Below are 110,541 nucleotides of genomic sequence, written 5' to 3' on the forward strand. Positions count from 1 at the left end.
GTAGGCGCTGAAGGCGCCCAGGTCGAAGACGAAGCTGTCCTGGCTGGTGGAGAAGGCGGGAAGCAGACGCTCCTGGCCCGAGAAGACCTGGCGGCCGGGCGTGGCGAGGGCGGTGCTGCCGGTGAAGGGGTCGACGTTGATCAGCACCGGGGCGGCGCCGGCCGTCGCCATGCTGGCCATCAGGGCCAGCGAGAGGGAGATGCGGCTGCAGCTTGAAACGAGTGACATGGGGGCTCCTGGATTGGACGAGAGGGAAAGGGCAAGCGCTTCGGCGCGCACCGCCAGGACCTACGAGTTGGCGGATCCGCTGGACTACCCCTTGAACGTGGGGGGCGTATCGCCGCAGAAAACTTCGTCGTCCGCACGTCCGGAACGCGTCCGCTCTCGTAAGTCCAGACCGCAAGCCCGGCGCCGCGTGGCGTCATCGAAACAAGTGGCTTTGCGCCTCGCGCCTCGGTGAGCAGAATCGCGCCGCCTCAGAAAGAGCTCATGACACGGTTCCAGCCCAGCCCCACCATCGCCCGCCATGGCAGCCGTTGAGGACTTGCCGGCCCTGATGGCGCGCGTGGCCCTGGGTGACCGCGCGGCCTTCGAGCGCGTGTACCGCGCCACCTGCTCTCACCTCTACTCCATCGCCTTGCGCACGCTCAGGAACGAGCAGAAGGCCGATGAGGTGCTGCAGGAGGCCTATGTGAACATCTGGCGCCAGGCCGCGACCTTTGACGCCCAAGCCGGCACGCCCATGACCTGGATGATCAACGTCGTTCGCAACAAGGCCATCGACGCCGTGCGCTCGCGCCGTACCGAGGCCGCGTCCACCGTCGAACTGGACGACGCGGCTGACGAGGTGCCCGCCGATGCCTCAGGCGAGCCCGGCGAACTGCTGGAGAGCAGCCTCGCCAAGGCGCGCATCCATGCCTGCATGGCCGGCCTGCCTTCGTCGCAGCGCCAGGCTCTGGCCCTGGCCTACTACCGCGGCCTGGTGCACACCGACATCGCCGCCGCCATGAACGCGCCCCTGGGCACCGCCAAGGGCTGGGTGCGCCGCGGGCTGGAGCAGCTGCGCCTGTGTCTCGAGGCCGTCGGCATGAGGCAGGCATGAACTATCTGCGCCCCGAATTGCTGGACCGGCTCGCGCGCGAGTACGTGCTGGGCACGCTGGCCGGCCGCGCACGCCGCCGCTTCGAGTCCGTCATGCGCGGCTCGGCCGAGGCGCGCCAGGCCGTGCTGGCCTGGCAGGAACGCCTTGCCGTGCTGGAGCTGTCCCACGTGCCGCTGCAGCCTCCGGTGGGCAACTGGGCTGGCATCGAGGGCAGGCTGTTCGGCTCGGCCGAGCTCAAGCGTTCCTGGTGGCAATCCATGGCCCGCTGGCGACCGGGTCGAGTACTCGGTGGGGTCGCGGCAGGTGTGCTCGTGGCAGTGCTGACGCTCCGGTCCGCACCGCAATGGGCGGGCCTGGAGGAGAGCAGCGAGGCGCTGCCGCAGAGCTATGTCGGCCTGCTGCATGACGAGCAGGACAAGCCCATGGTGCTCGCCAGTTCGCGCCGCCACGGCAAGCAGTTGACGCTCAAGGTGCTGGCACCGTTGAACTTGCCGCAGGGCATGGTGGCGCGGCTTTGGGCCGTGCCGAAGTCCGGTGCGCCCTTCCTGCTGGGCACGCTGCCCGCCAAGGGCTCGGCCGCCATCGAGATGGCGGACACCTCCGAGAAGCTGCTCTTCAATGTGCCCCGTCTGGGGGTGACGGTGGAGCCCGAAGGCAGCCTGGCGGCCTCGCCGGGCGCCTTCGTGCTGACCGGGAGCTGTGTGAAGCTTTGGTAGCGCCGAGGACGCCGCAGGGCAGGGCGGTGTCCGGCGCCCAAAAACAAAGGGCCTGATCGCGAGATCAGGCCCTTGTCCATTTCTTGTTCTTGGTGCCGGCAAGAGGAGTCGAACCCCCGACCTTCGCATTACGAATGCGCTGCTCTACCAACTGAGCTATGCCGGCCTAGCGCTTGCCACTTGCGTGGCAACCGAACGCTTGACCCTTGCGGGTTTGGCGAAGCCCTGGATCATAGCCTAAGTGCAGCGAGGCGCCAAGATCGGCTTGCTTTTCGGGGTTGAGGCTGGAAACTCCGCCGCATGGAAAAGATCGCGAAATTGCTGTTGATCGTCTGGGCGCTGTTGGCCTTGAGTCGGGCGCAGGCCGCGGGCGAGCGTTTCGATGTCCCCACCCGCGAGGGCGTCGTGACGCCGGTGTTCTGGGAGGCAGCCGAGGGCGCCAAGGCGACGGTGCTGCTGTTTCCTGGCGGCGCCGGCGGCTTCGGGCGCATGGAAGCTGGCCGGCCGACGAGCCGCAACTTCCTGGTGCGGGCCCTGGGAGATTTCCTCACCCAGGGCTACAACGTGGCCATCTTCGGCAAGCCCGGCGACACGCCCGACCTCGGCTACAACGAGCGCATCTCGGCCGCCCACATGACCGACATCGGCGAGGTGCTGAAGGCGGTGAAGCAGAAATCCTCGGTGCCGGTCTGGCTGGTGGGCACCAGCCGCGGCACGGTGTCGGCGACGGCGGCGGCCATCCGCCTGCAGGGCGACATCGCCGGCCTGGTGCTGACGTCCAGCATCGTCGCCTGGGACAAGCCGGGCGCGGTGCCACGCCAGGACCTCCCCGCCCTCCGCGTGCCGGTGCTGGTGCTGCACCATGCCAAGGACCAATGTCGGCAGACGCTGCCGCGCGACGTCGGCTACATCCTGAAGGGACTGACGGCCGCGCCGGTGAAGAAGCTGGTGATGGTGGACGGCGGCGCCGATCCGACGGGCGATACCTGCGAGGCCCTGCACTGGCACGGCTTCATCGGCATGGAGACCGAGGCCGTGAAGATCATGACCGGCTGGATGGACCAGCCAAGACCCTGAAACGGCGCCGCGCGCCTCCTATCATCCGCGCCGTCAATGCCGGGACAGGCGCAACAGGGAGGAAGCATGCGGGGTATCGGGATGAAGGCACTGGCCTGCGCGGCGGTCTGCCTGCAGCTGGCGTCTTGGGCAGCGCCCGCCATGGCCGACGCAGACATCGCCGTCACGGTGAATGGCCGCCCCATCGAGACTCGTCAGCTCAACGAGGCCGTCGCGGCGCAGATCGCATCCAAGCCCCTGTCGCGGCAGGAACTGCTGAACCGCTCGATCGACGCGGTGCTGATCGGGCAGCGCGTCGTGGCCCTGGGCCTGGAGCCCGAGTTGCCCCAGGGCGACCTGGCCGTCTTCAATGCACAGGTCGGGCAATGGACCGCCAAGCATGATTACGCCCTGGGGTTGATGCCCAGCCTGCCGACACCGCAGGCGGTCAAGGCCTTCTACGACGAGCATCCCCATCTCTTCAGCAAGCGCCGCATCTACGACCTCCGGGAAGTGAAGGTCGAGGCGGCGCCGGCCCAGCATGAGGCCATCAAGGCCAAGCTGAAGACGGCCAGGAATCTCGACGAGATCCTGGCCTATCTGAAGGCTCGCGGCCTGCAATTCAGTGGCAGCAAGGCCGAGCGCAAGGCCGAGCAGCTGCCCATGGCCAACCTCGATGCCATCGCGGCAATGAAGGATGGCGACGCCATGGTCAGCCCGTTCTCCGCGGGGCTGACCATCCTCTATCTCAACAGTTCCCGGACCCAGGCCTTGAGCCTGGAGCAGGCCAGCGAGGCCATCCAGACGTTTTTGTTCAACCAGGAGCGGCGTGTGCGCCTGGATGCCGAAATGCTGCGACTGCGCCAGGCGGCGACGCTGCAGGGCTTCGGCGAGTTCGCATCCGTCGGGCGTTGAGCGGCCCGAAATGAAAAGACCCGACCGGGGCCGGGTCCTCAAACCTGCAGCGCCGCTCAGGCCGAGGCTGCGGGCGTCTCCAGGTGGTAGCGGGTGAGGCGCTCGACCTCGTGCTTCGAACCCAGGGCCACGGACACGCGCTCGTGCAGCTTGGTGGGCTGCAGGCTCATGATGCGCTCGCTGCAATTGGTGGCCGCGCCGCCCGCCTGCTCGACCAGGAAGGCCATGGGATTGGCCTCGTACATCAGGCGCAGCTTGCCGGGTTTGTCGGGCTCGCGCTGGTCCCAGGGGTAGATGAAGACGCCGCCGCGGGTCAGGATGCGGTGCACGTCGGCCACCATGCTGGCCACCCAGCGCATGTTGAAGTCCTTGGCGCGCGGGCCGGTGGCGCCAGCCAGGCATTCGTCGATGTAGCGGCGCATCGGCGGCGCCCAGTGGCGCATGTTCGACATGTTGATGGCGAATTCCTTGGTGTCCTCGGGAATGCGCACCTCGTCCTGGGTCAGCACCCAGGAGCCGGTCTCGCGGTCCAGCGTGAACATCGCAACGCCGTCGCCCACCGTCAGCACCAGCATGCTCTGCGGGCCATAGACGCAGTAGCCGGCCGCGGCCTGCTGCTTGCCCGGCTGCAGGAAGTCCTCGTCGCTGACGCCGCGCGAATGGCCGACCTTGCGCAGCACGCTGAAGATGGTGCCGATGCTGACGTTGACGTCGATGTTGGACGAGCCGTCGAGCGGATCGAACAGCAGCAGGTATTCGCCTTGCGGGTAGCGATTCGGCACGACGTAGATGCTGTCCATCTCCTCGCTGGCCATGGCCGCGAGATGACCACCCCATTCATTGGCCTCGATCAGCACCTCGTTGGCGATGATGTCGAGCTTCTTCTGCACCTCGCCCTGCACGTTCTCGCTGCCGGCGCTGCCCAGCACGCCGCCCAGGGCGCCCTTGTTGACGGCGATGGCGATGTGCTTGCAGGCACGCGCGACGACCTCGATCAGCAGGCGCAGTTCCTGCGGGATGTGGCCATGCTCGCGCTGCTGCTCGACGAGGTACTGGGTCAGGGAGACGCGGCTCACGAAGCAGCTCCCGAAGCCAGTGCGCGCTCGACGATCTCGCGCACGTCGCTGGACAGGTCGGGCTTGGCGGCCACACGGGCCACGGCCTCGCGCGCTGCCGTGCGATAGGGCTCGGCCAGCACGGCCCAGCGGTCCATCGAGCGGGCGATGCGGCTGGCCACCTGCGGGTTGATGGCGTCCAGCGCCAGCACCTGGTCGGCCCAGAACACATAGCCGGCGGCGTCGGCGCGGTGGAAGGCGGCCGGGTTGAACATGCACAGCGAGGCCAGCAGGCTGCGGGCGCGGTTGGGGTTCCTCAGCGTGAAGTCGGCATGCTTGGTCAGGGCCTTGGCGCGGGCGAAGACGCGGCCATCGACCTCGGGCGCACGGGCCTGCAGGGCGAACCACTTGTCCACCACCAGAGCGTCGTCCTTGAACAGCGTGTGGAAGCGTTCCAGGGCCGACTTGGCCAGCTCGGCGCCGGCATTGACCAGGGCGGCCAGCGCGCCGAGGCGGTCGGTCATGTTGGACGCATCCTTGAAGCGCTGGAAGGCCTTGCCCGGCCAGACGCTGTCGCCCGTCGTTTGCGCGTCCAGCACCAGCATGGACAGGGCCAGGTTGGCCAGGGCGCGCTTGCCGGAGGAGACCGGATCGGGCGCGTAGCCGCCGGCGATCTGGTTGGCCTCGAAGGCGGCGGCCCAGTCGTCGCGCAGGGCGCTGGCCAGCTGGGTTTGCGCAGCCATGACGGCAGCGTGGATGGCCTGAGGGTCGACGACGTCGAGCTGCTCGGCGATATAGGCCTCCCCGGGCAGGGTCAGGGCCAGTTCCTTGAAGGCGGGATCCAGCTCGGCGTGGTTGAGGATGCCGCGCATCGCCTCGATGAAGACGGGGCTCAGCACCAGCGGCTGGCCGGCACGCAGCGCATGCAGGATGCGGTTCAGCGCCAGGCGCTGGCCGGCTTCCCAGCGGTTGAAGGCGTCGCTGTCGTGGCGCATCAGCACCATCAGGCCGGCGTCGGAGAGGCCGTCGTCCAACACCACCGGGGCCGAGAAGCCGCGCAGCAGCGAGGGCACGGGCTCGTTGTCGATGTTGTCGAAGACGAAGGTCTGCTCGGCCTGGTCCAGCACCAGCACCTGCTCGGTCTCGCCTGCGGCGTTCAGCGCCAGCGCGTTGCCATGGCGGTCCAGCAGGCCCATGACGATGGGGATGACCTGGGGTTGCTTGTCGCCCTGGCCCGGCGTGGCGGGCGTGGTCTGGGACAGGCGCAGCGTGAAGGTGCGGGCGGCGCCGTCATGCTCGCCGCGCAGGCTGACGCGCGGCGTGCCGGCCTGGGAGTACCAGCGCTTGAAGGTGTCCAGGCGCGTGGCCAGGGCCGAGCCCGGATTGGCGTCGGCGATGGCCTGGGCGAAGTCATCGCAGGTCACGGCCTGGCCGTCATGGCGCTCGAAGTAGAGCTTCATGCCGGCTTCGAAGCCCCTGCGGCCGACCAGGGTCTGGTACATGCGCACGACCTCGGCACCCTTCTCGTAGACCGTGGCCGTGTAGAAGTTGTTGATCTCGCTGTAGCTGTCCGGGCGCACCGGGTGGGCCATGGCGCCGCTGTCCTCGGGGAACTGCATGGCGCGCAGCTGGCGCACGTCCTGGATACGGCAGACGGCGCGTGCCGAAGCGCTGCCGGCCATGTCCATGGAGAACTCCTGGTCGCGGAAGACTGTCAGGCCTTCCTTCAGCGACAGCTGGAACCAGTCGCGGCAGGTGACGCGGTTGCCGGTCCAGTTGTGGAAGTACTCATGGGCGACGATGGACTCGATGCGGGAGAAGTCGGCATCGGTCGCCGTGGCGGGCGAGGCGAGCAGGGCGGCCGTGTTGAAGATGTTCAGGCCCTTGTTCTCCATGGCGCCCATGTTGAAGTCGGACACGCCGACCACCATGAAGCGCTCCAGGTCCAGGGGCAGGCCGAAACGGGCCTCGTCCCAGACCATGGAGGCGATCAGCGAGTTCATCGCATGCTCGGTCTTCTCCAGGTCGCCGCGGCGCACATAGACCTGCAGCAGATGGTCCTTGCCGGCACGGGTGCGCACGCGCTGCTCGCGGGCCACCAGGTCGCCCGCCACGACGGCGAACAGATAGCTGGGCTTGGGGAAGGGGTCGCTCCAGACGGCGAAGTGGCGGCCGTTCTCCAGGTCGCCGCTGTCCACCAGGTTGCCGTTGGCCAGCAGGATGGGGAAGCGGGCCTTGTCGGCACGCAGCGTGACCTTGTAGATCGCCATCACGTCGGGCCGGTCCAGGAAATAGGTGATGCGGCGGAAGCCCTCGGCCTCGCACTGCGTGAAGAAGCTGCCGCCCGAGGTGTAGAGGCCGGACAGGGCGGTGTTCTTCTCGGGGCAGATGGTGTTGCGGATCTCCAGCAGGAAGTCGTCGTCCGGCGGGTTGTCGATGACCAGCTCGTGGCCTTCCTGGCGGAAGGAGACGCCTGCGCCAGCTATGAGCACGCGCAGCAGGTTGAGCTCTTCGCCGTGCAGGCGCAGCGCGCCGTGCGCGACCGAGCGATTGCGCTCGATCTGCATCTTGCTCGTGACGATGGTCTTGGCCGGGTCGAGGTCGAAGGTCAGGTCGACCTGGCGGATCCAGAACGCCGGCTGCTGGTAGTCCAGACGCTGGATCAGGGGGGCGGTGCCTTCACGCATGAGGGGCTTCCTTGGGTGAGGAAAAGAGAAGGGCCGCCGTGGCGGCAAGAAAAAACAAGGGGCCGCGGCAGCGGCCCCGGGGCGTCAGACGCCTTGCTTGAGGGATTCGGTGATGAAGGGGTCGAGGTCGCCGTCCAGCACCTTCTGCGTGGCCGAGGTCTCGTAGTTGGTGCGCAGGTCCTTGATGCGGCTCTGGTCCAGCACATAGGAACGGATCTGGTGGCCCCAGCCGACGTCGGTCTTGGTGTCTTCCAGCTTCTGCTGCTCTTCCATGCGCTTCTTCATCTCATGGTCGTACAGGCGCGAGCGCAGGCGGCGCCAGGCGACGTCGCGGTTGCTGTGCTGGCTGCGGCCGTCCTGGCATTGCACGACGATGCCGGTCGGGATGTGCGTCAGGCGCACCGCCGAGTCGGTCTTGTTGATGTGCTGGCCGCCGGCGCCGGAAGCGCGGAAGGTGTCGGTGCGCACGTCGGCCGGATTGATGTCGATCTCGATCGAGTCATCGACTTCCGGGTAGACGAACAGCGAGGCGAAGGACGTGTGGCGGCCGCCGGACGAGTCGAAGGGCGACTTGCGCACCAGGCGGTGCACGCCGGTTTCGGTGCGCAGCAGGCCGAAGGCGTACTCGCCTTCCACCTTGATGGTGGCGCTCTTGATGCCGGCCACGTCGCCCGGCGTCTCGTCTTCCATCGTGGTCTTGAAGCCCTTGCGCTCGGCGTACTTCAGGTACTGGCGCAGCAGCATGCCGGCCCAGTCGCAGGCCTCGGTGCCGCCGGCGCCGGCCTGGATGTCGATGAAGCAGTTGCTCGGGTCGGCCGGGTTGTTGAACATGCGGCGGAACTCGAGTTCCTCGACCTTGGCCTGCAGCGTGGCGGCATCGGCCTCGATGGCCAGCATGCCGGCCTCGTCGCCTTCCTCCTTGCTCATCTCGAAAAGCTCGGCGTTGTCGGCCAGCGAGGAGGTCAGGTGCGTGATCGTCTCGACCACGGTCTCCAGCGTGCGCTTTTCCTTGCCCAGTTCCTGGGCGCGCTTGGGGTCGTTCCAGACGTTGGGGTTCTCGAGCGACGCGTTGACTTCGTTCAGGCGCAGGGCCTTGCGATCGAAGTCAAAGATACCCCCTTAGCGCGTCGGTGCGCGCTGCGAGGTCGGCGAGGCTGTTGCCGATTTGGTTGATGTGTTCGATGTCCATGTCAGGGCACGTCTTGTCTTGGCGAAAAAGCGGATTTTCTCATGGGTGAGAATGACCCCCATGACAGCCCCGCCCAGAGACGACTATTGGCGCCGCACCCGGCGCCTGACCGTCTGGCTGCTGCTGGCCTGGGGCGTGGTCGGTTTCGCGCCGGTGTTCTTCGCGCGCGAGCTCAGCGTCGAGGTGTTCGGCTGGCCGCTGGCCTTCTGGCTGGCCTCGCAGGGGGCCCTGCTGGGTTTTTGCGCCATCGTCGTCGTCTATGCCCGTGTCATGGACAAGATGGAGGCCGAGCCGCACTTGGAAATCAGCGGGCCGCCTCGCTCCTGAACAGGCGGCGCGTTTCGGCCTCGCCGACATGGCGCTGGTAGATCGCCACGACGCGGCCGTCGCGCCTGAGCATCTCCAGGTGGCGCGCCAGCAACTGCAGGTCGTCGTCGCTGACATGCTGGCGGTTCACATAGATGCCGATGGGCTCAGGTTGTGACTCGGGCAGGTCCACGATGGTGATCTGCGCCGGCAGCACGCCGTCCTGGCGCTGCTTGACGTGAATGACGCTGGGGACCAGGGCCGCGCGCACCCTGCCGGCATTCAGCTTGGCCGCCAGATTTTCGAAGTCGGGCGAGTATTCGGCCTGGCGCGAGGCCAGCATGGCGTTGATCTGGTCATCCAGCCGCGGACTCAGGCGCACGCCGCGCACGACACCGAGCTTGAGGTCGGGCATGCGGCGCAATTCGTCCAGGGTATGCGGCACGGGCTCGCCGACGACGATGAGGTCCTGTTCGGCGTAGGCATAGGCCAGGAACTGGCCGAGGCGTTCGCGGTCGGGGGCGCGCATGACCGAGGTGATGATGTCCAGCTGCCCTTGCTCGAACTCCAGCAGCACGCGAGCGCGGGGTCGGCCGACGATCTTGAGCCGGCAGCCGCTGCGCTGCGACAACTCGCCGATCAGGTCCGGCACGATGCCCAGCCACTGACCGTCGCGCTGGTAGGCGCCGTAGCCCAGCTCGGAGACGCCGACCTGAAGCTCGCGTGAGCAGCCGGCCTGGGCGCCGGCCGCGGCCAGCGCCATCAGCAGCGCGACGGCCGAGCGCTTCATGCGCCCAGGAAGGACTCGAGCGCGGCGGCCAGGGCTTGGGGCTGGTCGTGGTGCAGCATGTGGCCGGCGTCCTGCAGCACGGTCTGGCGCAGGTCGGGCACCAGGGCCAGGCGGGCCTCGAAGTCGGCGCGCGGATAGCGCGTGCCCCAGAAGCGCGTCAGCTGGTCGTCGCTGCCTTCGACCCACAGCGTCGGCGCGGCGATGCGCTGCCAGCAGGCCAGCACCTCGGCCTTGCGGTAGAGCATGGGGTTGGCCAGCTTGTGGGCCGGGTCGGCATTGAGCTGGAAGCCCTCGGGGGTTTCGCGCGACCAGTGGCCAGCCAGCCAGGCGGCCTTGTCTGCCGCCAGCCGGGGGTTGTTCTTGCGCAGGCGTTCGGCCACGTCGGACAGCGTTGCGTAGGGCCTGAGTGACGGCGGGTCCTTGAGTTCGTCCAGCCACTTGGCCAGGCGCTCCGGCGCGGCGGCGGGGGCGATGTCGGGCATGCCGAAGCCTTCGAGATTGACGAGGCGACGGATGCGCTGCGGACGAACGCCTGCATAGCTCATGACCACATTGCCACCCATGCTGTGGCCCAGCAGGTCCACCGGCGCCTCGGGGCTGAGCGCATCGAGCAGGGCGTCGAGGTCGCCGAGATAGTCGGGAAACCAGTAGCAATCGGCGCCTGTCGTCTCGCTGAGGCCGAAGCCGCGCCAGTCCAGGGCGATGACTTCGCGCTCGTCCTTGAGGGCGTCGACGACGAACTGGAAGGACGCGCCGACGTCCATCCAGCCATGCACCATGACCAGGGGCAATTGGCCTGGCAAGGGTTGACCCCAGCGCAGGATGTGATGGCGCAGGCCGCGCAGAGTCAGAAATTCGCTGCGATGGGCGCGGCGCGGGGTGTAGACATCGGGCATATCCGCACTGTAGGACACCGCAGTCCGCTGACAATGGGGTCATCATGCCCGCACCCCGCCACGACATCCGCGCCGCCGAGCCGCGCGACCTGAAAGCCATCGTCCAGCTGATCAGCGAACTGGCCGAGTTCGAGCACCTGACCCATCTGCTGGAGGTCACGCCCGACAAGCTCGAGCCGCATCTGTTCGGCGACGAGCCGGTGGCGGAGTGCATGGTGGGCGAGATCAACGGCGAGGTCGTCGGTTTCGCGCTGTACTACACCAACTTCTCGACCTTCCTGGCCAAGCCCGGCCTCTATCTGGAAGATCTTTACGTTCGCCCCGCCCACCGCCGCAGCGGCCTGGGCAAGGCCCTGCTGATCCAGCTGGCCCAGCTGGCCTGCGAGCGCGGCTATGGCCGCTTCGACTGGACGGTGCTGGACTGGAACGAGGACGCCATCCGCTTCTACGAGAAGCTGGGCGCCGAGGTCATGCCCGACTGGCGCATCTGCCGCCTGACCGGCGAGGCGCTGGAGCGCTATGCCGACGGCGACCGCCCGAGCATGTGGTCCCCCAGCGCCTGGTTGGGGCTGTGATCCGGACAATCCACTAGGCCGGCCCGGGTCGGGCTGGCTAGCATTCGCCCCCTTGTCCCAAACGGGGTGGCCCATGGCGGAAGACCGATACGAGCAGCTGCATGCCGGCTTCCGCTGGCAGGTGCCGCCGGACTTCAACATCGCCGAGGCCTGCTGTGGCCGCTGGGCGCGTGACACGCCCAATGCCACCGCCATCCATTTCGACAGCGAGAGCGGCTGCCGCGCCCATTACAGCTACGGCCAGCTGCAGCGCGCCGCCAACCGCCTCTCCAATGCCCTGCTGAACCAGGGCGTGCGCCGGGGCCATCGCGTGGCCATCGTGCTGCCGCAGCGTTTCGAGACCGCCGTCGCCCACATCGCCATCCAGCAGATCGGCGCGGTCGCCATGCCGCTGTCCATGCTGTTCGGTGCCGAGGCGCTGGAGTACCGGCTGCAGGACAGCGGCGCCGTGCTTGCCATCGCCGCCTGCGAAGCGCTGCCGGCCCTGCGCGAGGTCAAGGCCCGCTGCCCGGCCCTGCGCCGCATCTTCGTCGTCGGCCAATGCCCGGTGGACTGCGACGAGATGCCCTGGATGGAAGCCCTGCAGGCCGAGGAGGCCCGCTTCAAGCCGGTGGGCACCCAGGCCGAGGACCCGGCCATCCTGATCTATACCAGCGGCACGACTGGCAACCCCAAGGGCGCCCTGATCCCGCAGCGAGCGTTGATCGGCAACCTGACCGGCTTCGTCGCCAGCCAGAACTGGTTCGGCTTCGACCCCTTCGACGCCGGCAAGCCCAGCGACGCCGTCTTCTGGAGTCCCGCCGACTGGGCCTGGACCGGTGGCTTGATGGATGCGCTGCTGCCGACGCTCTACTTCGGCCGCCCCATCGTGGCCTGGCAGGGCCGTTTCTCCGCAGCCAAGGCCTTCGAGCTGATGGCGGCCTACGGGGTCACGCACGCCTTCCTCTTCCCGACGGCGCTCAAGGCCATGATGAAGGCCGAGCCGCGGCCCAGGCGCCATGCGCTGAAGCTGCGCGCGCTGATGAGCGCCGGCGAGGCGGTCGGCGACGCGGTGTTCAGCTGGTGCCGCGATGCCCTGGGCGTGCCGGTCAACGAGATGTTCGGCCAGACCGAGATGAATTATGTCGTCGGCAACTGCCAGGCCCTGTGGCCGGCCAAGCCCGGCAGCATGGGCCGGGCCTACCCGGGCCATCGTGTGGCTGTCATCGACGACGCGGGCAAGGAGTGCGCGCCGGGCGAGACGGGCGAGATCGCCGTGCATGCGCGCGACCGCCATGGCGTGCCCGACCCGGTCTTCTTCCTCGGCTACTGGAACAACGACGCCGCGACGAGATCCAAGTTCACGGGCGAGTGGTGCCGCACCGGCGACCTCGCCCGCAGCGACCGCGACGGCACCCTTTGGTACGAGGGCCGGGCGGACGATGTCTTCAAGGCCGCCGGCTATCGCATCGGCCCGGGCGAGATCGAGAACTGCCTGCTCAAGCACCCGGCGGTGGCCAACGCGGCCGTCGTGCCCAAGCCGGATGCCGAGCGCGGCGCGCTGGTGAAGGCCTATGTCGTGCTGGCCGAGGGCCATGCCGGCGACGCGGCTCTGGTCGAGGCCCTGCAGGCCCACGTGAAGGCGCGCCTCGCGCCCTACGAGTACCCGAAAGAGATCGAGTTCATCGATGCCCTGCCGATGACGACGACCGGCAAGGTGCAGCGCCGCGTGCTGCGCCTGCGCGAGCAGGAACGGGCGGCCGCCTCAGGCCGCGCGGTTGCGTAGCTTCAGCAGGCTCAGCCCCAGCACCACGAACAGCCCGCCCGTGATGCGGTTGAACAGGCGCATGCGCCGCGCATCGGACAAAAAGCGCCGCAGCGTGCGAAACAGGCCCACGTAGAAGGCGTGCGACACCAGCGCCAGCACCGTGAAGGTCAGCGTCAGCAGCACGGTCTGCAGCAGCAGCGAATGCCCCGGGGTGAGGAACTGCGGGAACAGCGCGGTGAAGAACAGGATGGCCTTGGGGTTGGTGACGGCCACGCCCAGGCCTTGCAGAAAGAGCCGGGCCGGCGTGGTGGGCTGGTCGGTGCGCGCGGTGGCGTCCAGGCGCATGGGGGCGCTGCGCCACTGCTTGATGCCCAGATAGATGAGATAGCCCGCGCCGATGAGCTTCACGACCAGGAAGGCCGATGCCGACACCGCCAGAAGCGCGCCCATGCCCGCCGTCGCGGCGCCCGACACGATGAGCAGGCCGGCCGCATTGCCCAGCGAACTGAACACCGTGTGCCGCGGCCCCACGGCCATGGCGTTGGAAATGGCCAGCAGCACGCCCGGGCCGGGCGAGAAGCAGGTCAGCAGGGCCACGCCGCAGAACAGCAGCCAGGTCGAGAAGGGCATGGGGACTTCCGGGGCAGGTCAATGACCCGGCGAGTCTAGGCGGCAGCGCTCAAGACCCCGCGCGGCGGTAGTGCAATCGCCAGAGCAGCTTCCAGGTCTTGCCGCCGTCGCTGCTGCCCTCCCAGTCCCAGGTGAAGCTGTCGGCCTGGATGTCGTAGAAGCGCATGCGCTGGCCCTTGAGCTCGGCGAACTCGGTCGCGAACACACGGGTCTCGCGGTCCAGCGCACCGGTGAACACGAAGAAGCCACCCTGGTTGTCGGCCCAGGACTGGCGCCACTCGCCGCTGCGCTTCTCGATGACCGACAGCGAGCGGCCGAGCAGGGCCGGCGGCGTGCTACCGGCCTCGCCTTCGAACTGCTCTTCGATGACCTGGTCGTCCAGGATCTTGCGGATCTGGTTGCGGCCCTGGCCCGGGCTGCCGTCGGGGTTGACCCAGCGCACCGTCCACTGGCCGACCCAGAAGTCGAACCAGTGCGCCTTGGCAGGGGCAGCGCTGGCGGTTTGCAGCAAGGCGGTTAGCAGCACGGCGATTGACCATTTGGCTGAGGGCTTACTGGAAGGCATAGCTGGCGTTGACGTAGATGAAGCGGCCTCGCGGGTCGGCGTACTGCGGGTCGTAGCCGGACTGGAACGAGGTCTGGCCGCCGGCATTGCTGAACGGCGGGTCGGTGTTGAACAAGTTGCGCACGCCGAGTGTCCACTTCATGCCGGGCAACCAGCCCGCGTAGCCGAACTGGGCGTCCCAGGTGCGGTAGGACGAGACCCGGCGCGGTGCGCCGCTGAGCGCGCCGGGCAGGTCGTCGTAGCTGCGCTGGTAGTTCAGCGCCAGCGTGGCCTCCATGGCGCCGTGGCTCCAGGTGGCCGCCTGGTAGGCCTTCAGCCGCGGGATGATGCCGCCGGCCGGCCCGACCTGGCTCACGCCGGTGCTGAAGCTGCCGTCGGGGTTCTCGCTGTCGAAGCGGTCGAAGTAGGTACCGTTGAAGGCCAGCGCGAGGCGGCCCGCACCGCCCAGCGTCAGGCGCCAGCGAGCGTCGAAGTCCGTGCCGCGCACCTCGGTGCGGCCGGTGTTGAGGTTGCTCTGGTCGATGTTGACGATGGGGCCGGGCAGCGTGGGGAAGGCAGGGTCCGTCGGGCCGCGCTGCACGTAGATGCCGAACTTGCCCAGGTCGCTGAGGATGAAGCTCGGCGCCAGGCCGTTGGATATGGTGTTGGACAGGCTGATGCGGAACAGGTCGGCGCTGAGCGACAGGTTCTTCGACGGTTCCAGCACCAGGCCGAGGTTGCTGTTGCGCGACTTCTCGGCCTTGAGCTTGTCGTTGCCGCCGTTGGTCGTCGCGAATTGCGTCTGGCAGTCCTTGATGCCGTCGTTGGTGGTCGGGCAGCGAAGCGGGTCGGTCTGGCCCTGCGTGGTCACACCGGTCGTGGGCGGCGTGTAGAGGTCGGCCAGGCTGGGCGCGCGGAAGCCCCGGCCCACCGCGGCTCGCACCAGCACCTCGTGCACGGGCTGCCAGCGCAGGCTGAGCTTTGGCGTGGTGGACGAGCCCACGCCGCCATAGCGGTCCAGCCGCACGGCGCCGTCCAGCTCCAGTCCCTTGATGACGGGCAGGTTGACCTCGCCGAAGACGGCGTCCACGCGGCGCGAGCGGTTAGTGGCGGCGATGTTGCCGCCGTAGCCGCCGATGTCGCCCTCGGCCAGTTCGCGGCTGGGGCGGAAGTCGTAGCGCTCGCTGCGCAGCTCGGCGCCGATGGCGATGGCCGCGGGGCCGCCCGGCAGATCGAAGACCTCGCGCGAGGCTCGGCCCGTCCAGCTCGACAGCACCGTGCGCACGCTGAAGGCGTCGCCGACGAAGTTGTCGGCGCGGATCTGGGCCACGATGTCCGGCGTGTTGTCGCCGAAGAAGTTGACCTGGCCGCTGTTGAGCAGCGGCAGCACCTTGGACAGGATGGGCCAGCCATCGTTGTTGTGCTCGCGCACACGGCTCTCGCTGCGCAGCAGCGCGGTGTCGATGTCCCAGCCAGCCCACTCGCCGCGCAGGCCGAAGGTGAGGCGCGGCGACGTGGCGATGTCGGTGATGTCGCGGTTGCCCGAAACGGCTGCGCGGTAGCGCACCAGCAGGTCGGGCGTGGCGCCGCCGGTCTGGGCCGTGACGAAGGCCGTCGGGTAGTAGGGGCTGTCGGGCTTGAGCACGATGGTGCTGGCGCTGATGCCGCCCGGCACGCGGTAGGGGTCGAGGTTGTAGAGCACGTTGTTGGCCGGCAGGTTGAACTGGTCGGACAGCGGCACGGGCTGGATCACCGTGCGGTTCTCGTTGCGGTTGATGCCGGCCTCGACGAAGCCCTCGAACTGCGCGCCGAGCTTGAAGCGCAGCGCGCCGAACAGGCTGACGCGCTTGACGTCGGGCAGCAGCGAGACCAGCGGCGCCGTGTCGAAGCGGCAGGATTTGGGCGAGCGCAGCGGGTCGATGAAGGAGTAGGGCGCCGCGCAGCCGCTGGCGGCCGTCGGGTTGACCGAGCCGAGGCTGCCGTCCACCGCGGCGATGTTGGCCGGGAAGGTGTTGCCCGAGGTTGTGTCATTGCCGGTGTCGACGTTGTAGGCATGGCCGGCGAAGGCGCGGTCGCGGCCGAACAGGCCGTCCTCCTTCTGCGCCGAGGCCAGCAGCATCAGGTTGTAGCCGTCGCTCGCCAGGTCGCCGCGGCCCCACAGCAGGCTCGCGCGCTTCGTGCCGGCGCCGCCCTGGGTGGCCAAGCCCAGGCTGGCCGCCAGCTCCGTGCCACGGTAGTCGGCGCGCAGGATGAAGTTCACGACGCCGGCGATCGCATCCGACCCGTAGATGCTGGACGCGCCGTCCTTCAGGATCTCGACCCGCTCGATCGCGGCCAGCGGGATGCTGTTGATGTCGACTGACACCGAGTCGTTGGTGAAGCCGATTCCGTAGGGCGACAGCCGCCGGCCGTTGACCAGCACCAGCGTGCGCAGCGACGACAGGCCGCGCAACGACACCGAGGAGATGCTGCCCGTCGTGGCGCCCGAGGCCGCCGACACCAGGTTGCCGCCCGAGCTGGCCATGGCCGTCACGGTCTGCATCAGCTGCTCCACATTGGCCACGCCGCTGCGGGCGATGTCCTCGCGCTTGAGGACCTGCACGGGCAGGGCGGTCTCGGCGTCGATGCGCTTGATGGACGAGCCGGTGATCTCCACGCGGTCCAGGCTTTCGGCGGCCTGGGCGTGGGAGGCGAGGAGGGCGGTGGCAAACGCCACGGGGAGAAGTCGAGTCATGGCCTGAGGGCTCCGGTTTGAACGTGAGCTCAGGCTATGGGCGGACCAGGCGGGCGGCGTTGCAGCGATTGCGGCGCAACGCCGGGGGCGGCCGCGCAAGATTTGCAACGCCGGCGCGGTGGCCCAGCGCCTAGACTGGGCGCCCCATGATCCTGCGCGAACTGCCCGACCTGGCGCCCCGGCCGCTGACGCCGGCCAACGCGGCCTTTCGGCAGTGGTTCGCCGAGCACTGGGGCTGCGAGAACGCCATCGTCATGGGCTGGTCGCGCGATGTCGAGTTCCCGCCGCACACGCAGACGCTGTCCATCAAGCGCGCCTGGGGTGGCGAGGGCGAGGACTATCTGCTGCCGACGCGCCGGCTGCGTGTCGATGCTGGCCATTGCCTGATCCTGAACCAGGGCGGCCACTACGGCGCGCGCATCCGCAGCCGCGAGCCGGTGCTCAGCTTCGGCGTGTTCTTTCGCCCCGGCATGGTGGCCGAGCTGGCCCATGCGGCGCGCCAGACCCTGCCCGAGGCACTGGCCGCGGAGGGCGAGTTGAGGGGATGGGGCCCAGGTTTTGCCGAACATCTGCGCCCCGCCGATGGCCGGCTCGGCGCGGCACTGACCGGTTTGCGCGACGCCGTTCTCGCCGGCCGGGGGGACTGCCTTGGCGATGCCGACGACGAAGCCTGGTTGGAGGAAGGTCTGCAGTCGCTGCTCTGGCGCATGATGGAGGCCGAACCCGGCTGGCGCGGCCGCAGCCAGGCCCTGACCGCTCTCAGCCGCGGCCAGCACGCCGAGCTGCTGTCACGCCTGGACAGTGCCATGGACCTGATGCTGAGCGATCCTGCCGCGCCGCTGGATCTGGACCACCTGGCCGGCGCCGCGCGCCTGTCCAAATACCACCTGGTGCGCTGCTTCCGGGCCCTGCACGGCTGCACGCCCATGGCCTGGTTGACGCGGCTGCGCACCCAGCGTGCGCTTGGCCTGCTGGGCGACGCGAGCCTGTCGCTGGAAGAGGTGGCTGCGCGCAGCGGCCTGGGCTCGCGCCAGACGCTGTTCCGCCAGTTGCGCCGTCACCGCGGCGCGGGTGGGCAGGCCTTGCGCGAGCGGCTCGGCGCAGCGTCAGCTCATTTGCACTTGTAGGGCTTGCCCACCATGCTGACCGCCCGCGGCGCGACGTTGCCGTTGAAGGCGTCGGTGTCGCCGATGCGCGAGCGGAAGATCTCGACGCAGGTGTTGCCGCGCCGCATGACGGTGCGGTGATCGCCCTGGGCGCCGACCGACTGCGAGCGGTTCTCGCTGGTGCTTTCCTCGACCCAGGCGCCGGCACCGCCGGTGGCGTCGGCGATGCGGTCTTCCAGCGTCGCGCGTGGCGTGTTGCTGCGCGGGTCGCTGAGGGCCGGGTTGCGCGCCGCGGCGCTGGAAGCGGCGTAGCCGGGTGGCAGGCTCAGGCGCAGCGCCGTGCGAGGGGGCTCGGTAGACGGCGTCGCCATGGGTGGGTGGATGGTCACCGGCGCGGCTGCGGTTTCCGGCACCGTCGGCGGCGCGATGGTGACGTTGGGTGGCGGCATGACGCGGGGTTCGGTCTCGCGTGGCGCTGCCAGCTTCGGCGCCGCCGGCGGTGGCGGCACCCGCTGCGGCGGCGCTGCGATGAGGCGCACAGTGGTCAGCCGCTGGTCGACGTGCTCGCCGAGGGAGGGCGGTTTGTGCATCCACAGCGCGGCGAGCAGCCCCAGGTGCAGGGCCGCAACGGCGATGCGCGCGATCCAGCGGTGGTCCATGGCCGTCAGAACTTGATGCTGAGGCGGGTGTCGGCCGGGGCCACCAGGCGCGCCGCGTCAGGCCAGTTCTCCTGGCCGCTCAACAGGGCGCAGGCGCGGCCCGGCTCCCCCTTGCTGGCCTCGTGGTCGCGTTCGCCGGCCGCGACCGGCAGCGGCAGGCCGAGCAACTGGCCGTTCTCGCGCCACTGCAACTGCCAGGCGGGCGTGGCGCTGCAGATGCGTACGGCCTCGATGCGCGGGAACAGCCAGCGCAGATACCAGGGCAGCAGCTCCTCGCGCAGCGTACGGGCGACGCGCATGACCTGGCGCACCTTGGCCAGGGTCAGCTGCTCGGGCGGCACGGTCAGCTCGATGGAGCCGCGCACCGCCATCTGGCCCTTGGCCGTGTTGGTGGCCAGGTCGGCCGTCTTGGCCTCGGCCTCGGGCAGCAGCGGCAGGTCGAAGCGGCCCTCGGCGTCGATCTTCAGCGGGTAGTCCGCATCGTCGCTGCGCACCGCCATGCGGATGTCGGGCAGCGCCATCTTGGTCTTCTCGGTGTCGACCTTGAAGTCCATGCGGAACAGGCCTTCGCCATGCTGCCTGAGCTTGGTCAGCAGGCTGTTGATCTGGCCATAGGGCAGCACGCCGCCGTCACGCTTGAGCTCCGTCTTCACGGCGGGCAGGACTTCGGTCTGGGCATGGGCGGTCGCGGCCGCGGTCAGCAGGCAGGCAAGCAGGAAGCGCATGGATCAGGGCGTCGTTTCGTCGGGAGGTTCGGGGCCGGGCTCCCAGGCGAGCAGGTCGCCGGGCTGGCACTGCAGGACTTCGCAGATGCGCGACAAGGTGTCGAAGCGCACGCCCCGCACCTTGCCGCTCTTGAGCAGGGACAGGTTCGCTTCGGTGATGCCCACGCGCTCGGCCAGCTCGCGCGACCGCATCTTGCGGCGTGCGAGCATGACGTCGAGGGTGACGATCACCGGCATGCGAACCGCTCCTTCACGCATGGCCGTGAGGGTGTTGCGGGCCGAGCGCCGGGCTGCTCCCTAGCCGGCCCGCGTAGGGCGATGTGCTTGCGGCTCATTGCCGCAAGCATCGCCGCCCCCTCGGGGGGCCGGCCAAGGTAGTCCTTGGACGAGGGGCTCATACAAATTCGGCGTTCTCGTCGGCCACGCGCGCGGCCTCGTGCAGCACCTGGGCGAGGGCCAGCAGCAGCAGGCCGAAGAGCAGGGCGAGGTAGTGGTCGCCCGACAGTCCGAACCAGAGCTGGCGCTCGCCGACCGGGTTGCCCCAGGTCAGCGCGAGGATGGCCAGGGTGTGGCTCAAGGGCTGGGCAGCGGCCAGGCAGCACAGGCCGAAACCCAGCCGACGCAGATGCTGGGCCGGCCGGCGCGCCAGCAGCTCGCCCTCGGCAAAGCAGCCGAACAGCGACCACATCTGCCACAGGGCAAACAGGCTGGCCAGGGTGGGCAGCATCGATGCCGCCAGCCCCCACAGCCGGGCGCCCAGGTCGAGCTGCACCTTGGGGAGGCTCCAGGTGCGCGCTGCCACCTCGGCCACCCAGACCGCGTCGGCCCAGAAGATGAAGGGCAGGGTGCCGATGACCACCACGCCGAGCAGGCAGAGCAGCCGCACGACCCAGGCCAGGCGGCGGATGCGTCGCAGGCCGTCGGCGGAGAAGGAGTCGGGCATGGGCGGTCTTTTTGAAACAGGAAAACTTACTGTAAAACAATAAATTGTTGCCGCCAAGCGATGAGAAACGAGAGCGAGCGGGTCATGCGTCGCCATGGCATCCGGGCAAGACCTGACGCACTCGGGTGGTGTGGCCACCTGTTCCCCGGCCGTATGCTGCGGCGTCACTCCACCTTGTCGACATGCTCCAGCGCCGAGCCTTGATGCTTGCCTCCCTGGCAGCGCCCCACGCAGTGGGAGCCGCCCGGCCTGTGCTGCGTCTGGCCGCGGAGAACTTTCCGCCGTTCAGCCATGTGGAGAACGGGCAGCCCAAGGGCCTGGACTGGGAGGTGGTCAGGCCCGTGCTCGACGGGCTGGGATTCGGCGCCGAACTGCTGGTCATGCCGTGGAAGCGCGCCCTGCGGGACGTGGCCCAGGGCGAGCTCGATGCGGTGATTGGCGGCACGCGCGGCGACCTGAACGAGCGCGAGGAACTGCTGGCCTTTCCGGACGAGCCGCTGAGTGCCTCCTACAGCCGGCTGTATTTCCGTCGCGGCCAGCCCTTCGTCTTCGACGGCCTGTTCACGCTCAAGGGCAAGAGCGTGGCCGTGGTGGCCGGCTACAGCCTGCCGCCGGACTTCAATGCGGCGCCGTATTTCCATCGCCAGGCGGTGAACACGCATGAGCAATGCCTGCGCATGCTGCTGGCCGGCCGCGTCGACCTGGCCCTGGTGCATGCCGGCGTGGCCGAGCACCTGATCCGTCGCGAGAACTGGCGCGCCCAACTGGGCGCCGACCCGACGCCCATCGCGCCGGGTCAGCTCTATGTGTGCTTCTCGCGCCGCCAGGGCCACGAAGCGCTGGCGCGGCGCTTCGGCGAGGCCTTGCGCAAGTACAAGCAAGGCCCGGCCTACGCCGCGCTGCTGGAGAGTTATGGCATCCCCGCGGAAACGTTGAGGGGTGTGCAATGGCCGGGTTGACGCGCCGGGCGCTGCTGCCGGCCTTGGTGCCGTCGGTGCTGCCAGCGCTGGCGGCGCCGGCGCGTTCGGGTGGCGACGCGCTGGAGCATTGGCTGGAGATGTTCCAGCCGTCGACCCTGTCGCGCAGCGCCCAGCGGGCCGAACTGGCCTGGTTCATCCAGGCCGCCCAGCCCTTCCGCGGCCAGCGCATCAAGGTGGTCTCGGAAATCCTCGACACCCATGCCTGGGAATCCAAGGTCCTGGCGACGGCCTTCAGCGAACTGACCGGCATCCAGGTCCAGCACGAGCTGATCCCGGAAGGCGACCTGGTGAGGCGCATCCACGACCAGATGCTGACCGGTCGGCAGCATTACGACGCCTATGTCAACGACAGCGACCTGATCGGCACGCACTGGCGCTACGGCGCCACCGTCGTGCTCAGCGACTGGATGAAGGGCGAAGGCCGCGCCCAGACCCTGCCCACGCTGGACCTGAAGGACTTCATCGGCCTGGCTTTCACGACGGCGCCGAGCGGCGACCTCTACCAGCTGCCCGACCAGCAGTTCGCCAACCTCTACTGGTTCCGTCACGACTGGTTCAGCCGCCCCGACCTGCAGCAGCGCTTCGCCCGTCGCTATGGCTATGCCCTGGGCGTGCCGCTGAACTGGTCGGCCTACGAGGACATCGCCGAGTTCTTCACCGACGACGTGAAGCAGCTCGACGGCCACCGGGTCTGGGGCCATATGGACTACGGCAAGCGCGACCCCTCGCTGGGCTGGCGCTTCACCGACGCCTGGCTGTCCATGGCCGGCCAGGGCAGCCCCGGCTATCCCAACGGCTTGCCGGTGGACGAGTGGGGCATCCGCATGGAGGGCTGCCGTCCGGTCGGCGCCAGCGTGACGCGAGGCGGCGGCGCCAACAGCCCGGCTGCCGTCTATGCGCTGGACCGCTACCTCAACTGGATGCGCCGCTTCGCGCCGCCGGGCTCGGTGGAGCTGGATTTCAACCAGGCCGGCCCGGTGCCCGGCCAGGGCAGCATCGCGCAGCAGATCTTCTGGTACACGGCCTTCACGGCCTCCATGCTCAAGAGTGGCCTGTCGGTGAACCATGCCGATGGCCGGCCCAAGTGGCGCGTCGCCCCCTCGCCCCACGGCGCCTACTGGCGCGAAGGCATGCAGCGCGGCTACCAGGACGTCGGCTCCTGGACGCTGCTGCGCCACACGCCGCTGGAGCGCCGCCGCATGGCCTGGCTCTATGCGCAGTTCTGCGTCAGCAAGACGGTGTCGCTGAAGAAGACGCTGGAGGGCCTGACCTTCATCCGCGAGAGCGACATCCGCTCCCGGGCCCTGACCGAGCTGGCGCCGCGGCTGGGCGGCCTGGTGGAGTTCTACCGCAGCCCGTCGCGCATCTACTGGACGCCGACCGGCCCCAACGTGCCCGACTATCCCGCCCTGGCCGAGCTGTGGTGGCAGCACATCGGCCAGGCCACCGAGGGCAAGCTCTCGCCCCAGCAGGCCATGGACGCCCTCGCCGCCGCCATGGACCGGACCCTCGGCCAGCTGGAGCGCAGCCAGGTCAGCCCCTGCGCGCCTCAACTGGCGGCCGAGCGCCCGGACTGGGCCGCGCTGGCCGGCGCCGCCCAGCCGCGGCTCACCAACGAGAAGCCCCCCGGCCTGACCATTCCCTATGAGCGGCTGCTGCGCGTCTGGCAGCTCGGTTCCGACCCCAAGTGAGGCGGGCCGGCAGGGCGCGGCCGCGACAATGCCGCCCATGAGCAAGAAGAGCAGCCACGTCAGCGAGACCCCGGCCACCCAGGCCCTGAAGCGCGCCGGCATCGTGTTCACGGAACACGTCTACGACTACGTCGAGCATGGCGGCACGTCCGAGTCGTCCAAGCAACTGGGCGTGGACGAGCATGCCGTCGTGAAGACCCTGGTCATGCAGGACGAGAAGGCCGAGCCGCTGATCGTGCTGATGCATGGCGACCGCACGGTCAGCCTGAAGGAGCTGGCGCGGCAGATCCCCTGCAAGAAGGTCGAGCCCTGCAAGCCCGAGGTGGCCCAGCGCCACAGCGGCTACCAGGTGGGCGGAACCTCGCCCTTCGGCGTGCGCAAGGCCATGCCGGTGTTCGTCGAGGCGTCCATCCTCGAGCTGGACAAGATCTGCATCAACGGCGGCCGGCGCGGCTACCTGGTCGGCATTGCCCCCCGGGTCCTGACCGAGTTGCTGGGAGCCAAGCCCGTGAGCTGCGCGAACTGAGCCTGCCTCGCCGGCGCGGCCGATGGGCGCTTGTCTGGCATCGCGGAAGAAGGCTTCCAGCAAGCTTTCCCTGTCGGTAAACGTTACAGGCTGCCGGGTCAAATGACCCCCCTAGTTCGAAGAAATTCAGGGCTATCAATCACTTGTGATGCATGGCCCGAAATATGCGGAGGCGTTGGTGTGATCACTTCAACCAAGGGAAACACCATGAGACTGCTCACCCGTATCGCGGCGATCTGGGGCGTCGCCGCCGCCGCCCTGACGCTCGCCGGCCCTGCCCAGGCAGGCCTGACCCTGACCGCCCAGGGAACCAGCAACGGCTTCACGCTGACGACCTTCGCGGACTTCAGCAACATCACCGGCGGCGGCTGCTGCAGCGGCCCGTTCGGTATCGCGGTGACCGGCAACGGCAACGTGCTGGTGTCCGTCAGCGGCACGCGCTACGTCTTCAACAATACCGATGGCCAGACGACGAGCTCGAACATCGGCACGGCGAGCAGCAACTCGAGCACCGCGGCCTATGCCCGTGCCGGTGGCCTGGCCTATGGCGCCCACAACAGCCAGTTCGTCCAGTTCAAGGACGACGGCAGCGTCGATCATGTGCTGAGCGGCGTGTCGACCAATCCCTATCTGGGCATGTGGGGCGCTCCCAATGGCCACATCATCGCGACCAGCTTCGCGGGCCTGATCGACATCGATCCGCTGGCCGCCGGCGGCACCGGCAGCTTCCGCGTCATCAACGGCGTCTTCGGTGACGGCGTGACCGTCTCGCCGGACGGCTTGACCGCCTATGTCGAGGTGTCGGGTGGCATCCAGGGTTACAACATCGCCACCGGTGCACCGGCAGGCGCCTTCATCTCCGTACCCGGCTCCAGTGCCGACGGCACCGGCGTCATCATCGGCGGCGCGCTGAACGGCGACCTGATCATCAACAACAACAACGGTGATGTCGACCTGTGGGACTTCGCCTCCAGCACGATGATCAAGCTGGCGACGGGCTCGTCCCCCGGCGGCGCTGACCGTGGCGACTATGTGGCCGTCGACACCAAGGGCTGCCTGTTCCTGGACGAAGGCAACCATGTCGACCGCCTGTGCCTTGCCGGCGCCAGCATTGGTGACCCCAACGGCAACAACGTGCCCGAGCCGGCCTCTGCGCTGCTGGTCGGCGCTGCCTTGCTGGGCCTCGGTGGCGTGGTCCGTCGCCGCCGCGTCTGAGCACGACCTCTGATTGGCAGAGGCCCCGCGATGCGGGGCCTTTTTGTTTGCGGGCGAGCGGTCCGATGCTTCAGGTCGAGAGCCTGGCCCTACGTTGAGCGCGACGTAGCAAAGCTATGCTCGCCATCCCATGGAGGGATGGGTGATGCGCCTGCTGTTTCCTGAGCTGGTGAAAGATGTGCGCGGTGTCTATCAGCCGTTGCCGCCAACGTGGGTGAATGCGCTGCTGCTTGTCGGCGGTGTGGTGGCCGGCATGTTGATCACGCTCAGCCGAGGCGGTCCGTGGATGAGTTTCGGCGTCTTGAGTGGCCTGGCTGCCGGCTTCGGCGTGAGGTCCTTGCTCGAGACGCGTCGCCATGGGCCGTATGGTCGGCCGCTGGTGCATCTGGCCGATGGAATGGTCACGATCCGTCAGGGTGGCAAGGGAGCCAGAGACTTCGTGATGCCAGTGGCGCAGGTTGCACATCTCGTCATCTACGGCCCTTCCGGCCATCGGACCTACCGCTTCCTTCGGCACGACGGTAGTTGGTGCGAGGCTCGGCCGCAATGGAAACCCAAGGCGGAGGCGCTGGTGATCGGATTCCTTTTGGAAAATCTGAGCGGGCGCGTTGTCGTCGAGGAACCGCAGACTGGCTTCGCGATAGGCCGAGGCGACGGGCCGTATTTCGGCAGTTGACGCCACTGGTTTTGCCGGGCTTCGGTCGCCGAGACCTGGCCGACAATCGCGCCCCATGCAAACCGTTCTCCCTCTCCTCGCCGCCTTTGCCGGCTACCTGATCGGCTCGCTGTCCTTCGCCGTCATCGTCAGCCGCGCCATGGGCCTGTCCGACCCGCGCTCCTATGGCTCGGGCAATCCCGGGGCCACCAATGTGCTGCGCTCGGGCAACAAGGCCGCGGCCATCCTGACCCTGGTCTTCGATGCCCTCAAGGGCTATCTGCCCGTGCTGGCCGTTGCCATCTGGGGCCCGCGCTATGGGCTGGGCGAGGGCACCGCGGCCCTGGTGGGCCTGGGCGCCTTCCTCGGCCATCTGTGGCCGGTGTTCTTCCGCTTCCAGGGCGGCAAGGGCGTGGCCACGGCGGCCGGCGTGATCTTCGGTCTCAACCCGTTGCTGGGGGTGGCGACGCTGGCGACCTGGCTCATCATTGCCTGGTTCAGCCGCTATTCGTCACTGGCCGCCATCGTGTCGGCCGCCTTTGCGCCGATGTATCAGTTGCTCATTTGGGAAGCCGGACCGACCGCGCTGGCCCTGATCATCATGGGCTTGCTGCTGGTGTGGCGCCATTCGGCCAACATCAAGAAGCTGCTGGCCGGTACCGAGAGCAAGCTCGGCCAGAAGGCCGGCGCTGCAGCGGCAGCCGCCAAATCCACCTCCTCGAAAACCGCCCGGAAGAAATCATGACCGCCTCCACCCCCGTTGAACGCTTCGACATCGGCGCCCGCCTGTCCGAGATGGCCGTCTACAACGGCGTCGCCTATCTGGCCGGCCAGGTGCCCGAGGACGCCAGCGCCGACATCACCGGCCAGACGGCCCAGGTGCTGGCCGCCATCGACAAGTTGCTGGCACGCGCCGGCACCGACAAGAGCCGCATCCTGCGCGCCCAGATCTACCTGGCCGACCGCGCCGACTTCCCCGGCATGAACGCCGCCTGGGACGCCTGGGTGGCCGCCGGCCACACCCCGCCGCGCGCCACCGTCATCGCCGGCCTGGCGCGGCCGGAGTGGAAGGTCGAGATCGTCGTCACGGCGGCGGTGTAAGCGCCCGGTTTCGCCAGAACTCGACGTCGAAAACCTGCTGCGCGCCGGTGCCGGCGTTGATCAGCCAGAACTGAAGACCGTCGGCGCTGACGCGCGTCACTTCGCCGACATGCCGTCCCGCCGTCACACGGCGGCCGACGGCATTGGCCGGGAAGCCCGGCTCGCGCGCCAGATCGATCAGCGGCTCGGCGGCACGCTCGTCTTCTGCCAGCCGCAGCTTCTGCACCAGCGGCGCGAGAAAAGCGCCCGCCGCGTCGGCGCCTGAAACGAACAGCACCAGCTTGGCCTGGGCGCGGCTCAGCGCGACGTTGAGCAGCCGCTGCGCCTCCTCGCCCTGCAGGAAGGGCTGGGCCCCATCGGCCGGGTCGAAGAGCACGACGGGCGCCTCGCTGCCCTGGGCACGGTGCACCGTGCTGACCCGCAGTGATTCGGGCAGGCCCCGCGCACGCAGGCACTCGCGGATCAGCGCCCGCTGGGCCCGGAAGGGCGTCAGCACGATCAGCTCTTCAGCCTGCCAGTGGCCATCGCCCAGGGCACCGGCGATCAGCTCGGTGATCGCCTCGGCCGACTCGCGTCGCACCGGGCCGCGGTGAGCGGCCGACCAGCCACCGTCGCGCCGGATGCGCCGCAGATGCACATGGTCGTCGGCGGCGATACCGCGCAAGGCGCGCTGTCGCGCAGCCTTCCAATCGGCCGACGTGTCGGCCGCCACACGCAGCGCACCGTCGTAGAACAGCTCGCTGACGAGATCGCCGATGGGCGCAGCCATGCGCGATTGCTCATCCAGCAGCGCGATCGAAGCCCCGGCGCGCGGCATCTCGGCGAAGGCCGAGCGACCCAGCCAGCGGCGGGCCCCACGGGCTTCGCTGCGCTGCACCGGCGACAGCTGTTGCGGATCGCCCGCGAACAGCCGTGCGCGCCCCAGCGGCATCAGGGCCAGTGCATGGGCCAGGCTGACCTGGCTGGCCTCGTCGAACACGATGAGGTCGAAGGGCGGCTCGCCGTCGGGCTTCAGCTCGCGCAGCGACTTCAGCGTGAAAGCCGCCCGCGTCGTCGTCATGGCGGCGAGGCGGCAGCGCCTGAGCACCTTCAGCGAGGCCGCCCGCAGTTCGTCGCGCAGTGCCGCGACGCGGTCGGCCCAGGCCTTCAGCGCGACGGCGTCACGCGCCGACGGCCGCGCGCTTTCGGCCCGTGCCAGGCGCGCGATCAGGCCGGCGTCGTCCGTCGGGATCAGGTGCTCGCGCCCGGCATAGGCGTCCGCATCGAAGCGCGTGCCCAGGCGCTGCACCAGCGGGCGGCAGTGCTCGCGCCGGCCCTTCTGCAAGGCCTTGTCGACCGCCAGGGTGGCGAGGTCGACGGCATGGTTGGTCGTGGACAGCAGCAGCACCCGTGCCGCCGGCCGGCTGTCCAGGTACTCGGCCAGCAACACGCCGAGGGTGGTCGTCTTGCCGGTGCCGGGCGGGCCCCACAGGAAGGCGCTGCTGTGGTTCACCAGGGCCAGGGCCTCGCGCTGGGCCGTGCGCAGCCAGCGAAAAGGTGAGCCGGTCAACGCAGGCCCGTCCTGGACGGTTTGCGGCCGGCCCAGGTCGGGCAGGCAGGCCAAGGCCTGCTCGGCCCAGGGCGTGTCCCACCACGCCTCGGCGACGGCCTTCAGGAAGCGGGTCGGATACAGGCGGATCAGCGCCCCGGCTGGGGGCGGCGGGCCGCTGGCGTTCTGCAGCACCAGCTGGTCGTCCTCGGCCACGACCGCCAGCACGCTGGCGCCGCCCTTGACCGGCGCACCCCACCAGGCGCTGGCGCCGTCCAGGCTGTCGTCCAGCAGGGCCTGGGCCGACGCGGCGCCCGGGCGCTGGCCCTCGGCGAACACATAGCCCAGCTCCAGCGTGACCCGCCAAAGAGCGCCTTCGCGCTCGCTCCTCAGCACCTTGAAGTCGTAATACTCGGGCGTGGCCGACAGCTCGGCATCCAGCGCCGCGCGCACGTCGGCAAGGCTCATCGAAGGGGGAAGGTCGGATTCGGGAGGGCGCGACTGTAGCGGGCTTCAGTCCTTGACGAACCCGACGATGGCGTCGCCGCGGAACGACGTCGCCTTGACGCTGAGTTCCATCACATGCCCGTCCGGCATCGTGGCCTTGATGCGGCCGAAGTCGCCGTCCTTGATCAACAGCCGCGGTGAGGCGACGACCTGGCCCAGGGTCTCGGGCGCCGGCTTGCGGTGCTCTCGCCAGCCCTGGATGCTGGCCTTGTCCTGGTTCCGGCGGATCTCGCTGTCGATCATCAGTTTGTCTTCGCCGGCAAAGCTGGCGCTGAGCGAGACGATCCATTGCTCCTTGTCCTCGGCATCGCTGGTGACGATCACGCTGGGTTTCGCCGGGAAGCTGACCAGCTTGGATTTGGCAAACACCTTGCCGTCCACCGACAGCTGCAGCTCGAAGCGCAGCTGCGTGAAACCCTCGACCACGGGCGGCGCGTTCGGTGCGGCTTGCAGCGCATAGGCCGCGCCGGCAAGGCCGAGCAGGGCGGCGGCCAAGGCCAGGCCGCGGCGGCGGGGCATCGGCAGATGGTGTTGGAGCATGGTCATCCTTTCGACAAGGGGGTGGGCAGAAGCCCAGCGGCTGGCCAGCGGCGCGCCGTGGGGCGAGAGTCCATGGGCCGCGAGCAGCGCCCGGGAATAGATGGCGACGGCGCCGGGCCGCGAGGCCAGCACGGCGGCGTCGCAGGCGAGCTCCTGGTCGGCCTGCAGGCGGCGTGCGGCCCACCAGGCCAGCGGGTTCCACCAATGCACGGCCGTCAGCAGCGTGGCCAGCAGGTTCCACAGGTTGTCCTGGCGCGAGCGGTGCACGGCCTCATGGGCCAGGATCAGCTCGCGTTCGGCGGGCGTGAAGCGGGCCTCGAAGTCGATTGGCAGGGCCAGGCGCGGGCGCAGCACGCCGACGAGGGCGGGGCTGCTGCCGGCGGGCAGTTGCGCGCCCAGGCGCGCCAGCCGCCATTGCCTGCGCACCTGCACGGCCGAGACCAGCACCGTGCCGGCCAGCCAGAGCGCCAGCCAGATGGCTGCGCTGCTCGACGTCGGCGCTGCCAGCGATGGCAGGACGGGCAGTTCGGGGGCAGCCGCGGCCTGCAGAACCACTTGCAGAGGCTCCAGGCTTGGGCGCGGCAGGGCTGGCGTCAACAGCAGCAGCGGCAGCAGCAGCCAGGACGCATAGGCGGCCGTGGCGCCAAGTCGCAGCAGCGGCCGACGCACGGCCCACAGCAGCAGGATGGCCGCGCTGAGAAGCAGGGCCTGGCGCAGCAGCGAGGCCAGCAGCAGTTCGCTCATGACTTCAGGAACTTGAACGTCAGGCGACCGCTGCCGGTTCGCGCCGGTGCGACGACTTCGGCGCCGGCGGCCGCGCCCTCGGCCAGGGCCTGCTCGGCGGTCAGTGCCTGCTGGGTTTTCAAGTCACGCAGCGAGGCGGTGAGCTGCCTGCCGCCATCCGGCAGCTGGCTGCCGCGCAGGACCACTTCCACGCGGTGATCCGTCGACGGCGGCGAGAAGACGAGAGGCTGGTGGGTGACGAAGAAATGCCAGGGCAGGGTGACGGGCCAGTGGCCCTGGATGTGGCCCTGGGCGTCCTGCCATTGCAGGTCGACGGTGGCGGCTTCGTACTCACGGGGCGCCGGTACATCCGCGGCCTGGGCGGCGTAGACCAGGCCGGTCAGGATCAGCAGCGAGGCGGCCAGGGCGCGGCGGCTGCGCGTGGTGGCGGTGCGGAGGCGGTTCAACATGGCGATCCTTTCGATGAGGGGATGGCGGGCACCCCAGCGGCTGGCCAGAGGCGCGGCTTGCGCATCCAGGCCGTGGGCCAGCAGCAGGGCGCGGGTGTAGGCAGAGCGTTCGCCGGGGCGGGCAGCGAGGACGACGGCATCGCAGGCCAGCTCCTGGTCGGCCTGCATGCGCCGCCAGGCCCAGCGCGCCAGCGGGTTCCACCAATGCAGGGCCAGCAACAGGCCGGCGAGCAGATTCCACAGGTTGTCGTGGCGGCGGCGGTGCACTTCCTCGTGCGCGAGGATCAGCGCGCGCTCCCTGCTGCCGAAGCGCGCCTCGAAGTCGGCCGGCAGCAGCACGCGCGGCCGCAGCAGGCCGATCAACGCGGGGCTGTGGCCGGCGGGAAGGCGGCTGCCATGGCGCTGCAGCCGCCATTGGCTGCCCAGTTGCGAGGCCAGCGACAAGGCCACGCCGGCCAGCCACAGCGCGAGCCAGATCGAGCCCTGGGCCGGCACCGGTGCGGTCCATGCGGGCAGGGCGGCATGCGCGCCGATGCCTGCCGCGCCGAGCACGAGGGGCAGGGGCTCCTGCTGCAGCATCGGCCGCGGCAGGACCGGCGTCAGCAGCAGGGCCGGCACCAGCAGCCAGGCGGTGTAGACCGTGCCAGCGCCGTGGCGCTTCAGCAGCGGCCGGGCCAGGCCGAGCAACAGCACGGCCGCCGTCAGCAGCAGGCCTTGCTGGAGCAGCGGGGCGAGCCAGGCGCCGTCAGCCATGCTCCTGCTCCTTCAGCAGGGCCTTCAGGGCGGCGAGATCATCGTCGCTGAGCTTGCGCTCCGAGGCGAACTGCGCCACCAGCGGCGCCAGGCGACCGCCGAACAGGCGGTCGATCAGCGACAGGCCGGTGTCCGCCACCCAGGCGTCTTCCGGCACGGCCGGCGCGTACAGAAAGCGCCGGCCATCGCGTTCGGCCGTCACGGCGCCCTTCTTCAGCAGCCGGTTCAGCAGGGTCTTGACGGTGGCCAGGGCCCAGCCCTGCTGGGGGCCGAGGGCCGCGGCGATCTCGTCGGCGGCCTGGGGCGACCGCTGCCAGAGCTGGCGCATGACCTGCGCCTCGGCGTCGCTGATGGGTGGGGGCGTCTTGTTCATGATTACGTGTGTAAACGATGGCGAATGATTACGCCTGTAAACGTCGTCGTCAAGTGCGGGTTTGTCACAGGCCCGCCACGGCGCGGGCCTAGGCTGGCGGCCTGCAGCCGCTGTCGCGGCCGGGAGCCCCCGTGAGCCCTATCGATGACGAACTGGTGCAGCGCATCCACCGCGACCTGCAGGACGATCTGGACGAGGAGCTAGAACTCGAGCTCGAGGACCAGAGCTACGGCGTCATGGCCAGCGATGCGCAGGCCGAGGCCGGGCTGGAGCGCAAGCGCTACTTCCGCGAGTTGTTCCGGCTGCAGAGCGAACTCGTCAAGCTGCAGGACTGGGTGCAGCACACGGGCCACAAGGTCGTCATCCTGTTCGAGGGCCGCGACGCGGCGGGCAAGGGCGGCGTCATCAAGCGCATCACGCAGCGCCTGAACCCGCGCGTCTGCCGCGTCGCCGCGCTGCCGGCGCCCAATGACCGCGAGCGCACCCAGTGGTATTTCCAGCGCTATGTGTCGCATCTGCCGGCGGCCGGCGAGATCGTGCTGTTCGACCGCAGCTGGTACAACCGCGCCGGCGTCGAGCGCGTGATGGGCTTCTGCACCGATGAGCAGTACGAGGAGTTCTTCCGCTCCGCGCCCGAGTTCGAACGCATGCTGCAGCGCTCGGGCATCCAGCTCATCAAGTACTGGTTCTCGATCAGCGACGACGAGCAGCGGGTGCGCTTCCTGGGCCGTATCCACGATCCGCTCAAGCAGTGGAAGCTCAGCCCCATGGACCTGGAGTCGCGCCGGCGCTGGGAGGAGTACACCCGGGCCAAGGAGGTGATGCTGGAGCGCACCCACACGCCCGAGTCGCCGTGGTGGGTCGTCAAGGCCGACGACAAGAAGCGCGCGCGGCTGAACTGCATCCAGCACCTGCTGGGCCAGATGCCCTACCAGGAGGTGGAGCACGCCGACATCGAGCTGCCCGCCCGCGAGCGCCGCGAGGACTACATCCGCCACCCGGTGCCCGAAAGCATCGTCGTGCCCGAGGTGTATTGAGAGACGCCTAGCATGGGCGCATGAAGTGGCCTCCCCTCTCCCTGCTCGTGGTTGTCGGCGTGACCTGGCTGGCCTCGGCCGCCTGGCGCGAGCATGTGGCGGGCCGGGATGGTGAGGTGCTGGTGCAGCGCGTGAAACCGGGCGACATCCGCATGATCTCGTCCGAGACCTGCCCCTATTGCCTGGCCGCGCGGCGCTGGATGACGCAGGAGGGCATCCCTTTCCAGGAATGCTTCATCGAGCGGGATTCGCAATGCCTGGCGGACTACCAGGCCCAGGGCGGCATCGGCACGCCCACCCTCATCGTGCGCGGCCAGCGCGTCATCGGCTTCGACCGCGCGCGGCTGCTGGAGATCCTGAAATGAACCGAGCCGAGTCGGCAACGCTGCTCAGCAGCGCTGGCGACTCGGCTCGGCGGTGGTGGAAAAAGGCGTCATGTGCATATCGGGACGACGCCTTGTTCAGCCGCGCTTGGCGTTGGCCTTGGCAGCGGCCAGGGTCTGGCGGGCCAGGGTGGTGGCTTCGCTGTAGCCGGTGACGACGACGCGGGGCAGCTGGGCGACTTCGCGCTGGGCATAGCCCGTCACGACGACGCGCGGCAGTTGAGCCACTTCACGGACGGCCTTGCCGGTGACGACGACGCGTTCCAGCTTGACGGTGGGTTGGGGGGCGGCCTGGACGGCGACGGCGGAGAAGGCCAGGACGGTGGCGGTGAAGACGGTTTGCAGGCTCATGATGGACTCCGTTTTGCTGGGGTTCGAGAAGCGTGATTGCTTGTTCGATGGAGTCAGTTTCGGCAATGGAGGCGGTTGCTTCCAGGGCGCTGCGATCAAGCGCGAGCCGGGGCGGATGAACTGCAGGCGTGGCGGACAAACTGCGGCAGAGTCGGTGCCTCTCGCCCGTGGATGCACGCGCGGTCTTGCAGACCGCGCTGCGGCTTGGGCCGCAGCCCTTCGGCAGGCGCATCGCGCCCACTGGGCGCCATGTGTCCGGCCTCAACCCCCGAGGGGACGCCGATTCATGCCGGGCGGCCCGGCCGACGGCTTGATCAAGGCTGCATGAATGCGGTCCATCGATCGCAAGAGAGAAGCCGCCCGGAGGCGGCTTCAAGAGGCAGGAAAGGCACAAGGCCGAGCCGAGTCGGCAACGCTGCTCAGCAGCGCTGGCGACTCGGCTCGGCGATGGTGGAAAAAGGCGTCATGTGCATATCGGGACGACGCCTTGTTCAGCCGCGCTTGGCGTTGGTCTTGGCAGCGGCCAGGGTCTGGCGTGCCAGCGTGGCTTCGCTGTAGCCGGTGACGACGACGCGCGGCAGTTGAGCCACTTCACGGACGGCCTTGCCGGTGACGACGACGCGTTCCAGCTTGACGGTGGGTTGGGGGGCGGCCTGGGCGGCGACGGCGGAGAAGGCCAGGACAGCGGCGGTGAAGACAGTTTGCAGGCTCATGATGGACTCCGTTTGCTGGGTTTCGAACCGCGTGATTGCTGGTTCGATGGAGTCAGTTTCGGCAATGAGCCCGGGCGCTTCCAGGCGTCTGCGATCAAGCGCGAGCCGCGCTGGATGAACTGCAAGCGCCGTGGATGAACTGCAGCTCAGTCCAGCTGCAGGCCCAGCCTGGCCAGATCGCCACGCCCCTGCCTGACCAGCACGGGCTCCTCGCCCTGGCTCAGGTCCAGCACCGTGGTGGGCTGGGCCGGGCAGGCGCCGGCGTCCAGCACGAACTGCAGCTGACGGTCCAGTCGCGCGCACACGTCGGCGGCGTCGTTCATCGGCTCGGTGTCGCCGGGCGGAATCAGCGTCGTCGACAGCAGGGGTTCGCCGAACAGGGCCAGCAGTTCCTGGATGACCTTGTGCTCCGGTACGCGCAGGCCGATGGTGCGCCGGCTGGGGTGGGACAGGCGGCGCGGCACTTCCTTGGTGGCCGGCAGGATGAAGGTGTAGGCGCCCGGCGTCGCCAGTTTCAGCAGGCGGTACTGGCGGTTGTCCACCATGGCGTAGGTGGCCAGCTCCGACAGGTCGCGGCACAGCAGGGTCAGGTGGTGCTTGTCGTCCACGCCGCGCACCCGGCGCAGGGCCTCGGCGGCACCCTTGTCGTTGAGATGGCAGACGAAGGCATAGCTCGAATCCGTCGGCACGGCGCCGATGCCGCCGGCCTGCAGCATCTGGGCGCATTGGCGCAGGAAGCGCGGCTGGGGGTTGTCGGGGTGAACTTCGAAGAGCTGGGCCATGTCCGCAAGCGTATACCGGCCGCGAGGTCCCTGGCGGCCTCAGGCGCGGCCGCGCTGCAGACTCAGCGAATGCGCTCGCCCAGTTCGGCCCAGACCGGCGTCAGCCGGCCTTGCAGGGCCGGCAGGGCGCCGAGGTCGATGCGGCTTTCCTGGGGGCAGTGGAAGTCGGAGCCGCGCGAAGCGAGCAGGCCGAATTCCTGGGCCGTGTTGGCGTACTCCTCGAACTCGGCCGGCGTGTGGCTGCCGGTGACGACCTCGATGCCGCGGCCGCCGTGGGCCATGAACTCGGTGATCAGCGCGTACTCTTCCGTCGGCGTGAAGTCGTAGCGGCCCGGGTGGGCGATGACGGCGATGCCGCCGGCCCGCGTGATCCAGCCGACGGCGTCCTTCAGCGTCGCCCACCGGTGCGGCACGAAACCGGGCTTGCCTTCGGTCAGGAAGCGGCGGAAGACCTCGGGCACGTCGGCGCAGTGGCCGGCGTCGACGAGGAAGCGCGCGAAGTGGGTGCGCGAGATCAGGTCGGGGTTGCCGACGTATTTCAGCGCGCCCTCATAGGCGCCGTGGATGCCGGCCAGCGCCAGGCTGGCCGCCATCTCGCGGGCGCGCGGCCCACGGCCGCCGCGGGTGGCGCGCAGGCCCTCGATCATCTCGGGCGACTCATGGTCGAAGCCCAGGCCGACGATGTGCACGACGCGGCCGGCGAAGGTCACCGAGATCTCGGTGCCGGTCAGATAGGCCAGGCCATTGGCACGGGCGGCCGCGATGGCGCGCGCCTGACCGCCGATCTCGTCGTGATCGGTCAGCGACCAGAGCTGCACGCCGCGTTCTGCAGCGCGTTCGGCCAGGGCCTCCGGCGTCAGCGTGCCGTCGGAGACGACCGAGTGGCAGTGCAGATCGGCATTGAGGGTGGAATCAAGGTTCACCCCCTCATTCTCGCAGGCAGGGCTTGACGCCCCTGCCGGCAGGGTTACAGCCGGAAAGCGTTGACCGTCTCGTCCATGCCCTCGGCCTGGGCGCGCAGGCTGTCGGCGGCGGCGGCGGCTTCTTCGACCAGGGCGGCGTTCTGCTGGGTCATGGCATCGATGGCCTGCACGGCCTCGCCGACCTCGGCGGTCTGCTGGGCCTCGGCGCGCGTCTGCTCGGCCATGGCGTGGATGAGGCCGCTCATCTCCCTGACCTTGCCGAGGATGGCGTCGACGGCCTCGCCGGCTTCGGCGGCCTGGGCGGTGCCGGCTTCGACGCGCTCCACCGACTGGTTGATCAGCGTCTTGATCTCGCGCGCCGCCTGGGCGCTGCGCTGGGCCAGGGCGCGCACCTCGGAGGCGACGACCGCGAAACCACGGCCCGCATCGCCGGCGCGGGCGGCTTCGACGGCCGCGTTCAGCGCCAGGATATTGGTCTGGAAGGCGATGCCATCGATGAGGCCGGTGATGTCGCCGATGCGGCGGCTGCCGTCCTCGATACCCTGCATGGTCCCGACCACGTCACCGACGACGCGCCCGCCGCGGGCGGCGACGTCGGCGGCCGAGATCGCCAGGGCCTCGGCGTTCTCGGCGGCCTCGCTGCTGTGCTTGACGGCGGCGGTCAGCGCGTGGACGTTGGAAGCCGTCTGCTGCAGCCGGGCGGCAGCCTCCTCGGTGCGCTGGGCCAGGTCCTGGTTGCCGGCGGCAATCTCCTGAACGGCATGGTGGATGCCGCCGGCGTCCGCGTGGATGCGCTCGACCAGGCTGCGCAGGCGCTGCTGCATGTGTTCGAGCGCCGCCAGCACGCGGCCCAGCTCGTCACGGCGGCCCTGTGGCACGGCCTGGCTGAGGTCGCCGGCGGCGATGCGCTCGGTCACCTCCACCATCTGCCGCACCGGCGTCAGCAGCTGGCGGATGGAGCGGGCCATGATGAAGAGCAGCAGCGCCAGCACGGCGGGCAGCAGCACCATGACGGCATTGCGGCGGTGGGCGGCGCGTTCGGCGCGGGACGACAGGCCAGCGTCCAGCGCCTCCATGACCTGGGCACTGAGCCGGGCCTGCAGGGCACCGGCTTCGCTGAGGCGGGCGGTCAGCTGGTCCAGCGGGTAGCTCACGTCCTTGGCCGCGGCCTTCAGCGTCGCGTCGACCTGTTCGCGCTGGGCCTTGGCGTTGGCCAGCAGCGGCTCCAGGCGCTGCTTCAAGTCGGCGTCGTCGGCCTGCAGGGCCAGGCGCAGGCGCAGCTGCATCTGCGCGGCATGCTCGCCGTAGCGGGTGTGGGCCGCGGCCATGCGGGCCGGGTCGTCCACGGCTGCGGCGCGGGCCAGGGCGGCCAGCTCGGAGAGGGCGTCCTGCACCCGCGGTGCCGATTGCAGCCCGGCCTCGATGGCGAAGTGAGACGCGGCTTCAGCGTCCAGCAGCAGGCTGGTGCCGGCATTCAGCTCGGTCACGGCTTCGAAGATGGTGTCGGCCAACCGGGCTTGAGCCGCCAGCAGGCGCGTCGTGTCCAGCGGACCCTGCTCGATGGCCTTGGCGAGCTCGGCCTGCTGAGCGCGCAGGCCGGCGACGCGGTCGCGCTGGGCCGCCGCCAACGCGGCATCGAGGCCGTCGCTCAGGGCTTGATCGAGTGCCGTCAGAGCGGCGGAGACGGCCTGGGTCGCGGCGATGGCCTGGGGCCTGGCATCGGGCCGGGTGCTCAGGGCTTCGGCGGCCAGACCGCGCTGTTCCTGCAGCCGCGCCAGCAGGACCTGCCAGGCGCGGTTGGCTGGCAGGGCCTGGTGCTGGCGCGAGGCGGTGGCGTGCTCGGCCGCATAGCCGCGCAGCAGCACGGCGCTGGGGATGACACCCAGCAACAGGGACAGCACGGCGACCAGGGTCAGCCGCGTGCGCAGGCTCCAGTGTTCTGTGGTCTTGAACAGATTCATGGGGTACGACTCGGGTTGTGGCGGACGTCGCTGCCCGCGGCCGCGCTCACGCGGCCAGCAGGGTGCGCTGGGGCTGGCGGCGGTCGACGAAGAAGCGGCTGCCGCCAGCGCGGCCCTTGGCCACGCGCTTGGGTTCGGCCAGCGCGGCGGCCAGGGCGCGCGAGTTCTCGTAGTGGCCGGGCAGATGCATGACCGCGCCGGCCGAGATGGTCGGCAGCGGGTGGAAGCTGGGCTGGTTCTGGCGGTTCAGCGTGACATAGCCGCCGGCGGCCAGGTGCTCGGCGGAGAAGAAGCTGCGCACGCCGGCATCGAAGGCCTCGCAGATGCGCTCCAGCCGCTGCTCCCAGTCAGCGCTGGTCAGCACCATGACGAAGTCGTCGCCGCCGATATGGCCGACGAAGTCGAACTGCGGGTCGGCGGCCTGGGTCAGCACGCGGGCGGCGAGGCGGATGATGTCGTCGCCGATGCGGTAGCCGTAGACGTCGTTGAAGGGCTTGAAGTGGTCGATGTCCCAGACCACCGCGGCAAAGGTCTCGCCGGCCTCGATGAGGCGGTCCAGGTGGTTGTCGATGGGCACATTGCCCGGCAGCAGGGTCAGCGGGTTGGCATAGCGCGCCGCGTGCACTTGCAGGTCGGACACGGCCTTGAGCAGGTCGGAGCTGCGGCCCGAGCCGAAGTAGCAGCCGTCGCGCGTGACGATGAAGCCGTCCATCAGCAGACGCTCGTCGAGGTTGGCCAGGGCGTCGCTCATCGCGCGCAGCGGCGTGGCGACGTCGAAGACCAGCGGGTTCTTGTCCATCAGCTCGACGCAGCTGCGCTTGTCGAAGATGTCCATGAAATAGCGCTCGGTGCTGCGCTTGAGCACATGCAGGGAGCGCAGCACGCCGACGGGGCGCTGCTGGTCGTCCAGCACGGGGATGGCGAGCAGCTGGTCATCGCCGTGGAAGAGGTCGACGACGCTGCGGCAGTTGGTGGCGGCCGTCACCGTCATGCCGCGGCGGGCGAGCTGGGCGGCACTGGTGATGGCGCCCTGGATCAGCGGCAGGGCCAGGTCGTTCTGCAACAGGCGCGGCTGGGCGTCGGCGGCCAGCCGCCCGCTCCACTGGGCGCTCAGCGAGGTGCGCGGCGTGGCACTGGGCCGGGCGAAGAGATAGCCCTGGCAGATGCTCAGACCCAGGCGGCGCAGCACCTCCAGGTCGGGCTCCTGCTCCAGGCCTTCGGCGACGACTTCGCAGCCGCTGGTGGCGGCCATCTCGACGATGGAGCGCACGAACTGCTGCTTCAGCGGTTCCTGGGCGATGCCGTCGATGAAGTGGCGATCGATCTTGACGAAGTCGGGCCGCATCTCCATCCAGCGGCGCAGCGAGGCGAAGCCCTCGCCGAGGTCGTCCAGCGCGACGCGAAAGCCGCGCTCGCGCAGGGCCTGCAGGGCGTCGTCGAGCTGGGCCAGGTCCTCGATGGGGCGGGTCTCGGTCAGCTCGATGACGACGCGCGAGGTCGGCAGGCCCAGTTCGGCCAGCTGAGCGGCCAGGCGGCCGGCATGTTCTCGTGCGCCGAGCAGGGTGTCGGCCGTGACGTTCAGGAAGAGCTGACCCGGCAGGCCGAGCTGCTTGAAGCGCTGGATGGCGCGCTGCACGATGAGGTGTTCCAGCTCGACAAGGCGGCCGAGGCGGGCCGCGGCTTCGAACAGCACCAGTGGCGAATGCAGGGGGCCGTCGGCCGGGCCCCGGGTCAGGGCTTCGAAACCGAAGATCTCGGCGCGGTCGATGGCGACGAGAGGCTGGAAGTGGATGTCGAAACTGCGCTGCTCGATCAGGCGATCGAGGGCGAGGGCGAGAGGGTCGGGCGCGGAATCGCGCATGGGGGGCTCCGGGGAACGGCCGGCGCCCCCGAGACATCCGGGAGCGCTACCGCCGCGGATTCTTGAAACAGCCTGTGACAGTCAGGTGACTTGGGGCGGCAGGCCACGGGGGCTTGCCAACTCCTTCACACAGAAGCTGCTTCGATGACGTATTGCACCCTCTGCTGGCCCTGCCATTCGTCCAGGCTCAAGCGGTAGGCCAGGGTCACCCGCTCGGGCAGCATGTCCACATGGTTGAACCAGATGCCGTCGATGAGCTGGCCGGCGCGGCGCAGCCGCAGCTTGAGGTGCTTCTCGCCCACGAGGCGCTGCGAGATCAGCTCGAAGCGGTCGCAGAAGAGGGGCGGCTCGAAGCCCTGGCCCCAGACCTGGGCGTCCAGCAGCCGTGCCGTCTCGGCGGTGGCGGCTTCGGGCGGCAGGGCGCCGTCGTGGCGCAGGGTGCGGGTCAGGTCCTGCTCGGTCAGCCATTCCTCGGCGACGCGCGCGAAGGCCAGCGCGAAGCGGTGGACGTCATCGACCGCCAGCGTCGCACCTGCGGCCATCGCGTGGCCGCCGAACTTGGCCAGCAGATCGGGCTCGCGCTTGCTGACGAGGTCCAGCGCATCGCGCAGATGAAAGCCCGGGATGGAGCGGCCCGAACCCTTCAACTGGCCATCGGCGCCGCGTGCGAACACGAAGGTGGGGCGGTGCACGCGGTCCTTGATGCGCGAGGCGACGATGCCGACGACGCCTTCGTGGAAGTCGGCATCGAACAGGGCCACCGCCGGGGGCAGGGCGCCTGACAAGGCCTCGACCAGCGCATCCAGCCGTGCCTCGGCCATCTCGCGCATGCCGCTCTCGATCTCGCGGCGTTCGCGGTTGATGGTGTCGAGCTGGGTGGCCAGCTGCATGGCGCGCTCGGCGTCGTCGGTCGTCAGCGTCTCGATGCCCAGGGTCATGTCGGCCAGACGTCCGGCGGCGTTGATGCGCGGGCCCAGAGCAAAGCCGAGGTCGAAGCCCTGGGCCTTGGACGCATCGCGCTTGGAGGCGCTGAACAGCGCCATCACGCCCGGCTGGGCGCGGCCGGCGCGCATGCGCTTCAGGCCCTGCGCCACCAGGCGGCGGTTGTTGGCGTCGAGCTTGACGACGTCGGCCACGGTGCCCAGGGCCACCAGGTCGAGCAGGCCGTCCAGCCGCGGCTCGGGCGAGGGCAGAGCGCCGCGGGCGCGCAGTTCGGCGCGCAGGCCCAGCAGCACATAGAAGGCCACGCCGACGCCGGCTAGCGACTTGCTGGCGAAGTTGCAGCCGGGCTGGTTGGGGTTGACGATGGCATTCGCCTCGGGCGTGACGATGGCGTCGTCGATCTGGGCCGGCAGATGGTGGTCGGTCACCAGCACCTTGAGGCCGCGGGCGCGGGCGTGCGCAACGCCGGCGATGCTGGCGATGCCGTTGTCGACCGTCACCAGCAGGCTGGGCTTCTGCTCCAGCGCGAGGTCGACGATGGTGGGCGTCAGGCCATAGCCGTGCACGGCCCGGTCGGGCACCACATAGCCGAGCTGTTCGGGCTTGGCGCCGAGCTGGCGCAGGCCGCGCAGCATGACGGCGCAGGCGGTGGCGCCATCGCAGTCGTAGTCGGCCACGATGACGAGGCGCTCGCCGGATTGAATGGCATCGGCCAGCAGCTGTGCCGCTTCGGTCAGGCCCTTCAGTCCATTCGGGCCGGCGGGCGGCAGCAACTGGTTGAGGTTCTCGTCCAGCTCGGCGGCTTCACGCACGCCACGCGCGGCGAGCAGGCGGGCCAGCAGCGGCGCGATGCCGGCCTGCTCCAGGGTCCAGGCGGTGCGCGGATTGACGTCGCGTTCGATCAGTTGCGGTGAATTCACAGCGCCTCCATCACGGCGGCCACAGCGGGCGTCTGGAAGCGGCGCTTCAGTTTCTCGATCAGGCCGAGGGGCTGGGCGGTGAAGCGCCGCGCGAAGCGCTCGCCGCTGAGGGTCAGGCTGGTCAGCTCCTGGGCCAGCGGGCCGGCGTCCAGTCGCTGCCAGGCCTCGGCCCAGGCGGCGAGATCGCCGTTCAGCAGCGGCGCGGTCAGTCGCGCGTCGATCGTCACGTCGGTCGGCTGGCCATTGCTGCGGCCGATGTCGCCAATCCAGACCGAGTTGACGACGTGCTCGCCGCGCGCCTCGCGCTCCTCGTTGAGCGCATGGCCATGCATCAGCATCTGGGCCTCGTTCTGCCAGCGGCGCAGCGTGCGGGCCTCGGGCAGCCAGGGCTCGATGGGCCGGCCGGCGGCGCGCTCGATGCTGGCGGCACTCAGGCCGTCCAGCGCGGTGGCGTGGCCGATGGCCCAGCGCGTCGAATCCAGCAGCCGCCACTGCCAGCCTTCGGCTTCGGGCCAGAGCTCTTTCAGGAGGGCGACGAAGCGGGCCGCATCGGATTCCGAAAGCTGCAGGGCTGCGGGTGGCAGCACGTCGACGCCGTCGGTGCCGACGGCCAGGTGCACCGGGGTCATCAACGCCCAGGACAGTTCCGGGCTGGCGTCCAGGGCCCATGCCGCAGCGCTGGGCTCGGTCTGGCCGCGCAGGGCCGCCAGGGCCAGGTGATGCGGTGGCTGGGGTGCGTATTCATCACTGCCCCAGGTTTCGGTGGGGCTGAGCCGGGCCAGCTGTGCGCCGAGATTGGGCAGGGCCAGGTTGGAGAAGGCATGCCGCGCGGCGTCGTCGAGGGCGGCGGCATGGGGGATCATCAGGTGCATGGCCGGGATTATCCCGGGGGGCTTTCAACGCGTTGTCACACAAGCTTCATACACTTTTCTTCATGACCGACCCGACTCCGCTGAAGCTCCTCAACCGCGAACAGGCCATCCTCGAGTTCAACCGCCGCGTGCTCGCCCAGGCCCAGCGTGAGGACGTGCCCCTGCTGGAGCGCCTGCGCTATGTCTGCATCGTGTCCAGCAACCTCGACGAGTTCTTCGAGGTTCGCTTCGCCGACATGCTGGAGGCCGCGCGCGACCCGCTGAGCACGGTGACGGGCCAGGACGTCGACCGCGTCGGCCGTGCCGCCCACACGCTGATCGACGAGCAATACCTGATCTTCAACGAGCAGCTGACGCCGCTGCTGCTCAAGCAGCGCATCGTCATCCTCAACCATGCCGACCGCGACGGGCCGCAGCGGCAGTGGGTGGCCAAGTACTTCGAGCGCGAGGTCAAGCCGCTGCTGGTGCCTGTGGGCCTGGACCCGGCCCATCCCTTTCCGCAGGTGGCCAACAAGTCGCTGCACTTCATCGCGCGGCTGTCGGGCAAGGACGCCTTCGGCCGCGACAACCGCATCGCCATCGTCAAGGTACCGCGGGTGCTGCCGCGCGTCATCAAGCTGCCGGCGAATCTCTCCGACGGTCGCCAGGCCTTCGTGCTGCTGACCAGCGTCATCCGCGCCCACCTGGAAGAGCTCTTCCCCGGCCGCAAGGTCGAGGCCTTCTCGCAGTTCCGCGTCACGCGCGACTCCGACCTGGAAGTGGACGAAGAAGAAATCGCCAACCTGCGCCACGCGCTGCGCTCGGGCCTGACGACACGCCACTTCGGCCGCGCGGTGCGGCTGGAGGTCGTCAACACCTGCCCGGCCGAGCTGTCGGAGTTCCTGCTCGAGCAGTTCGGCCTGCCGAATGCGGCGCTGTACCGCGTCAACGGTCCGGTGAACCTGGTGCGGCTGAACGAACTCATCGACCTGACCGATGCGCCCGCCCTGCGCTTCAGGCCCTTCGAGCCGGCCTGGCCGACGGGGCGGCTGCCGCGCCACAAGTCCATCTTCGACAAGCTGAAGAAGGGCGATGTGCTGCTGCACCATCCCTTCGAGAGCTTCGAGCCCGTCGTGCAGATGCTGCGCGAGGCGGTGCTGGACCCCGACGTGCTGGCCATCAAGCAGACCATCTATCGCACCGGCGCCAAGTCCGAGCTGATGGACCTGTTGATCGAGGCGTCGCGGCGCGGCAAGGAGGTCATGGCCGTCGTGGAGCTGAAGGCGCGCTTCGACGAAGAGGCCAACATCAACTGGGCCGAGCGCCTGGAGGCGGTCGGCGCCCAGGTCGTCTACGGCATCGTCGGCTACAAGACCCATGCCAAGCTCTTGATGATCACGCGGCGCGAGAACGGCAAGCTGCGCCGCTACGCCCACATCTCGACCGGCAACTACAACCCCAAGACGGCGCGCCTCTACACCGACCTCGGCCTGCTGACGGCCGACTCCGACCTGACGGCCGATGCCGACTCGGTGTTCCGCCAGCTCGCGTCGCTGGGCAAGTTCAAGGCGCTGCGGCGCATGCTTCTCGCGCCCTTCAACATGCACAGCCGCATGCTGGAGCTGCTGGCCCAGGTGGAGGCCGCGGCATTGGCCGGCTACAAGGGCGCACGCATCGTCGTGAAGATCAATGCGCTGACCGATGCCGAGCTCATCCACGGCCTGCTGCGCACGGCCCAGGCCGGCGCCAAGGTCGACCTCATCGTGCGCGGCGCCTGCATGCTGCCGCCGGGCCTGCCGGGCGTCAGCGACAACATCGTCGTGCGCTCCGTCGTCGGCCGCTTCCTGGAACACACGCGGGTGCTGTATTTCCGCTGGGGTGAGGGCGCCGAAGCCGATCCCGGCGAGGCCCTGTTCCTGTCCAGCGCCGACTGGATGAGCCGCAACATGTTCCGCCGCATCGAGGTGGCCTGGCCGGTACTGGACGCGCGACTGCGCCAGCGCGTCATCGACGAGGCCTTGCAGCCCTATCTGCATGACACCATGGACGCCTGGCAGCTCGGCCCCGACGGCCGCTCGGCGCGCATCAGCGACAGTGGCGTCAGCGCCCAGCAGGCGCTGATGCGGCGCTATTCCGAGGGGTGAACCCGCGATGGACCTGATCCTGTGGCGCCATGCCGAAGCCGAGATCGCCGCGCCGGGCCAGGACGACCTGCAGCGCGCGCTGACGCCCAAGGGCGAGCGCCAGGCGCGGCGCATGGCCGCCTGGCTCAACCACCGCCTGGCCGCGACGACGCGCGTGCTGGTCAGCCCGGCCCTGCGCTGCCGCCAGACGGCCGAGGCCCTGGGCCGCGAGGCGCGCATCGTCCCGTCGATTGCGCCGGACGCGCCCCTCACGGCGCTGATCGAAGCCTCGCGCTGGCCCAGGTCCAGCGAACCGGTGCTGCTCTGCGGCCATCAGCCCACGCTGGGCCAGCTGGCAGCGCATCTGCTGGCCGGCGTCGAGCAGGACTGGGCCGTCAAGAAGGGCGCCGTGTGGTGGCTGCGCTGGCGCCAGCGCGATGGCGCGCCCGAGGTCACCCTGCATGCCGTCCAAGGTCCCGACGCGCTGTAGTCAGAGGTGCCTGGTCTCTTCCGGCTTGTGCCACCAGTTGTTGTGCAGGCCGTCGTAGTACTGGATGGGTGCCGCGACCAGTTCCTCGGCCGGCACGTCGTCCAAGGCGGTGACCTTGACCGACACGAAGGGCCCGCCCATTTCTTCGATGTGGCCGTGGCCATACGAGCGAACGCCGCAGGTCTTGCAAAACAGGTTGTGGATGCTGTTGGAACCGAACTGGTAGTCGCTTTGAGCGTCTTCGCCTGACAGCAGGCGGAAGGCGTCGGGCTTGACGCTGGCGCTCCAGTTGCGCGTCTTGAAGCAGATGGAGCAGTTGCAGCGGCCGGTGCCCGCCGCGAGGTCGAGGTCGACTTCGAAGCGCACGGCCTTGCAGTGGCAGCTGCCGGTGTAGGTCTTGAGCATGACGGGCGTCTCCTGATGGGGGGCGGGCCCGCATGCTCACCGACGGTGGTGTCAGGCCTTGGCAGCAGTGTCCCGGGCCCGGTCGTGATCCGACATCGCCAGGATGCCCGGGTTCGACGCTTCACCAGGCATTCATGACGGCCTGGCGCTGTCTTTCATCGAACTCGCGCAGCTGGTGGTCCAGCTGGGCCAGATGGGCCAGCGGATCGTGGCCGCCGGTGAGCGGCGCGTGCACGCTGGTGCTGCCGTCCAGCAGCGGCGTCGAGGGCCCCTGCAACAGGTCGGACAGGGCCGGCAGAGGCTGGGTACCGCTGCTGGTCTGGGCCTGACCGAACCAGACGTCGTCCAGCTCGTGGCGGCCGCCGTCCTGGGTCGTGTAGCCGGCCTGCAGGCCGATCAGGTTGCCGTTCTGCACGGTGCTGGTGTGCGCGGCGCTCAGGTCCAGCTCGACGATGCCCAGGTCCGCCAGGCCCTCCAGCTGGCCGCCCGACTGCGAGCTGCTGCCCACCCAGACTTTGAGATGGCCGAACTCCGCGTCGGCCGCCGTCAGCTTGCCGTCGTGGTTGCTGTCCAGCTGGGCCAGGGCCTGGAAGCCGTTCTCGGCCAGCTGGCCGTTGGGCAGCCGCGTGGCGGTGCCGAACAGTTCGCTGCCGTCGTCGATGCGGCCGTTGCCGTTGCGGTCCAGGGCCAGCAGGCCGCTGTTCGCGCCCACCCAGCCGATGTGCTGGGCCTGGCCGGTGGCATTGATGTCGAAGCTGATGCCGTGCGCCGCGTCCACCGTTTGCACGCCCAGGCCGCCGAGGTCCAGCACCAGGGGCGAGGCGCCGGCCAGCGCGTTGAGCTGGTCGGCCGACATGGCTGAGCGCTGCGCGGCCGTGAAGGCGGCGACATGGTTCATGTCGATGCCCGACAGCTCGGCCGTCGTCATGGCCGAGATCTGCTGGGGCGTGAAGGCCTGCAGCGCATCGGTCGTCATCGCATTGATCTGGCTGCCGCTCAGCGCGCCGGCCTCGGCGGCGCCGAGTGAAGGGATCTGCAGGGCACTGAGGCGGCCGAAGCTGCCCGGCGTCAGCGCGGCGACCTGGTCGGTGCCCAGCATGGCCAGCTGCGAGGCCGTCAGCGCCGTGATCTGCCACGGCTCCAGCGCGGCCATGTGGGCCGGCGTCAGCACGGCGACCTCGGTGGGAGTCAGCGCGCCGAACTGCTGGGCGCTCAGCATGGCGACCTGGTCGGGCCGCAGCTGGCTGAACTGGTTCACCGACATCGCATGCAGGGCGTTCGGGTCCAGCCCCGGCATGGCGGCGTCGGCCAGGGCGGCCAGCTGGCTGGCGCTCATCGACAGCACCTGGGCGACGCTGAGGCCGCTGACCTGCTCGCCGTCCAGCGTCGCGATGACGGCGCTGGACAGGCTGCTGAGTTCGTAGGGCGAGATGGCGGCGAGCTGGTCGGGGCCGAGGCTGGCGAACTGGCTGGGGTCCAGGGCCTGCAGCTGGGTGGCACTGAGGCTGGCCATGACCTGGGGGCTGAAGGCCGACAGCTGCAGCGGCTGCAGGGCGGCCAGCTGCGTGGGGCTGAGGGCCTCGGCCTGGTTGAGGGTCATGCCCAGCAACTGGCTGGGCTGCAGGGCGGCGATATGGGCCGGCGTCAGCGTCGCGATCTCGGACTGCGTCAGCGCGCCGAACTGCTGGCCGGTCAGCATGGCGACCTGGTCGGGCCGCAGCTGGCTGAACTGGGCCACCGACATCGCATGCAGGGCATCGGGCGCCAGGCCCGACATGGCCGTGTCGGCGATGGCGCCGAACTGCGTCGGCGTCAGCGACAGCACCTGGGCCACGGTCAGGCCGCCGACCTGCTCGCTGTCCAGCGTGCCGATGATGGACGTGGCCAGGCCGCTGAGGTGGTAGGGCGAGATCGCCGCCAGCTGCTGCGGATTCAGGCTGGCGAACTGCGACGGGCTCAACGCGGCGAGCTGGGTGCCGGTCAGGCTGGCGATGACGGGGGTGCCGAAGGCCGCCAGCTGCTGGGGCTGCAGCACGGCCAGCTGGTCGGGCGACAGCGTCTGCAGCTGGGCGCTGCTCATGCGGGCGATCTGGTCGGCGTTCAGCGCCAGCAGGCCCTGGGGCGAGATGGCGGCGATCTGCGTCGGGTCCAGGGCGGCGATCTGCGCATTGGTCAGGGCACCGATCTGCGCCGCCGACAGCGCGGCGATGCCGGCCAGCGAGACCGCGTGCAGGGCCGTGACCGTCATGCCGGCCAGGCTGTCGGGCGCGATGGCCTGCAGCTGCTGCACGCTCAGGGCCAGCGTCTGGCTGCTGTCCAGGGCCTGGATCTGGGCGGCCGAGAGCAGATGCAGAGCGTCGGTGGCGAGCAGGTTGACGTCTGCAACGGGCAGGGCCGCGATCTGTGCGCTGCTCAGGCCGCTGAACTGGTTGCCGTGCAGGGCCTCGAACTGCGTCGTGGTCAGGGCGTGCAGGGCGGCCGGGTTCAGCGCGGCGACCTGTTGCGGCGTCAGCGATGCCAGCTCCGCGAGGCCGAGGCCCGGCGCCTGGCTGGCCGTCAGCGCGGCGATCTGGTCGGTGCTCAGGCCGGCCACGGGCGTGGCGGTCAGCAGGGCCAGTGCATCGCTGCTCATGGACGCGAACACATTGCCGTTGAAGGCGGCCAGGCCGGCGGTGCCCAGCAGGGCGAGCTGGTCGGTGCTGAGGGCGGCGATGGCCGCGCCGGACAGCGCGCTCAGCTGGGCCGTGCCCAGGCTGTGCAGCTGGTCGTTGCTCATGGCGGCGAGCTGGCCGCCGTTCATGCCGGCCATCTGCGCGGTGCTCAGCGCGGCGATCTGGGTGGTGCTCAGCGCCGCCATCTCGGTCGCGCTCAAGGCCACGATGGTGGCCGAGGGCAGGGCGGCGATCTGCGCGCCGCTGAGGACCTGGAAGTCGGCGCTGCTGAACTGCTGCACCTGGTTCATCGTCAGCCCGGCCAGCTGGGCCGTGCCCAGCAGCGCCAGTGGCGCGCTCAGTGCCGGCCAGTCGGCGGCCGGGATGGCCGAGATCTGGTGGCTGGTCAGGGACTGCCATTGATCGCTGCCCAGCTGCAGCAGCTGCGTCGACGTCAGGGCCTGCAGGGAGGTCGCGGGCAGCGCCTGCAGCTGGGTCGTGCCCAGGGTCTGCAGTTGGGCCGCGTTCAGGCCGGCCAGGGCGCCGGCGCCGAGGTTGGACAGTTGTGCCGTCGACAGCGCCGCCAGCTGGGAAACGGAGAAGCCGTCGAACTGCTGGCTGGTCAGGGCATGCACGGCGGAGGTGGACAGCGAAGTCACCTGCTCGGCCGTCAGCCCGTGCAGCTGGGCGCTGCTCAGTCCTGCGACCTGCGTGCCGTTCAGCGTCGAGACCTGCAGCGTGGACAGTGCCGCCAGTTGCGTGGCCGACATGCTCGCCACCTCGGCGCGGCTCAGCGCGTGCAGGGCGGCCGTGCCCAGGCCTTGCAGCTGGGCCGGGTTCAAGACGGCCCATTGCTGGGTGCTCATGGCGCCGATGACGCTGGCGTCCAGGGCCGCGACCTCGCTGGCCGTCAGTGCCGCCACCTGCTGGCTGCTCAGGCCGGCCATCTGCGCGCTGCGGATCTCGTTCCATTGCAGGTCGCTGAACTGCGCCAGGCCGGTGAGCCCCAGGCCGCGCATCTCGGCGGTGCTGAGGGCCGCCAGCTGCGTGGCGTCCAGGACCTGCAGGCCGGTCGCGCCCAGGCTGTTGAACTGGGTGGAGCTCAGCGCCGCCAGCGCCGTGGGGCCGATGGCCGTCACCTGGGCCGGGCTCAGCGCCTGCAGCTGGGCCGGCAGCAGCACGTGGGCGGCCTGCGAGCCCATGGCCTGCAGCTGGTCGGTGGTCAGCAGGGCCATCTGGGCCGGCGTCAACGCTGCGGCATTGGCAGCGCTGAGGCTGCGCAGCACGCCGCTGCCCAGCGCCGCGATCTGGTCGCCGCCGAGCTGCTGGATCTGGTGGGTGCCGAGGTTGTTGATCTGGCCGCTGTTGAGCACGCTGATCTGGTCCGGCGTCAGCGCGCGCAGCGTGGCATCGTTCAGCGCATGCAGCTGCGTGGCGCTGAGGCCCTGCAGCTGCGGCGTGGTCAGGGCGGTGGCCTGCTCGGGCGTGATGCTGGCGATCAGCGCAGCGGGCAGGCCGGACATCGCGCTGGAACCCAGGGCGGCCAGCTGCGTGCCCGACAGCGACTGGAACTGCGTGGGGGTCATGCTCGCGGTCTGGCGGGCTCCCAGGGCGGCGATCTGCTCCTCGGTGAGTGCGGCCAGTGCGGCGGTGCTGAGGCGGGCGAACTGGCCCGGGCTCAGCGCGGCGATCTCGGCATCGCTGAAATTGGCCAGCGTTGCCGCGCCCAGACCGGCGACCTGGTTCAGCGCCAGTGCGGCGACATTGCCGGCGCCGAGGGCGACGATCTGGTCGGCCGACATGGCCGCCAGCTGGGCGGCTTGCAGATTGGCGGCGGCCGTGGCCGACAGGGCATGGATCTGCTCGGGGTGCAGGCTCTGGATCTGGTCGGTCGTCAGCGCCATCACGGCGGCGGCGCCGAGGCCGTGGATGGCGGCCGTGCTCAGCGCCGCCAGCTGCGTGGGGCTCAGCAGGGCCAGGGTCTGGGCGCTGAAGGCGGTGGCCTGGGCGCCCGTCAGCGCGCCGAGCTGGTCCACCGTCAGCGCGGCGAAGGCGCTGGTCGACAAGGCCTTGAGCTGGGCGCCGCTGAGAGCGGCGATCTGGCTGCCGCTGAGTTCCTGCACGTCGGCGACGCTCAGGGCCGCGAGCTGGCGGTTGCCCAGGGCGGCGAGGGCGGTCGGCGCCAGGAAGTGCAGCTGGGCTGGATCCAGCGCCGCGATCTGGGCGGGCGTGGCGCCAGCCATCTGCCTGGCGCTCAGCACGGCGAGCTGGTCGGGGTTGAGCGTGGCGATGGCGCTGGTGCTCAGCTGCGCGAACTGCGCCGACGTCATGCTGGCGACCTGGGCGCTGCCCAGGCTCTGGATGTGGCCGGCGTTCAGGGCCTGCCATTGCACCGGGCTCAGCGCGGCGACCTGGGTGGCGCTGAAGGCCGCGAACATGCCGGGGCTGAGGGCTGCCAACGCGGCCGTCGTCAAGCCATGCAGGGCCGGCGTGCCCAGGCTGTGCAGCTGCTCGACGTCGAGGGCCCCGAGCTGCGCCGGCGTCAGCGCCGCGGCGGCCGTGCTGCTCAGGCCGGCCAGCGTCGCCGTGCTCAGCGCACCGAGCTGCTCGGCCTGCAGCAGCTGCAGTTGATGGGCATTCAGCGCGTTCAGTTGGCTGGCGCTGAGATAGGACATCTCGCTGTCGGTCAGGGCCTGCACGGCGCCGTCGTTCAGGCCGTGGAACTGCGCGCTGGTCAGGGCCTGGAACTGGCCCTGGCTGAGCACCTGCATGTCGGCCGCGCTCAGGCCGGCCGCCTGCGCGGTGCCGAGGGCGTGCAGGGCGGCAGTGGACAGGGCCGCGACCGCGTCCACGCTGAGGCTGGCGATCTGGCCGCTGGTCAGGCCGGGCACCTGGCGAGGGCCGAGAGCGGCGATCTGCTCGGGGCTGAAGGCGGCCAGGGCGTCATGGCTGAGCGTGCCGATCTGGGCGCTGGACAGGCCGGCCAGCTGGGCCGGCAGCAGCGCGCCGATCTGCTCGACATGCAGGGCGGCGAACTGGGCCGTGGTCAGCGCGGCGAGCTGGGTGGTGCTCAGGGCCTGCACCTGCTCGGCGTCCAGCCCGCTCAGCTGGGTGGGCTTGAGCGCATGCAGGGCCTGGGTGCTCATGGCCTGCCATTGCGTGGGCGAGAGGGCGGCGAGCTGGTCGGCACGCAGGCCCAGCACGGCCGTGGCGTCGAGGCCGTGCAGGGCGCTGGTGGACAGCGCGGCGAGCTGGTCGCTGCCCAGCAGCTGCATCTGGTGGGTGTTGAGGCCGTTGAGCTGGGGTGCGCCGATGGCGGCCCATTGCTCGCTGCCGAGGGCGCCCAGGCTGGCGTCGGACAGGCCGCGCATCTGCACGCTGCTCAGGCCTTGCAGCTGGCCGGGCGTCAGCGACGCGATCTGGTCGGGCGTCAGCGCGGCGAGCTGGGCGTTGCTGAGGCCATGCAGGGCCTGGCTGCCGAGGGCGGCGACCTGGGTGTCGGTAAAGCCGGCCAGCGCCTGCGCGGTCAGGCCCGGCGACTGCGCCGACGTGAGGCTGGCGAGCTGTTCCGGCGTCAGCGCCTCGAGGGCGGCCAGGCTGAGGTGGGCCAGCTGGTTGGCCGACAGCCCGTGCAGCTGCTGCGTGCTGAGGGCCTGCAGCTGGTCGCTGCCGAGCGCGGCGAGCTGGGCATTGCTGAAGGCGGCGACCTGGGTCGCCGTCAGCGCCTGCAACTGGTCCAGGCTGAGGGCCTGCAGCTGGCTGGTGGCCAGGCCGTTGACGGTGGCCGTGCCGAGGGCGGAAAGCTGGTCGCCGGACAGCAGGCCGAGCTGGTCGGAACTCAGGCCTGCCAGGGCCTTGGCGGTGAGGCCGGCGAAGGCCTGGCTGTCCAGGGCCTGGAGCTGGTCGCTGCCCAGGGCGGCGAGCTGGTTGCCGTGCAGGCCGGCGGTCTGGGTGCTGGCCAACTGGCTGGCCTGGTCGGGCGTCAGGGCCTGCAGCTGCGCGTTGGTCATGCCGCCCAGCTGGGTCGGGGTCAGTGCCGCGACCTGGTCGGAGGCGAGGCCGGCGACGCTGGCGGTCGACAGGGCCGCGACCTGGTTGGTCAGCAGGGCGTGCAGTTGCGCGGCGCTGAGCTGGCTGACCTCGGGGCTGCCGAGGGCGGCGATCTGGTCGGTGCCCATGGCCGTCAGGGCGGCGGTGGCGATGGCCTGCACCTGCGAGACATCGAGGGCGTCCAGCACCGCGGCATTCAGGGCCGGCGCCTGGCGGCTGGTCAGGGCATGCAGGCCCTGGGTGGGCAGGGCGGCGAGCTGGTCGGGAACGAGGGCGGCGAACTGCTCGCTGCTGAGCAGGGGCAGGCTGTGGCCGTTGAGGCCGGCGGCACCGTCGCTGTCGAGGGCGGCCACCTGGGCAGGCGTGATGGCGCTCCAGCCCGAGGCGGGAATGACGGCGACCTGGGCGCTGGTCAGCGCCGCCATCTGCGGGGCGCTGAAGGCCTGCCAGTCGGCGGGTTTGAGGGCGGCGATGGTGGCCGTGCCGAGTTGGGAAATCTCGTCGGGGGTCAGGCCGGTAATGCTGGACATGAGTGACTCCGTGCCGAGCGCTCAAGTTCCGTCTCGACTGGCCGACAAGCCTAGGTTCGCCACCCGCCGGGCAAAGCTCGAACTACGCCGTCATTCCGGACGACGAAGCACTCAGAAGCATTGCTTTACACGCTCACCCCTCCCGGGGGGCTTCTGTCAGCTTATCGACAGCGTCAGCAGCCCGGTGCGGGCCCAGGCCTCGGCCTCTTCCTTCAGCAAAAAGCGCGTGCGCGCCTGTTCACCCGACCAGGCCTTGGGCACGTGCAGCGTCAGCTTGTGGCCCTCGCGCTCCAGCCGCGGAACCGCGGCGGCGACCGGCGACCGCGCATGGCAGAGGATGACGGCCAGGCGCAGCGCGACGAGCTGCTCCAGCAGGCTGGGGTCGTTGAGCTGGGCTTCGAGCTTGCGCAGGCCGCCGCGCTGGCCCAGGGCCAGGGCCGCGATGCGCTGCAGCTGGTTGGTGGAGAAGCCCGCCGCGTCGACGTGGGCGATGACGTAGGCGCTGTGGCGGTGGTGGTCGTGGTGGGACACCAGCATGCCCAGCTCGTGCAGGGCGGCGGCCCAGCGCAGTTCACGCAGCAGCTCGGCCGAGGGCTTGGGCGCGAGCTGGTGGTAGAGCTGGTCGGCCAGACCGGCCACGCGCTCGGCCTGGGGCTTGTCGACACCGAAGCGCTCCTGCAGCTCGGCGACCGAGCCGGCCCGCGGGTCGCGCGCGCCACTGGGCTGCAGGCGTTCGACGAGGTCGAAGATGACGCCCTGGCGCAGCGCGCCCTTGGTGGGCAGCAGCTCGGTGATGCCGAACTGGTTGAGCAAGGTGTAGAGGATGCACAGGCCGCCCGCCACCACGGGGCGGCGGTCATCCTTGAGGCCGGGCAGCTGCAGCTTGTCCTGCGAGCCGGCGGCCAGGCATTGCTCGATGCACCAGCGCAGCGCCTCGGGCGTGATGCGGCCATCGGTCTTGCCGCTGGCGGCGAGGATCTGCGACACCGCGCCCACCGTGCCGGAGGAGCCGAGGGCTTCCTTCCACAGCTCGGGGCGAAACAGCGTCAGCGCTTCCTCCAGCTCGGCACCGGCGGCCACCTGGGCGGCGCGGAAGGATTCGGGCGTGTAGCGGCCGTCGGCGAAGAAGCGCAGCGACAGGCCGACGCTGCCGACGCTGAAGGATTCGGCCAGCAGCGGCTTGCGGCCCTTGCCCAGGATCATCTCGGTGGAGCGGCCGCCGATGTCGATGACCAGGCGCGGCTTGTCGGAGGGCTGCAGGCGCGCCACACCGGCAAAGATCAGCCGGGCTTCTTCACGGCCGGCGATGACTTCGACGGGGTGGCCGAGTACCGCCTGGGCGCGGGCCAGGAAGGCGTTGCGGTTGCGCGCCTCGCGCAGGGTCTGCGTGGCCACGGCGCGGATGCGCTCGGCCGGGATGCCGACGAGCTGCTCGCCGAAGCCCTTCAGGCACGTCAGGCCGCGCTGCATGGCCTCTTCGGTCAGCATGCCCTGGTCGTCCAGGCCGGCGCCCAGGCGCACGCTTTCCTTGATGTAGCTGACGCGCTGGTAACGCTCGCCGGCCAGGCGGGCCAGCTCCAGGCGGAAGCTGTTGGAGCCGATGTCGATGGAGGCCCAGATCTGGCCGGCTGTGTCGGGGCGCGTCGTCATGGCGGCAGATTGTCGGGGCAAAATTTGACGCCCCTTCGTAACCACCCCATCCGGGAGCCCCCATGTTGAAAGACGAGATCGACAGCCTCGCGCCGTCCCGCGACTTCAGCCGCCGCAGCTTTGTGCAGACGACCGTGGGCAGCGGCTTTGCGGCCGCCGTGCTGCCGGTGACGGCGCAGACCATCACGACCGATGCGGCGGGCCTGGAGGTCGGCCCGGTCACCATCCCCGTGGGCGACTTCCAGATGCCGGCCTACCGCGCGATGCCGGCGGGCAAGAAGAACCTGCCCGTGGTGCTGGTGGCCAGCGAGATCTTCGGCGTGCACGAGCACATCGCCGACGTCTGCCGGCGCTTTGCCAAGCAGGGCTATCTGGCCATCGCGCCCGAGCTCTTCGTGCGCCACGGCGATGCCGGCGCCTATACCGACATCCCCAAGCTCGTTTCCGAGGTCGTCGCCAAGGCTTCCGGCGCCCAGGTCAACGGCGACCTGGATGCCACCGTCGCCTGGGCCGCGGCCAACGGCGGCGACACGAGCAGGCTGGCCATCACCGGCTTCTGCTGGGGCGGCGGCACGACCTGGCGCTATGCGGCGCACAACCCCAGGCTGACGGCTGCCGCGGCCTGGTATGGCCCGGTGGCACGCAGCTACCACCCGGGCGACAAGACCATCATCGAGCTGGCCGCCAGCATCAAGGCACCAGTGCTGGCCCTGTACGGCGCGGCCGACGGCGGCATTCCCGTCGACACCCTGACCCAGCTCGAAGCCGCGCTGAAGGCCGCCGGAAACACGAAGTGCGAGTTCGTCGTCTACCCCGACACGCCCCACGCCTTCTACGCCGACTACCGCCCCAGCTACCGCAAGGCCGCCGCCGACGACGCCTGGGCGCGCTGCCTGGCCTGGTTCAAGAAGAACGGGGTTTGACAGCTCTGCTACGCTGACCGGGTTCGGGCCGCAGTCCATGGCTGTGGCCCGTTGCTTTTGCTGCCATCCATGACCCTTCTCTACATCGTGCTCGCCACCTTCGCGGGCGGCCTGCTGTCGGTGCTCGTTGCGGCGAGCCTGACCATCGGCGTGCTGACCCGCCTCGTGAAGAGCCTCGTCAGCCTGTCGGCCGGCATCCTGCTGGGCACCTCGCTGCTGAACGTGCTGCCCGAGGCCTTCGAGAGCCGCACCGCCCAGCCCCAGACCCTGTTCGCCGTGCTGCTGGGCGGCCTGCTGTTCTTCTGGCTGCTGGAGAAGGTCGAGCTCTACCGCCACGTCCACCACCACGAGGGCGACGGCCACCACCATCACCACCACTTCGACGCAGAGCAGGCCGGCCGCGGCGGCCTGACCGTGCTGGTGGGCGACAGCATCCACAACTTCTGCGACGGCGCCATCATCGCGGCTGCCTTCCTGGCCGACACCCGCCTGGGTTTCGCCACTGCCCTGGCCATCGTCGCTCACGAGATCCCGCAGGAAGTCGGCGACTACATCGTGCTGCTGAACGCCGGCCTGTCACGGGGCAAGGCCCTGCTGTTCAACGCCATCTCGGGCATGGCCTCGGTGGTCGGCGGCGTGCTGGGCTATTTCCTGATCGGCAGCTTCGACGGCGTGCTGCCCTATCTGCTGGTGCTGGCTTCCAGCAGCTTCATCTACATCTCGGTGGCCGACCTGCTGCCCCAGCTGCAGCAGCGCCTGGCCTGGCGCGAGACCCTCGCCCAGGTGGCCTGGCTGGCCGTCGGCCTGGGCGTGGCCTTCGCGGTGTCGCAGCTGCTGCATGGCACTCATTGACGCGGGGCTGCGCGGCGCGCTGATCGCGCTGCTGGCCCTCGTCATCGCTGCGCTGCGCCCGCACTGGCGCCATCCGCGGCATGCCGAGCTGGTGCGCATCGGCATCGCGCTGACCCTTTCCCTCGTCGTCCAGACCCTGTCGGCCTCGCCCTGGGTCGAGCACGAGCTGCGCTGCCAGCCGCAGGCGCCCGGCATCGGCATCTCGCTGGGCTCGGCGGTGCTGTTCTGGCTGTTCGCCCGCGCCGTCTTCGAGGACGGCTTCAGGCTGCGCGCCTGGCATGGCGGGCTGTGGGCGGCGGTGGCCCTGTTCGGCGCCACCGTCTGCCAGTGGAACGCCTGGTGGCAGGGCTGGGTGCTGATGCGCACCATCCCCATCGTCTTTGCCTTGCTGGGCATTGCCGCCGTCGTCGGCCCCTGGCGGGTTGACCTGATCGAGCAGCGGCGCCGGCTGCGCGGCGTCGTCGTGGGCGGCGGCGTGGCCTATGCCCTTCTGCTGGTGGCCCTGCGCGTCAGTTCGGCCGACGGCAGCCTGAGTGCCGGCGCGGCCCTGGTCGACGTCGCCCTGCTGCTGACCCTGACCGCCGTCATCGCCGGCCAGCTGCTCGCGCCGCGCGCCCATGGCCTGTGGGGCGAGCCCGCGGCAGTGGTGCCAGCGCCCGCGCCGCCGGCCGAAGACCCGCAGGACAAGGCCGTCGCCGCCGCCCTCGCCAAGCTGATGGCCGAGGGCCGCGGCTATGCCCAGGAGGGCCTGAGCCTGGCCGGCCTGGCCGAGCAGCTGGGCACGCCCGAGTACCGGCTGCGTCGCGTCATCAACCAGGGCTTGGGCCATCGCAACTTCAACGCCTATGTGAACGGCCTGCGGCTGGAAGAAGCCAAGCGCCGCCTGGCCGACCCGGCCGAGCGCGGCCTGCCGGTGCTGAGCATTGCGCTGGACGTCGGCTTCGGCTCCATCGGACCCTTCAACCGCGCCTTCAAGGCCGACACGGGCCTGACGCCCACCGAGTTCCGCCAGCAGAAATTGCTGGCCGATTCCTAGAAAGCAGCGCCGAAACCTGCAAAACCGAGGTTTCGGCCAGACGCGGCGGGCGGCGCGGCTGAACCTGAAGGCTCCCAACCCAAGAGGAGCCGTCATGAAGTTCTTGCAAACCTTGCTCGCCAGCCTGGTCCTGACTGTCACCGTTCAGGCCGCCCAGGCCGCCAGCGTCGGCACGCTGATCCTGCCCGCCGACGACCAAGGCGACGCCGTCACCCTGTTCTATCCCACCGCTGCCGCCGGCCGCCCCGAAACCCGTGGCGACCTGCAGCTGATGCTGGCGCCCGACGCACCGCCCGCCGCCGGCAACGGCCGCCTCATCGCCATCTCCCACGGCTCCGGCGGCGGCCCCTGGGTGCACACCACGCTGGCCAAGGCCCTGGTCGAGGCCGGCTTCACCGTCGTGCTGCCCCTGCACCGTGGCGACAACTGGACCGACCCCGGCCGCCCCGGCCCCGAGAGCTGGAAGCAGCGCCCCGCCGAGATCAGCCACGCCATCGACCGCGTGGCCGCCGACCCGCGCTTCGCCCACCTGAAGCTGGACCGCGTCGGCGGCTTCGGCATGTCGGCCGGCGGGCACACCATGCTGACCTTGGCCGGCGGCGCCTGGTCGCCCGAGCGCTTTCGCGCCGCCTGCGAGCAGCATCTGGCCGACGACTTCCCGGCCTGCGTCGGCCTGTTCACCGGCCTGACCGGTGGCGCGCTGGATGGTTTCAAGCTCTGGCTGGCTCGCCATGTGTTGAGCTGGAAGTTCCGCGGCGACGACGCGCCGCAGACCTACACCGACCCGCGCCTGGCCGCCATCGTCGCCGCCGTGCCCGCCGCGGCCGACTTCGACCCCGCCACCCTGGCCCAGCCGCGCGTGCCCCTGGCCCTGATCACCGCCGACGGCGACCGCTGGCTGGCGCCGCGCTTTCACAGCGATGCCATCCTGGCCGCCTGCCAGGGTTGCGAGCGGCTGGTGGAGCTGAAGGGCGCGGGCCACGGCGCCCTGCTGGCCCCGCCGCCGCCGGCCGACAAGCTGGGGCGGCTGGAATGCGAGCTGCTGTGCGACCCCGAGGGCTTCGACCGGCCGGCCGCGACAGCGCAGTGGGCGAGCGCGACGGTGGGCTTCTTCAGGCGGCAGCTGCTTCCTCAAAATGAATGAAGCCCTTCGCAAGGACCGCTAAACCCTGCCCTGAATCCCTGGATCAACCCAGCAACACGGATTGCCGGGGAGAGAAGACATGGTCGCAGTGGTCACGGGCAGCGGCACGGGCTTGGTCAACAGCTCCAGGGACGTACTCGGCAGCGGCGGCGAACTGGGCAGTGCGTCGACGGGGCGCGCCGGTGAGCGCGTCACGGTCAACGCCGCCAACGGCAATCTCATCGTTCAGGATCGCGATGAATACCTGGTGGGCATAGGCCCGGACGTCGACCTGCTGCGCACCTACAACAGCCAGGGCGGCTGGGATGGCGACAACGGTGATGGCTGGCGCGTGGGCTACTACCGGCGGGTCAGCGGGCTGACCAGCACGGTCAATACCGTCGGCAGCACCATCCGGCGCGTCGAAGCCGACGGCAGCGAATCCGTCTTTACCTGCAACGGCGTGCGCTACGTCTGCACCGACGGGGCCGGCCAGTACGACACCCTGAGCTTTGACGGCGCCAACTGGACCTGGACCGATGGCGACACCGGGGTCAAGGAGTTGTACGAGCTCTATGGCGCCGGGAGCTACCGCTTGCGCCAGATCACAGACGCGGACGGGAACTTCGTCCGGGTCGATTACGGCGCGTCGGGCCTGATCTCGACGCTGGCTACCTACAAGGCCGGCGCCACGGCGCCCAGCGAGACGCTCACGCTGACCTATGCCGGCACCGACCTTCAGCAGGTGTCCACCAGCTATCTGGATGCACAGAACCAGGTCAGGACGCGCGGCGTCACCCGCTACGCCTATGTCAGCGGCCGGCTGGACACCGTCACCACCGACCTCAGCCCGGAAGACAACAGCATCAGCGACGGCAAGGTCTACACCGTCCGCTATGGCTATGACGCCGGCGGCAGGCTCAACAGCATCGGGCAGGCGGACGGCACGCAGATCACGATCAACTACGAAGCCGGTACCAGGCGCGTGACTTCGGTGCTGGACGGGCGTGGGCTGGGCACCGGCTTCACCTACGACGCGCCTGGCGTCACGACGGTCAAGGATGCGCTGGGGCGGGCCACCACGCTGAAGTACGGCGCGAAGGGCGAGCTGCTCGAAGTGTCGGGTGCCATGACCGGCGGCAGCAGCTTTGCCCAGAAGTACAGCTACTACCCCGCCACGGGCGACCTGTGGACCAGCACCAACGCCAGGAACGAGACGACCACTTACGAATACAACGGCGCCGGTGCGCTGGCGCGTCGAACCGATGCTGCGGGTAATGTTTTGGAGCGCGCCTACACAGCAGAAGGGCTGGTCTCCTCCGAGACCCTCTATCGCGTTCCCGATCCGGACGGCGTTGCGGGCGCCGGCAAGGCCAGTGTGCCTCTCACCACCAGCTATTACTACGACACCAGCTCGGGCCACCGGCGCCTTCAATACGTCATCCACGGTGACGGCTCACTGACGAGCTATGTCTACGACACCGTCTCGGGCCAGCTGAGCGACACCTTCAAGTACAGCCCGGAAGTCGTCTTCACCGGCAACCGACAGACTTGGTCCGAGGTCAGCGCCTTTGTCACCAATGCCTTCAAGACCGACAAGGGGATTCTGCGCACCCATCACGAATATGACCTGCGCGGCCTGCTGAGCAGGGAGCGCAGCTATGCCAGCAGCACCTACAACCCGACGACCAACTGGGTCGACTTCGTCGACGCCACCGATACCCTCTATACCTATGACCCGTCAGGCCGGCTGCTCAGCCGTCTGGACGCCAGCGGCGTGAAGCTGGCCTACGCCTACGACGGGCTTGGGCGCGTCACCAGGACGATCGACACCAACAACGTCGCGACGATCTACAGCTATGACGATGCCGGTCGCAAGACCAGCGTTCAGCTCGACAACGGGCAGACCACGGTCCAGGTGTTCAACCCGTGGGGCGACCTCATCTCCAGCGATGTCCTTGGCACCGGCAACACCGCAGCCAACCTGAAGAAGTTGGGTGAAACCCGCTACAGCTATGACGACCTGGGTCGGCTGTGGCGCACCACCGATGCCACCGGCGTCTCCAGCTACAGCCTGTATGACGTCAGCGGGCGCAAGAGCGCGGACATCGCTCCCAGCGGCCAGCTCACCGAATATCTGTACGACGGTGCGGGCCGTCTGACTCAGCAGATCGCTTACGCCAACCCGTTGATCAAGACGGCGCTGGATGGCCTGACTGCCGCCAGTACCGTGACCAGCACGCGGCCTGGGCTGTCCGGTCAGGACCGCATCACCAGCTATTACTACGACGCCGCGGGCCGCCTCACAGGCACGCTGGATGCAGACGGCTATCTCACCCAAACAAATTACGACGGCACGGGGGCGGTGACCTCGCAAACCACCTTCGCCAACGCGGTGGTCGTGATCCGGCTCGATGCGGGATTGGGAACGACGCGAAATACCGCACCCGCCCAACCAGGGCCGACTGCGGATGTGGTCAAGGACCGTACCGTTCGCAGCCTCTACGACGCTGCGGGGCGCCTGATGGCGCAGATCGATGGCGACGGCGGGTTGACTCGATGGAGCTATGACGCCGTCGGCAATCGCCGGTCGCCGGTATTGGTCTTGATGATCTTGCCGAGCGTCGAGTATTCGAAGAATTCTTCCCAGCCGTCGCCAATACCCTTGGCACTGATCTCGCCAAAGGCGTTGTAGCGGGTCTTGCGGGTTTCGGCCTGGACGGGCTTGTCACTCTCGTATGTGGTCTCGGTTGCGATGCGCCCGGCGGCGTCCAGCGCATACCGATGGACGAGGTTGCGGCTCGTCGCATCCGAGCGAAGCACGTTCAGGCTGGTTCGTCTGACCAGCCCGCCCTGGCCGTCGTATTCGTACTGCGTCGCAGCGCCGCTCGGGTCGGTCGAGCGCACCAACAGGCCGTTGGCGTCATATTCGTACCGTGTGATGCGGTCATCGGTTTCGACGGCGTCGTCAAGCCCTCGCTGGATGCGGCGGGTCACGTCACCCAGACCGTTGTATTCCAGGTTGGCGGTCGGCCGCACGCTGGCGTTCTGCCAGTCGATGAAGGCCACGCCCAGGCGACGGACTTCTCGCCCCAGGTTGTCGTAGTAGACATCGCTGCGTTCCCAGGTCTGATCACCGCCCAGTTGAGCAGCCAGTTCGTTCAGCAGGGTGACATGCCCGAGGCCGTTGTACTCGTAGCGCGTAACGGCACTGGCGACATTCCTCGTACGCTTCCCCTAGTGCCATGTCGGGGCGAAGCTTTCGTTCGCGAGGCGAATGAGCAAGATGTTGCGGCGCCGGGTATTGAGAGGGAATTGAGGGCTAGGTGTTCTAGCCCTTTTCCGCCTTTTGGCTGGATCCCACAGGTCCCGCGCACAGCGCATCGAACACCGCGCGGCGCATCTCGTCGCGGCCCGCGGCGAGCCTCGGGAAGGCGCCAGCGATGACCAGCTAGCGAAGCGCCCTGTCCAACCAAGCCCCAAGCTGCGCCGCCGTCATCGCCCCACTCTGCCTCGCCACTTCGCGCCCACCCACAAACAGCACCGTCGTCGGAATGCTTCGAATCTGCAGGCTGGCACCGCTGCGCTGAGCCGCATCGCTGTCCACCTTGACGAAGCGGATGTCGGGCCGGGCGCTGGCGAGCTGCTCGAAGTGCGGCGCGTAGCTGCGGCAGGGGCCGCACCAGGCGGCCCAGAAGTCCACCAGCACCGGGGCCTCGGTGCCCTGCAGATAGGGGCCGAGGTCGGCGTCGCCCAGCGCCAAGGGCTTGCGCGGTGCGACGGGGCCGCCGCAGTGGCCGCAGGTCGGGTCGTCGGCGAGGCGTTCATTCGGCACGCGGTTGCGGGTGCCGCATTGGGGGCAGACGAGGATCATGGTGGTCTTGAATTCAGTGCAAGAGCCGCGGGTTGGCGCACTGCGCGGCGCCGATTGCGGACGTAGATCGGGCCGGACAACGCGGTTTCAATCCGCCAGCTTCTCGATCTGCTCGCGCACCTGCTTCAGTACCTCGTTGGCCAGGGCGGTGTCGGTCTTGGCGACGCCGCGCGAGAGGGCCATGGCGCCGATGAGGGCGGCCACGGCAAGGGTGGCCTTGGATGGGTCCATGCCCTGCGGATCGAGCACGGCCTGCAGGCCCTCGCGCAGCTCCAGGAAGCCGGCCGTGTAGCTCTGGCTCACGGCCTCGCTCTGGCGGCCGGTGTCGCAGGCCGAGGTGACGACCGGGCAACCGGCGGCCTGGTCGTCGCGCACGCGGCGGCTCAGGTATTGGTCGAGGTAGGTGGCCAGCGTGGGCGTCTTGCCGCTGCCGGCCTTGGTGGTCCAGTCGAAACCCTTGCGGAAGCTGTGGGCGAAGGCCTGGGCGGCCAGGTCCTGCTTGTCGGCGAAATGCTTGTACAGCGCGCCATGCGTCAGGCCGGCGGCCTTGCAGATGTCGGCCACGCCGACGCCGTCGATGCCGTGCTGCTTGAACAACTTGGCCGCCGCGTCCAGCAGCGCCAGGCGGTTGAGTTCGGACTGTTCCTTGGTGACCTTCATGGCTTCATCGCTCCCGCAAAGGCTTGGGCAGGGCAGGGTGATTGCATGTTTTTGATTATGACTGATACCATTGTGTTTTGAGATCAATCGCAATCAAAACTTGCCGAGGTGATGTGATGCTGGCTTCCCGTCTTTCCCAGTGGCTGCAGCGCCGCGGCATCCACTACGCCTGGGTGGTGGCCGCGCTGACCTTCCTGGCCATGCTGGTCACGTCGGCGGCGCTGGGCTTGCCCGGTGCGCTGCTGCAGCCGTTGACCAAGGAGTTCGGCTGGAGCACGACGGAGCTGTCGTCGGTGTTCGCGACGCGCTTCGCGCTGTTCGGGCTGCTGGGCCCGTTCGCGGCCGTGCTGCTGATGCGCTTCGGCGTGCGCCATGTCGTCACGCTGGCGTCGCTGACCATCGGTGGCACGCTGCTGCTGGGCATGTTCATGCACAGTCTCGGCCAGGCCTTTGTGCTGTGGGGCGTGGTGCTGGGCCTGGGCACGGGCATGACGGCCATGGTGCTGGGCGCCACGGTCGTGAATCGCTGGTTCGTCGAGCGCAAGGGCCTGGTCATGGGCCTGCTGGCGGGCAGCAGCGCGACGGGGCAGCTCGTCTTCCTGCCGCTGGCCACCTGGCTGATCGAAAACCACGGCTGGCGTGCGGCGCTATGGCCAGTGGTCATCGCCACCGGCGTTGTAGCCACGCTGGTGATGCTGTTGGTGCGCAACTCACCCGGCGACCTGGGCCTGCTGCCCTACGGCGCCACCGCCGACATGCCCGCTGCGGCCGCCGGCCCCAAGCCGACCTGGAAGCTGCCCTTCGAGACGCTGGCGAGCGCCGCGCGCGTGCCGGCCTTCTGGGTGCTGGCCGGTAGCTTCTTCATCTGCGGCCTGAGTACCAACGGCCTGGTGCAGACCCATTTCATCTCGCTGTGCGGCGACCGCGGCCTGGGGCCGGTGCCAGCGGCTTCGGTGCTGGCCATGATGGGGGTGTTCGACCTCGTCGGCACGACGCTGTCGGGCTGGTTGTCGGACCGTTTCGACAACCGCAAGCTGCTGTTCTGGTACTACGGCCTGCGCGGGCTGTCGCTGTTCTGGCTGCCGTATTCGGACTTCACGGTCGCCGGCCTCTCCACCTTCGCCATCTTCTATGGGCTGGACTGGATCGCCACCGTGCCGCCCACCGTCAAGCTGGCGGCGCAGGTCTTCGGGCCGGCGCGCGCGGGGCTGGTGTTCGGCTGGGTGTTCGCCTTCCACCAGCTCGGCGCGGCCACGGCGGCCTTCGGCGCCGGCTTCACGCGCTCGGTGATGCTGTCCTATTCGCCGGCGCTGTTCGTCGCGGGCGGGGCCTGCCTGGTGGCGGCGGTGGCGGTGATGGGCGTGCGTTCGTCTTCGGCAAGGGTGGCGCCGGTGGGCGCGGCTTGATGAAGGCGTCGCGCAACTGAAGCACAAGGACTTCTTTCATTCACGCTGCCCGGCAGAACATTTGAAACGCAGCGGTCGCGGTGGGAAACGGGGGTGATACCTGCGCTGACGACAGTGACGGCTTTCCATCCGCGCCGCTTGCGAGCGCCTCGTCGAAAGCCTTCCATGAAAAGCCTGCCCGTCCTCGAGTTCTTCGTCGCCCTGTTCGACACCTTGCTTGCCGCCCTGGGTGTTGTGCTGTGCTGCGCAGCGGTCGTGGCCGCCCTGCCTCCCGAGGTGGTGGCAAACGCCGAGCCCGTGCCGGCGTCTTTCGATGGTGCGATGCCGACGTGGGACGGTGTGGAGGCCGACACGCTGGTGGTCGCGGTCCGGAACTGATCCGGCACCCGCCAAGCCCACCGCGACCTGCCGCAGGACCGGTGCGCCGCGAGGGCGCGCCGGGCCCAGCGGGCATCATTTGACGATGAGCACCGGCGTTTCGATGTGGGTCAGCACCTTCTGCGCCTCGCTGCCGAGCAGCAGGGCGGCGAAGCCCTTGCGGCCGTGCGAGGCCATGACGATGAGGTCGACGTTCTCGGTCTTGGCGTGGTCGACGATGGCTTCCCAGGCGTGCAGGGCCTCGACGGTGCTGGCCTTGCATGAAAGGCCTTGCGCCGCGGCGGACGCGCTGACGGCCTCGACGCGCTGGGTGGCGACGCGCAGCTGGGCGTCGATGAATTCCTGCGGCGGCACGGGCTGGATCTCGGAGACCGCGCTGTAGGGGAAGGGCTCCATGACGCTCAGCGTCAGCAGCTGGGCGCCATGCACCTTGGCGAGCTGGATGGCGGTGTCCACCGCGTGGGCGGTGATGTCGGAGCCGTCAGTGGGGACGAGGATGCGCTTGAACATTCGGTCCTCCAGTCGTTGCGGGGAACCACAGTGTGGCGCATCGGGGGCCGGAATGCTTGTCGGAGATCAAGCCTTTGTGCGTCAGCCCTTGGCGATGGGGCGAGCTGGGTCGGACGACCATTCGCTCCACGAACCCGGATACAACAAGCCGTCGCCGAGGCCGGCGTAGGCCATGGCGAGCAGGTTGTGACATGCGGTGACGCCCGAGCCGCACTGATGCACGACGACATCGGCGGCCAGGGGCTGCAGCTCGGCGCGCAGTTGCTCCGCCGGCTTGAAGCGGCCGTCGGCGCCGAGGTTGTCCTTGAAGAAGCGGTTGCTGGCGCCAGGGATGTGGCCGGCCGCCTTGTCCAGCGGCTCGACCTCGCCACGGAAGCGCTCGGCGGCGCGGGCGTCGATGAGGCGGACGGTGCCGAGCTTCTTCAGCAGGGTGGCGGCATCGATCTGGCCGACCAGGGGCTCGCCCGGCTGCCAGTCGCTGGCCGTGGCGGTGGGCAACTCGGCTGTCATCTCGCCGTCCCAGGCCCCGTTCAGCACGGCGACTTGCGGGTGGCCCAGCCAGCGCAGCATCCACCACAGATGGGCGCCGTAGGGGCCACCCTGGCGGTCATAGGCGACGACCTGGCGACCCGCACGGAGGCCCAGGCGGCGCATCAGGGCCGCGAAGGTCTCGCGCTCGGGCAGGGGGTGGCGGCCGCGGAAGGCGCCATCGGGGCCTGTCTTGTCGCCGCAGAGGTCGCGGTCCAGGTGCAGATAGAAGGCGCCGGGGATATGGCCGGCGGCATAGGCGCGTTCGCCGGCATCGGTGTCGGCGAGGTCGAAGCTGCACTCGATGACCAGCGGGTCCTGCAAGGTGCGCAGTTCGGCGGGGGAGATCAGGGTGGTGAAGGGCTTCATGAATCAGCGGGGTTGAACTGACTGTCTTTCGCGGGCGGGGCGACCTTGCCGCGCAGCAGCGTCGCGCCGATGCCGGCACCGATGATGAGCAGCATGCCGAAGAAGGCATGCCAGGTCAGCGGGTCCTTGAACAGCAGCATGCCGTAGACGAAGGAGAACACGATGCCCAGGTATTGCAGGCAGGCATTCACCAGCGGCCGGCCGATGGAATAGGCGCGCGTCAGGCAGACCTGGGCGGTGGTGGCCAGCACGCCCACGGCCAGCAGCAGGCTGGCGCCCCACAGCGTGTGGCTGTGCAGGCCGCCTTCGGCTATTGCCGTGATGAGGGCGCCGGCCACGCAGCCGCCGACCGAGAAGTAGAAGACGACGCGCAGTTCGGGCTCGCCGACGCGGCCGAGGGCCGTGACCTGCAGATAGGCCATCGCGGCGATCATGCCGGACAGCAGGCCGGCCAGGCCGTGCCAGAGCTGCTGCTGGTCCAGCGTCGGGCGCAGGATCAACGCCACGCCGACGAAGCCCAGCAGCACCGAGGCCATCAGCCGCCAGTCCAGGCGCTGGGCCCCCATCAGCACGGCGCCGCCGAGCAGGAAGAGGGCCATCCAGACCGAGGACATGTAGTTCAGCGTCATGGCCGTGGCCAGCGGCAGCTTGCCGATGGCGTAGAACCACAGGCACAGCGAGGTGACGCCGGAGATGCTGCGCCACAGATGCATGCCGGGCAGGCGGGTCTTGAGGCTGATGCCGGCGCGGTGCGACAGCAGGGCCATCATGATCGACCCGACCAGGCCGCGGTACATGACGATCTCGCTGGCCGCGTAGAACTCGCTGGCCAGCTTGACGCAGACACCCATGGTGGCGAACAGCAGCGTCGCCGCCACCATGAGCAGGGGCGCGGGCATCAGCCGGTGTAGTCCATCTGCTGCCGGTACCACTCGTGGAAGTGCTGCATGCCGTCTTCCATCGGGCTTTGATAGGGCCCGGTCTCGTTGTCGCCACGCATCATCAGGGCCTTGCGGCCGGCGTCCATGCGCTCGGCGATCTCGTCGTCTTCCACGCAGGTTTCCATGTAGGCGGCCTGGTGGGCCTCGACGAAGTCGCGCTCGAAGGCGGCGATTTCCTCGGGGTAGTAGAACTCGACGAGGTTGACCGTCTTCTCGGGCGATACCGGGTGCAGCGTGGACACGACCAGCACATGCGGGTACCACTCGACCATGATGTGCGGGTAGTAGGTCAGCCAGATGGCGCCGGCCTCGGGCGGGCGGCCCTCGCGGTACTTCAGCAGCTCGTCGTGCCAACGCTGGTAGACGGGCGAGCCGGGGCGCTCCAACCCCTGGTGCACGCCCACCGTCTGCACCGAGTGGTGCTTGCCGAATTCCCAGGCCAGGTCGTCACAGCTGACGAAGGCGCCGAGGCCGGGGTGGAAGGGGCCGACGTGGTAGTCCTCGAGGTAGACCTCGATGAAGGTCTTCCAGTTGTAGTTGCACTCGTGGACCTGGACCTTGTCGAGCACATAGCCGGAGAAGTCGAGCTGGGCGCGCGTGCCCAGCCTGGCCAGTTCGGCGGCGACGTCGTGGCCGTTGTCCTCGAACAGCAGGCCGTTCCATTCCCGCAGCGGGTAGCGGTTCAGGTTCAGGCAGGGGTCGTGGTCGAAATGCGGGGCACCGATCAGCTCGCCCTGGTGGGAATAGGTCCAGCGGTGCAAGGGGCAGACGATATTGGCCTGGGTGTTGCCGCGCCCGCGCAGCATGACGGCCTGGCGATGCCGGCAGACGTTGGAAATCAGCTCGATCCCCTGGGCCGAACGCACCAGGGCGCGGCCTTCGCCTTCCTGGGGCAAGGCGTAGTGGTCACCGATTTCAGGGACGGCCAGTGCATGGCCGACGTAGCGGGGCCCTCGCTGAAAGATGCTGGCCTGCTCGCGCTGGAACAGATCGGTATCGAAATAGGCGCTCACCGGGAGCTGGGTCTGGCTGCGTTTCAGCGCCGAGACGGGAAGGCTCAGGTCGGACATGATCCAGGCGGGTCTTTCAGGCGGAGTAGGGGTGCTGCGTCCCTCCGGCGCATCTCGGGGTTGCCGAGTCGGCCAGGTTGCTTGTGTGGTGGAGATCGGGAGTCGCGCGGGCGCGCGCTCGGGCGAGAGGTCCGGGATTCTACCCATGCCCGGCTGGCTGTAGACGGAAGACACGGCTGGCTTGTGCGGGAATGGCAAAACCCGCTGACTACAATCAGCGTTTCGCGCTTTGAAATGACCAAGACCTCTCCCCGCACCAAGGCCGCCGCGACCGACGGCGATGCCGACCTCAGCTACGAGCAGGCGCTCGACGAGCTGGAGCGACTGGTGGCGGCCATGGAGGGGCAGCAGCTGCCGCTGGACCAGCTCCTGCACAGCTACAAGCGCGGCGCCGAGCTGCTGGCACTGTGCCGCGGCCGGCTGACGGCAGTCGAACAGCAGGTTAGGCTGCTGGATGGTGCCGAACTGAAGGCCTGGGAGGGCCCCGAATCTTGAATGCACAGGACTTTGACCGCTGGGTGCAGGCGTCGCTGACGGCCTTCGAAGCGGCTCTCGACGATCTCGTCCCCGCCGGCGCACCGGCCGGCCTGGGCGAGGCCATGCGCTATGCGGTGCTGGGCGGCGGCAAGCGCCTGCGCCCCCTGCTGGTGCTGGCCAGCTGCGCGGCCGTGGGCGGCGACAGCTTCGCCGCCATGCGCGCGGCCTGCTCGGTCGAGCTCATCCATGCCTATTCGCTGGTGCACGACGACATGCCCTGCATGGACGACGACGTGATGCGCCGCGGCAAGCCGACCACCCACGTCGCCTATGGCGAAGCCCAGGCCATGCTGGCCGGCGACGCCATGCAGGCCCTGGCCTTCGAGGTGCTGACGCCGGACTCCGGCATCGCTCCCGCTCTGCAGGCGCGGCTGTGTTCGCTGCTGGCCCGCTCGGCTGGCTACGACGGCATGGCCGGCGGCCAGGCCATCGACCTGGCCAGCATCGGCAAGGCCCTGGATGAATGCACCTTGCGCGACATGCACCGCCGCAAGACCGGCGTGCTGTTGCAGGCCAGTGTCATGATGGGCGCAGCCTGCGGGCCGGCCTCGGCACAGGCAACCCAGTCCCTGTCCGACTACGGCGCGGCCCTGGGCCTGGCCTTCCAGGTCGTCGACGACATCCTGGATGTCACCCAGGATTCCGCCGTGCTTGGCAAGACGGCCGGCAAGGATCAGGATGCGAACAAGCCGACCTATGTCAGCGTGCTGGGCATCGCCGCCGCGCGCACCCTGGCCCAGCAACTGCGCGCCGAGGCCAAGGCGGCCCTGGTCGCCAGTGGCCTGGCCGACGTCAGCCATCTGAGCCTGCTGGCCGACTCCGTCGTCGAGCGGGACAACTGAACCAAGGACCGCCATGGAATACACGCTGCTGCAAGGCATCGACAGCCCGGCGGACCTGCGCCGGCTGCCGCGCACCGAGTTGCGCAAGCTGGCCGACGAGGTTCGCGCCTATGTGCTGGAGAGCGTCTCCAAGACCGGTGGCCACCTCGGCTCCAACCTCGGCACCGTCGAACTGACGGTGGCCCTGCACTACGTCTTCAACACGCCGGACGACCGCCTGGTGTGGGACGTGGGCCACCAGACCTATCCGCACAAGGTGCTGACCGGCCGTCGCGACCGCATGCCGGGCCTGCGCCAGCTGGGCGGCATCAGTGGCTTCCCGCGCCGTGACGAGAGCGAGTACGACACCTTCGGCACCGGCCACTCGTCCACCAGCATCTCGGCCGCCCACGGCATGGCCATGGCCTTCAAGCTCAAGGGCGAGAACAACAAGGCCGTGGCCATCATCGGCGACGGCTCGATGACGGCCGGCATGGCCTTCGAGGCGCTGAACAACGCCGGCGTGGCCCATGGCGGCCTGATGGGCGACCTGCTCGTCATCCTGAACGACAACGACATGTCCATCAGCCCGCCGGTCGGCGCGCTGAACAAATACCTGGCCCGCCTGATGAGCGGCAGCTTCTATGCCGCGGCGCGCGAAGGCGCCAAGAGCATGCTGAAGAACACGCCGCTCTACGAGTTCGCGCGCAAGTTCGAGGAGCACACCAAGGGCATGGTCGTGCCCGGCACCATCTTCGAGGAGTTCGGCTTCAACTACGTCGGCCCCATCGACGGCCACGACCTGGAGTCGCTGATCCCGACGCTGGAGAACCTGCGCGACAAGAAGGGCCCGCAGTTCCTGCACATCGTCACCAAGAAGGGCGCCGGCTACAAGCTGGCCGAGGCCGACCCGGTCAAGTACCACGCCGCCTCGGGCAAGTTCGACCCGGCGGTGGGCTTCGTCAAGCCGACCACGCCGCCGAAGACGACCTTCACCCAGGTCTTCGGCGACTGGCTCTGCGACATGGCCGAGGCCGACCCGCGCCTGGTGGGCATCACGCCGGCGATGCGCGAGGGCTCGGGCATGGTCGAGTTCCACAAGCGCTTCCCGCAGCGCTATCACGACGTCGGCATCGCCGAGCAGCACTCGGTCACCTTCGCCGCCGGCCTGGCCTGCGAGGGCATCAAGCCCGTTGTCGCCATCTACTCGACCTTCCTGCAGCGCGCCTACGACCAGCTGGTCCATGACGTGGCCATCCAGAACCTGCCCGTGCTGTTCGCGCTGGATCGCGCCGGCCTCGTCGGCGCCGATGGCGCGACGCATGCCGGCAACTACGACATCGCCTACACGCGCTGCATTCCCAACATGGCCGTGCTGACGCCGGCCGACGAGGATGAATGCCGTCAGGCGCTCTACACCGGCTTCATGCACAACGGCCCGGTGACGGTGCGCTACCCGCGCGGCGCTGGCGTCGGCGTCGTGCCCGTCAAGGCCATGACGGCCCAGCCCTGGGGCAAGGGCGAGGTGCGCCGCAAGGGCCGCCGCGTCGCCATCCTGGCCTTTGGCACGCTGCTCTACCCGGCCCTGGAAGTGGGCGAGCGCCTGGACGCGACCGTGGCCAATATGCGCTTCGTCAAGCCGCTGGACGCCGAGCTGGTGGCCGAGCTGGCGCGCACCCATGACGCCATCGTCACGGTCGAGGACGGCTGCATCATGGGCGGCGCCGGCAGTGCCGTCACCGAAGCGCTGAGCGCCGCCGGCATCCACGTGCCGGTGCTGCAGCTGGGTCTGCCCGACGAGTTCGTCGAGCATGGTGACCCGGCCAAGCTGATGAGCCTGTGCGGCCTGGACGCTGCCGGCATCGAGGCCAGCATCGTCAAGCGCTTCGGCGCCAAGCCCAGCGTCGTGCGCGCCGCGAACGAGCGCGGCTGAGCGCCCGCGCCTCCTCAGCGAGGCGCCAGCAACATCTTCATCTGGCGGTAGGCGGCGACCTCGGGGAAGCTGTCGCCCGGGCAGCTCTTGGGCAGGTCGGCGTCGCTCTTGCGTTCGCGGCGGGTGCGCATCGCGTCGATGGCGTCGATGAGGCCGTTCCAACGCAGGGCCATCTCGCTGCCGTCGCGGCATTTGACGCCGTCGTACAGCTCACCGTAGAAGGCGCGAGCGCCGGACGAAGAATGCATCTTCGAGTTGCTCACGGCCTTCCAGGCGCCGTCCTCCAGCTTCAGCGTCACCGTGCCGCCCTGGCCGTTGTAGGGCTTGGAGTAGCGCAGCTGAAGGCCTTCGGGCGTCTGGGTGACCGAACCGAGGTAGACGAACCAGGCCCGCTGCTCGTCGCGGGCCTGGGCGCGGGAGCGCAGCGTCACGGGCGTGTCGAAGACTCGCAGCGTGGCCGGCACGGTCAGCCCTTCCGCCCACACCACCACGGGCGTGAAGGGCGCGATGCCGAAGCCTTGGGGCTTCTCGTAGACGGCTTCCAGCGCCACCGGCAGCGCCGCCGCCACGATGGCCGCATCGACCGGCGGGCTGGTCGCTTCCTGGGCCTGAACGGCCATGCCGAAGGCCGCGAAGGCGGTGGCGAAAATGATGCGATGACGGCGGGACATGAGCGCTCCGGCAGGTCGAAAGGCGCGCAGTCTAGAGGGGGTAGAAGTGGTATCTCCCTAACCCATCAGCCGCACTGCGCCTGGAGCATGCGGGCCAGGGCGGCTGCCCCTTCGTGGACGGGGCGATGCAGAGGCTGCAGCAAGCTCACCCGGTAGGGGATGGAGAAGGTCAAAGGGCGCACCACCAGGCCGGAACCCGAACAGGCTTTGGCGGTCAGCGGATTGACGATGGCCACGCCCAAACCGGTCTGCACGAGCGCGCAGACGGCGACGGCGCTGTGGGTCTGCACGCCCATTCGGCGCTGCACGCCGGCCGCGGCGAAGTGGGCGTCGATCTCGCGGCGATAGGGGTCGTCCGGCGCCAGGCTGACGAAGTCCTGGCCGGCGAAGTCGCGCGGCGCCAGGCGCGGCTTGGCGGCCAGCCGGTGGCCGGCCGGCAGCACGGCGACCTCGTCGGCCTCCAGCAGGGTGCTGAGCTGCACGCCCGGCGTGGGCTGGGTGGTTTCGGCCAGGCCCAGGTCGTAGCGCTGCTCGCTCATCCAGGCTTCCAGCAGCGGCGACTCGGCCGGCGTGATGCTGACCCGGGCCGACGGGTGCTCGGCCCGCAGCGCCGCCACGGCAGCCGGCAGCAGCGCATGGCTGAGGGCCGGCAGGCAGAGCACGCCCAGCTCGGTGTCGTCGTCTCGCCCGAGAGCTTCAGCCCGCTCGATGACGCGGGCCAGGCCCTGGAAGCTGCGTTCCACCTCGTCGAACAGGGCCCGCGCCCGGGAAGTCGCCTTGAGCCGGCCGCGTTCGCGCTCGAACAGGGCATAGCCCAACAACTGCTCCAGCCGGGCCAGGTCGCGGCTCAGGGTCGGCTGTGAGGTGTGCAGCAACGCGGCGGCGCCGGTGACGCTGCCGGCCGTCATGACGGCGCGGAAGACCTCGATGTGGCGGTGCTGGATATCCATATCAGGATTGAATTGTCGCAGCACAAATTTCAATTTGATTGAATGGGATGCGAAGCGCATGCTGTAAACCATGACCAAGCCCCTGCCCGCCGCCCTGAACCCCGCCCGCCTGCAAGCGCTCGCTGCCGAACACGGCACGCCGCTGTGGGTCTACGACGCCGCCACCATCCGCGAGCGCGCCGCCTCGCTGCGGCGCTTCGACGTCGTGCGCTTCGCGCAAAAGGCCTGCTCCAACATCCACATCCTGAAGCTGCTGCGCGAAGCCGGCGTCAAGGTCGACTCGGTGTCGCGCGGCGAGATCCTGCGCGCCCTGGCCGCGGGCTATACCGCGGGTGGCGAAGACATCGTCTTCACGGCCGACCTGCTGGACCACGCCACGCTGGCCACGGTCGTCGAGCACCGCATCCCGGTGAACGCCGGCTCCATCGACATGCTGGACCAGCTCGGCGCTGCGTCTCCCGGCCACGCCGTCTGGCTGCGCATCAACCCCGGCTTCGGCCATGGCCACAGCCACAAGACCAACACCGGCGGCGAGCACAGCAAGCATGGCATCTGGCATGCGGACCTGGGCGCCGCGCTGGCGGCCATCCGCAAGCACGGGCTCAAGCTCGTGGGCCTGCACATGCACATCGGCTCGGGCGTCGACTACGAGCACCTGGCCCAGGTCGGCCAGGCCATGGTGGGTCTGGTGCGCGAGGCCGTCGCGGCCGGCCATGACCTGCAGGCCATCTCGGCCGGCGGCGGCCTGTCGATTCCCTACCGCGACGGCGATGCGCGCATCGACGTGGCCCACTACTTCGGCCTCTGGGACGCCGCCCGCCGCGAGTCCGAAGCCCTCGTCGGCCATGCGCTGAAGCTGGAGCTGGAGCCCGGCCGCTATCTCGTCGCCGAAAGCGCCGTGTTGCTGGCCGAGGTGAGGGCGGTCAAGAACGCCGGCGCGAATCGCTTCGTGCTGGTGGACGCGGGCTTCAACGAGCTGATGCGCCCGGCCATGTATGGCGCCTTCCACGCCATGAGCCTGATCGGCGCCGGTGGCCCCGGGCAGCCCGCCGTGGTGGCCGGCCCGCTGTGCGAGTCGGGCGATGTGTTCACGCAAGGGCCGGGCGGCGAGGTGCTGACCCGCGATCTGCCGGCGGCACGCGTCGGCGATCTGCTCGTCATCCATGACGCCGGGGCCTACGGTGCCTCCATGTCCAGCAACTACAACAGCCGCCCGCTGGCTGCCGAGGTGCTGGTGGATGGCGAAGCCAGCCGCCTGATCCGCCGTCGCCAGACTGTCGAGGAGCTGCTGGCGCTGGAAACCTGAGCGTTTCTCCGCTGCGGGGCGCGCCGAAGTCCGGAGATCATCCGGCCATGAAACTCGTCCCCATTCAGCAGGTGGCCGGTCATATCAAGGCCGGAGCGCCCCTGCCTTTCGGGGTGCGAGACGCCGAGGGCAAGCTGCTGCTCGCCAAGGGCCAGCCGGTGCCCAGCGAGCAGATGCGCGAGGCGCTGCTGAACCGGGGCGTCTTCGTCGACATCGAGGAAGTGCACGCCGCCTCGGCACGTGGCAGCGATAGCGGCGCGGGCAGCGAGGACTTCTTCGGCCGCTGGGAGGCGCTGCAGACGCGGCTCTCGGTGCTGCTGCGTGCGCCGCAGGAGACCCTCTTCCTGCCCAAGGTGAAGGAATGCGCCGGCCAGCTCATCGCCTGGGCCGAGCGCTTCACCGACCAGATGCTGTTCGTGGTCATTCAACATGATCACAGTCGTCACGAGGTGTATGGGCTGGCGCATCTGCTGCACACGGGCGCCGTCTGCGCCGTGCTGTCGCGGCGCCTGGGCTGGACGCCGGAGCGCCAGAAGAGCCTGGTCGGCGCAGCGTTGACGATGAACCTCTCCATCATCGACCTGCAGGGGCGGCTGGCCTCGCGCGGCGGCAAGCTGGCGCCGCCGCAGCGCGCCGCCATCGACCGCCACCCCGACGAGGCCGTGGCCTGGCTGCGCAATGCCGGCCTGGACGACGCCGAATGGCTGGCCGCCGTGGCCCAGCACCATGAGCAGCCGGGCGGTGGCGGCTACCCGCAAGGCCTGGCCGAGCCCGACGAGACGGCCCAGCTGCTGCGCCTCGTCGACATCTTCCTGGCCAAGCTGGCCAGCCGCGGCGGACGCGCCGGGCTGCCGGCGCCCCAGGCGGCCAAGACCCTCTACACCGGCAGCAACGGTCACCCCTTCGCGGCCCTGCTGGTCAAGGAGCTGGGCATGTTCCCGCCCGGCACCCTGGTCAAGCTGGCCAGTGGCGAGGTCGCCGTGGCGGTGCGCCGCGGGTCATCGGGTAACACGCCCATCGTCAGCGCCGTCATGAACCGTCATGGGGATGCCCTAGGCTCTCCGGTCAGGCGCGACACGGCGACGGCCGAGCACGCCATCACGGGCCTCGTGGCCGCGCAGGTCCTGCGCGTGAAGCTCAGCCCGCACCAGCTCTACGACCGTCGCTACGAAGCCTGAAACGCTGCCACCCACCCCGGCCGGGTGGGGTGGTGGTCGATAGGTTGACTCAATAACGCCGATTTGATTAATGTTTTCAACCGAAAACGTCAATCCGATATAGTTCTACCTATCCCATCAACCCAGCCCCCACGGGAGCTTTCTCAAATGTCCCTGATCAACACGCAAGTCCAGCCCTTCAAGACCGAAGCCTTCCACAACGGCAAGTTCATCACCGTCAGCGACGAGACCCTGAAGGGCAAGTGGTCCGTGCTGATCTTCATGCCGGCCGCCTTCACCTTCAACTGCCCGACGGAAGTCGAGGACGCGGCCGACAGCTACGCCGAGTTCCAGAAGATGGGCGCCGAGGTCTACATCGTCACGACCGATACCCACTTCTCGCACAAGGTGTGGCACGAGACCTCGCCGGCCGTCGGCAAGGCCAAGTTCCCCCTGGTCGGCGACCCGACCCACACCCTGACCAATGCCTTCGGCGTGCACATCCCCGAAGAAGGCCTGGCCCTGCGCGGCACCTTCGTCATCAACCCCGAAGGTGTCATCAAGACGGCCGAGATCCACTCCAACGAGATCGCCCGTGACGTGTCGGAAACGCTGCGCAAGCTGAAGGCTGCCCAGTACACCGCCAAGAACCCTGGCCAGGTCTGCCCGGCCAAGTGGAAGGAAGGCGCCGCCACGATCGCTCCGTCGCTGGATCTGGTCGGCAAGATCTGATGACCTTGCGGGTTGGACCTTGTCGCGCAGCGGCAAGCTCCGACCTCAACTGATCAAGATGCTGTTCGCAAGGAGCCCGGGAGGGCTCCTTCCTCTCGCAGAGCCTCACAGGTTCTGCTGAAAGAGCCTCCACACCGGGGACTCTTTCAGCAGTGGCCGATGTCGCCACGCCTTACTGAAAGGAAGTTCTCCATGTTGGACGCCGCACTGAAGACCCAGCTCCAGGGCTATCTGGACCACGTCAAGCTCCCCTTCGAGATCGTCGCTTCTCTCGACAACTCCGCCTCGAGCAACGAGATGCGCGAGCTGCTGGAAGAGATCGCCGGCATGAACGACAAGATCTCGTTCCGCGCCGACGGCGTCGACACGCGCACGCCGTCCTTCCTGCTGCGCCGCACCGGCACCGAGCAAAGCCTGCGCTTCGCGGCCATCCCGCTCGGCCATGAGTTCACGTCGCTCGTGCTGGCCTTGCTGTGGACCGGTGGCCATCCGCCCAAGGTCGAGCAGGCCCAGATCGATGCCGTGAAGGCCCTGGACCTGGATCTCGACTTCGAGATCTACATGAGCCTGACCTGCCACAACTGCCCCGACGTCGTGCAGGCCCTGTCGCTGATGGCCATCGTCAACCCGCGCATCCGCACCACCGTCATCGACGGCGGCCTGTTCCAGTCGGAAGTCGAGGCGCGCGAGATCATGGCCGTGCCGGCCGTGTGGCTGAACGGCCAGCCCTTCGCCTCGGGTCGTATGTCGCTCGAGGAGATCGTTGCCAAGCTCGATACTGGCGCCGCCGCCCGCGATGCCAAGAAGCTGGACGCCGAGCAGCCCTACGACATGCTCATCATCGGCGGTGGCCCCGCCGGCGCTGCCGCGGCCGTCTACGCGGCTCGCAAGGGCATCCGCACCGGCGTGGCGGCCGAGCGCTTCGGCGGCCAGGTCAACGACACCCTGGGCATCGAGAACTACATCTCCGTGTCGGTGACGGACGGCCCCAAGTTCGCCGCCGCGCTGGAAGGCCATGTCAAGGACTACCAGGTCGACATCCACAACCTGCAGCGCGCCGAGAAGCTGACGCCCGCGGCCCAACCCGGCGGCCTCGTCGAGGTCGAACTGGCCAACGGCGCCAAGCTCAAGGGCAAGACCGTCATCCTGTCCACCGGCGCCCGCTGGCGCAATGTCGGCGTGCCCGGCGAAGCCGAGTACAAGAACAAGGGCGTGGCCTACTGCCCGCACTGCGACGGCCCGCTGTTCAAGGGCAAGCCGGTCGCCGTCATCGGCGGCGGCAACTCGGGCGTCGAGGCCGCCATCGACCTGGCCGGCATCGTCAAGCATGTGACGCTGATCGAGTTCGGCGCCGAGCTGCGTGCCGACGCGGTGCTGGTCAAGAAGCTGCGGAGCCTGCCCAACGTCACCATCATCGTGAACGCGCAGACAACCGAGTTCACCGGCACGAATGGCAAGTTGGACGGCCTGAACTACACCGACCGCATCAGTGGCGAAGCGAAGCGCGTGGAAGTCGACGGCTGCTTCGTGCAGATCGGCCTGGTGCCCAACACCGAGTGGCTGCGCGGCACGCTGGAGCTGAGCAAGCACGGCGAGATCATCGTGGACGCCAAGGGCGCCACCTCGGTCCCCGGCGTGTTCGCCGCCGGCGACGTGACGACCGTGCCCTTCAAGCAGATCATCATCGCCGCCGGTGATGGGGCGAAGGCGGCTCTCGGCGCCTTCGACTATCTGATGCGCAGCTAAGCCGGCTTGACCTGCAGAGCGCGGCGGGTCTGCCACAGGCCTTCCGCGCTGTAGACGGCCAGGGCCGCCCAGATGAAGCCGAAGGCGACCAGCCGGGTCGCGTCCATGGCCTCCTTGAACAGGAAGACGCCGAGCAGGAATTGCAGCGACGGCGACACGTACTGCACGATACCCAGCGTCGCCAGCGGGATGCGCCGCGCGCCGGCTGCGAACAGCAACAGGCTGCCAGCGGTCACCGGCCCGGTGCCGATCAACCAGGCCCAGTCCACAGCCGTCTGGCCGGCCATGCTGCCGTCCTGCGACCACCAGATCAAACCGGCCGCGGCCAACGGCGCCAGGACCAAGGTCTCCAACGTCAGCCCCTCGATGGCGCCCAGGGCCGCCGTCTTGCGCATCAGGCCGTAGAGACCGAAGCTGAGCGCCAGCACCAGGGCCACCCAGGGCAGCTTGCCGCCGGCCACCGTCAGCCAGACCACGCCAAACGCCGCGAGGCCCACCGCCAGCCATTGCACCCGCCGCGGGCGCTCGTGCAGCACGGCAAAGCCCAGGGCCACATTGACCAGCGGGTTGATGAAATAGCCCAGCGCAGCGTCAACGACGTGGCCGTTGCCGACGGCCCAGACATAGGTCAGCCAGTTGATGGCGATCAGCGTGGCCGACACCGCAAAGCGCCGCCAGGTCGCCGCACTGACCTGCTTCAGCCAGGAGAGATTGCGCGTCACCAGCAGCACGACGGCCACGAAGGCCAGCGACCACAGCGTGCGGTGGGCGACGATCTGCAGGGCCGGAATGGAAGCGATCTGGCGGAAGTAGAGCGGGAACAGCCCCCAGCTCAGATAGGCGCCGAGGGCGAAGAGGACACCGGAATTCATTGGCCGCATTCTGTCCGTGCGGGTAAGCCCGGGGATATTTGAGGGATACGTGGCGTCGAATTGAACCGCTGTCATTCGTCGTATCTCCATGGCCCTTGTCGAATTCACCCCCCAGCTGCGCCGCTTCGTGGACGCGCCGTCCTGCCAGTGTGAGGCCGCCACCCTCGGCCAAGCCCTGGACGCTGCCTTTGCCGAGCAGCCGCGGCTGCGGGGCTACATCCTCGACGAGCAGGGCCATCTGCGCGTCAATGTGGTCGTCTTCATCGACGGCAAACGGGCGCGCGACCTGCGCGGCCTGAGCGACCCCTTGCGGGCCGACAGCCGCATCCATGTTTTGCAAGCTTTGTCCGGAGGTTGAACCATGACTGACCGCGCCTGGGCCGCGACCCGCAAAGGCCTTTTCGAACTGCGCCGCCGTGGCGGTGCCTGGCAGATCGAGAACCTCAGCTTCGTGGCCGACCCGGTCACCATGCTGCTGCCGCCCGACGCCTCCGGGCGCATGCTGGCCGGCCTCAACCTGGGCCACTTCGGCGCCAAGCTGCAGGCCAGCGACGATGCCGGCAAGACTTGGAAGGAGGTGTCGGCGCCCAGCTTCCCGCCCCAGCCCGAGGGCTCGGAAGGCCCGGCCTGGAAGCTCGACCATGTCTTCTCGCTGGAGCGTTCCGGCGATGCGATCTGGTGCGGCACCGTGCCGGGCGGCCTCTTCGTCAGCCGCGACCGGGGCGAGTCCTGGACGCTGGACGAGGCGCTGTGGAATGACCCGCGCCGCCTGCAGTGGATGGGCGGCGGCAACCCGGCACCGGCCCTGCATTCCATCTGCCCGCATCCGCAGAACGCCGACGAGCTGTTGGTGGGCGTGTCCTGCGGCGGTGCCTGGCGCACCACCGATGGCGGCCAGAGCTGGGGCCTGCGCGCCAAGGGCATGCGCGCCGACTTCATGCCGCCCGAACTGGCCGGCGACGAGAACTCGCAGGACCCACACCTGATCGCCCGCTGCCGCGCCGAGCCCGATGTGCTCTGGTGCCAGCACCATTGCGGCATCTTCCGCAGCAGCGACAACGGCGCCACCTGGGAGGAACTGCAGGCCCAGCCCTCGAGCTTCGGTTTCGCGGTCGCTGCGCACCCGGCCGACCCGCAGACGGCCTGGTTCGTGCCGGCCGTCAAGGACGAGCGCCGCATCCCGGTCGACGGCGCCCTGTGCGTGACACGCACGCGGGATGGTGGCAAGAGCTTCGACGTGCTGCGCACGGGCCTGCCTCAGCAGCACTGCTACGACCTGATCTTCCGCCACGGCTTGGCGGTGGATGACGAGGGCGAGCAGCTGATGATGGGTTCGACGACGGGCGGTGTCTGGGCCAGTGGCGACGGTGGCGACAGCTGGCAGGCCGTGTCCGCGCATCTGCCGCCGGTCTACGCCGTCAAGTTCGGCTGAGGCGCTTCTTGATCGCGGCCAGTTCGGCCGCATACAGCGTCGGCTCGGGATAGCTCATCTTCAGGGCTTCCAGGGCCTCGACGATGGTCTGGGAGACGATGAGGCGCGCATTGCGCTTGTCGTCCGCCGGCACCACATGCCAGGGCGCCTCAGCGCTGCTGGTGGCACCCAGCATCTCGCCATAGGCCTGCTGGTATTGAGGCCAGAGCTCGCGCTCGGCCATGTCGTCGGCGGTGAACTTCCAGTTCTTGGCCGGGTCTTCCAGCCGCGCCAGGAAGCGCTGGCGCTGCTCGTCCTTGCTCAGGTGCAGGAAGAACTTCAGCACTCGCGTGCCGTTGCGGTGCAGATGCTGCTCGAGGTTGTTGATGGACTCGTAGCGCTGCGGCCAGATGGCCGGCGCGCGCGCTGCCTCCTTGGGCAGGGACTGCGCCTTGAGGATCTCGGGGTGCACGCGCACGATCAGCACTTCCTCGTAGTAGGAGCGGTTGAAGATGCCAATGCGGCCGCGCTCGGGCAGGCATTGCGTGGTGCGCCACAGGAAGTCGTGGTCCAGCTCCTGGGCGCTGGGGTGCTTGAAGCTGAAGACCTGGCAGCCCTGCGGATTCACGCCCGACATCACATGCTTGATGACCCCGTCCTTGCCCGCCGCGTCCATGGCCTGGAAGATCAGCAGCAGCGCGTAGCGGTTGTGGGCGTAGAGCAGGTTCTGCAGCTCGGCGAGCCGGCCGACATGGCCCTCCAGCTGGCGCTCGTAGTCGGCCTTGTCGCTGTAGAGCGGGTCGACGCGCGTGGCCCACTGCTTGAGCTTGACCTTCTGCTCGGGCGCGGCCCGGTAGGCCCGGGTGTCGATCTTCATGGTGCAGCCTCCCTTTACCTGGCGATACGCCAGCCTACCGCGGATGCCTGGTCGGGCGGTGTCAGACTCCGTCCCTGTCTTTCATCCGCCATCCGCCACGATGTCCCTGCTGCGCGCTTCCCTCCTGCTGCTGGCCCTGGCCGCCTCCGCGGCCCAAGCCAACGACGAAGACTCCAAGCCGGCCTACGAGCCGCGCGAGCACTACACCAAGTACGAGTACCGCATCCCGGTGCGTGATGGCAAGAAGCTGTTCACCGCCGTCTACGTGCCCAAGGACCAGAGCCGGCGCTATCCCTTCCTGATGGTGCGCACGCCGTATGGCTGCGGGCCGTATGGCGTGGACCGTGATGGCGTGAAGGGCCTGGCGCCCAACGAGGACTTCCTGAAGGCCGGCTACATCTTCGTCTGCCAGGACGTGCGCGGCCGCAACCTGTCCGAAGGTCATTTCATCGAGATGACGCCGCACCAGCCGGGCAAGAAGCTGTCGTCCGAGTTCGATGAAAGCTCGGACACCCACGACAGCGTGCAGTGGTTGCTCGACCACGTGCCCGGCCACAACGGCCGCGTCGGCTTGTGGGGCATTTCCTATCCGGGCTTCTATGCCGCGGCCTCGGTCATCGACTCGCACCCAGCCATCAAGGCCGCGTCGCCGCAGGCGCCCATCGGCGACCTCTTCAAGGGCGACGACAGCTACCACGGCGGCGCCTTCATGCTGGCCGCCAACTTCGGCTTCTACACCGGCTTCAAGCCCCAGCAGGCGCCGGTGCCACCGCCCAAGCAGTGGCCGCAGTTCGATTGGGCAACGCTGGACGGCTACGAATACTTCCTGCAGTTCACCAACCTCGACGCGATGGCCGCCCGCATGGCCAAGGACGGCGGTCCCAACCCCTACTTCGACACCCAGCTCGAGCATGACCGCTACGACGAGTTCTGGAAATCGCGCGCCATCCTGCCGCATCTGAAGAACATTCGCGCCGCCATGCTGACGGTGGGCGGCTGGTTCGACGCCGAAGACCTGGCCGGCCCGCTGCGCACCTTCCGCGCCATCGCCAGGCAAAGCCCCGCGACCGACAACCGCCTCGTCATGGGCCCCTGGGTGCACGGCGGCTGGGTCGGTGCGCCGGGCCGTCAACTGGGCCGCGTGCAGTTTCACCAAGCCACGGCCGAGCAGTTCCAGAAGGACGTGCTGCTGCCTTTCTTCGAGCAGCATCTGCGTGAGGTGACACCCAAGACGCCGATCGCCAAGGCCACCGTCTTCGAGACCGGCACCAATGTCTGGCGTCGCTACGACGCCTGGCCGCCCCAGGAGGCCCAGGCGCGCACCCTCTACTTCGCGCCCGGCGGCAAGCTCAGCTTCGCGCCGCCCGACACGGCCCAGCCGGCCTTCGACAGCTGGGTCAGCGACCCCAACAAGCCCGTGCCCTACATCGGCTACACATCGCTGGGCGTGCCGCAGGAGTACATGGTCAGCGACCAGCGCTTCGCGGCCACGCGGCCCGATGTGCTGACCTACCGCAGCGAGGTGCTGGAAGACGACGTGACCCTGGTCGGCCCCGTCGTCGCGCGGCTGTTCGCGTCGACGTCGGGCAGTGATGCCGACTGGGTCGTCAAGCTCATCGACGTTTATCCGGCCGAGCTGGAAGAGGAGGGCGCCAGGAAGCGCAAGAAGCGCACGGAGGACGTCGAGCCGCCCGAGGCACCGCTGGGCGGCTACCAGCAGCTGGTGCGCGGCGACCCGCTGCGCGGCCGCTTTCGCAAGGGCTTCGAGACACCCGAGGCCATGGTGCCCGGTCAGGTCGAGGAACTGCGTGTCGAGATGCAGGACGTCAACCACAGCTTTCGCCGCGGCCACCGCATCATGGTGCAGCTGCAGAGCAGCTGGTTCCCGCTGATCGACCGCAACCCGCAGACCTTCGTGCCCATCCGCAGCGCCAGGCCCGAGGACTTCCAGGTCGCCACGCAGAAGCTCTACCGCTGGCAGGGCCAGGCTTCGGGCCTGGAAGTGAAGGTGCTGGCTCGCTGAGCGCCCGGGACTATCCTGCGCCGAAAGCCGCCCAAGGTCAGGCTCCGATGTTGCGACGATTGCTGCTTGTGCTGATGCTGCTCGCGCCGCTGGCGGGTCAGTGCGCCTGCAAGCACCCGCTGCGCGTGCCCTTCGAGGACTGGCGGCCCTATTCCTTCATGGCCGATGGCCGTCACACCGGCCTGGAGACCGAGCTGCTGGCCGCCGTGGCCAGGGAAGCTGGCTGCCGCATCGACTATGTGCGCGAGGTGCCGCGCAACCGCCGCCTGCCCATGCTGGTCGACGGCGAGCTGGACCTGCTGGTCGCCGCCACGCCGCGCCCCGGCGACGCAGCGTGGTACACGCGGCCCTACCGCGACGAGGTGCTGGGCGTCTTCATGCGCGCCGACGAGGCCCGCATGGACGTGCGCTCGCTGGACGAGCTGCTGCGCGCCGGCCTGCGCCTGGTCACGCACCGTGGGCCGGCCAGCGTCGCCATCATCAACGACTTCGCGGCGCGCGGCCTGCTGACCTGGTTCGAGGAATACGCCAAGGGCGTGCAGCTGATGCAGCTGGGCCGTGGCGATGTGCTGCTGGGCGACAGCGTTGCCATCGCCTTTGCGGCGCGCTCCGCCGACGTGCCGCTGATCGAGCTGCCCATCGTGCTGCTGCGCGACCCGGTGACCTACAAGCTCAGCCGCAAGTCCATGACCGAGGCCGACCTGCGCGCCTTCAACCGCGCCATCCAGCGGCTGGAGGCGAATGGCGAGCTGCAGCGCATCCGCGCCCGCTGGCTGGGCGCGGCGCCGTTGAAGCATTAGCGCTTCAGCCGACGCGACATTGCGCCCGTCACGCGCCGCAGCAGCCAGCGCGGCGTGCTGCGGCCGGCCAGCGTCGCGGCCAGGTTGAGCACGCCCGGCACGCGGATGACGTCGCCGGCCATGCAGGCCTCGAAGCCCTCATCGGCCACCGCTTCGGCCGTACCGATGACGAAGCCGGGCAGGCCGCCCAGCTCGCTGCTGCCGGCCTGGGCCTTGTCCAGCATGGACGTGGCCGTGATGCCAGGACACAGCGCCGTGATGGTCACGCCGCTGCCCTGCAGTTCCTCGGACAGGGACTCCGTCAACGACAGCACATAGGCCTTGGTGGCGGCATAGGTGGCCAGCATGGGAATGGGCTGGAAGGCCGCGATGGAGGCGACGTTCAGCACCCGGCCCGAGCCGCGCGCCTGCATGGGTGGCAGGAAGTGGGCCAGCATCTCGGTCAGGCTGCTGACGTTGAGGTCGATCAGCTCGCGGTGGCGGCTGCTGCGCATGGCCGTGAACTCGCCATGCTCCAGCACGCCGGCGTTGTTGACGAGGACGTCGATGCGCCGGCGCGAGCGCTTCATCGCCGCCGCCAGGCGCTCGGCGGCGCCGGGCTGGCTGAGGTCGGCCGGCGCCACCCAGGCCTTGATGCCGTGCTCGTCGACCAAGGCCTTCGCCAGCGCCTTGAGCTTGTCCTCGCTGCGCGCCACCAGCACCAGGTCGTGGCCGGCGCGCGCGAACCGATGCGCCAGCGCCTCTCCGATGCCCGAGGAGGCGCCGGTGATCAGCGCGATCTCAGCCATGCTTGGGCACGACGAGGATCTTGCCGTCGCGCTCACCGGTGGCTGCGGCGGCAATCGCTTCCTTGATCTGCTCGACGGGGTAGGTGGCGTGGATGCGCGCCTTCAGCTGGCCGGTGGCGATCAGCCTGGTCAGCTCGCCGTAGAGGGCCATCTGGGCCTCGCGCGAGGCCACCTTGAACCACTTGGCCAGCCAGAAGCCGCGCAAGGTCAGGTCGTTGAAGACGAAGGACTGCGGCGACACCACGCAGGGCTCGCCGCTCATCAGCCCGTAGTTGACGACGGTGCCGCCCTCGGCCACGCACATGGCCAGCCGGTTGGTGGCCTTGCCGCCGACGGCATCGATGCCCAGGCGAATCGGTGCGCCTGACACGGCGTCCTTGACGCGCTTGTTCAGGTCATCGCCGTCCACCAGCACGACGTCGCCGCCATCGGCCTTGACGACGGCCGCGGCGCCCTCGCGCCGCACGATGTTGACGGTGCGCAGGCCGCGCAGCTTGGCCAGTTGCGTGAGGTAGCCACCGACGCCCGAGTTGGCGACGTTCTGGATGACCCAGTCGCCCGGTTGCAGATCGACGAACTCCGACAGCATCAGCGAGGCCGTGGCCGGGTTGACGGTCAGCATGGACAGCTGCTGCGCATCGGCGCCCGGCGGCAGCGGCACGAGGCGCTTGGCATCGGCGATGAGGTGGCTGGCCCAGGTGCCGCTGCCGGCGGGCAGCAGCACGGTCTGGCCAACGTTGAGATGAGTCACGCCTTCGCCGACGGCCACGATGCGGCCCACGCCCTCGCTGCCACCCACGGCCGGCAGCGGCGGCAGGATGCCGTAGCCGCCGGTCAGCATCAGCACGTCCGAGGGGTTGATGGGCGCGGCCAGCACGGCGACGACCGCCTGGCCTGCGGCCGGCTCGGGCACATCGAACGGCACCGCGCCGATGACGTCCTGCGGCACCGGGCCGCGTTGTTCGTAGAGCGACTTGATGCCCTGGATGGCCATGGGGTGTCTCCTGCTTTTGGATGGAACGACCGATTCTGAGCCTCCGGCGGCTGCGTGGCCATCGCCGAGGCGACAGGCTCTCGTCAGGGCCAGCCAGGCCCCGTCGGCGCCTCCAAATGCAGCGTTGTGCCGGTGATTGGGTGGACCAGCCTCAGCTCGCGTGCATGCAGCCACAGCCTTTGCATGCCGAGGTGTGCCGCCACGGCACGGTTCAGCGGCCCCTTGCCGTGCGTTGCGTCGCCCAGGATGGGATGGGCGATGTGCTTGAGGTGGCGGCGGATCTGGTGGCGGCGGCCTTGCATGGGCTCGGCCTCGAGCAGCGCGACGCGCGTCGTCGCAAAGCGTGGGTCGGTGGTGATGGGCCACTCCAGCCGTTGCAGCACATGCCAGCGCGTCTGCGCCTCCAGCATGGTCTGGCCGGCGGAAGGCAACTCGGGATCGCGTGCCAGCGGATGGTCGACGAGGCCGTCGTCTTCGTGCGGCCAACCTCGCACCAGTGCCAGATAGCGCTTGTCCATCTGCCCCTGCTCGAACATCGCGCCCAGCAGCGACGCGACCTCGGCCGACAACGCGAACAGCAGCACGCCCGAGGTGCCGCGGTCCAGCCGGTGCACCGGCCAGACGGTCTGGCCGAGCTGGTCGCGCAGCTGCTGCAGCGCCGCCTCGTCCTCGCCGGCGGCGAGCTGGGTGCGGTGGACGAGCAGGCCCGGCGGTTTGTCGATGGCGACGAGGTGCTCGTCGTGATGCAGGAGCTGCAGCATCAGGCCAGCGCGCTATTGACCAAGAAGCACGCGCCTTGCTCGGGCCTGGCCGCCCGCAGCGCCTGGCCGGCGGCATGGGCATCGGGCAGGCACTCAGTCTGGGGAACGAGGGAGCAGATGGCGATCGACGAGGCGCGGCGGCTTGGCATGGCAGCCTGGACTCTATGTGCATCCTGAGGGCCCATCTGCGGCGGTGTTGATCTCGCGCAAAACGTGGACGGGGCGCGGCCCTAGTCTGGCAGGACCATCTGCTACGGAGGTCCGCTATGAAGACGTCTCTGGTGCTCGCGACTCTGGTCGCCATGGGGCTGCCTGGCCTGGCCTTGGCCAGCGACAAGCTCGCGCAGGAGAAGCAATGCATGGGTTGCCATGCGCTCAAGCAAGACGGTGCGGCACCGTCCTTCAGGAAGATTGCGGCCTTCTGGAAGGATCGCCAGGATGCCGAGGCCAGCCTGGTCCGCACCATCCAGCAGGGGAGTGCGGCCACGGGCGGTCCGCACTGGGCCAAGGCCAAGATGCCCGACCAATCGGAGCGTCCCACCGTGAACGAGGCCGAGGCCAAGCTGCTGGCGCGCTGGGTGCTGGCGCAGCGTTGATGCTCGCGGAAGCGCCCCTCGCTCACCCCGAAGATCCTGCCCGCGGCCGTCTGGCAGGAAACTGGGGTCGGAGTCAGTTTTCCGGATCGCCGTCCAGGTAGAACCATTCGCCGTGCTCGCGCACGAAGCGGCTCACCTCGTGCAGGCGATGGGCGCGGCCACCGAGCTTGCTGCGGGCGACGAACTCGACCGTGCCATGGTCAGGGTCCTGAATGGTGCTGCGCTTCACATCGAGACCCAGCCATTTCAGGCCGGGCTCGGGCGGCTCGAGTTCGGCCGGGCGCGTGGTGGTGTGCCAACTGGCGAGGAGATAGGGGCGCAGGTCCAGCACGAAGGCCGAGTAGCGCGAGCGCATCAGCGCCTCGGGCGTGGCGGCGGCCAGGCCTTGGCCGCAAGCGAAGGCCTGGTGCAGGGCGCCGCAGCAGGACGCGTAGGGGGCAGGGCGGCCGCAAGGGCATAAGGAGTGGGCATCTGGATTCATCGGGGTTGAATAATGCCCGACGCATCTTCAGCTCGGCAGCCATGCGACGCCGAACGCTTCTCAGCCTTCCATTTGCGGGTCTTGCCTTGTGGGGGTGCTCTCGCTCTCATCGGGCCTTCTCGCCCGTCGGCTTCAGCACGGATGGCAAGCAGGCGGTTTTTGCCTCTGGCGTGAGTTGTGGCGGGACCTGCGGTATCGGACTCATCGTGCTGATGCGTAGAGATCGCGACGTATGGGTGCCGGAGGATTCGCAGCAGCTCTGGATCGGCTGAAGCAGACCCAGGCACTGACGGCCTTGCTATTCAGTGCGCAGCAGCGATGGGCGGCCGTCTGCGAAACGCTGAACCAAATCTGCCAGCGGCAGCGGCCGCCCCAGCAGCCAGCCCTGGCCGAAGGCGCAGCCGCATTCGCCCAGCACCGCCAGTTGCTCGGCGCTCTCGATGCCCTCGGCGATGACCTCCAGCTGCAGATGCCGGCCCAGGTCGACGATGGTCTGGGCGATGGCGCGGTCGCGGTCGCCGGTGGGCAGGTCGCGCACGAAGCTGCGGTCGATCTTCAAGGAGCTGATGGGCAGGCTCTTCAGCATCGCCAGCGACGAGTGGCCCATGCCGAAGTCGTCCAGCGAGATCTCGAAGCCGATGTCGCGCAGCTGGTGCATGACGCGGCGGACCTGCTCCGGCTGGCGCATCAGCATGCCCTCGGTCAGCTCCAGCGCGATCTGCGAGGGCGGCACCTCCAGCCCAGCCGACATGGCTGCCAGCATCTCGGGCAGGGCGCTGCTGGTGAACTCCGAGGCGGCCATGTTGACGTGCACCTTGAGCTTCTCCAACGCGCCGCCCCTCAGCGAGGCCAGATCGCGCAGGGTCTGGCCCAGCACCCAGCGGCCGATGTCGACGATGAGGTCGCTCTGCTCGGCAATGGGAATGAAGACGTCGGGCGGCACCGCCGTGCCATCGGGCTTGCGCCAGCGGATCAGCGCCTCCACGCCATGCAGGGCGCCCGAGGCAATGTCGACGATGGGCTGGTAGACCAGGTGCAGCTGCTCGGTCTGCAGGGCCTCGTGCAGCTCGGTCTCGATGGCCAGTCGCTGGGCCAGCTTGGCGCGCTGCTGGGCCAGGGTGTCGGGGCTGCTGGTGGAGAACACATTGCTGCCGTTGCGGCCGTTCTGCTTGACGCGGTACATGGCCGCGTCGGCGCTGCGCAGCAGCTCGGGGCCGCTCTGGCCGTTGTCGGGGAAGCGGCTGACGCCGATGCTGGCCGACACGGTCAGGGCCACGCCCTCGTAGCCGAAGGGCCGGTTGGCGGCGGCGAGCACGGCGTCCACCAGGGTCGCCAGCGCCTGCTCATCGCCGCTGTCGGGCACCAGGACGGCGAACTCGTCACCGCCCAGGCGGCCGACGCGGGCCGGTGGTGGCGCCAGCCTGCGCAGCCGCTTCGCGAACTCCTGCAGCACCGCGTTGCCGGCCTCGTGGCCGAAGGCGTCGTTGATGGGCTTGAAACGGTCCAGGTCGATGAACACCAGCGCAAAGCGCCGGCCCTGCTGGTGGCTCAGCGCGCAATGGCGGTTCAGCTGGGCGTAGAAATGCGCGCGGTTGTCCAGCTCGGTCATCTCGTCGACCTGGGCCATGCGCAGGATGACGGCCTCGGTCTCCAGGCGCTGGGCGGTCTGGGCGATCAGCGCGCCGATGGTGGCCGAGACCTTGGGCAGCTGGGCCTCGGGCTGGCGCGACAGGCTGCTGTAGAACTCCAGCACGCCGGGGCGGTGGCGCTCGCCGTCGTCCGAGACATAGGTGACCGGGAAGACATAACCCGACCACAGGCCGCACATCTGGGCACTGCCGCGGCGCAGGAAGCGCGGGTCGGTGCTCATGTCCTCCACCCACTCGGCCTGGCCGGTGGCCCAGACGCGGCCGACCAGGCCCTCGCCCGGCGCCATCTTCAGCGAGGCGCTGACCGCGCTGAACTGCTCCAGCCTGGCGTCGGGCCTGTGCCAGAAGTGGCGGCAGTACAGGCGGCCGCCGCCGTCCTCCATGTTCCAGTAGGCGCCCCATTCCCAGCCCAGGTTGCGGCAGATCAGCTGGATGACGTTGCTGATCGCGTCCTCCAGCGTGTGGGTGCCGACCAGGTACTCGGTCAGCGCATAGCCCAGGCGCTCGCGCACGGCGGCATGGGTGAGGTCCGTGATGTCCTGCAGCAGGCCGTGGCGCCAGCGCGGCCGCGCCGGGTCGGGCGGCAGCGGCGTCACGCGCAGCCAGCGCATGCCGCGGGCCAGGCCGGCGACACGGATGTCCAGCGGGCGCTGGTTCTGGGCGCCGGTCCACAGGCGGATCAACTCGGGCAGCTCGTCCTCGACGACATGGCCGAAGCAGGTGTCGAGGCCACTCGCTGAACGGCTGGGCATCTCGAGGTATTCGGCCGCCGTGGGCGACAGATGGCTGACGCCGGTCTGCGGGTCGTACCACCACTGGCCGAAACCTGCAGCCTGCTCCAGATGCTGGGGGCAGGCGGCGGCGGGTGTAGGCAGGTGTCGCGGCGGCCCGAACTGGAGGGACGCGGCCGGCATGCTGACTTCCCGATTGCTTGTCATGCGCGTGCATGGCGCAAGTCGCATGCCAGCGCACCGACCCGCTTGGAATGCGCACAAGCTCACGCTCCACGGGGTGGGCGCATGGCGGTGGCCCCATCAGCGTGCAGCGTCCTGCACACGCCTGGTGCGGTGGGGCTAGAGGCGCAACTCCCAGGTCTCGTTGACGACGTCGATGCCGAAGCCGTGGCCGGCTTCGCTGCGGATGAGCTGGTAGCCCTCGGCCGCATAGATGGCCCGTGCCGAGGTCAGCGCGCTCTGCGTCCACAGCACGATGCGCTTGTAGCCGGCGGCGCGCGCGAAGTCGCTGCATTGGCGTACCAGGCGTTTGCCCAGACCGAGGCCGCGGGCATGCGGCTCCAGCAGCAGCAGGCGCAGCTTGGCGACGCCGGGCTTGACCTTGCCCGTCCTGTCGTCACGCGCCCGGACGAGCATCACGCTGCCCAGGCGCTCGGCGCCGCGGGCGGCGATCCAGCAGGCCTCACGCTCGGGATTGAAGCGGTCGACGAAGTCGGCGCAGATGCGGGCCACCAGGGCCTCGAAGCCCGCGTTGAGGCCGTATTCGGCGGCGTAGAAGGCGCCATGCCTCTCGACGATCCAGCCCAGGTCGCCCGGTTGCGGTGCGCGCAGCTCAACCGCTGCCGTGGCATCAGGTTCCAGCATGGCCTGGATGCGCGACATCGAGCCCAGCAGGAGCTGGCGCTGCGGCGCGGACAGGGGCGCCAGCATGGCCTCGGCCTTGGCCGTGCCCTGGTGGTCCAGCGGCACGAAGGCGCGCTTGCCGGCGGCGCTGAGCTTGAGCAGGGTCTGGCGGCCGTCGCTGGGGTGGGCCTGCTCGGCCAGCAGGCCGCGGGTCTTCAGCGCGCGCAGCAGGCGGCTCATATAGCCGGCGTCGAGCTGCAGGCTCTTGCTCAGGGCCGACGCGCTCACCGGCGCGTTGTGGGCCAGCTCCCACATCACACGGGCCTCGGGCAGGGTGAACTCGCTGTCGGGCAGCTTGGGCGACAACAGGCCGATGTGGCGCGTGTAGAAGCGGTTGAAGGCGCGGACGTCGAGGGCCGGGGTTGAGGTGCTCATGGCCGGCATCTTCCGCAAGATGATTGCTTTTGGCAAGTTGTTTTGCATGCCATGATGGCGCGCGTCAAACCGGGAGCCCGCATGCTTCGAGCCCTCCGCCTCGCCCTTCTGCCCTTGCTGGCCGGCCTGCCGATGGCTGTTGCCGCGACGCCGTCTGCCGTGCCGAGCTGGCGGGGCCTGCTGGCTGAATACGACCTCCATCTGCGTGCGGCCGACCCGCTGCGGGCCGCGCTGCTGGGCGATGCCGCTGCGCTGTCGCGTTGGCCGGACGAGAGCGTTACGGCCCTGGGCGAACGCCGGCAGCGCTTGCTGCGCCTGCAGTCGCGGCTCGCCGCGCTGGCGCCGAAACGGCTGGCGCACGAGGACGCACTGAGCCGTGACCTGCTGGCCGAGCGGGTGGAACTGGAGCTCGAGGGCCTGGCCTTCGACGAGTCGCGCCTGCCCTATATCAACGGCGACGGCTTCTACACGGTGGCCAACTACGCCGCCGACAACGCCGTGCTGCGCGACGAGGCGCAGGCCCGTGCCTGGCTGGCCAAGATCGCCGCCTTTCGGGCCTTCTACCGGGCGCAGGCCGAGAACCTGAAGCGTGGCGCAGCCAGCGGCTTCGTGCGACCCCGGCTGATTGCCGAGCGCACGGCGACGGCGCTGCGGGCGCGAGCCGACCAGGCGGCCGATGCGCATGTGCTGCTGAAACCGCTGGCGGAGCTGCCAGTGTCTTTGCGAGCACGGTTTCAGGCCGAGGGCCTGGCGCTGGTCAGGCAGGCGGTGAAGCCGGCCGAGCGCGAGATGGCGGAGCTGTTCGAGCGCGTGGTGGTACCGGCGGCCAGCTCAGCCCTGGGCATCACGGCCCTGCCCGATGGTGGGGCCTACTACGCCTATCTGATCCGCCGCCAGGCCTCCACGCGCATGACACCCGAAGCCATCCACGCGCTGGGGCTGCAGGAGGTGGCCCGCATCGAGGCCGAGATGCGCCAGGTGATGGCCAGTGCCGGCTTTAGCGGCAGCCCGGCCGCCTTCTCCGAGCAGTTGCGCGCCGACCCGCGGTTCCGCGCCGCCAGCCTGGACGACTATGTGACCCGCACCCGCGACGTCACCAAGCGGGTCGATGCATTGCTGCCGGCCTATTTCAGGCGCCTGCCGCAGCTGACCTTCGGCGTGCGCGTGGTGGCGCCGGAGATGAAGGACTCGTCCTCCGGCTACAACCCCGGCAGCCTGGCCCAGGGCGTGGCCGGCACGGTGCTGGTCAATGCCGATGCGGTGCAGGACAGCCCGCTCTACGGCCTGACGGCCTGGACCCTGCACGAGGGTGTGCCCGGTCATCATCTGCAGATCGCCCTGGCTCAGGAGCGCGACGACCTGCCGGCCTTCCGGCGCCTGGACGACCTGAACGCCTATGTCGAAGGCTGGGCCCTGTATGCCGAGCACCTCGGCGTGGAGATGCGCCTGTACCGCAATGCCCATGAGCATTTCGGCCGGCTGTCCTTCGAGATCTGGCGCGCCTGCCGTCTCGTCGTCGACACCGGCCTGCATGCCAAGGGCTGGACCCGCGAGCAGGCCGTGGCCTACCTGCGCGATCACACGGCACTGGGCGCCGGCTTCATCGAGGCCGAGGTGGACCGCTACATCGGCTGGCCGGCCCAGGCCCTGGGCTACAAGCTGGGCGAGCTGCGCATCCGTGCGCTGCGCGACAAGGCCGAGCGGGATCTGGGCGCGCGCTTCGACCTGCGCGACTTCCACGACGCCGTGCTGCGCGGCGGGCCCATGCCGCTGGACCTGCTGGAGCGCGAAGTGGGACGGTGGATAGGCGCTAGGCTTGCGGCCAGGCACTGAGACCGGAGAACGATTTGGGCATCGTCGTGTATTGGCTGGAGAACGAGGGCAAAGAGGCGGCCCCCGTCTGCCAGTTTTTCGACAGCAAGCAACTGACCCAGGCCCTGGCTTGGGCCGAGGACAGGCGCCGGGCGGGACATCGCCATGTCAGCATCTCGACCGAGCTCGACGAGAGCGTGGGCCGGCCCGGCGTCTCGGCCGTGGAGGGCGGCAAGACACCGGACGGCGAAGCCTACGAATGGTCCAAGGCCGGCCGGGCCGGCAAAGTCCGCAAAGGCCGTTGAATCAGAACTTGTAGCCGAAGCCGACCGTCAGCAGGTTGTCTGTTTTCTTCGTGCCCGCCGGCACGCGGCTGGCGTAACGGCTCGACAGGCCTGCATTGAGCGTCCAGCCCCCGCTGATCTGCGTGGCCAGGCCGGCGTCGAAGGTGGCGCGGTTGCCGAGGTCGCCGCCGCCGGGGTAGTAGACGAGGCGCTGCTTCAGCGTCGTCGTCTCGCTGACCTTGTGGCTGGACTCTTCGCCGAACAGCACCTGGGCACCATTGGCCTTGCTGCCGTCGGTGAGGCGGGTGGTGGTGTAGCCCAGACCGCTGAAGATGTCCCAACTGGTGAAGTCGTCCTTCAGCAGGTGGTAGCCGAGACCGCCGTTGACGTTGTAGCGGTCGCGCACGCCGCCGGCCTTGTTGGTTTCGCCTTCCGCGCCGCCGAACGAGAACCACTGCGTGCCGAGGTTGAAGTCGTAGCGGCCGCCGACGCGCAGCAGGTCGGCGGTGGTGGTGTCGATGCCGTTGACCTTGTTGCGGCCGTAGTTGGCGATGCCGTAGAGGCTGAGCTTGTCTTCGGCCGTCGCGACGCTGGCGTCGGCATTGCCGGCCAGGGTGCGGCTGCTGCTGTTGCCGCTGGCGAAGGCGCCGGAGACGCTGAGACCGCCATGCCACTTGCCGTCGGGTGTGTCCTGGGCATGGGCGGTGAGGGTGAAGGCAAGGGCGCCGAGGGCGAGAGTGAAACGTTGCATCAGAAAAGCTGGCTGCGGGAAAACCAGCAGTATCGCCAAGGACCCGCGTCGTCCGGTGTGGGTGCCGGCCAAGCTGTAAGAGGGGGTTCTCTAAAATGCGGCGATGACTTCCTTCCCTGTCGACGCTGCGGTCGACGCCGCTTCCAGCCCCCTGCTGCGCAACCTCAATCCCGAGCAACTGGCCGCCGTCACCGCGGCCCCGGAACCCGCACTCATCCTGGCCGGCGCCGGCTCCGGCAAGACCCGCGTGCTGACCACGCGCATCGCCTGGCTGCTGCAGACGGGCCAGGTCAGCCCTGGCGGCGTGATGGCCGTGACCTTCACGAACAAGGCCGCCAAGGAGATGCTGACGCGCCTCTCCACCATGCTGCCCTTCAATGTGCGCGGCATGTGGATAGGCACCTTCCACGGCCTGTGCAACCGCTTCCTGCGCGCGCACTGGAAGCTGGCGCACCTGCCCCAGGCCTTCCAGATCCTGGACGCCAGCGACACGACCTCGGCCGTCAAGCGCGTCATCAAGGCGATGAAGCTGGACGAGGAGCGTTTTGTGCCGAAGCAGGTCGGCTGGTTCATCGCCGGCTGCAAGGAAGACGGCTTGCGCCCGGGTGATGTGGAGCAGCGCGACGAGCAGACGCGCAAGCTCGTCGAGATCTACGCCAACTACGAGGACCAGTGCCAGCGCGAAGGCGTGGTGGACTTCGCCGAGCTGATGCTGCGCAGCTACGAGCTGCTGCGCGACAACCCGGCCGTGCGCGAGCATTACCAGCGGCGCTTCCGCCACCTCCTGGTCGACGAGTTCCAGGACACCAACAAGCTGCAATACGCCTGGCTGAAGATGTTTGCCCCGCCGGGCAGAGACGATGGCCAGAGCGTGCTCGCCGTGGGTGACGACGACCAGAGCATCTATGCCTTCCGTGGCGCGCGCGTCGGCAACATGGCCGACTTCGAGCGTGAGTACCGCGTCAGGAAGGTCATCAAGCTGGAGCAGAACTACCGCAGCTTCGGCCACATCCTGGACGCTGCCAACGAGCTGATCAGCCGCAACACCCAGCGCCTGGGCAAGACGCTGCGCACCGACGCCGGCCAGGGCGACCCCATCCGCGTGCAGGAGGCGCCCAGCGACTTCGCCGAGGCGCAATGGGTCATCGAGGAGATCCAGCAGCTTCACCGCGGTGGCCTGGACCGGCAGGAGATCGCCATCCTCTACCGCAGCAATGCGCAGTCGCGGGTCATCGAGTCGGCGCTGTTCAATGCCGGCATTCCCTACCGCGTCTACGGCGGCCTGCGCTTCTTTGAGCGCGCCGAGGTCAAGCATGCGCTGGCCTATCTGCGCCTGCTGGAGAACGCCAACGACGACACCAGCTTCCTGCGCGTCGTCAACTTCCCGACGCGCGGCATCGGCGCCAAGACGCTGGAGAACCTGCAGGACGCGGCCAAGGCCAGCGGACGCAGCCTCTACCAGAGCGTGGGCGCCATCACCGGCAAGGGCGGCGCCAACCTGGTCGCCTTCACCAACCTGATCGATTCGACGCGCAACCTCACGCAGGGCATGACGCTGCGCGAGATCATCGAGCAGGTGCTGGAGACCTCGGGCCTGCTGGACTTCTACCGCACCGACAAGGACGGCGCCGAGCGGCTGGAGAACCTGGATGAACTGATCAACGCGGCCGAGGCCTTCGTCATGCAGGAGGGCTTCGGCAAGAACGCCGTGGGCCTGCCGGTGGACGAGGTGGCGCCCAGCGTCCAATCCACGGGCACGCCGGGCGCGGTGCCGGACGCCGAGACCGGCGAGATCATGTCGCCGCTGGTGGCCTTCCTGACCCACGCCTCACTGGAGGCCGGCGACAACCAGGCGCAGGCGGGCCAGGACGCCGTGCAGCTGATGACGGTGCACTCGGCCAAGGGCCTGGAGTTCGACGCCGTCTTCATCACGGGCCTGGAAGAAGGCCTGTTCCCGCACGAGAACTCCATGTCCGACCACGACGGCCTGGAGGAAGAGCGGCGGCTGATGTATGTGGCCATCACGCGGGCGCGCAAGAAGCTCTCTTTGAGCTTCTGCCAGACGCGCATGCTGCACGGCCAGACGCGTTATCACATCAAGAGCCGCTTCTTCGATGAGCTGCCCGAGGAGGCGCTGAAGTGGCTGACGCCGCGCAACCAGGGCTTCGGCTCGGGCTTTGCGCGCGAGTACCAGCAGGCCTGGGACCGGGGCAGCGGCCTCAAGGGCATGGTGGGCGCCGGCCGTGTGCCGCAGCGGCGCGCCGCCTGGGTGGAGCCGCCGGTGCCGGCCAGCATGAAGCAGAAGGTCTCCGAGGAGCACGGCGGCCTGCGTGTCGGCAAGGGCGTCTTCCACACCAAGTTCGGTGAAGGCGTGCTCTTGACGCTGGAGGGCGCGGGTGCGGATGCGCGGGCCCAGGTCAACTTCGGCCGGCACGGGACGAAGTGGCTGGCCTTGTCGGTCGCGAAGCTGACGCCGATCGATTAACGACCAATGATGACGACGTGGGCCTGGATCCGCGTGTCTATGGGGCCGGCGCCGAAGCGATCGGCATAGGCACGGGCCACCAGGGCCGTCAGTTCGGGCAGGCGGCCCGGTGCACGCGCCTCGATCTCGGTGCGCAGCGGCGTGCCCTGGCAATAGCCCAGGGCGGCGGGTGAAGGGGATTCGGCCTTGGCCCGCATTGGCAGCGTGACGATGTCGGCCTCGCGCTCGAAGCCGCCGGCTTCCAGGTCGGCGCGCAGCGCATGGACATCGTGATAGCCGTGCGGCGTGCGCGCCATGAAGCGCGGCGGGTCGTCGGGGAAGGCCCGGGCCAGGGCGTCGGTCGCGGTCTTGGCCAGCTCGTTGCTGTCGATGTGGTCCCAGACGTTGAACAGGAAATAGCCGCCCGGCTTCAGCACGCGACGGATCTCGGCATACGCATGGGCCTTGTCGGGGAAGAACATGGCGCCGAACTGGCAGGCCACGAGGTCGAAGCTCTCGTCCTCGAAGGGCAGGGCCATGGCATCGGCCAACCGCCATTCGACCGGGCGTTCGGTGCCCAGGGTGGCGGCCATGTCGATCATGGTCGCGTTGAGGTCGCTGGCGATGATGTTCGTTTCCGGCGGCAGCTCGGTCGCCAGCCGACGCGTCAATACGCCGGTGCCCGCGGCGATCTCCAGCACGTCGCTGGGCCGCAGCGCGGCCGCCCTGGCTGCCAGGTCGAGCGCATAGGGCTCGAAGATCAGCGGCACCATATAGCGCTCGTAGAGCTCGGGGATGGAACCGGTGAAGCTGCGGTCGGTGACGTCCATGGGCCGATTCTGAGCCGGTGCTAGGCTAGCCGGCGCCGTCTTCGCATTTCCTTGCAATTGCCCATGACCGAACACCGCCCCTCACATGCCGAGCTGAACGCCTTCTTGCTGGCCGAGTTCCCGCAGAACCGTTGCACGCTGGAGGAGGTGGACGAAGAGGACGGTAGCGTCGTCGTCGCCCACCCCGTGGGCGAGCGTGAGCTGCGCCCCGGCAACACGGTGTCGGGTCCGGTCATGATGACGCTGGCCGACGTGGCCCTGTATCTCGCCATCCTGGCGCGCATCGGCATCGTGCCGCTGGCGGTGACGACCAATCTGTCGATCAACTTCCTGCGCAAGCCGCGCGCCGACCGTCGCGTCATCGCGCGCTGCCGGTTGATGAAGCTGGGCAAGGCCCTCGCCGTGGGCGAGGTTTTCATCTTTTCCGAGGGTGAGGACGAGCCGGTCGCGCATGCCACCGGCACCTACTCGATTCCGCGGGAGCGCTGAGGGCGCTTCCCGGCAAGACGCCCCTCACGGCACGTCACTTGCCCCATTCCCTGAATCCGCGCGAAGTCCGTGCGCCGAGAGGAGCTGCGATGCAGGTACAGATCGAGACCGACAACCATGTCGAAGGTCGCGAGAAGCTGATCGAGCATGTCGAGGGTGTGATCCGCGACGCCGTTGGCCACTACCAGGGCCAGGTGACGCATGTGGAGGCGCATCTGGGCGACATGAACAGTGGCGAGAAATCAGGGCCCGACGACATGCGCTGCCTGCTGGAGGCGCGCGTGGCGGGACTGAAGAACATCGCGGTCAAGCACCAGGCCGAAAGCCTGCACCAGGCGATCGAGGGCGCAGCCGACAAGTTGACGCGGGCGCTCGACTCGGCGCTGGGCAGGCAGCAGGATCGCGAGCGCCGTCATGCGGGGACCGGCGAGCTGAGCGCCGACGTGGCCCGCGAGGCCGACGACGAGGCGACCCCATGAAAAAGGGCCGCTCGCGCGGCCCTTGGCTGACACGCGCGGCGCGTGATTGACCGTCAGACGACGGTCTTGGCCAGCTTCACGCTGCTGACGGCGCCGGTCAGATAGCCGACCTGGGCGCCGAAGCGGTCCTTGTAGTTGGCGCGCACCAGCGGGTCCAGCGTGGCCTTGACGACGTTGTGCAGCGGCACGCCCCAGTCGCCCGGGTGCTGGAAGTTGCTGGTGATGTAGGTCCAGCCGTTCAGGTCGTCGACGACGCCCAGGCCCGTGGCTTCCGCGCCCGAGGGCATGGAGGCGATGCGGCTCAGCTGCTTGGTGTCGACGTTGTAGGCCCAGATGAAGTTGTTGACGTGGTAGCTGCTGTCCTCGCCGATGAAGAGGGTGCGCAGCTTCTCCGAGAACTTCAGGTTGTCCGGCGCGCCGATCTTGTCGGGGTTGGCGAGATTGCCCAGGGCGTCGGCCGTGGCGAGGTCTTCGCCGATCAGCAGGGTCTTGGTCAGGGAGGGCGCCCAGTCGCTGTTGATGGCGGTGCCCGCGCTGTCCTTCTGGCCGCTGCTCAGCGTGTGGGCCAGCACGCCGCCGGCGTTCAAGGCCTTGTCGATGCCGATGTTGTAGTCGGCGTTCCAGGCGGCATTGGCCTTGACCATGGAGCTCTGCATGTTCTGCAGGGCCGAGTAGGCGACCTTGTCCTTGACATTGACGGTCGTGCCTTCCATCTTGGTGAAGGCCATCGAGCCACCCTTGAGGGCTGCATAACGATGCGTCTCCAGGAAGGCGGCGGCCTTGTCCATGCCGGCCTTGACGCGCACCCACTGCACCTTGCCGCTGAGCCAGATCTTGGTGAACGTGGCATCCGCCGGGTCGGTCGTGGACACGTCCATGATGTCCGTGGCCTTCAGGGTGTCGGCCAGGGCCTTGATCTCGGCGCTGGTGGCCGAGCCGAGCTTGATCCAGGTGATGGGCGCTCCGGCGGCGGCTGTGTCCAGCGAAAAGCCGGCGCCGAACTTGGCGACGTAGAGGCTGCCGGCGGAGAGGTCCTTCTCCTTGTCGGCGACGAACATGAAGAAGCCGCCGTTGGTCGCGTCGTCGCCCATGATGGCGGTGCGGTTGTCGGGCATGACCTGGATCAGCTCGTGCGAGATGCGGCCCAGGCAGTAGTGCTTCTTGATGGTGCCGGTGCCGTCGGGGTTGACGGTCACTTCGGGCAGGTGGCCGTAGTGGTAGGCGTTGGCCTTGGTCTCGTCGCCGAACAGGTTCTTGCTGTAGGCCTTGAACTGCGCGTTGCTGGCGAGGGTGAAGGCGTCGGGCTCGTACTCTTCGCTGGACAGATGGGTGCCCCAGGGCGACAGGCTGGCGCCGCAGGTGATCCACAGGCCCATGGCGGGCGAGGTGTCGACGTTGTGGTATTTGACCAGCGACAGACGGCCGGTGGCGGGGTCCTGGTCCAGCGTCAGCACGGCGATGGGCGAGGGCAGGCGGCCGTACATGTCGGTCTTGCCGTCCTGGGCCCAGGTCGTGTATTCGAACTGCACGACGGCGAAGACGGCATTGCCCTTCAGGCCCGTGACGGTCGGGTTGTCCAGCTTGAGCAGCGAGGTGCCGTCGGGCGAGTCGCTGAAGAACTGGCGGTCCTTGCCGGCGACGGTGGTGTCGATGATGGGCTTGCCGGCGAAGTCGACATAACCGCCTGCCAGGACGGTGCCGCCCTTGCCGTCGGAGACCAGGTCACCGGTGGTGAAGAAGGGGGCGTAGGCCAGCGAGAAGCCTTGGGTGCTGTCGTCGCTGAACTTGACCATCAGCGTCGAGTTGACGAGGGTCTTGGCCATGTCGGCCGGTGTGGCCAGGCTGGGCGCGGCCATGGCCACGAAGCTGGCGGAAGCGTAGTCGGCGACGGGCGTGTGGTTGTCATCGCTGCCGCCACCGCAGCCGGCCAGCAGGCTGGCGACGGCGGTGCCGCCCACAGTTCCAGCGATAGGAAGCATCAACGGGGCGCCCAGGTACTTCAGGGCATGGCGGCGATTCAGGGGTTCGGACATGGGGCGACTGCTAGGAAAGAAGACTGCACAGCCGGGCTTCGCGCGAGGTCGCACGCCGGCCCGGCACGAGCCGCGCAATGTAGGAAACCTGCATGTCAGCCGCGTGAAAACACGGCGTGGCGATGGACCTCCCGGTCCACCGACGGCGGCGTCAGGCCTGCTTGTCGTCCAGCAGGTTCTGCGGCGCGCCGAACATGAAGCAGTCGACGAAGCTGAAATACAGCGAGGCGTAGAACACCGACATCAGCACCAGGAAGCAGGCGATGGAGGCGAGCGGCGCAAGCTGCAGCAGGCCGAGCAGGCCGAAGACGATGCTGATGACGCCGCTGCAGGCGAATGCCAGCCCCGCCCACAGCAAGCCATTCAAGGCGAAGGCGCCCTTGTTCCGCCACAGGGCCAGCGTGCTGGAGAACAGCGCCTGGGCCGCGCTCTGCCCGCCCCAGTGCACCAGGGCCGGGGCATGCCAGTAGGGCACCGACAGCAGGGTCATGCCGATGGCGCGGGTCGCGAAACCCCAGACCAGGCGCGGGTCGGCCGCGATGGCCGCGATGGCGTCGGAATTGGCGTCCTTCTTCATCAGCTCCATCAGCTCGCGTGTGACTTCGCCGTCGATCTGGTCGGCCAGCAGCAGGATGAGCAGCATGGCCAGTGCAAAGCCCGTGCACAGCACGAGCTGATGGCGGCGCCGTTCGCGCGTCAGCTTGAAGGGGGTGATGAAGACCTCGACGCCGGGCCGCTTGCGTTGCAGCGCCAGATGCGTGGCCAGCATGAAGCCCAGCGAGAAGACGGGAATGCCCATCAGGCCCAGCATGGGGCCGACGAAGGGCAGGGCGCCCACCAGCATGGAGACGAACAGCGCCAGGCCGAGCAGGCCCGAGAAGGCCAGCGGCTGGCGGCGGAAGACCTTGAAGCCATGACGTATCCACAGCCGGCCGTTGCCCGCCGGCACCTGCTGCAGATGCAGCTGCATGGTCATTCGGCGGCTCCGTCGTGCAGCGCATGCCAGGGCTTGGCGATACGCTCGCGCAGCACGCGCTCGAAGTGGCGCGGATCGTGGGCCTTGAGCAGGCTGGCCTCGCGCGGCAGGTGCAGGTCGTACAGGCGCGACAGCCAGAAGCGCAGGGCCGCCGCGCGCAGCAGGGCGGGCAGCAGGCGGTGCTCGGCGCCGGACAGCGGCCGCACGCTTTCGTAGGCAGCGACGAAGACGCTGGCGCGCTCCTCGATGAGGCGGCCGTCCGTCAGGTCGATGCACCAGTCGTTCAGGCAGACGGCGAGGTCGAACAGCCAGGTGTCGCAGCCGGCGAAATAGAAATCGAAGAAGCCGGTCAGGCGTTCGCGGCCCGGGCCCTCGCCGGGCTCGAACATGACGTTGTCGCGGAACAGGTCAGCGTGGATGGGGCCTGAATGACGTTTCAGGAGGTCGGCATAGCGCGGCGACGCCGCCAGCTGCTCCTGGTAGGCCAGCTCGCTTTGCAGCAGCTCGGTCTCGGCCGCGTCCAGGAAGGGCAGCAGGCGCGGCGCCACCTCGCGCCACCAGGGCAGGCCACGCAGATTGGGCTGGTAGAGCGGGAAGTCCCGGCCGGCCAGGTGCATGCGGGCCAGCGTGGCGCCGACCTGGCTGCAATGGAAGGCGTCGGGCGCCAGCTGGTGGCCACCATGCAGTCGGTCGACGATGGCCGCGGGCTTGCCGGCGACTTCGAACAGGATCTCGCCCTTGGCATCGGCATGCGGCTCGGGCACCGGCACGCCGCGCTGGGCCAGGTGCTGCATCAGCCGCAGGTAGAAGGGCAGCTGCTCGGCGGTCAGGCGCTCGAACAGCGTCAGCACATAGCGGTGCAGATGGCCGTCGCCCTGGGTGCAGTCGACGAAGTAGTTGGTGTTCTCGATGCCCGCCCCGATGCCGCGCAGCGAGCCGAGCTGCCCGAGGGCGAGATGATCCAGCAGGGCTTGCGCCTGCGCTGGGCTGACTTCGGTGAAAACGGCCATGGGTCGAAAAAGCGGCCAACGGGCCGCCCGCGATCAGAAATTGAGGACTCGCCAGACCCGTGTGCCCGAGCCGCTCTTGGGCAGACCCGTGCCGGTGCCGCCGGCCGATTCGCGGCCCGCATCGTTGACGACGATTTCGTAGTCCGGTGCCTTGCTGTTCTTGTTCTTGACCGTGACCTTCTTGGTCTCGCCGCGCACCTTCAGCTCCTCGATGCGCACCTGGTCATCCTCGGCCACGGTCTTTTCGACCTTGGGTTCGGGCGGTGGGTCGGCGAGGGCGCCGCCGGCGAGGGCAGCGATCAGCAGGGGTACGGCAAGGCGCAACATGCTGCCGATTCTAGGTGGCGGGCTGCCGGACAATCCGTCGCCATGAGTAAACCCATCCTGCTGCTGGTCGACGGCTCCAGCTACCTCTACCGCGCCTTCCATGCCATGCCCGACCTGCGCGGCCCCGAGGGCCAGCCCACCGGGGCGGTGCGTGGCATGGTGGCCATGCTGAAGAAGCTGCAGAGCGACATCGGCGCCGAGCACGCCGTCTGCGTGTTCGACGCGCCGGGCAAGACCTTCCGCGACGACTGGTATCCCGAGTACAAGGCTCAGCGCTCGCCCATGCCGCCGGAGCTGCGCGCCCAGATCGAACCCATCCACGAGGTCGTCAAGCTGCTGGGCTGGCCGACGCTGACGGTGGCGGGCGTCGAGGCGGACGACGTCATCGGCACCCTGTGCTGCATCGGCGCGGCCCAGGGCCACCGCGTCATCGTGTCGACCGGCGACAAGGACCTGGCCCAACTGGTCAACCCGGACGTGGAACTCATCAACACCATGAGCAACGAGCGCCTGGACGAGGCCGGCGTGCTGGAGAAGTTCGGCGTGGCGCCCAACCGCATCATCGACTACCTGACGCTGATGGGCGACACGGTGGACAACGTGCCGGGCGTGACCGGCGTCGGCCCCAAGACGGCCGCCAAGTGGATTGCCGAGTATGGTTCGCTGGACGGTGTCATCGCCGCCGCGCCCACCGTCAAGGGCAAGGCGGGCGAGAACCTGCGCGCCGCGCTGGACTGGCTGCCCATGGGACGCAAGCTGGTCACGGTCAAGCTGGACTGCGAGCTGGCCGAGCATGTGCCGGGCTGGCCCGAGCTGGAGGAGCTGGCCTTCCGCGAACCCGAAAAGACGGCGCTGGGCGAGTTCTATGCCCGCAACGGCTTCAAGCAATGGCTGGAGGAACTGACAGGCACGGCGGTGGTGGCCAAGCCCAAGGCGGCGCCGGTGGCCAACCCCGGCCTGTTCGACGAGCCCGAGCCGCCCGCCGGCGCGGCCGACATCGCGCGCCAGTACGAAACCATCCTCACGTCCGAGCAGCTCGAGGCCTGGATCCAGCGCCTGCATGCCGCGCCGCTGTGTGCCGTGGACACGGAGACCGACTCGCTGGACCCGATGGCCGCGCGCATCGTCGGCATCTCCTTTGCCGACAAGCCCGGCGAGGCGGCCTACATCCCGCTGGCGCACAGCGGCCCGGATGCACCCGAGCAGTTGCCGCTGGATGCGGTGCTGGCGCGATTGAAGCCCTGGCTGGAGGACGAGTCGGCCAAGAAGATCGGCCAGAACCTCAAATACGACTGGCATGTGCTGACCAACCACGGCATCACCCTGCGTGGCGTCCAGCACGACACCCTGCTGCAGAGTTATGTGCTGGAGGCGCACAAGACCCACAACCTCGAGGCCCTGGCCGAGCGCCACCTCGGCCGCAAGGGCCTGAGCTACGAGGACCTGTGCGGCAAGGGCGCCCACCAGATCCCCTTCGCCCAGGTCGACGTGGCCAAGGCCACGACCTATTCGGGCGAAGACTCGGAGATGTGCCTGCACCTGAACAGCGTGTTGTGGCCGCAGATCGAGGCCGACTTGGGGCTGACGCGCATCTACCGCGACATCGAGATGCCGACGGCCGAGCTGCTGGCGCGCATCGAGCGCAACGGCGTGCTGATCGACGCCGAGCGCCTCAAGCTGCAAAGCCATGAGATCGGCCAGCGCCTGGTGCTGCTGGAGCAGCAGTGCTACGAGATCGCCGGCCAGCCCTTCAACATCGGCAGCCCGAAGCAGATCGGCGACATCCTGTTCACCAAGCTGGGCCTGCCCGTCGTGAAAAAGACGGCCACCGGCGCGCCGTCCACCGACGAAGAGGTGCTGACCGAGCTGGCGGCCGACTTCCCGCTGCCGGCCAAGATCCTCGAATACCGCGGCCTATCCAAGCTCAAGAGCACCTACACCGACAAGCTGCCGCTGCAGATCAATGCCCACACCGGCCGCGTGCACACCAACTACGCCCAAGCCGTGGCGGTGACGGGGCGGCTGTCCAGCAACGAGCCGAATCTGCAGAACATCCCCATCCGCACGGCGGAAGGCCGCAAGGTGCGCGAGGCCTTCGTGGCGCCGCCGGGCTTCAAGATCATCAGCGCCGACTACTCCCAGATCGAGCTGCGCATCATGGCCCACATCAGCGAGGACCCCGGCCTGCTGAAGGCCTTCCAGGAAGGCCAGGACGTGCACAAGGCGACCGCGTCCGAGGTGTTCGGCGTCGCCCTGGGCGAGGTGTCGAGCGAGCAGCGCCGCTATGCCAAGACCATCAACTTCGGCCTCATCTACGGCATGGGCGCCTTCGGCCTGGCCTCGGCGCTGGGCATCGAGCAGAAGGCCGCCAAGGACTACATCGAGCGCTACTTCACCCGCTTTGCCGGCGTGAAGAAGTACATGGACGAGACCAAGGCGAGCGCGGCCGAGCTGGGCTATGTGTCGACGCTGTTCGGCCGGCGCATCTACCTGCCCGAGATCCGCGGTGGCAACGGCCCGCGCCGCGCCGGTGCCGAGCGCCAGGCCATCAACGCGCCCATGCAGGGCACGGCGGCCGATCTCATCAAGCTGGCCATGCTGGCCGTGCAGGCGGAACTGGACCGCGCCGGCAAGCAGTCGAAGATCGTCATGCAGGTGCACGACGAACTGGTTTTCGAGGTGCCCGAGGCCGAGCTGGACTGGATGCGCACCGAGGTGCCGCGCCTGATGGCTGGCGTGGCCCAGCTCAAGGTGCCCCTGCTGGCGGAAGTGGGCGTGGGCTCGAACTGGGAAGAGGCGCACTGACGTCCCACCCCCGAAGCGGCTTCGCCGCTTCCCTCGAGGGGGCGCCGGGGTGGGTGGCTTGGTGATTTGGAAATTTGGGTGATTTATATAAAAGGGGCAAAATACCCAAATTGCCATTGGAGACTTCCATGTCCGCAGTCCTCGAACAAGCCCTGGCCGACCAGTTGCCCAGCGTGTCGGCCACCCAGCTCGTGGCCGGTATCCAGAAGGTCGGCCGCACGGTGGCGACCCATGGCGCGGTGCTGATCACCAAGCACGACCAGCCCGCCTTCGTGCTGATGTCGGTGGAGCGCTACCGCGAGCTGCAACGCGCCGCGGAACCCGACCTGGGCGCCCTGGGCGGCGAGTTCGACGCCATGCTGGCGCGCATGCAGGAGCAGGGCGATGCGCTGGAAGACGCCTTCGCGATGGCGCCCGAAGCCCTCGGAGCCCATGCCGTGAAGGCCGCCAAACCCGGCCGCGCCCGCATCAAGAAGGCCGCCTGAGCCTTGCCCGCGAGACTGTTCGTGCTGGCCGGTGTCAACGGCGCCGGCAAGAGTTCCATCGGCGGCGCGGCCCTCCAGGCCAGCGGCGCCGAATTCTTCAACCCCGACATCGCCGCCCGGCGGCTGCGCGAGCAGCAGCCGGGCCTGACCGCCGAACAGGCCAACGGCCTGGCCTGGACCCTGGGCCGCCATGGCCTGGAGAAGGCATTGGCCGAGGGGTTGACCTATGCCTTCGAGACGACGCTGGGTGGCACCAGCATCGTCAAGCTGCTTCTGGACGGCGCCAGGGATGGCGCCGAGGTGCATGTCTGGTACGCGGGTCTGGCGACACCCGAGCTGCATTTGCGCCGCATCAAGGCGCGCGTGGCCGCGGGCGGGCACGATATTCCCGAGGCCAAGGTGCGCGAGCGCTTTGACGCCAGCCGCAGCAATCTCATCAAGCTCATGCCCCATCTCGCCAGCCTGCGCCTCTACGACAACAGCTTCGAGGCCGACCCGCGTGCCGGTCGCCGGCCCCAGCCCCTGCTGCTTTTGCAGATGCTTCGCGGGCGTGTCATGGCGCACTCGCCTTTGCGCAGCGTGCCGGCCTGGGCAAAACCTTTGCTGGCGGCGGCCCTGCGTTGACTATCATCGGCGCCCAATGAACAGGCTTGGTGTGCGATGAGGGTCTTGCTGGTCGATGCTTTTCCCATGGTGCGCGCCGCGCTCACCGGCCTGATCGAGCAGCATTTCGCTGGCGCTCAGGTGCAGGGCGTGGACAGCGTCGCCGCTGCGCGCGCCGCGCTGGATCAGGCCATCCCGCGCCTGGTGCTGCTGGACCTGCATGTGGAAGGCGGCTTCGAGCTGCTGCAGCAGATCCATCGCGAACACCTGCTTTTGCCCGTCGTCGTCATCTCCGGCAGCGACGACACCGAGGAAGCCCTGCAGGCCCTGGGCGCCGGCGCCATGGGCTATGTGCCCGAGCGCAGCGACCTGAACACCCTGGTGCAGGCCCTGCACCTGGTGCTGGCCGGTGGCACCTATGTGCCCCCGTTGAAACCGCGGGTCGACGACACGCCCGCCCCGGCCAATGCGGGAGCATCCATGCCCGACTGGGCCGAGCTGCCGCTGACACCGCGCCAGAAGCATGTGCTGCATCTGCTGACCCAAGGCCTGTCCAACAAGCTGATCGCCCGTGAACTGGGCGTCAGCGTCGAGACCGTCAAGGACCATGTCGCTGCCGTCTTCAAGGCCCTGGGTGCCAGCTCGCGCACCCAGGCCGTGCTGATCGCGACGCAGAAGCCGCGCGGCTAGCGCGCTTCACTGCCAGACGGCGCAGCCCGGCAGGCCCGCCACGACCTGGTCATGGCGGCGTCGCCAGGGATGCTCGGGCGGCAGCAGGCCGGCCCACCGGGCCCCTGATTCCTGCAGCTGCGCCGCCGCACCCGGCTCGCTGAGACGCGCCTGGGCGCAAGCCAGGGCGTCCAGCCTCAGCGCGGCTTCGAGCGGGTTGGCCTCCACCTGCAAAGCCTGCAACCGACCGAGAGCCTCGCGTGTGTGGCCGGCGCTGCCGCTGCGCAGCAGGGCCTCGGCGAGCTGGCGCTGCACGGTCTGGCGGCGTATGGAGGCCGCGGCCAGATCGTTGTCGGCCAACCCGGCGACGGCCTCGCGCAGGGCGGCGAGGGCTTCCTCGTGACGGCCGGCCAGCGACGCGGCCTGGCCCCAGGCGGCGCGCGCCAGCCAGCCCTGGGCGCGGCCTTGCCAGCTGGCCGGCAGCACATCGCGTGCCGCGGCGGCAGCGGCCATGGCGGCCGCGGCGTCACCCCGCAGGACCTCGATCTGGGCCAGCGTGCGCCACTGTGCGGCGCGTTCATACCAGGATGCCGGCGCGTCGAGCAACGGTCTCAGCCGGCTGCGCGCGGCGTCGAGCTGGCCCGTGGCTGCTTGCAGCGCAGCCTCGACGAGGTCCAGCCGCGCGCGTTGGGCGGCGCGCATCACGCGGTGCTCGGCGATGCCGCGGGCGCGTGCCAGAGCCTTGGCGGCCTCGGGCAGCCGGCCCAGGTTGAGCGCGGCGGTGGCGATGCTGTCCAGTGACACGGCCAGCTCCGTCGAAGCCGGTCCGTAGGCGGCCTCCGTGTCGCGCGCCGAGGCCTCGGATTCGGCCAGAGCTGCGGCGTCCAGACCTTGCCAGGAAGCGTCCGCGGCCAGCACGAAGTGGGCCTGGGCGCGGGCGCGCGCGCAGTCTGCGGCCGTGCAGTCGGCCAGGACCTCGCGCGCCAGCGTCGTGGCGCGCGATGACTGTTCGCTGAGCAGGCTGCGGGCGAGGTCGGCACGGGCCAGGTTCAGCACGGCGTCACCGGCCTGGGCGTGCGACGCCAGCAGTGCGGTCGCCTCGATCAGCAGCGCCTGGGCCGGGGCGGGGCGATTCAGGCGGTCGTTGACGCGGCCCAGCGCGGCCAGCAGCTCGCCGCGCAGGCGCGGGTCGGCCACATCGCGCCTGGCGTTCTCGGTCGCGGCGTCCACCATCTCGGCGGCGCTGACCTCGCTGCGCCCTTGCTGAGGCTCGGCATCGGCCAGCATGCGGAAGACGAAGTCGCGTACCGCGTCGCCGCGCGCCCGCTGGGCCGCGCTCTCGCGGGCCTGCAAGCCGGCGACGGTGGCGGCACCGGCCAGCAGCGCGAGGCCCAGGAGGACGGCGGCGCTCGCGCGCGGCTGGCGGCGCAGCAGCAAGGCCAGGCGCTGCCAGGCGGGCACGCGGCGGGCCAGGATGGGGCGGTGCGCCAGCCAGCGATGCAGGTCCTCGGCCATGCGCTCGGCGGAGGCATAGCGATGGGTCGGCTCGGTGGCCAGGGCCTTGAGAAGGATGGTGTCCAGGTCGGCGCCCAGGCCCGGCGCGCGCGGCGGCTCGTGGACGATGGCGCGCATCAGCGCGATGCCGTCGTCGGCCTCGTGAGGTGGGCGGCCGGTGAGGAGTTCGTGCAGCACCGCGCCGGCGGCATAGACGTCGGTAACCGTGCTGACGGGGCGGCCCAGCACCTGTTCCGGCGCGGCGTAGCGCGGCGTCAGCAGCGCGGCGGCATCCTGCGTCAGCGCGGCGGCATCGGGGGCCAGCAGCTTGGCGATGCCGAAGTCCAGCAGCTTCACCTGGCCGGCCGTGTCGACGAGGATGTTGGCCGGCTTCAGGTCGCGATGCACCACCATGTGGGCGTGGGCATGGGCCAGCGCGTCCAGCACCTGCAGCAGGAGGGCGACGCGTTCGCGAGTGTCGAGCTGGCGATGTTCGGCATGGGCCAGCAGCGGCTCGCCGGCAATGGCCTCGAGCACGAGATAGGGCCGGCCGGCGTCTTCGCCGGCATCGATGAGCCGGGCGATGTGGGAGTGGTCCAGCGCGGCGAGCACGTCGCGCTCGCGCGCGAAGCGCTCGGCCAGGGCCGGGCTGGCCGACAGCGGCAGCTTGATCGCCACTTCGCGGCGCAGGCCGCCCTCCGCGCGCTCGGCCAGCCAGACGCTGGCCATGCCGCCCTGGCCCAATGGCCGCAGCAACCGGTAGCCGGCAATGGCCTCGCCCGGCCGTGCGGTGGCCAGGGCTTCGGCCAGCGGCTGCGCGATCAGCTGCGAGGCCAGCGGGTCGCGCGCGGCCTGCAGCAGGCCCTGCACGCGCTCGTGCAGGGCCGGGTCCTGTGCCGCCAGGGCCTGCAGTTCGGCCGTCGCGTCGCCGTCCAGCAGCCGGCCCAGCCAGTCCATGGCCTGGGCGTCGAGGGCCAGCGAAGCGCCGGGGCCGTTCATGGGCCAAGCTGCTCGTGCAGATAGGCCTTGATGCGCACCCAGTCGCGCTTGACCGTGGGCTCGGAGACGGCGAGCACGCTGGCGATCTCCGCCACCTCCAGGCCCAGCACGGCACGCAGCTCCGCCACGCGCAGCAAGCGCTCGTCCATCGAGCCCAGGCGCTCGAGGGCCTGGTTCAGCGCCAGCAGGCGCTCGGGGTTGCCTGCGTCGGTTGCGAGGGCGCCGGACAGCGTCAGCGGCAGGGCTTCGTGCTGGCGCTTGGCGGCCAGGCGTTCGCGTGCCATGTCGACGAGCATCGAGCGCATCGCGCGGCCGGCATAGGCGAGGAAGGCGGCGCGGTTCTCGAAATGCAGGCCGCTGCGGCTGTGCAGGTCCAGGAAGAGCTCGTGGGCCAGGGTCTGCGCCGAAATGGGTGTCTGCTCGCTTGCCAGCCGCGCCCGGGCCAGCCGCAGCAGGTCGGGGTAGGCAGCGGCGAAGGCTTCGGCGAGGTCGGGGCTCACGCCGCGAGCATAGGGCGCGACTTCAAGTTTGGGGGGCGTGATCTCTGAGGGGGGCTGGTTCCGCTTTGACCAGAACAACCGGGAGATCCTTCATGCGCAGACTGTTCCTGACCCTGGCCACCCTGCTTGCCGCCTCGGCCGCCCAGGCCTACGACGAGTTCGGCTACTTCACCGGGGCCTATGCCATCCCCGGCAACAGCGGCTGCACGGGCGGGGTCGCGCAGGGCGTGAACCCCTATGGGGGCTGCACGACAGGCAATCTGCCGCCGCTGACGCGTTCGCAGGCCGACCTGACCGACTACTACATGGCGGGCACCTACTCCCACGCGCTGGCCGACCTGAACCAGGCGCTGCTGATGGGCAGCGTGAACTACCCCAGCCTCAATCCCAATGGCGCCCAGGGCACGGCCAATCTGAAGGACCGCCTGACCGTGGTGGGCAACCTGCCCGCGCCCGTCAATGTCGAGGTGGATGTGCTGATCAAGTCGAACGTCCTGGCGGCCACGCAGGACGACTACAACGCCGGCATGCAGCTCAGCCTGCAGCTAGCGGACGGCACCGCGTGGGCCTATATCCGCACGCCGGGCACCTGCTTCTGGGCGCTGCGCGATGGCAACGACTGCGACAACGGCATCGGTCCGCGCAGCTTCACGCTGACCAAGTGGGTGACGGTGAGCGACAGCA

Annotated in this window: 100 protein-coding genes and 1 tRNA gene (2 of these 101 cut by a window edge); 48 read left to right on the plus strand and 53 right to left on the minus strand. The window is 69.2% G+C overall.

The genetic code is table 11. The features are described from left to right. Positions 1-228: the 5' portion of a PEP-CTERM sorting domain-containing protein gene (locus tag AC3WOE_RS23595; protein WP_492693833.1), read on the minus strand. Its footprint begins 426 nt before the window's first position; the window shows 228 of its 654 coding nt (coding positions 1-228); the start codon lies at positions 226-228; its stop codon lies beyond the left edge, outside the window. Positions 229-526: 298 nt separating this feature from the next. Between AC3WOE_RS23595 and AC3WOE_RS23600 the strand changes: the two genes are divergently transcribed. Both AC3WOE_RS23600 and AC3WOE_RS23605 read left to right on the plus strand, forming a co-directional pair. Next, positions 527-1,102 carry a sigma-70 family RNA polymerase sigma factor gene (locus AC3WOE_RS23600; RefSeq protein ID WP_492693834.1) on the plus strand — a complete coding sequence of 192 codons (576 nt, stop codon included), beginning with the start codon at positions 527-529 and terminating at the stop codon, positions 1,100-1,102. Continuing rightward, positions 1,099-1,818, plus strand: coding sequence for an anti-sigma factor (locus tag AC3WOE_RS23605; protein ID WP_492693835.1), 720 nt, complete (start codon positions 1,099-1,101; stop codon positions 1,816-1,818). Before AC3WOE_RS23600 ends, AC3WOE_RS23605 begins: the two co-directional genes overlap by 4 nt. A gap of 90 nt (positions 1,819-1,908) precedes the next feature. On the opposite strand, the gene AC3WOE_RS23610 is transcribed toward AC3WOE_RS23605, so the two are convergent. Continuing rightward, positions 1,909-1,984: transfer RNA gene (locus tag AC3WOE_RS23610), tRNA-Thr, on the minus strand. Between the two features lie 134 nt (positions 1,985-2,118). On the opposite strand from AC3WOE_RS23610, the gene AC3WOE_RS23615 reads away from it, so the two are divergent. Together AC3WOE_RS23615 and AC3WOE_RS23620 are read left to right on the plus strand one after the other, a co-directional pair. Continuing rightward, on the plus strand, positions 2,119-2,895 hold the full coding sequence (locus AC3WOE_RS23615) for an alpha/beta hydrolase (RefSeq protein ID WP_492693836.1): 777 nt from the start codon (positions 2,119-2,121) through the stop codon (positions 2,893-2,895). An 81-nt stretch (positions 2,896-2,976) separates the two neighbouring features. Next, positions 2,977-3,789 (plus strand): EpsD family peptidyl-prolyl cis-trans isomerase, encoded by an 813-nt coding sequence (locus tag AC3WOE_RS23620; RefSeq protein ID WP_492693837.1) that lies wholly within the window; start codon positions 2,977-2,979, stop codon positions 3,787-3,789. A gap of 56 nt (positions 3,790-3,845) precedes the next feature. On the opposite strand, the gene AC3WOE_RS23625 is transcribed toward AC3WOE_RS23620, so the two are convergent. The 3 genes from AC3WOE_RS23625 to prfB all read right to left on the minus strand — a co-directional run bounded on the left by AC3WOE_RS23625 (position 3,846) and on the right by prfB (position 8,720). Further along, positions 3,846-4,865 (minus strand): class 1 fructose-bisphosphatase, encoded by a 1,020-nt coding sequence (locus tag AC3WOE_RS23625; RefSeq protein ID WP_492693838.1) that lies wholly within the window; start codon positions 4,863-4,865, stop codon positions 3,846-3,848. Further along, positions 4,862-7,531 (minus strand): aminopeptidase N, encoded by a 2,670-nt coding sequence (gene pepN, locus AC3WOE_RS23630; protein WP_492693839.1) that lies wholly within the window; start codon positions 7,529-7,531, stop codon positions 4,862-4,864. Before pepN ends, AC3WOE_RS23625 begins: the two co-directional genes overlap by 4 nt. Before the next feature lie 84 nt (positions 7,532-7,615). Beyond that, positions 7,616-8,720 (minus strand): peptide chain release factor 2 gene (gene prfB / locus AC3WOE_RS23635; RefSeq protein WP_492693840.1). Its coding sequence is split into 2 segments (ribosomal slippage): positions 7,616-8,638 and positions 8,640-8,720, totalling 1,104 coding nucleotides; the frame shifts between segments, so codons are not numbered across the junction. Between the two features lie 60 nt (positions 8,721-8,780). Between prfB and AC3WOE_RS23640 the strand changes: the two genes are divergently transcribed. After that, positions 8,781-9,047, plus strand: coding sequence for a DUF4212 domain-containing protein (locus tag AC3WOE_RS23640; RefSeq protein ID WP_492693841.1), 267 nt, complete (start codon positions 8,781-8,783; stop codon positions 9,045-9,047). On the opposite strand, the gene AC3WOE_RS23645 is transcribed toward AC3WOE_RS23640, so the two are convergent. Next, the gene (locus tag AC3WOE_RS23645) at positions 9,025-9,816 is read right to left on the minus strand and encodes a substrate-binding periplasmic protein (protein WP_492693842.1); all 792 of its coding nucleotides are present in this window, start codon (positions 9,814-9,816) and stop codon (positions 9,025-9,027) included. The two genes, AC3WOE_RS23640 and AC3WOE_RS23645, sit on opposite strands and share 23 nt — an antisense overlap. After that, positions 9,813-10,712 carry an alpha/beta fold hydrolase gene (locus AC3WOE_RS23650; RefSeq protein WP_492693843.1) on the minus strand — a complete coding sequence of 300 codons (900 nt, stop codon included), beginning with the start codon at positions 10,710-10,712 and terminating at the stop codon, positions 9,813-9,815. Before AC3WOE_RS23650 ends, AC3WOE_RS23645 begins: the two co-directional genes overlap by 4 nt. A gap of 44 nt (positions 10,713-10,756) precedes the next feature. On the opposite strand from AC3WOE_RS23650, the gene AC3WOE_RS23655 reads away from it, so the two are divergent. Continuing rightward, entirely contained in the window at positions 10,757-11,287 is a 531-nt protein-coding gene (locus AC3WOE_RS23655) for a GNAT family N-acetyltransferase (RefSeq protein WP_492693844.1), read from the plus strand. 73 nt (positions 11,288-11,360) lie between these two features. After that, a complete protein-coding gene (locus tag AC3WOE_RS23660; RefSeq protein ID WP_492693845.1) occupies positions 11,361-13,052 on the plus strand; it encodes an acetate--CoA ligase in 1,692 nt (563 codons plus the stop codon). On the opposite strand, the gene AC3WOE_RS23665 is transcribed toward AC3WOE_RS23660, so the two are convergent. The 3 genes from AC3WOE_RS23665 to AC3WOE_RS23675 are packed head-to-tail and all read right to left on the minus strand — an operon-like array spanning position 13,032 to position 16,942. After that, positions 13,032-13,664, minus strand: coding sequence for a LysE family translocator (locus AC3WOE_RS23665; RefSeq protein ID WP_492693846.1), 633 nt, complete (start codon positions 13,662-13,664; stop codon positions 13,032-13,034). The two genes, AC3WOE_RS23660 and AC3WOE_RS23665, sit on opposite strands and share 21 nt — an antisense overlap. 49 nt (positions 13,665-13,713) lie before the next feature. Then, positions 13,714-14,190 (minus strand): hypothetical protein, encoded by a 477-nt coding sequence (locus tag AC3WOE_RS23670; protein WP_492693847.1) that lies wholly within the window; start codon positions 14,188-14,190, stop codon positions 13,714-13,716. Positions 14,191-14,215: 25 nt separating this feature from the next. Further along, positions 14,216-16,942, minus strand: coding sequence for a TonB-dependent receptor domain-containing protein (locus AC3WOE_RS23675; protein ID WP_492693848.1), 2,727 nt, complete (start codon positions 16,940-16,942; stop codon positions 14,216-14,218). A 146-nt stretch (positions 16,943-17,088) separates the two neighbouring features. Here AC3WOE_RS23675 and AC3WOE_RS23680 point away from each other — a divergent pair, with 146 nt between their 5' ends. Beyond that, positions 17,089-18,069: a helix-turn-helix domain-containing protein gene (locus AC3WOE_RS23680; protein WP_492693849.1), complete on the plus strand. Its 981-nt coding sequence runs from the start codon at positions 17,089-17,091 to the stop codon at positions 18,067-18,069. Here the strand turns inward: AC3WOE_RS23680 and AC3WOE_RS23685 are convergent. From AC3WOE_RS23685 to AC3WOE_RS23700, 4 genes are all read right to left on the minus strand, one after another. Continuing rightward, the gene (locus AC3WOE_RS23685) at positions 18,054-18,707 is read right to left on the minus strand and encodes a hypothetical protein (protein WP_492693850.1); all 654 of its coding nucleotides are present in this window, start codon (positions 18,705-18,707) and stop codon (positions 18,054-18,056) included. The two genes, AC3WOE_RS23680 and AC3WOE_RS23685, sit on opposite strands and share 16 nt — an antisense overlap. A 5-nt stretch (positions 18,708-18,712) precedes the next feature. Then, positions 18,713-19,432 carry a hypothetical protein gene (locus tag AC3WOE_RS23690; protein ID WP_492693851.1) on the minus strand — a complete coding sequence of 240 codons (720 nt, stop codon included), beginning with the start codon at positions 19,430-19,432 and terminating at the stop codon, positions 18,713-18,715. A 3-nt stretch (positions 19,433-19,435) separates the two neighbouring features. Beyond that, positions 19,436-19,669: a helix-turn-helix domain-containing protein gene (locus tag AC3WOE_RS23695; RefSeq protein WP_492693852.1), complete on the minus strand. Its 234-nt coding sequence runs from the start codon at positions 19,667-19,669 to the stop codon at positions 19,436-19,438. Positions 19,670-19,826: 157 nt separating this feature from the next. Further along, entirely contained in the window at positions 19,827-20,375 is a 549-nt protein-coding gene (locus AC3WOE_RS23700; protein ID WP_492693853.1) for a DUF2975 domain-containing protein, read from the minus strand. Positions 20,376-20,578: 203 nt separating this feature from the next. Between AC3WOE_RS23700 and AC3WOE_RS23705 the strand changes: the two genes are divergently transcribed. The 7 genes from AC3WOE_RS23705 (at position 20,579) to AC3WOE_RS23735 (ending at position 26,543) form a co-directional block, all read left to right on the plus strand. After that, positions 20,579-21,334, plus strand: a complete 756-nt coding sequence (locus AC3WOE_RS23705; RefSeq protein WP_492693854.1) for a substrate-binding periplasmic protein — start codon at positions 20,579-20,581, stop codon at positions 21,332-21,334. After that, entirely contained in the window at positions 21,322-23,046 is a 1,725-nt protein-coding gene (locus AC3WOE_RS23710; protein WP_492693855.1) for an ABC transporter substrate-binding protein, read from the plus strand. Before AC3WOE_RS23705 ends, AC3WOE_RS23710 begins: the two co-directional genes overlap by 13 nt. A 37-nt stretch (positions 23,047-23,083) precedes the next feature. Further along, entirely contained in the window at positions 23,084-23,572 is a 489-nt protein-coding gene (gene ybaK / locus AC3WOE_RS23715) for a Cys-tRNA(Pro) deacylase (protein ID WP_492693856.1), read from the plus strand. A 207-nt stretch (positions 23,573-23,779) separates the two neighbouring features. Beyond that, positions 23,780-24,787, plus strand: coding sequence for a PEP-CTERM sorting domain-containing protein (locus AC3WOE_RS23720; protein WP_492693857.1), 1,008 nt, complete (start codon positions 23,780-23,782; stop codon positions 24,785-24,787). Positions 24,788-24,932: 145 nt separating this feature from the next. After that, entirely contained in the window at positions 24,933-25,463 is a 531-nt protein-coding gene (locus tag AC3WOE_RS23725; RefSeq protein WP_492693858.1) for a hypothetical protein, read from the plus strand. A 55-nt stretch (positions 25,464-25,518) separates the two neighbouring features. Next, on the plus strand, positions 25,519-26,187 hold the full coding sequence (gene plsY / locus AC3WOE_RS23730) for a glycerol-3-phosphate 1-O-acyltransferase PlsY (RefSeq protein ID WP_492693859.1): 669 nt from the start codon (positions 25,519-25,521) through the stop codon (positions 26,185-26,187). Next, a complete protein-coding gene (locus AC3WOE_RS23735) occupies positions 26,184-26,543 on the plus strand; it encodes a RidA family protein (protein WP_492693860.1) in 360 nt (119 codons plus the stop codon). Before plsY ends, AC3WOE_RS23735 begins: the two co-directional genes overlap by 4 nt. Here the strand turns inward: AC3WOE_RS23735 and AC3WOE_RS23740 are convergent. The 4 genes from AC3WOE_RS23740 to AC3WOE_RS23755 are packed head-to-tail and all read right to left on the minus strand — an operon-like array spanning position 26,527 to position 31,437. Continuing rightward, positions 26,527-28,539: a DEAD/DEAH box helicase gene (locus AC3WOE_RS23740; protein ID WP_492693861.1), complete on the minus strand. Its 2,013-nt coding sequence runs from the start codon at positions 28,537-28,539 to the stop codon at positions 26,527-26,529. The genes AC3WOE_RS23735 and AC3WOE_RS23740 overlap by 17 nt on opposite strands. Positions 28,540-28,584: 45 nt before the next feature. Beyond that, positions 28,585-29,862 carry a M56 family metallopeptidase gene (locus AC3WOE_RS23745; protein WP_492693862.1) on the minus strand — a complete coding sequence of 426 codons (1,278 nt, stop codon included), beginning with the start codon at positions 29,860-29,862 and terminating at the stop codon, positions 28,585-28,587. Beyond that, positions 29,859-31,064 (minus strand): M56 family metallopeptidase, encoded by a 1,206-nt coding sequence (locus tag AC3WOE_RS23750; RefSeq protein ID WP_492693863.1) that lies wholly within the window; start codon positions 31,062-31,064, stop codon positions 29,859-29,861. The genes AC3WOE_RS23745 and AC3WOE_RS23750 overlap by 4 nt, the downstream gene beginning before the upstream one ends. Further along, positions 31,057-31,437 (minus strand): BlaI/MecI/CopY family transcriptional regulator, encoded by a 381-nt coding sequence (locus AC3WOE_RS23755; RefSeq protein WP_492693864.1) that lies wholly within the window; start codon positions 31,435-31,437, stop codon positions 31,057-31,059. The genes AC3WOE_RS23750 and AC3WOE_RS23755 overlap by 8 nt, the downstream gene beginning before the upstream one ends. 131 nt (positions 31,438-31,568) lie before the next feature. On the opposite strand from AC3WOE_RS23755, the gene ppk2 reads away from it, so the two are divergent. Both ppk2 and AC3WOE_RS23765 read left to right on the plus strand, forming a co-directional pair. Further along, entirely contained in the window at positions 31,569-32,474 is a 906-nt protein-coding gene (gene ppk2 / locus AC3WOE_RS23760) for a polyphosphate kinase 2 (RefSeq protein WP_492693865.1), read from the plus strand. 20 nt (positions 32,475-32,494) lie between these two features. After that, complete coding sequence (locus AC3WOE_RS23765; RefSeq protein ID WP_492693866.1) at positions 32,495-32,839, plus strand: glutaredoxin family protein; 345 nt, start codon at positions 32,495-32,497, stop codon at positions 32,837-32,839. A 96-nt stretch (positions 32,840-32,935) separates the two neighbouring features. On the opposite strand, the gene AC3WOE_RS23770 is transcribed toward AC3WOE_RS23765, so the two are convergent. The 8 genes from AC3WOE_RS23770 to AC3WOE_RS23805 all read right to left on the minus strand — a co-directional run bounded on the left by AC3WOE_RS23770 (position 32,936) and on the right by AC3WOE_RS23805 (position 42,182). After that, entirely contained in the window at positions 32,936-33,208 is a 273-nt protein-coding gene (locus AC3WOE_RS23770; protein ID WP_492693867.1) for a hypothetical protein, read from the minus strand. Positions 33,209-33,699: 491 nt separating this feature from the next. Beyond that, positions 33,700-33,921, minus strand: a complete 222-nt coding sequence (locus AC3WOE_RS23775; protein ID WP_492693868.1) for a hypothetical protein — start codon at positions 33,919-33,921, stop codon at positions 33,700-33,702. A gap of 146 nt (positions 33,922-34,067) precedes the next feature. After that, positions 34,068-34,703, minus strand: a complete 636-nt coding sequence (locus AC3WOE_RS23780) for an L-threonylcarbamoyladenylate synthase (protein ID WP_492693869.1) — start codon at positions 34,701-34,703, stop codon at positions 34,068-34,070. Between the two features lie 62 nt (positions 34,704-34,765). Continuing rightward, entirely contained in the window at positions 34,766-35,626 is an 861-nt protein-coding gene (locus tag AC3WOE_RS23785; RefSeq protein ID WP_492693870.1) for a 3',5'-nucleoside bisphosphate phosphatase, read from the minus strand. Positions 35,627-35,670: 44 nt separating this feature from the next. Next, on the minus strand, positions 35,671-37,587 hold the full coding sequence (locus AC3WOE_RS23790) for a methyl-accepting chemotaxis protein (protein WP_492693871.1): 1,917 nt from the start codon (positions 37,585-37,587) through the stop codon (positions 35,671-35,673). Positions 37,588-37,633: 46 nt separating this feature from the next. Further along, positions 37,634-39,448: a bifunctional diguanylate cyclase/phosphodiesterase gene (locus AC3WOE_RS23795; protein WP_492693872.1), complete on the minus strand. Its 1,815-nt coding sequence runs from the start codon at positions 39,446-39,448 to the stop codon at positions 37,634-37,636. A 125-nt stretch (positions 39,449-39,573) separates the two neighbouring features. After that, positions 39,574-41,310, minus strand: a complete 1,737-nt coding sequence (gene recJ, locus AC3WOE_RS23800; protein WP_492693873.1) for a single-stranded-DNA-specific exonuclease RecJ — start codon at positions 41,308-41,310, stop codon at positions 39,574-39,576. Then, positions 41,307-42,182, minus strand: coding sequence for a hypothetical protein (locus tag AC3WOE_RS23805; protein ID WP_492693874.1), 876 nt, complete (start codon positions 42,180-42,182; stop codon positions 41,307-41,309). The genes recJ and AC3WOE_RS23805 overlap by 4 nt, the downstream gene beginning before the upstream one ends. A gap of 62 nt (positions 42,183-42,244) precedes the next feature. Here AC3WOE_RS23805 and ppk1 point away from each other — a divergent pair, with 62 nt between their 5' ends. Both ppk1 and sixA read left to right on the plus strand, forming a co-directional pair. Continuing rightward, complete coding sequence (gene ppk1, locus AC3WOE_RS23810; RefSeq protein ID WP_492693875.1) at positions 42,245-44,305, plus strand: polyphosphate kinase 1; 2,061 nt, start codon at positions 42,245-42,247, stop codon at positions 44,303-44,305. A gap of 7 nt (positions 44,306-44,312) precedes the next feature. Beyond that, on the plus strand, positions 44,313-44,774 hold the full coding sequence (gene sixA / locus AC3WOE_RS23815; RefSeq protein WP_492693876.1) for a phosphohistidine phosphatase SixA: 462 nt from the start codon (positions 44,313-44,315) through the stop codon (positions 44,772-44,774). On the opposite strand, the gene AC3WOE_RS23820 is transcribed toward sixA, so the two are convergent. From AC3WOE_RS23820 to AC3WOE_RS23830, 3 genes are all read right to left on the minus strand, one after another. Beyond that, entirely contained in the window at positions 44,775-45,179 is a 405-nt protein-coding gene (locus AC3WOE_RS23820; RefSeq protein ID WP_492693877.1) for a GFA family protein, read from the minus strand. It lies immediately after the preceding gene. Between the two features lie 121 nt (positions 45,180-45,300). Continuing rightward, on the minus strand, positions 45,301-52,410 hold the full coding sequence (locus tag AC3WOE_RS23825) for an SPM autocatalytic domain-containing protein (protein WP_492693878.1): 7,110 nt from the start codon (positions 52,408-52,410) through the stop codon (positions 45,301-45,303). 156 nt (positions 52,411-52,566) lie between these two features. Further along, entirely contained in the window at positions 52,567-54,060 is a 1,494-nt protein-coding gene (locus AC3WOE_RS23830) for a Ppx/GppA phosphatase family protein (RefSeq protein WP_492693879.1), read from the minus strand. A gap of 62 nt (positions 54,061-54,122) precedes the next feature. Here AC3WOE_RS23830 and AC3WOE_RS23835 point away from each other — a divergent pair, with 62 nt between their 5' ends. From AC3WOE_RS23835 to AC3WOE_RS23855, 5 genes are all read left to right on the plus strand, one after another. After that, positions 54,123-54,983, plus strand: coding sequence for a dienelactone hydrolase family protein (locus AC3WOE_RS23835; protein ID WP_492693880.1), 861 nt, complete (start codon positions 54,123-54,125; stop codon positions 54,981-54,983). A 69-nt stretch (positions 54,984-55,052) separates the two neighbouring features. Further along, the gene (locus AC3WOE_RS23840; protein WP_492693881.1) at positions 55,053-55,835 is read left to right on the plus strand and encodes a ZIP family metal transporter; all 783 of its coding nucleotides are present in this window, start codon (positions 55,053-55,055) and stop codon (positions 55,833-55,835) included. Next, positions 55,822-56,871 (plus strand): helix-turn-helix domain-containing protein, encoded by a 1,050-nt coding sequence (locus AC3WOE_RS23845; protein ID WP_492693882.1) that lies wholly within the window; start codon positions 55,822-55,824, stop codon positions 56,869-56,871. The genes AC3WOE_RS23840 and AC3WOE_RS23845 overlap by 14 nt, the downstream gene beginning before the upstream one ends. Before the next feature lie 94 nt (positions 56,872-56,965). After that, positions 56,966-58,015, plus strand: a complete 1,050-nt coding sequence (locus AC3WOE_RS23850; protein WP_492693883.1) for an alpha/beta hydrolase family protein — start codon at positions 56,966-56,968, stop codon at positions 58,013-58,015. Between the two features lie 79 nt (positions 58,016-58,094). After that, the gene (locus AC3WOE_RS23855; RefSeq protein ID WP_492693884.1) at positions 58,095-60,689 is read left to right on the plus strand and encodes an RHS repeat domain-containing protein; all 2,595 of its coding nucleotides are present in this window, start codon (positions 58,095-58,097) and stop codon (positions 60,687-60,689) included. Positions 60,690-61,445: 756 nt separating this feature from the next. Here AC3WOE_RS23855 and trxC read toward each other — a convergent pair. Then, positions 61,446-61,868: a thioredoxin TrxC gene (trxC, locus tag AC3WOE_RS23860; RefSeq protein ID WP_492693885.1), complete on the minus strand. Its 423-nt coding sequence runs from the start codon at positions 61,866-61,868 to the stop codon at positions 61,446-61,448. 87 nt (positions 61,869-61,955) lie between these two features. Next, positions 61,956-62,528, minus strand: a complete 573-nt coding sequence (locus AC3WOE_RS23865) for a TetR/AcrR family transcriptional regulator (RefSeq protein WP_492693886.1) — start codon at positions 62,526-62,528, stop codon at positions 61,956-61,958. Between the two features lie 116 nt (positions 62,529-62,644). On the opposite strand from AC3WOE_RS23865, the gene AC3WOE_RS23870 reads away from it, so the two are divergent. Then, positions 62,645-63,934 carry an MFS transporter gene (locus tag AC3WOE_RS23870; protein WP_492693887.1) on the plus strand — a complete coding sequence of 430 codons (1,290 nt, stop codon included), beginning with the start codon at positions 62,645-62,647 and terminating at the stop codon, positions 63,932-63,934. A gap of 165 nt (positions 63,935-64,099) precedes the next feature. Further along, positions 64,100-64,312: a hypothetical protein gene (locus AC3WOE_RS23875; protein WP_492693888.1), complete on the plus strand. Its 213-nt coding sequence runs from the start codon at positions 64,100-64,102 to the stop codon at positions 64,310-64,312. Positions 64,313-64,387: 75 nt separating this feature from the next. Here the strand turns inward: AC3WOE_RS23875 and AC3WOE_RS23880 are convergent, their stop codons facing one another. From AC3WOE_RS23880 to AC3WOE_RS23895, 4 genes are all read right to left on the minus strand, one after another. Continuing rightward, on the minus strand, positions 64,388-64,822 hold the full coding sequence (locus AC3WOE_RS23880; protein ID WP_492693889.1) for a universal stress protein: 435 nt from the start codon (positions 64,820-64,822) through the stop codon (positions 64,388-64,390). A gap of 81 nt (positions 64,823-64,903) precedes the next feature. Next, positions 64,904-65,719, minus strand: a complete 816-nt coding sequence (locus tag AC3WOE_RS23885; RefSeq protein ID WP_492693890.1) for a sulfurtransferase — start codon at positions 65,717-65,719, stop codon at positions 64,904-64,906. Then, positions 65,716-66,618: a DMT family transporter gene (locus AC3WOE_RS23890; RefSeq protein WP_492693891.1), complete on the minus strand. Its 903-nt coding sequence runs from the start codon at positions 66,616-66,618 to the stop codon at positions 65,716-65,718. Before AC3WOE_RS23890 ends, AC3WOE_RS23885 begins: the two co-directional genes overlap by 4 nt. After that, positions 66,618-67,730 carry an aromatic ring-hydroxylating oxygenase subunit alpha gene (locus AC3WOE_RS23895; protein ID WP_492693892.1) on the minus strand — a complete coding sequence of 371 codons (1,113 nt, stop codon included), beginning with the start codon at positions 67,728-67,730 and terminating at the stop codon, positions 66,618-66,620. Before AC3WOE_RS23895 ends, AC3WOE_RS23890 begins: the two co-directional genes overlap by 1 nt. A 234-nt stretch (positions 67,731-67,964) precedes the next feature. On the opposite strand from AC3WOE_RS23895, the gene xseB reads away from it, so the two are divergent. From xseB to dxs, 3 genes are read left to right on the plus strand one after another with little or no spacing between them, the layout of a single operon-like run. Continuing rightward, a complete protein-coding gene (gene xseB / locus AC3WOE_RS23900; RefSeq protein ID WP_310262216.1) occupies positions 67,965-68,225 on the plus strand; it encodes an exodeoxyribonuclease VII small subunit in 261 nt (86 codons plus the stop codon). Continuing rightward, positions 68,222-69,109, plus strand: coding sequence for a polyprenyl synthetase family protein (locus tag AC3WOE_RS23905; RefSeq protein WP_492693893.1), 888 nt, complete (start codon positions 68,222-68,224; stop codon positions 69,107-69,109). Before xseB ends, AC3WOE_RS23905 begins: the two co-directional genes overlap by 4 nt. A gap of 13 nt (positions 69,110-69,122) precedes the next feature. After that, complete coding sequence (dxs, locus tag AC3WOE_RS23910; protein WP_492693894.1) at positions 69,123-71,021, plus strand: 1-deoxy-D-xylulose-5-phosphate synthase; 1,899 nt, start codon at positions 69,123-69,125, stop codon at positions 71,019-71,021. Positions 71,022-71,035: 14 nt separating this feature from the next. Here dxs and AC3WOE_RS23915 read toward each other — a convergent pair whose 3' ends face one another. Beyond that, positions 71,036-71,692 carry a hypothetical protein gene (locus tag AC3WOE_RS23915; RefSeq protein ID WP_492693895.1) on the minus strand — a complete coding sequence of 219 codons (657 nt, stop codon included), beginning with the start codon at positions 71,690-71,692 and terminating at the stop codon, positions 71,036-71,038. 65 nt (positions 71,693-71,757) lie between these two features. Continuing rightward, complete coding sequence (locus AC3WOE_RS23920) at positions 71,758-72,642, minus strand: LysR family transcriptional regulator (RefSeq protein ID WP_492693896.1); 885 nt, start codon at positions 72,640-72,642, stop codon at positions 71,758-71,760. Positions 72,643-72,712: 70 nt separating this feature from the next. On the opposite strand from AC3WOE_RS23920, the gene lysA reads away from it, so the two are divergent. From lysA to ahpF, 4 genes are all read left to right on the plus strand, one after another. Next, positions 72,713-73,948 carry a diaminopimelate decarboxylase gene (gene lysA, locus AC3WOE_RS23925; protein WP_492693897.1) on the plus strand — a complete coding sequence of 412 codons (1,236 nt, stop codon included), beginning with the start codon at positions 72,713-72,715 and terminating at the stop codon, positions 73,946-73,948. A 47-nt stretch (positions 73,949-73,995) separates the two neighbouring features. After that, positions 73,996-75,126 (plus strand): HD-GYP domain-containing protein, encoded by a 1,131-nt coding sequence (locus AC3WOE_RS23930; RefSeq protein ID WP_492693898.1) that lies wholly within the window; start codon positions 73,996-73,998, stop codon positions 75,124-75,126. A gap of 147 nt (positions 75,127-75,273) precedes the next feature. Further along, positions 75,274-75,837, plus strand: a complete 564-nt coding sequence (ahpC, locus tag AC3WOE_RS23935) for an alkyl hydroperoxide reductase subunit C (RefSeq protein WP_119045100.1) — start codon at positions 75,274-75,276, stop codon at positions 75,835-75,837. A 192-nt stretch (positions 75,838-76,029) separates the two neighbouring features. Next, on the plus strand, positions 76,030-77,583 hold the full coding sequence (ahpF, locus tag AC3WOE_RS23940) for an alkyl hydroperoxide reductase subunit F (protein WP_492693899.1): 1,554 nt from the start codon (positions 76,030-76,032) through the stop codon (positions 77,581-77,583). Here ahpF and rarD read toward each other — a convergent pair. Beyond that, entirely contained in the window at positions 77,580-78,455 is an 876-nt protein-coding gene (gene rarD / locus AC3WOE_RS23945) for an EamA family transporter RarD (protein WP_492693900.1), read from the minus strand. The genes ahpF and rarD overlap by 4 nt on opposite strands. A gap of 88 nt (positions 78,456-78,543) precedes the next feature. On the opposite strand from rarD, the gene AC3WOE_RS23950 reads away from it, so the two are divergent. Both AC3WOE_RS23950 and AC3WOE_RS23955 read left to right on the plus strand, forming a co-directional pair. Next, on the plus strand, positions 78,544-78,813 hold the full coding sequence (locus AC3WOE_RS23950) for a MoaD/ThiS family protein (RefSeq protein ID WP_492693901.1): 270 nt from the start codon (positions 78,544-78,546) through the stop codon (positions 78,811-78,813). A gap of 3 nt (positions 78,814-78,816) precedes the next feature. Then, positions 78,817-79,887 (plus strand): WD40/YVTN/BNR-like repeat-containing protein, encoded by a 1,071-nt coding sequence (locus AC3WOE_RS23955; RefSeq protein ID WP_492693902.1) that lies wholly within the window; start codon positions 78,817-78,819, stop codon positions 79,885-79,887. Here AC3WOE_RS23955 and AC3WOE_RS23960 read toward each other — a convergent pair. After that, the gene (locus AC3WOE_RS23960) at positions 79,874-80,743 is read right to left on the minus strand and encodes an ADP-polyphosphate phosphotransferase (RefSeq protein ID WP_492693903.1); all 870 of its coding nucleotides are present in this window, start codon (positions 80,741-80,743) and stop codon (positions 79,874-79,876) included. The genes AC3WOE_RS23955 and AC3WOE_RS23960 overlap by 14 nt on opposite strands. Positions 80,744-80,843: 100 nt before the next feature. Here AC3WOE_RS23960 and AC3WOE_RS23965 point away from each other — a divergent pair, with 100 nt between their 5' ends. Both AC3WOE_RS23965 and AC3WOE_RS23970 read left to right on the plus strand, forming a co-directional pair. Next, positions 80,844-82,766 carry a CocE/NonD family hydrolase gene (locus AC3WOE_RS23965; protein ID WP_492693904.1) on the plus strand — a complete coding sequence of 641 codons (1,923 nt, stop codon included), beginning with the start codon at positions 80,844-80,846 and terminating at the stop codon, positions 82,764-82,766. 47 nt (positions 82,767-82,813) lie between these two features. Beyond that, a complete protein-coding gene (locus AC3WOE_RS23970) occupies positions 82,814-83,566 on the plus strand; it encodes a substrate-binding periplasmic protein (RefSeq protein WP_492693905.1) in 753 nt (250 codons plus the stop codon). On the opposite strand, the gene AC3WOE_RS23975 is transcribed toward AC3WOE_RS23970, so the two are convergent. From AC3WOE_RS23975 to AC3WOE_RS23985, 3 genes are all read right to left on the minus strand, one after another. After that, positions 83,563-84,354, minus strand: coding sequence for an SDR family NAD(P)-dependent oxidoreductase (locus AC3WOE_RS23975; protein ID WP_492693906.1), 792 nt, complete (start codon positions 84,352-84,354; stop codon positions 83,563-83,565). The two genes, AC3WOE_RS23970 and AC3WOE_RS23975, sit on opposite strands and share 4 nt — an antisense overlap. Beyond that, complete coding sequence (locus tag AC3WOE_RS23980; protein WP_492693907.1) at positions 84,347-85,348, minus strand: zinc-dependent alcohol dehydrogenase family protein; 1,002 nt, start codon at positions 85,346-85,348, stop codon at positions 84,347-84,349. The genes AC3WOE_RS23975 and AC3WOE_RS23980 overlap by 8 nt, the downstream gene beginning before the upstream one ends. A gap of 83 nt (positions 85,349-85,431) precedes the next feature. After that, positions 85,432-86,109, minus strand: coding sequence for a pseudouridine synthase (locus tag AC3WOE_RS23985; RefSeq protein WP_492693908.1), 678 nt, complete (start codon positions 86,107-86,109; stop codon positions 85,432-85,434). 266 nt (positions 86,110-86,375) lie between these two features. Between AC3WOE_RS23985 and AC3WOE_RS23990 the strand changes: the two genes are divergently transcribed. Beyond that, positions 86,376-86,705 (plus strand): c-type cytochrome, encoded by a 330-nt coding sequence (locus AC3WOE_RS23990; protein WP_492693909.1) that lies wholly within the window; start codon positions 86,376-86,378, stop codon positions 86,703-86,705. Between the two features lie 73 nt (positions 86,706-86,778). On the opposite strand, the gene AC3WOE_RS23995 is transcribed toward AC3WOE_RS23990, so the two are convergent. The 3 genes from AC3WOE_RS23995 to AC3WOE_RS24005 all read right to left on the minus strand — a co-directional run bounded on the left by AC3WOE_RS23995 (position 86,779) and on the right by AC3WOE_RS24005 (position 90,847). After that, positions 86,779-87,186, minus strand: coding sequence for a YchJ family protein (locus AC3WOE_RS23995; protein ID WP_492693910.1), 408 nt, complete (start codon positions 87,184-87,186; stop codon positions 86,779-86,781). Between the two features lie 298 nt (positions 87,187-87,484). Then, positions 87,485-89,773 carry a putative bifunctional diguanylate cyclase/phosphodiesterase gene (locus AC3WOE_RS24000; RefSeq protein WP_492693911.1) on the minus strand — a complete coding sequence of 763 codons (2,289 nt, stop codon included), beginning with the start codon at positions 89,771-89,773 and terminating at the stop codon, positions 87,485-87,487. A 135-nt stretch (positions 89,774-89,908) separates the two neighbouring features. Continuing rightward, positions 89,909-90,847: a bifunctional helix-turn-helix transcriptional regulator/GNAT family N-acetyltransferase gene (locus tag AC3WOE_RS24005; protein WP_492693912.1), complete on the minus strand. Its 939-nt coding sequence runs from the start codon at positions 90,845-90,847 to the stop codon at positions 89,909-89,911. A gap of 81 nt (positions 90,848-90,928) precedes the next feature. On the opposite strand from AC3WOE_RS24005, the gene AC3WOE_RS24010 reads away from it, so the two are divergent. Together AC3WOE_RS24010 and AC3WOE_RS24015 are read left to right on the plus strand one after the other, a co-directional pair. Continuing rightward, a complete protein-coding gene (locus AC3WOE_RS24010; protein ID WP_492693913.1) occupies positions 90,929-92,680 on the plus strand; it encodes a DUF885 domain-containing protein in 1,752 nt (583 codons plus the stop codon). Positions 92,681-92,694: 14 nt separating this feature from the next. After that, complete coding sequence (locus AC3WOE_RS24015; protein WP_492693914.1) at positions 92,695-92,964, plus strand: hypothetical protein; 270 nt, start codon at positions 92,695-92,697, stop codon at positions 92,962-92,964. Position 92,965: 1 nt separating this feature from the next. On the opposite strand, the gene AC3WOE_RS24020 is transcribed toward AC3WOE_RS24015, so the two are convergent. Then, complete coding sequence (locus tag AC3WOE_RS24020) at positions 92,966-93,694, minus strand: DUF481 domain-containing protein (RefSeq protein WP_492693915.1); 729 nt, start codon at positions 93,692-93,694, stop codon at positions 92,966-92,968. A 103-nt stretch (positions 93,695-93,797) separates the two neighbouring features. Here AC3WOE_RS24020 and AC3WOE_RS24025 point away from each other — a divergent pair, with 103 nt between their 5' ends. Beyond that, positions 93,798-96,179, plus strand: a complete 2,382-nt coding sequence (locus AC3WOE_RS24025; RefSeq protein ID WP_492693916.1) for a UvrD-helicase domain-containing protein — start codon at positions 93,798-93,800, stop codon at positions 96,177-96,179. Here AC3WOE_RS24025 and AC3WOE_RS24030 read toward each other — a convergent pair. Continuing rightward, positions 96,176-96,988 carry a class I SAM-dependent methyltransferase gene (locus tag AC3WOE_RS24030; protein WP_492693917.1) on the minus strand — a complete coding sequence of 271 codons (813 nt, stop codon included), beginning with the start codon at positions 96,986-96,988 and terminating at the stop codon, positions 96,176-96,178. The two genes, AC3WOE_RS24025 and AC3WOE_RS24030, sit on opposite strands and share 4 nt — an antisense overlap. Before the next feature lie 63 nt (positions 96,989-97,051). On the opposite strand from AC3WOE_RS24030, the gene AC3WOE_RS24035 reads away from it, so the two are divergent. Next, complete coding sequence (locus AC3WOE_RS24035; RefSeq protein WP_492693918.1) at positions 97,052-97,477, plus strand: PaaI family thioesterase; 426 nt, start codon at positions 97,052-97,054, stop codon at positions 97,475-97,477. 89 nt (positions 97,478-97,566) lie between these two features. Beyond that, positions 97,567-97,956 carry an HPF/RaiA family ribosome-associated protein gene (locus tag AC3WOE_RS24040; RefSeq protein WP_492693919.1) on the plus strand — a complete coding sequence of 130 codons (390 nt, stop codon included), beginning with the start codon at positions 97,567-97,569 and terminating at the stop codon, positions 97,954-97,956. Positions 97,957-98,009: 53 nt separating this feature from the next. Here AC3WOE_RS24040 and AC3WOE_RS24045 read toward each other — a convergent pair whose 3' ends face one another. From AC3WOE_RS24045 to AC3WOE_RS24060, 4 genes are all read right to left on the minus strand, one after another. After that, positions 98,010-99,989, minus strand: coding sequence for a PhoX family protein (locus tag AC3WOE_RS24045; protein ID WP_492693920.1), 1,980 nt, complete (start codon positions 99,987-99,989; stop codon positions 98,010-98,012). Positions 99,990-100,140: 151 nt separating this feature from the next. Beyond that, positions 100,141-100,965, minus strand: coding sequence for a BPSS1780 family membrane protein (locus AC3WOE_RS24050; protein WP_492693921.1), 825 nt, complete (start codon positions 100,963-100,965; stop codon positions 100,141-100,143). Next, a complete protein-coding gene (locus AC3WOE_RS24055; RefSeq protein ID WP_492693922.1) occupies positions 100,962-101,975 on the minus strand; it encodes a homoserine kinase in 1,014 nt (337 codons plus the stop codon). Before AC3WOE_RS24055 ends, AC3WOE_RS24050 begins: the two co-directional genes overlap by 4 nt. 33 nt (positions 101,976-102,008) lie before the next feature. Further along, entirely contained in the window at positions 102,009-102,302 is a 294-nt protein-coding gene (locus AC3WOE_RS24060; protein WP_492693923.1) for a hypothetical protein, read from the minus strand. Positions 102,303-102,344: 42 nt separating this feature from the next. Here AC3WOE_RS24060 and polA point away from each other — a divergent pair, with 42 nt between their 5' ends. From polA to AC3WOE_RS24080, 4 genes are all read left to right on the plus strand, one after another. Continuing rightward, the gene (polA, locus tag AC3WOE_RS24065) at positions 102,345-105,107 is read left to right on the plus strand and encodes a DNA polymerase I (RefSeq protein ID WP_492693924.1); all 2,763 of its coding nucleotides are present in this window, start codon (positions 102,345-102,347) and stop codon (positions 105,105-105,107) included. Between the two features lie 128 nt (positions 105,108-105,235). Beyond that, positions 105,236-105,592: a type II toxin-antitoxin system prevent-host-death family antitoxin gene (locus tag AC3WOE_RS24070; RefSeq protein ID WP_492693925.1), complete on the plus strand. Its 357-nt coding sequence runs from the start codon at positions 105,236-105,238 to the stop codon at positions 105,590-105,592. 3 nt (positions 105,593-105,595) lie between these two features. Beyond that, positions 105,596-106,216, plus strand: a complete 621-nt coding sequence (locus AC3WOE_RS24075) for an ATPase (protein ID WP_492693926.1) — start codon at positions 105,596-105,598, stop codon at positions 106,214-106,216. Between the two features lie 36 nt (positions 106,217-106,252). Next, complete coding sequence (locus AC3WOE_RS24080) at positions 106,253-106,885, plus strand: response regulator transcription factor (protein WP_492693927.1); 633 nt, start codon at positions 106,253-106,255, stop codon at positions 106,883-106,885. Between the two features lie 6 nt (positions 106,886-106,891). Here the strand turns inward: AC3WOE_RS24080 and AC3WOE_RS24085 are convergent, their stop codons facing one another. Continuing rightward, entirely contained in the window at positions 106,892-109,357 is a 2,466-nt protein-coding gene (locus AC3WOE_RS24085; RefSeq protein WP_492693928.1) for a protein kinase domain-containing protein, read from the minus strand. Next, on the minus strand, positions 109,354-109,857 hold the full coding sequence (locus tag AC3WOE_RS24090; protein WP_492693929.1) for a sigma-70 family RNA polymerase sigma factor: 504 nt from the start codon (positions 109,855-109,857) through the stop codon (positions 109,354-109,356). Before AC3WOE_RS24090 ends, AC3WOE_RS24085 begins: the two co-directional genes overlap by 4 nt. Positions 109,858-109,949: 92 nt before the next feature. Between AC3WOE_RS24090 and AC3WOE_RS24095 the strand changes: the two genes are divergently transcribed. After that, a protein-coding gene (locus AC3WOE_RS24095; RefSeq protein ID WP_492693930.1) for a hypothetical protein crosses the window boundary here: on the plus strand, positions 109,950-110,541 show its 5' portion. It continues 218 nt past the right edge of the window; only the first 592 of its 810 coding nucleotides appear in the window; the start codon lies at positions 109,950-109,952; its stop codon lies off the right edge, out of view.

The sequence above is a fragment of the Roseateles sp. FW305-36 genome, assembly GCF_058787015.1.

Coding starts and splice junctions, on each gene's coding strand:
- AC3WOE_RS24070 (WP_492693925.1), top strand. CDS start 105,236: ATGTCCGCAGTCCTCGAACAAGCCCTGGCCGACCAGTTGCCCAGCGTG.
- AC3WOE_RS23885 (WP_492693890.1), bottom strand. CDS start 65,719: ATGAAGCCCTTCACCACCCTGATCTCCCCCGCCGAACTGCGCACCTTG.
- AC3WOE_RS24060 (WP_492693923.1), bottom strand. CDS start 102,302: ATGTTGCGCCTTGCCGTACCCCTGCTGATCGCTGCCCTCGCCGGCGGC.
- AC3WOE_RS23870 (WP_492693887.1), top strand. CDS start 62,645: ATGCTGGCTTCCCGTCTTTCCCAGTGGCTGCAGCGCCGCGGCATCCAC.
- AC3WOE_RS23835 (WP_492693880.1), top strand. CDS start 54,123: ATGTTGAAAGACGAGATCGACAGCCTCGCGCCGTCCCGCGACTTCAGC.
- AC3WOE_RS24040 (WP_492693919.1), top strand. CDS start 97,567: ATGCAGGTACAGATCGAGACCGACAACCATGTCGAAGGTCGCGAGAAG.
- AC3WOE_RS24000 (WP_492693911.1), bottom strand. CDS start 89,773: ATGACAAGCAATCGGGAAGTCAGCATGCCGGCCGCGTCCCTCCAGTTC.
- AC3WOE_RS24080 (WP_492693927.1), top strand. CDS start 106,253: ATGAGGGTCTTGCTGGTCGATGCTTTTCCCATGGTGCGCGCCGCGCTC.
- AC3WOE_RS24050 (WP_492693921.1), bottom strand. CDS start 100,965: ATGACCATGCAGCTGCATCTGCAGCAGGTGCCGGCGGGCAACGGCCGG.
- AC3WOE_RS23690 (WP_492693851.1), bottom strand. CDS start 19,432: ATGCGCTTCCTGCTTGCCTGCCTGCTGACCGCGGCCGCGACCGCCCAT.
- AC3WOE_RS23600 (WP_492693834.1), top strand. CDS start 527: ATGGCAGCCGTTGAGGACTTGCCGGCCCTGATGGCGCGCGTGGCCCTG.
- AC3WOE_RS23665 (WP_492693846.1), bottom strand. CDS start 13,664: ATGCCCTTCTCGACCTGGCTGCTGTTCTGCGGCGTGGCCCTGCTGACC.
- AC3WOE_RS23790 (WP_492693871.1), bottom strand. CDS start 37,587: ATGAATCTGTTCAAGACCACAGAACACTGGAGCCTGCGCACGCGGCTG.
- AC3WOE_RS23605 (WP_492693835.1), top strand. CDS start 1,099: ATGAACTATCTGCGCCCCGAATTGCTGGACCGGCTCGCGCGCGAGTAC.
- AC3WOE_RS23845 (WP_492693882.1), top strand. CDS start 55,822: ATGGCACTCATTGACGCGGGGCTGCGCGGCGCGCTGATCGCGCTGCTG.
- ahpC (WP_119045100.1), top strand. CDS start 75,274: ATGTCCCTGATCAACACGCAAGTCCAGCCCTTCAAGACCGAAGCCTTC.
- AC3WOE_RS23990 (WP_492693909.1), top strand. CDS start 86,376: ATGAAGACGTCTCTGGTGCTCGCGACTCTGGTCGCCATGGGGCTGCCT.
- AC3WOE_RS24010 (WP_492693913.1), top strand. CDS start 90,929: ATGCTTCGAGCCCTCCGCCTCGCCCTTCTGCCCTTGCTGGCCGGCCTG.
- AC3WOE_RS23960 (WP_492693903.1), bottom strand. CDS start 80,743: ATGAAGATCGACACCCGGGCCTACCGGGCCGCGCCCGAGCAGAAGGTC.
- AC3WOE_RS24005 (WP_492693912.1), bottom strand. CDS start 90,847: ATGAGCACCTCAACCCCGGCCCTCGACGTCCGCGCCTTCAACCGCTTC.
- polA (WP_492693924.1), top strand. CDS start 102,345: ATGAGTAAACCCATCCTGCTGCTGGTCGACGGCTCCAGCTACCTCTAC.
- AC3WOE_RS23660 (WP_492693845.1), top strand. CDS start 11,361: ATGGCGGAAGACCGATACGAGCAGCTGCATGCCGGCTTCCGCTGGCAG.
- AC3WOE_RS23780 (WP_492693869.1), bottom strand. CDS start 34,703: ATGGCCCAGCTCTTCGAAGTTCACCCCGACAACCCCCAGCCGCGCTTC.
- pepN (WP_492693839.1), bottom strand. CDS start 7,531: ATGCGTGAAGGCACCGCCCCCCTGATCCAGCGTCTGGACTACCAGCAG.
- AC3WOE_RS23955 (WP_492693902.1), top strand. CDS start 78,817: ATGACTGACCGCGCCTGGGCCGCGACCCGCAAAGGCCTTTTCGAACTG.
- AC3WOE_RS23830 (WP_492693879.1), bottom strand. CDS start 54,060: ATGACGACGCGCCCCGACACAGCCGGCCAGATCTGGGCCTCCATCGAC.
- AC3WOE_RS23645 (WP_492693842.1), bottom strand. CDS start 9,816: ATGAAGCGCTCGGCCGTCGCGCTGCTGATGGCGCTGGCCGCGGCCGGC.
- AC3WOE_RS23745 (WP_492693862.1), bottom strand. CDS start 29,862: ATGAGCGAACTGCTGCTGGCCTCGCTGCTGCGCCAGGCCCTGCTTCTC.
- AC3WOE_RS23985 (WP_492693908.1), bottom strand. CDS start 86,109: ATGCTGCAGCTCCTGCATCACGACGAGCACCTCGTCGCCATCGACAAA.
- AC3WOE_RS23770 (WP_492693867.1), bottom strand. CDS start 33,208: ATGAGCCTGCAAACCGTCTTCACCGCCACCGTCCTGGCCTTCTCCGCC.
- trxC (WP_492693885.1), bottom strand. CDS start 61,868: ATGATCCTCGTCTGCCCCCAATGCGGCACCCGCAACCGCGTGCCGAAT.
- AC3WOE_RS23980 (WP_492693907.1), bottom strand. CDS start 85,348: ATGGCCATCCAGGGCATCAAGTCGCTCTACGAACAACGCGGCCCGGTG.
- AC3WOE_RS23655 (WP_492693844.1), top strand. CDS start 10,757: ATGCCCGCACCCCGCCACGACATCCGCGCCGCCGAGCCGCGCGACCTG.
- AC3WOE_RS23620 (WP_492693837.1), top strand. CDS start 2,977: ATGAAGGCACTGGCCTGCGCGGCGGTCTGCCTGCAGCTGGCGTCTTGG.
- AC3WOE_RS23865 (WP_492693886.1), bottom strand. CDS start 62,528: ATGAAGGTCACCAAGGAACAGTCCGAACTCAACCGCCTGGCGCTGCTG.
- AC3WOE_RS24085 (WP_492693928.1), bottom strand. CDS start 109,357: ATGAACGGCCCCGGCGCTTCGCTGGCCCTCGACGCCCAGGCCATGGAC.
- AC3WOE_RS23995 (WP_492693910.1), bottom strand. CDS start 87,186: ATGAATCCAGATGCCCACTCCTTATGCCCTTGCGGCCGCCCTGCCCCC.
- AC3WOE_RS23795 (WP_492693872.1), bottom strand. CDS start 39,448: ATGCGCGATTCCGCGCCCGACCCTCTCGCCCTCGCCCTCGATCGCCTG.
- AC3WOE_RS23695 (WP_492693852.1), bottom strand. CDS start 19,669: ATGCCGGTGATCGTCACCCTCGACGTCATGCTCGCACGCCGCAAGATG.
- AC3WOE_RS23920 (WP_492693896.1), bottom strand. CDS start 72,642: ATGGATATCCAGCACCGCCACATCGAGGTCTTCCGCGCCGTCATGACG.
- AC3WOE_RS23675 (WP_492693848.1), bottom strand. CDS start 16,942: ATGACTCGACTTCTCCCCGTGGCGTTTGCCACCGCCCTCCTCGCCTCC.
- rarD (WP_492693900.1), bottom strand. CDS start 78,455: ATGAATTCCGGTGTCCTCTTCGCCCTCGGCGCCTATCTGAGCTGGGGG.
- AC3WOE_RS23710 (WP_492693855.1), top strand. CDS start 21,322: ATGGCCGGGTTGACGCGCCGGGCGCTGCTGCCGGCCTTGGTGCCGTCG.
- AC3WOE_RS23965 (WP_492693904.1), top strand. CDS start 80,844: ATGTCCCTGCTGCGCGCTTCCCTCCTGCTGCTGGCCCTGGCCGCCTCC.
- AC3WOE_RS23750 (WP_492693863.1), bottom strand. CDS start 31,064: ATGGCTGACGGCGCCTGGCTCGCCCCGCTGCTCCAGCAAGGCCTGCTG.
- AC3WOE_RS23915 (WP_492693895.1), bottom strand. CDS start 71,692: ATGTCCCGCCGTCATCGCATCATTTTCGCCACCGCCTTCGCGGCCTTC.
- AC3WOE_RS24045 (WP_492693920.1), bottom strand. CDS start 99,989: ATGTCCGAACCCCTGAATCGCCGCCATGCCCTGAAGTACCTGGGCGCC.
- AC3WOE_RS23970 (WP_492693905.1), top strand. CDS start 82,814: ATGTTGCGACGATTGCTGCTTGTGCTGATGCTGCTCGCGCCGCTGGCG.
- AC3WOE_RS23740 (WP_492693861.1), bottom strand. CDS start 28,539: ATGAGCCTTGCCGACGTGCGCGCGGCGCTGGATGCCGAGCTGTCGGCC.
- AC3WOE_RS23820 (WP_492693877.1), bottom strand. CDS start 45,179: ATGCTCAAGACCTACACCGGCAGCTGCCACTGCAAGGCCGTGCGCTTC.
- AC3WOE_RS23640 (WP_492693841.1), top strand. CDS start 8,781: ATGACAGCCCCGCCCAGAGACGACTATTGGCGCCGCACCCGGCGCCTG.
- AC3WOE_RS23875 (WP_492693888.1), top strand. CDS start 64,100: ATGAAAAGCCTGCCCGTCCTCGAGTTCTTCGTCGCCCTGTTCGACACC.
- AC3WOE_RS23895 (WP_492693892.1), bottom strand. CDS start 67,730: ATGTCCGACCTGAGCCTTCCCGTCTCGGCGCTGAAACGCAGCCAGACC.
- AC3WOE_RS24025 (WP_492693916.1), top strand. CDS start 93,798: ATGACTTCCTTCCCTGTCGACGCTGCGGTCGACGCCGCTTCCAGCCCC.
- xseB (WP_310262216.1), top strand. CDS start 67,965: ATGACCAAGACCTCTCCCCGCACCAAGGCCGCCGCGACCGACGGCGAT.
- AC3WOE_RS23700 (WP_492693853.1), bottom strand. CDS start 20,375: ATGCCCGACTCCTTCTCCGCCGACGGCCTGCGACGCATCCGCCGCCTG.
- AC3WOE_RS23725 (WP_492693858.1), top strand. CDS start 24,933: ATGCGCCTGCTGTTTCCTGAGCTGGTGAAAGATGTGCGCGGTGTCTAT.
- AC3WOE_RS23850 (WP_492693883.1), top strand. CDS start 56,966: ATGAAGTTCTTGCAAACCTTGCTCGCCAGCCTGGTCCTGACTGTCACC.
- AC3WOE_RS24020 (WP_492693915.1), bottom strand. CDS start 93,694: ATGCAACGTTTCACTCTCGCCCTCGGCGCCCTTGCCTTCACCCTCACC.
- ppk1 (WP_492693875.1), top strand. CDS start 42,245: ATGACCGACCCGACTCCGCTGAAGCTCCTCAACCGCGAACAGGCCATC.
- AC3WOE_RS23775 (WP_492693868.1), bottom strand. CDS start 33,921: ATGAGCCTGCAAACTGTCTTCACCGCCGCTGTCCTGGCCTTCTCCGCC.
- AC3WOE_RS23825 (WP_492693878.1), bottom strand. CDS start 52,410: ATGTCCAGCATTACCGGCCTGACCCCCGACGAGATTTCCCAACTCGGC.
- AC3WOE_RS23805 (WP_492693874.1), bottom strand. CDS start 42,182: ATGCACCTGATGATCCCCCATGCCGCCGCCCTCGACGACGCCGCGCGG.
- AC3WOE_RS23765 (WP_492693866.1), top strand. CDS start 32,495: ATGAAGTGGCCTCCCCTCTCCCTGCTCGTGGTTGTCGGCGTGACCTGG.
- AC3WOE_RS23840 (WP_492693881.1), top strand. CDS start 55,053: ATGACCCTTCTCTACATCGTGCTCGCCACCTTCGCGGGCGGCCTGCTG.
- AC3WOE_RS23720 (WP_492693857.1), top strand. CDS start 23,780: ATGAGACTGCTCACCCGTATCGCGGCGATCTGGGGCGTCGCCGCCGCC.
- AC3WOE_RS23705 (WP_492693854.1), top strand. CDS start 20,579: ATGCTTGCCTCCCTGGCAGCGCCCCACGCAGTGGGAGCCGCCCGGCCT.
- AC3WOE_RS23680 (WP_492693849.1), top strand. CDS start 17,089: ATGATCCTGCGCGAACTGCCCGACCTGGCGCCCCGGCCGCTGACGCCG.
- AC3WOE_RS23880 (WP_492693889.1), bottom strand. CDS start 64,822: ATGTTCAAGCGCATCCTCGTCCCCACTGACGGCTCCGACATCACCGCC.
- AC3WOE_RS23890 (WP_492693891.1), bottom strand. CDS start 66,618: ATGCCCGCGCCCCTGCTCATGGTGGCGGCGACGCTGCTGTTCGCCACC.
- plsY (WP_492693859.1), top strand. CDS start 25,519: ATGCAAACCGTTCTCCCTCTCCTCGCCGCCTTTGCCGGCTACCTGATC.
- AC3WOE_RS23735 (WP_492693860.1), top strand. CDS start 26,184: ATGACCGCCTCCACCCCCGTTGAACGCTTCGACATCGGCGCCCGCCTG.
- AC3WOE_RS24035 (WP_492693918.1), top strand. CDS start 97,052: ATGACCGAACACCGCCCCTCACATGCCGAGCTGAACGCCTTCTTGCTG.
- AC3WOE_RS23615 (WP_492693836.1), top strand. CDS start 2,119: ATGGAAAAGATCGCGAAATTGCTGTTGATCGTCTGGGCGCTGTTGGCC.
- sixA (WP_492693876.1), top strand. CDS start 44,313: ATGGACCTGATCCTGTGGCGCCATGCCGAAGCCGAGATCGCCGCGCCG.
- AC3WOE_RS23975 (WP_492693906.1), bottom strand. CDS start 84,354: ATGGCTGAGATCGCGCTGATCACCGGCGCCTCCTCGGGCATCGGAGAG.
- AC3WOE_RS23685 (WP_492693850.1), bottom strand. CDS start 18,707: ATGGACCACCGCTGGATCGCGCGCATCGCCGTTGCGGCCCTGCACCTG.
- dxs (WP_492693894.1), top strand. CDS start 69,123: ATGGAATACACGCTGCTGCAAGGCATCGACAGCCCGGCGGACCTGCGC.
- ahpF (WP_492693899.1), top strand. CDS start 76,030: ATGTTGGACGCCGCACTGAAGACCCAGCTCCAGGGCTATCTGGACCAC.
- ybaK (WP_492693856.1), top strand. CDS start 23,084: ATGAGCAAGAAGAGCAGCCACGTCAGCGAGACCCCGGCCACCCAGGCC.
- lysA (WP_492693897.1), top strand. CDS start 72,713: ATGACCAAGCCCCTGCCCGCCGCCCTGAACCCCGCCCGCCTGCAAGCG.
- AC3WOE_RS24055 (WP_492693922.1), bottom strand. CDS start 101,975: ATGGCCGTTTTCACCGAAGTCAGCCCAGCGCAGGCGCAAGCCCTGCTG.
- AC3WOE_RS23755 (WP_492693864.1), bottom strand. CDS start 31,437: ATGAACAAGACGCCCCCACCCATCAGCGACGCCGAGGCGCAGGTCATG.
- AC3WOE_RS24030 (WP_492693917.1), bottom strand. CDS start 96,988: ATGGACGTCACCGACCGCAGCTTCACCGGTTCCATCCCCGAGCTCTAC.
- AC3WOE_RS23930 (WP_492693898.1), top strand. CDS start 73,996: ATGAAACTCGTCCCCATTCAGCAGGTGGCCGGTCATATCAAGGCCGGA.
- AC3WOE_RS23950 (WP_492693901.1), top strand. CDS start 78,544: ATGGCCCTTGTCGAATTCACCCCCCAGCTGCGCCGCTTCGTGGACGCG.
- AC3WOE_RS23855 (WP_492693884.1), top strand. CDS start 58,095: ATGGTCGCAGTGGTCACGGGCAGCGGCACGGGCTTGGTCAACAGCTCC.
- AC3WOE_RS23650 (WP_492693843.1), bottom strand. CDS start 10,712: ATGCCCGATGTCTACACCCCGCGCCGCGCCCATCGCAGCGAATTTCTG.